The organism is Methylobacterium sp. Leaf112, from assembly GCF_001423295.1.
GTDB lineage: Bacteria > Pseudomonadota > Alphaproteobacteria > Rhizobiales > Beijerinckiaceae > Methylobacterium.
The window spans coordinates 109,243-219,465 of the sequence record NZ_LMNG01000029.1 but is presented as its reverse complement, the minus strand read 5'-3'; the positions used below and the strand labels follow the sequence as shown (position 1 = coordinate 219,465).

114 protein-coding genes (1 of these 114 only partly in view) are annotated in these 110,223 nt (G+C 71.1%); 61 read left to right on the top strand and 53 right to left on the bottom strand.

The genetic code is table 11. The features are described from left to right. Positions 1-870: a S1 family peptidase gene (locus ASF52_RS13510; protein WP_056172852.1), complete on the bottom strand. Its 870-nt coding sequence runs from the start codon at positions 868-870 to the stop codon at positions 1-3. A gap of 125 nt (positions 871-995) precedes the next feature. After that, complete coding sequence (locus ASF52_RS13505) at positions 996-1,742, bottom strand: S1 family peptidase (RefSeq protein ID WP_056172849.1); 747 nt, start codon at positions 1,740-1,742, stop codon at positions 996-998. A gap of 29 nt (positions 1,743-1,771) precedes the next feature. On the opposite strand from ASF52_RS13505, the gene ASF52_RS13500 reads away from it, so the two are divergent. The 10 genes from ASF52_RS13500 (at position 1,772) to ASF52_RS13460 (ending at position 6,890) form a co-directional block, all read left to right on the top strand. Further along, the gene (locus tag ASF52_RS13500; RefSeq protein ID WP_056172846.1) at positions 1,772-2,335 is read left to right on the top strand and encodes a head-tail connector protein; all 564 of its coding nucleotides are present in this window, start codon (positions 1,772-1,774) and stop codon (positions 2,333-2,335) included. 14 nt (positions 2,336-2,349) lie between these two features. Beyond that, positions 2,350-2,706, top strand: a complete 357-nt coding sequence (locus ASF52_RS13495; protein WP_056172844.1) for a phage head closure protein — start codon at positions 2,350-2,352, stop codon at positions 2,704-2,706. Further along, positions 2,703-3,140 (top strand): DUF3168 domain-containing protein, encoded by a 438-nt coding sequence (locus ASF52_RS13490; protein ID WP_056172843.1) that lies wholly within the window; start codon positions 2,703-2,705, stop codon positions 3,138-3,140. Before ASF52_RS13495 ends, ASF52_RS13490 begins: the two co-directional genes overlap by 4 nt. 28 nt (positions 3,141-3,168) lie before the next feature. Further along, positions 3,169-3,576, top strand: a complete 408-nt coding sequence (locus ASF52_RS13485) for a phage major tail protein, TP901-1 family (RefSeq protein WP_056172841.1) — start codon at positions 3,169-3,171, stop codon at positions 3,574-3,576. A gap of 40 nt (positions 3,577-3,616) precedes the next feature. After that, positions 3,617-3,943 carry a gene transfer agent family protein gene (locus ASF52_RS13480; RefSeq protein ID WP_056172840.1) on the top strand — a complete coding sequence of 109 codons (327 nt, stop codon included), beginning with the start codon at positions 3,617-3,619 and terminating at the stop codon, positions 3,941-3,943. Continuing rightward, the gene (locus ASF52_RS22095; RefSeq protein WP_082483831.1) at positions 3,940-4,182 is read left to right on the top strand and encodes a phage tail assembly chaperone; all 243 of its coding nucleotides are present in this window, start codon (positions 3,940-3,942) and stop codon (positions 4,180-4,182) included. Before ASF52_RS13480 ends, ASF52_RS22095 begins: the two co-directional genes overlap by 4 nt. Continuing rightward, positions 4,182-4,760 carry a phage tail tape measure protein gene (locus ASF52_RS13475; protein WP_056172838.1) on the top strand — a complete coding sequence of 193 codons (579 nt, stop codon included), beginning with the start codon at positions 4,182-4,184 and terminating at the stop codon, positions 4,758-4,760. The genes ASF52_RS22095 and ASF52_RS13475 overlap by 1 nt, the downstream gene beginning before the upstream one ends. A 128-nt stretch (positions 4,761-4,888) precedes the next feature. Further along, on the top strand, positions 4,889-5,524 hold the full coding sequence (locus ASF52_RS13470) for a DUF2460 domain-containing protein (protein WP_056172837.1): 636 nt from the start codon (positions 4,889-4,891) through the stop codon (positions 5,522-5,524). A gap of 8 nt (positions 5,525-5,532) precedes the next feature. Further along, positions 5,533-6,426: a DUF2163 domain-containing protein gene (locus tag ASF52_RS13465; protein ID WP_056172835.1), complete on the top strand. Its 894-nt coding sequence runs from the start codon at positions 5,533-5,535 to the stop codon at positions 6,424-6,426. Beyond that, positions 6,423-6,890, top strand: coding sequence for a DUF6950 family protein (locus ASF52_RS13460; RefSeq protein ID WP_056172833.1), 468 nt, complete (start codon positions 6,423-6,425; stop codon positions 6,888-6,890). The genes ASF52_RS13465 and ASF52_RS13460 overlap by 4 nt, the downstream gene beginning before the upstream one ends. Positions 6,891-6,918: 28 nt before the next feature. Here ASF52_RS13460 and ASF52_RS13455 read toward each other — a convergent pair whose 3' ends face one another. Then, positions 6,919-7,431 (bottom strand): MucR family transcriptional regulator, encoded by a 513-nt coding sequence (locus ASF52_RS13455; RefSeq protein ID WP_056172830.1) that lies wholly within the window; start codon positions 7,429-7,431, stop codon positions 6,919-6,921. A 750-nt stretch (positions 7,432-8,181) separates the two neighbouring features. Between ASF52_RS13455 and ASF52_RS13450 the strand changes: the two genes are divergently transcribed. The 3 genes from ASF52_RS13450 to ASF52_RS13440 are packed head-to-tail and all read left to right on the top strand — an operon-like array spanning position 8,182 to position 14,126. After that, complete coding sequence (locus ASF52_RS13450) at positions 8,182-8,628, top strand: DMT family transporter (protein WP_056172827.1); 447 nt, start codon at positions 8,182-8,184, stop codon at positions 8,626-8,628. A 33-nt stretch (positions 8,629-8,661) separates the two neighbouring features. After that, positions 8,662-12,528 (top strand): baseplate multidomain protein megatron, encoded by a 3,867-nt coding sequence (locus ASF52_RS13445; RefSeq protein WP_056172823.1) that lies wholly within the window; start codon positions 8,662-8,664, stop codon positions 12,526-12,528. Between the two features lie 35 nt (positions 12,529-12,563). Continuing rightward, positions 12,564-14,126, top strand: a complete 1,563-nt coding sequence (locus tag ASF52_RS13440) for a DUF2793 domain-containing protein (protein ID WP_056172820.1) — start codon at positions 12,564-12,566, stop codon at positions 14,124-14,126. A gap of 4 nt (positions 14,127-14,130) precedes the next feature. Here ASF52_RS13440 and ASF52_RS13435 read toward each other — a convergent pair whose 3' ends face one another. Then, positions 14,131-14,418 (bottom strand): hypothetical protein, encoded by a 288-nt coding sequence (locus ASF52_RS13435; RefSeq protein WP_056172817.1) that lies wholly within the window; start codon positions 14,416-14,418, stop codon positions 14,131-14,133. Between the two features lie 149 nt (positions 14,419-14,567). Here ASF52_RS13435 and ASF52_RS13430 point away from each other — a divergent pair, with 149 nt between their 5' ends. From ASF52_RS13430 to ASF52_RS13395, 8 genes are all read left to right on the top strand, one after another. Continuing rightward, positions 14,568-15,197 (top strand): lysozyme, encoded by a 630-nt coding sequence (locus ASF52_RS13430; protein ID WP_056172814.1) that lies wholly within the window; start codon positions 14,568-14,570, stop codon positions 15,195-15,197. A 37-nt stretch (positions 15,198-15,234) separates the two neighbouring features. Continuing rightward, a complete protein-coding gene (locus ASF52_RS13425; protein ID WP_056172811.1) occupies positions 15,235-15,771 on the top strand; it encodes a hypothetical protein in 537 nt (178 codons plus the stop codon). A gap of 45 nt (positions 15,772-15,816) precedes the next feature. Beyond that, on the top strand, positions 15,817-16,191 hold the full coding sequence (locus tag ASF52_RS13420) for a hypothetical protein (RefSeq protein ID WP_056172808.1): 375 nt from the start codon (positions 15,817-15,819) through the stop codon (positions 16,189-16,191). Positions 16,192-16,239: 48 nt separating this feature from the next. Further along, positions 16,240-16,443, top strand: coding sequence for a hypothetical protein (locus ASF52_RS13415; RefSeq protein ID WP_056172805.1), 204 nt, complete (start codon positions 16,240-16,242; stop codon positions 16,441-16,443). A gap of 117 nt (positions 16,444-16,560) precedes the next feature. Beyond that, positions 16,561-16,926 (top strand): PepSY domain-containing protein, encoded by a 366-nt coding sequence (locus ASF52_RS13410; RefSeq protein ID WP_056172803.1) that lies wholly within the window; start codon positions 16,561-16,563, stop codon positions 16,924-16,926. A 27-nt stretch (positions 16,927-16,953) separates the two neighbouring features. After that, a complete protein-coding gene (locus tag ASF52_RS13405; RefSeq protein WP_056172801.1) occupies positions 16,954-17,631 on the top strand; it encodes a response regulator transcription factor in 678 nt (225 codons plus the stop codon). 66 nt (positions 17,632-17,697) lie between these two features. Continuing rightward, positions 17,698-18,135: an antitoxin Xre/MbcA/ParS toxin-binding domain-containing protein gene (locus ASF52_RS13400; RefSeq protein ID WP_056172799.1), complete on the top strand. Its 438-nt coding sequence runs from the start codon at positions 17,698-17,700 to the stop codon at positions 18,133-18,135. After that, positions 18,132-18,638, top strand: coding sequence for an RES family NAD+ phosphorylase (locus ASF52_RS13395; RefSeq protein WP_056172796.1), 507 nt, complete (start codon positions 18,132-18,134; stop codon positions 18,636-18,638). The genes ASF52_RS13400 and ASF52_RS13395 overlap by 4 nt, the downstream gene beginning before the upstream one ends. Here ASF52_RS13395 and ASF52_RS22090 read toward each other — a convergent pair. Next, positions 18,575-18,916 (bottom strand): type II toxin-antitoxin system VapB family antitoxin, encoded by a 342-nt coding sequence (locus ASF52_RS22090; protein WP_082479097.1) that lies wholly within the window; start codon positions 18,914-18,916, stop codon positions 18,575-18,577. The genes ASF52_RS13395 and ASF52_RS22090 overlap by 64 nt on opposite strands. A gap of 123 nt (positions 18,917-19,039) precedes the next feature. Here ASF52_RS22090 and ASF52_RS13390 point away from each other — a divergent pair, with 123 nt between their 5' ends. From ASF52_RS13390 to ASF52_RS13360, 7 genes are all read left to right on the top strand, one after another. Beyond that, complete coding sequence (locus tag ASF52_RS13390) at positions 19,040-20,461, top strand: sensor histidine kinase (protein WP_056172794.1); 1,422 nt, start codon at positions 19,040-19,042, stop codon at positions 20,459-20,461. Between the two features lie 155 nt (positions 20,462-20,616). Continuing rightward, on the top strand, positions 20,617-22,188 hold the full coding sequence (gene ccmI / locus ASF52_RS13385; protein WP_056172792.1) for a c-type cytochrome biogenesis protein CcmI: 1,572 nt from the start codon (positions 20,617-20,619) through the stop codon (positions 22,186-22,188). A gap of 150 nt (positions 22,189-22,338) precedes the next feature. Continuing rightward, positions 22,339-22,863: a cytochrome c maturation protein CcmE gene (ccmE, locus tag ASF52_RS13380; protein WP_056172787.1), complete on the top strand. Its 525-nt coding sequence runs from the start codon at positions 22,339-22,341 to the stop codon at positions 22,861-22,863. Positions 22,864-22,894: 31 nt separating this feature from the next. Next, positions 22,895-24,901, top strand: a complete 2,007-nt coding sequence (locus ASF52_RS13375; RefSeq protein ID WP_056172784.1) for a heme lyase CcmF/NrfE family subunit — start codon at positions 22,895-22,897, stop codon at positions 24,899-24,901. Next, positions 24,898-25,362: a cytochrome c-type biogenesis protein gene (locus tag ASF52_RS13370; RefSeq protein ID WP_056172780.1), complete on the top strand. Its 465-nt coding sequence runs from the start codon at positions 24,898-24,900 to the stop codon at positions 25,360-25,362. Before ASF52_RS13375 ends, ASF52_RS13370 begins: the two co-directional genes overlap by 4 nt. 180 nt (positions 25,363-25,542) lie before the next feature. Next, positions 25,543-26,292, top strand: a complete 750-nt coding sequence (locus tag ASF52_RS13365) for a DUF1007 family protein (protein WP_056172777.1) — start codon at positions 25,543-25,545, stop codon at positions 26,290-26,292. Further along, positions 26,283-27,287 (top strand): nickel/cobalt transporter, encoded by a 1,005-nt coding sequence (locus tag ASF52_RS13360; RefSeq protein ID WP_056172774.1) that lies wholly within the window; start codon positions 26,283-26,285, stop codon positions 27,285-27,287. The genes ASF52_RS13365 and ASF52_RS13360 overlap by 10 nt, the downstream gene beginning before the upstream one ends. Positions 27,288-27,337: 50 nt before the next feature. On the opposite strand, the gene ASF52_RS13355 is transcribed toward ASF52_RS13360, so the two are convergent. Beyond that, positions 27,338-27,928: a histidine phosphatase family protein gene (locus ASF52_RS13355; RefSeq protein ID WP_056172768.1), complete on the bottom strand. Its 591-nt coding sequence runs from the start codon at positions 27,926-27,928 to the stop codon at positions 27,338-27,340. Between the two features lie 144 nt (positions 27,929-28,072). On the opposite strand from ASF52_RS13355, the gene ASF52_RS13350 reads away from it, so the two are divergent. Further along, positions 28,073-29,104 (top strand): tyrosine recombinase XerC, encoded by a 1,032-nt coding sequence (locus ASF52_RS13350; RefSeq protein ID WP_082515321.1) that lies wholly within the window; start codon positions 28,073-28,075, stop codon positions 29,102-29,104. 41 nt (positions 29,105-29,145) lie between these two features. Here the strand turns inward: ASF52_RS13350 and ASF52_RS13345 are convergent, their stop codons facing one another. The 10 genes from ASF52_RS13345 to ASF52_RS13300 all read right to left on the bottom strand — a co-directional run bounded on the left by ASF52_RS13345 (position 29,146) and on the right by ASF52_RS13300 (position 42,611). Further along, entirely contained in the window at positions 29,146-30,768 is a 1,623-nt protein-coding gene (locus tag ASF52_RS13345; RefSeq protein ID WP_156630138.1) for a tetratricopeptide repeat protein, read from the bottom strand. Positions 30,769-30,876: 108 nt separating this feature from the next. Then, the gene (locus tag ASF52_RS13340; protein WP_244473809.1) at positions 30,877-31,524 is read right to left on the bottom strand and encodes an HAD family hydrolase; all 648 of its coding nucleotides are present in this window, start codon (positions 31,522-31,524) and stop codon (positions 30,877-30,879) included. Positions 31,525-31,700: 176 nt separating this feature from the next. Beyond that, a complete protein-coding gene (gltX, locus tag ASF52_RS13335; RefSeq protein WP_056172763.1) occupies positions 31,701-33,062 on the bottom strand; it encodes a glutamate--tRNA ligase in 1,362 nt (453 codons plus the stop codon). 10 nt (positions 33,063-33,072) lie between these two features. Then, positions 33,073-34,356 carry a hybrid sensor histidine kinase/response regulator gene (locus tag ASF52_RS13330; RefSeq protein WP_082483830.1) on the bottom strand — a complete coding sequence of 428 codons (1,284 nt, stop codon included), beginning with the start codon at positions 34,354-34,356 and terminating at the stop codon, positions 33,073-33,075. Positions 34,357-34,421: 65 nt separating this feature from the next. Further along, entirely contained in the window at positions 34,422-35,594 is a 1,173-nt protein-coding gene (locus ASF52_RS13325) for an FIST N-terminal domain-containing protein (RefSeq protein WP_056172757.1), read from the bottom strand. Between the two features lie 94 nt (positions 35,595-35,688). Further along, positions 35,689-36,555, bottom strand: coding sequence for a hypothetical protein (locus tag ASF52_RS13320; RefSeq protein ID WP_056172754.1), 867 nt, complete (start codon positions 36,553-36,555; stop codon positions 35,689-35,691). Then, positions 36,552-38,636 (bottom strand): glycosyltransferase, encoded by a 2,085-nt coding sequence (locus ASF52_RS13315; protein WP_244473808.1) that lies wholly within the window; start codon positions 38,634-38,636, stop codon positions 36,552-36,554. The genes ASF52_RS13320 and ASF52_RS13315 overlap by 4 nt, the downstream gene beginning before the upstream one ends. After that, positions 38,633-40,498 carry a glycosyltransferase gene (locus ASF52_RS13310; protein ID WP_338011710.1) on the bottom strand — a complete coding sequence of 622 codons (1,866 nt, stop codon included), beginning with the start codon at positions 40,496-40,498 and terminating at the stop codon, positions 38,633-38,635. Before ASF52_RS13310 ends, ASF52_RS13315 begins: the two co-directional genes overlap by 4 nt. Then, positions 40,495-41,169: a hypothetical protein gene (locus ASF52_RS13305; protein ID WP_056172747.1), complete on the bottom strand. Its 675-nt coding sequence runs from the start codon at positions 41,167-41,169 to the stop codon at positions 40,495-40,497. Before ASF52_RS13305 ends, ASF52_RS13310 begins: the two co-directional genes overlap by 4 nt. 44 nt (positions 41,170-41,213) lie before the next feature. After that, complete coding sequence (locus ASF52_RS13300; protein ID WP_056172743.1) at positions 41,214-42,611, bottom strand: M20/M25/M40 family metallo-hydrolase; 1,398 nt, start codon at positions 42,609-42,611, stop codon at positions 41,214-41,216. 213 nt (positions 42,612-42,824) lie between these two features. On the opposite strand from ASF52_RS13300, the gene ASF52_RS13295 reads away from it, so the two are divergent. From ASF52_RS13295 to ASF52_RS13275, 5 genes are all read left to right on the top strand, one after another. Further along, a complete protein-coding gene (locus tag ASF52_RS13295; RefSeq protein WP_056172741.1) occupies positions 42,825-43,331 on the top strand; it encodes a (2Fe-2S)-binding protein in 507 nt (168 codons plus the stop codon). Then, positions 43,328-44,338: an FAD binding domain-containing protein gene (locus ASF52_RS13290; RefSeq protein ID WP_056172738.1), complete on the top strand. Its 1,011-nt coding sequence runs from the start codon at positions 43,328-43,330 to the stop codon at positions 44,336-44,338. Before ASF52_RS13295 ends, ASF52_RS13290 begins: the two co-directional genes overlap by 4 nt. A 14-nt stretch (positions 44,339-44,352) precedes the next feature. After that, a complete protein-coding gene (locus ASF52_RS13285) occupies positions 44,353-46,605 on the top strand; it encodes a xanthine dehydrogenase family protein molybdopterin-binding subunit (protein WP_056172735.1) in 2,253 nt (750 codons plus the stop codon). A 181-nt stretch (positions 46,606-46,786) separates the two neighbouring features. Next, positions 46,787-47,212 (top strand): CopG family transcriptional regulator, encoded by a 426-nt coding sequence (locus ASF52_RS13280; RefSeq protein WP_443136681.1) that lies wholly within the window; start codon positions 46,787-46,789, stop codon positions 47,210-47,212. Between the two features lie 97 nt (positions 47,213-47,309). Beyond that, positions 47,310-48,479, top strand: coding sequence for an extracellular catalytic domain type 1 short-chain-length polyhydroxyalkanoate depolymerase (locus ASF52_RS13275; RefSeq protein WP_056172730.1), 1,170 nt, complete (start codon positions 47,310-47,312; stop codon positions 48,477-48,479). Here ASF52_RS13275 and panC read toward each other — a convergent pair. The 3 genes from panC to ASF52_RS13260 form a co-directional block, all read right to left on the bottom strand. After that, on the bottom strand, positions 48,469-49,329 hold the full coding sequence (panC, locus tag ASF52_RS13270) for a pantoate--beta-alanine ligase (protein WP_056172727.1): 861 nt from the start codon (positions 49,327-49,329) through the stop codon (positions 48,469-48,471). The two genes, ASF52_RS13275 and panC, sit on opposite strands and share 11 nt — an antisense overlap. A 67-nt stretch (positions 49,330-49,396) precedes the next feature. Beyond that, a complete protein-coding gene (locus tag ASF52_RS13265) occupies positions 49,397-49,789 on the bottom strand; it encodes a hypothetical protein (RefSeq protein ID WP_056172724.1) in 393 nt (130 codons plus the stop codon). A gap of 65 nt (positions 49,790-49,854) precedes the next feature. Further along, positions 49,855-51,084: a hypothetical protein gene (locus ASF52_RS13260; RefSeq protein WP_244473807.1), complete on the bottom strand. Its 1,230-nt coding sequence runs from the start codon at positions 51,082-51,084 to the stop codon at positions 49,855-49,857. On the opposite strand from ASF52_RS13260, the gene ASF52_RS23725 reads away from it, so the two are divergent. Then, positions 51,032-51,304 carry a hypothetical protein gene (locus tag ASF52_RS23725; RefSeq protein WP_443136680.1) on the top strand — a complete coding sequence of 91 codons (273 nt, stop codon included), beginning with the start codon at positions 51,032-51,034 and terminating at the stop codon, positions 51,302-51,304. The genes ASF52_RS13260 and ASF52_RS23725 overlap by 53 nt on opposite strands. Here the strand turns inward: ASF52_RS23725 and ASF52_RS13255 are convergent. Genes ASF52_RS13255 through ASF52_RS13230 form a run of 6 tightly spaced genes read right to left on the bottom strand, consistent with a single transcriptional unit; the run spans position 51,237 to position 56,514 of the window. Beyond that, positions 51,237-52,133, bottom strand: a complete 897-nt coding sequence (locus ASF52_RS13255) for a tetratricopeptide repeat protein (protein ID WP_056172714.1) — start codon at positions 52,131-52,133, stop codon at positions 51,237-51,239. The genes ASF52_RS23725 and ASF52_RS13255 overlap by 68 nt on opposite strands. After that, positions 52,133-53,062 carry a vWA domain-containing protein gene (locus ASF52_RS13250; protein WP_056173013.1) on the bottom strand — a complete coding sequence of 310 codons (930 nt, stop codon included), beginning with the start codon at positions 53,060-53,062 and terminating at the stop codon, positions 52,133-52,135. Before ASF52_RS13250 ends, ASF52_RS13255 begins: the two co-directional genes overlap by 1 nt. Next, complete coding sequence (locus ASF52_RS13245; RefSeq protein ID WP_056172713.1) at positions 53,059-54,075, bottom strand: VWA domain-containing protein; 1,017 nt, start codon at positions 54,073-54,075, stop codon at positions 53,059-53,061. Before ASF52_RS13245 ends, ASF52_RS13250 begins: the two co-directional genes overlap by 4 nt. 1 nt (position 54,076) lies before the next feature. After that, entirely contained in the window at positions 54,077-54,553 is a 477-nt protein-coding gene (locus ASF52_RS13240; protein WP_056172710.1) for a DUF4381 family protein, read from the bottom strand. Between the two features lie 24 nt (positions 54,554-54,577). Then, positions 54,578-55,501 (bottom strand): DUF58 domain-containing protein, encoded by a 924-nt coding sequence (locus ASF52_RS13235; RefSeq protein WP_056172707.1) that lies wholly within the window; start codon positions 55,499-55,501, stop codon positions 54,578-54,580. A gap of 8 nt (positions 55,502-55,509) precedes the next feature. Further along, positions 55,510-56,514 carry an AAA family ATPase gene (locus ASF52_RS13230; protein WP_056172704.1) on the bottom strand — a complete coding sequence of 335 codons (1,005 nt, stop codon included), beginning with the start codon at positions 56,512-56,514 and terminating at the stop codon, positions 55,510-55,512. Between the two features lie 260 nt (positions 56,515-56,774). Here ASF52_RS13230 and ASF52_RS13225 point away from each other — a divergent pair, with 260 nt between their 5' ends. The 3 genes from ASF52_RS13225 to ASF52_RS13215 all read left to right on the top strand — a co-directional run bounded on the left by ASF52_RS13225 (position 56,775) and on the right by ASF52_RS13215 (position 59,261). After that, on the top strand, positions 56,775-57,674 hold the full coding sequence (locus ASF52_RS13225; RefSeq protein ID WP_056172702.1) for an alpha/beta fold hydrolase: 900 nt from the start codon (positions 56,775-56,777) through the stop codon (positions 57,672-57,674). 45 nt (positions 57,675-57,719) lie between these two features. Beyond that, positions 57,720-58,430 carry an MgtC/SapB family protein gene (locus tag ASF52_RS13220; protein WP_056172698.1) on the top strand — a complete coding sequence of 237 codons (711 nt, stop codon included), beginning with the start codon at positions 57,720-57,722 and terminating at the stop codon, positions 58,428-58,430. Between the two features lie 147 nt (positions 58,431-58,577). Then, a complete protein-coding gene (locus tag ASF52_RS13215) occupies positions 58,578-59,261 on the top strand; it encodes an SDR family oxidoreductase (RefSeq protein WP_056172694.1) in 684 nt (227 codons plus the stop codon). A gap of 60 nt (positions 59,262-59,321) precedes the next feature. Here ASF52_RS13215 and ASF52_RS13210 read toward each other — a convergent pair whose 3' ends face one another. Next, on the bottom strand, positions 59,322-59,651 hold the full coding sequence (locus tag ASF52_RS13210) for a hypothetical protein (RefSeq protein ID WP_244473084.1): 330 nt from the start codon (positions 59,649-59,651) through the stop codon (positions 59,322-59,324). Positions 59,652-59,878: 227 nt separating this feature from the next. Between ASF52_RS13210 and ASF52_RS13205 the strand changes: the two genes are divergently transcribed. Next, the gene (locus ASF52_RS13205) at positions 59,879-60,757 is read left to right on the top strand and encodes a C40 family peptidase (protein ID WP_056172690.1); all 879 of its coding nucleotides are present in this window, start codon (positions 59,879-59,881) and stop codon (positions 60,755-60,757) included. On the opposite strand, the gene ASF52_RS13200 is transcribed toward ASF52_RS13205, so the two are convergent. The 4 genes from ASF52_RS13200 to ASF52_RS13185 all read right to left on the bottom strand — a co-directional run bounded on the left by ASF52_RS13200 (position 60,735) and on the right by ASF52_RS13185 (position 63,599). Beyond that, a complete protein-coding gene (locus ASF52_RS13200) occupies positions 60,735-61,193 on the bottom strand; it encodes an arsenate-mycothiol transferase ArsC (RefSeq protein WP_056172687.1) in 459 nt (152 codons plus the stop codon). The two genes, ASF52_RS13205 and ASF52_RS13200, sit on opposite strands and share 23 nt — an antisense overlap. 141 nt (positions 61,194-61,334) lie before the next feature. Then, positions 61,335-61,832, bottom strand: a complete 498-nt coding sequence (locus tag ASF52_RS13195) for a UPF0262 family protein (protein ID WP_056173010.1) — start codon at positions 61,830-61,832, stop codon at positions 61,335-61,337. Between the two features lie 7 nt (positions 61,833-61,839). After that, a complete protein-coding gene (hisD, locus tag ASF52_RS13190) occupies positions 61,840-63,135 on the bottom strand; it encodes a histidinol dehydrogenase (RefSeq protein ID WP_056172684.1) in 1,296 nt (431 codons plus the stop codon). Then, positions 63,132-63,599, bottom strand: coding sequence for a DUF2948 family protein (locus ASF52_RS13185; RefSeq protein WP_056172680.1), 468 nt, complete (start codon positions 63,597-63,599; stop codon positions 63,132-63,134). The genes hisD and ASF52_RS13185 overlap by 4 nt, the downstream gene beginning before the upstream one ends. A 303-nt stretch (positions 63,600-63,902) precedes the next feature. Between ASF52_RS13185 and ASF52_RS13180 the strand changes: the two genes are divergently transcribed. Continuing rightward, the gene (locus ASF52_RS13180; protein ID WP_443136679.1) at positions 63,903-64,223 is read left to right on the top strand and encodes a hypothetical protein; all 321 of its coding nucleotides are present in this window, start codon (positions 63,903-63,905) and stop codon (positions 64,221-64,223) included. A gap of 38 nt (positions 64,224-64,261) precedes the next feature. Here ASF52_RS13180 and murA read toward each other — a convergent pair whose 3' ends face one another. Continuing rightward, entirely contained in the window at positions 64,262-65,551 is a 1,290-nt protein-coding gene (gene murA / locus ASF52_RS13175; protein WP_056172677.1) for a UDP-N-acetylglucosamine 1-carboxyvinyltransferase, read from the bottom strand. A gap of 137 nt (positions 65,552-65,688) precedes the next feature. Next, positions 65,689-65,919, bottom strand: coding sequence for a hypothetical protein (locus tag ASF52_RS13170; protein ID WP_056172673.1), 231 nt, complete (start codon positions 65,917-65,919; stop codon positions 65,689-65,691). A 424-nt stretch (positions 65,920-66,343) separates the two neighbouring features. Between ASF52_RS13170 and hemA the strand changes: the two genes are divergently transcribed. After that, a complete protein-coding gene (hemA, locus tag ASF52_RS13165; RefSeq protein WP_056172672.1) occupies positions 66,344-67,660 on the top strand; it encodes a 5-aminolevulinate synthase in 1,317 nt (438 codons plus the stop codon). Between the two features lie 3 nt (positions 67,661-67,663). On the opposite strand, the gene ASF52_RS13160 is transcribed toward hemA, so the two are convergent. Continuing rightward, positions 67,664-68,182 carry a TspO/MBR family protein gene (locus tag ASF52_RS13160; RefSeq protein WP_056172669.1) on the bottom strand — a complete coding sequence of 173 codons (519 nt, stop codon included), beginning with the start codon at positions 68,180-68,182 and terminating at the stop codon, positions 67,664-67,666. Positions 68,183-68,430: 248 nt separating this feature from the next. Between ASF52_RS13160 and ASF52_RS13155 the strand changes: the two genes are divergently transcribed. Further along, positions 68,431-69,609: a trans-sulfuration enzyme family protein gene (locus ASF52_RS13155; RefSeq protein WP_056172666.1), complete on the top strand. Its 1,179-nt coding sequence runs from the start codon at positions 68,431-68,433 to the stop codon at positions 69,607-69,609. A 75-nt stretch (positions 69,610-69,684) separates the two neighbouring features. Then, complete coding sequence (locus ASF52_RS13150; RefSeq protein ID WP_056172663.1) at positions 69,685-70,113, top strand: hypothetical protein; 429 nt, start codon at positions 69,685-69,687, stop codon at positions 70,111-70,113. A 7-nt stretch (positions 70,114-70,120) separates the two neighbouring features. On the opposite strand, the gene mdoH is transcribed toward ASF52_RS13150, so the two are convergent. Beyond that, on the bottom strand, positions 70,121-72,025 hold the full coding sequence (gene mdoH, locus ASF52_RS13145) for a glucans biosynthesis glucosyltransferase MdoH (protein ID WP_082515319.1): 1,905 nt from the start codon (positions 72,023-72,025) through the stop codon (positions 70,121-70,123). A gap of 194 nt (positions 72,026-72,219) precedes the next feature. On the opposite strand from mdoH, the gene ASF52_RS13140 reads away from it, so the two are divergent. Continuing rightward, entirely contained in the window at positions 72,220-73,728 is a 1,509-nt protein-coding gene (locus ASF52_RS13140; protein WP_443136678.1) for a glucan biosynthesis protein, read from the top strand. Between the two features lie 15 nt (positions 73,729-73,743). On the opposite strand, the gene ASF52_RS13135 is transcribed toward ASF52_RS13140, so the two are convergent. Beyond that, positions 73,744-74,856: a hypothetical protein gene (locus ASF52_RS13135; protein WP_056172660.1), complete on the bottom strand. Its 1,113-nt coding sequence runs from the start codon at positions 74,854-74,856 to the stop codon at positions 73,744-73,746. A 166-nt stretch (positions 74,857-75,022) separates the two neighbouring features. Between ASF52_RS13135 and ASF52_RS13130 the strand changes: the two genes are divergently transcribed. Continuing rightward, on the top strand, positions 75,023-77,344 hold the full coding sequence (locus ASF52_RS13130; RefSeq protein ID WP_056172657.1) for a Tex family protein: 2,322 nt from the start codon (positions 75,023-75,025) through the stop codon (positions 77,342-77,344). A 4-nt stretch (positions 77,345-77,348) separates the two neighbouring features. On the opposite strand, the gene ASF52_RS13125 is transcribed toward ASF52_RS13130, so the two are convergent. The 3 genes from ASF52_RS13125 to ASF52_RS13115 form a co-directional block, all read right to left on the bottom strand. Continuing rightward, the gene (locus tag ASF52_RS13125) at positions 77,349-77,855 is read right to left on the bottom strand and encodes a phosphate-starvation-inducible PsiE family protein (protein WP_056172654.1); all 507 of its coding nucleotides are present in this window, start codon (positions 77,853-77,855) and stop codon (positions 77,349-77,351) included. A 78-nt stretch (positions 77,856-77,933) separates the two neighbouring features. After that, positions 77,934-78,494: a DUF4337 domain-containing protein gene (locus ASF52_RS13120; protein WP_056172651.1), complete on the bottom strand. Its 561-nt coding sequence runs from the start codon at positions 78,492-78,494 to the stop codon at positions 77,934-77,936. A 127-nt stretch (positions 78,495-78,621) separates the two neighbouring features. Then, a complete protein-coding gene (locus ASF52_RS13115) occupies positions 78,622-79,509 on the bottom strand; it encodes a peptidylprolyl isomerase (RefSeq protein WP_056172648.1) in 888 nt (295 codons plus the stop codon). Between the two features lie 253 nt (positions 79,510-79,762). Here ASF52_RS13115 and ASF52_RS13110 point away from each other — a divergent pair, with 253 nt between their 5' ends. The 3 genes from ASF52_RS13110 (at position 79,763) to ASF52_RS13100 (ending at position 83,631) form a co-directional block, all read left to right on the top strand. Further along, positions 79,763-80,083, top strand: a complete 321-nt coding sequence (locus ASF52_RS13110) for a hypothetical protein (protein ID WP_056172645.1) — start codon at positions 79,763-79,765, stop codon at positions 80,081-80,083. Between the two features lie 247 nt (positions 80,084-80,330). Continuing rightward, entirely contained in the window at positions 80,331-83,219 is a 2,889-nt protein-coding gene (secA, locus tag ASF52_RS13105; protein WP_056172642.1) for a preprotein translocase subunit SecA, read from the top strand. Further along, positions 83,200-83,631, top strand: a complete 432-nt coding sequence (locus ASF52_RS13100) for a GNAT family N-acetyltransferase (protein WP_056172640.1) — start codon at positions 83,200-83,202, stop codon at positions 83,629-83,631. Before secA ends, ASF52_RS13100 begins: the two co-directional genes overlap by 20 nt. 91 nt (positions 83,632-83,722) lie before the next feature. Here the strand turns inward: ASF52_RS13100 and ASF52_RS13095 are convergent, their stop codons facing one another. After that, positions 83,723-85,669, bottom strand: coding sequence for a potassium transporter Kup (locus tag ASF52_RS13095; RefSeq protein WP_056172636.1), 1,947 nt, complete (start codon positions 85,667-85,669; stop codon positions 83,723-83,725). Between the two features lie 205 nt (positions 85,670-85,874). Continuing rightward, complete coding sequence (ispG, locus tag ASF52_RS13090; RefSeq protein ID WP_056172632.1) at positions 85,875-87,182, bottom strand: flavodoxin-dependent (E)-4-hydroxy-3-methylbut-2-enyl-diphosphate synthase; 1,308 nt, start codon at positions 87,180-87,182, stop codon at positions 85,875-85,877. Positions 87,183-87,543: 361 nt separating this feature from the next. Between ispG and ASF52_RS13085 the strand changes: the two genes are divergently transcribed. The 3 genes from ASF52_RS13085 to ASF52_RS13075 all read left to right on the top strand — a co-directional run bounded on the left by ASF52_RS13085 (position 87,544) and on the right by ASF52_RS13075 (position 90,376). After that, positions 87,544-88,656, top strand: coding sequence for a patatin-like phospholipase family protein (locus ASF52_RS13085; protein ID WP_082483802.1), 1,113 nt, complete (start codon positions 87,544-87,546; stop codon positions 88,654-88,656). A 75-nt stretch (positions 88,657-88,731) separates the two neighbouring features. Continuing rightward, complete coding sequence (locus ASF52_RS13080; RefSeq protein WP_056172628.1) at positions 88,732-89,349, top strand: sigma-70 family RNA polymerase sigma factor; 618 nt, start codon at positions 88,732-88,734, stop codon at positions 89,347-89,349. A 262-nt stretch (positions 89,350-89,611) separates the two neighbouring features. Then, positions 89,612-90,376: an anti-sigma factor family protein gene (locus ASF52_RS13075; protein WP_056172624.1), complete on the top strand. Its 765-nt coding sequence runs from the start codon at positions 89,612-89,614 to the stop codon at positions 90,374-90,376. Between the two features lie 141 nt (positions 90,377-90,517). Here the strand turns inward: ASF52_RS13075 and ASF52_RS23510 are convergent, their stop codons facing one another. Continuing rightward, complete coding sequence (locus ASF52_RS23510; protein WP_274533795.1) at positions 90,518-90,646, bottom strand: hypothetical protein; 129 nt, start codon at positions 90,644-90,646, stop codon at positions 90,518-90,520. Between the two features lie 333 nt (positions 90,647-90,979). Continuing rightward, the gene (locus tag ASF52_RS13070; protein ID WP_056172992.1) at positions 90,980-92,029 is read right to left on the bottom strand and encodes a bifunctional riboflavin kinase/FAD synthetase; all 1,050 of its coding nucleotides are present in this window, start codon (positions 92,027-92,029) and stop codon (positions 90,980-90,982) included. A 262-nt stretch (positions 92,030-92,291) separates the two neighbouring features. Here ASF52_RS13070 and ASF52_RS13065 point away from each other — a divergent pair, with 262 nt between their 5' ends. Beyond that, a complete protein-coding gene (locus ASF52_RS13065; protein ID WP_018046001.1) occupies positions 92,292-92,675 on the top strand; it encodes a response regulator in 384 nt (127 codons plus the stop codon). A 162-nt stretch (positions 92,676-92,837) separates the two neighbouring features. Continuing rightward, a complete protein-coding gene (locus ASF52_RS13060) occupies positions 92,838-93,371 on the top strand; it encodes a protein phosphatase CheZ (protein ID WP_056172621.1) in 534 nt (177 codons plus the stop codon). 104 nt (positions 93,372-93,475) lie between these two features. Here the strand turns inward: ASF52_RS13060 and ASF52_RS13055 are convergent, their stop codons facing one another. Then, positions 93,476-94,363, bottom strand: a complete 888-nt coding sequence (locus ASF52_RS13055; protein ID WP_056172618.1) for a TIGR01459 family HAD-type hydrolase — start codon at positions 94,361-94,363, stop codon at positions 93,476-93,478. Between the two features lie 76 nt (positions 94,364-94,439). Next, positions 94,440-95,879 carry an EAL domain-containing protein gene (locus ASF52_RS13050; protein ID WP_056172615.1) on the bottom strand — a complete coding sequence of 480 codons (1,440 nt, stop codon included), beginning with the start codon at positions 95,877-95,879 and terminating at the stop codon, positions 94,440-94,442. A gap of 379 nt (positions 95,880-96,258) precedes the next feature. On the opposite strand from ASF52_RS13050, the gene ASF52_RS13045 reads away from it, so the two are divergent. Together ASF52_RS13045 and ASF52_RS13040 are read left to right on the top strand one after the other, a co-directional pair. Continuing rightward, complete coding sequence (locus ASF52_RS13045; RefSeq protein WP_056172612.1) at positions 96,259-96,480, top strand: heavy-metal-associated domain-containing protein; 222 nt, start codon at positions 96,259-96,261, stop codon at positions 96,478-96,480. 237 nt (positions 96,481-96,717) lie between these two features. Further along, positions 96,718-98,391 (top strand): formate--tetrahydrofolate ligase, encoded by a 1,674-nt coding sequence (locus ASF52_RS13040; protein WP_056172609.1) that lies wholly within the window; start codon positions 96,718-96,720, stop codon positions 98,389-98,391. 58 nt (positions 98,392-98,449) lie between these two features. Here ASF52_RS13040 and ASF52_RS13035 read toward each other — a convergent pair whose 3' ends face one another. The 4 genes from ASF52_RS13035 to ASF52_RS13020 all read right to left on the bottom strand — a co-directional run bounded on the left by ASF52_RS13035 (position 98,450) and on the right by ASF52_RS13020 (position 102,279). Then, positions 98,450-98,866: a hypothetical protein gene (locus tag ASF52_RS13035; RefSeq protein WP_056172607.1), complete on the bottom strand. Its 417-nt coding sequence runs from the start codon at positions 98,864-98,866 to the stop codon at positions 98,450-98,452. A 153-nt stretch (positions 98,867-99,019) separates the two neighbouring features. Next, positions 99,020-99,715, bottom strand: coding sequence for a uracil-DNA glycosylase (locus ASF52_RS13030; protein WP_056172602.1), 696 nt, complete (start codon positions 99,713-99,715; stop codon positions 99,020-99,022). 13 nt (positions 99,716-99,728) lie between these two features. After that, a complete protein-coding gene (locus tag ASF52_RS13025; protein WP_056172599.1) occupies positions 99,729-101,252 on the bottom strand; it encodes a bifunctional metallophosphatase/5'-nucleotidase in 1,524 nt (507 codons plus the stop codon). Positions 101,253-101,325: 73 nt separating this feature from the next. Further along, a complete protein-coding gene (locus ASF52_RS13020; protein WP_056172597.1) occupies positions 101,326-102,279 on the bottom strand; it encodes a class I SAM-dependent methyltransferase in 954 nt (317 codons plus the stop codon). 102 nt (positions 102,280-102,381) lie between these two features. Here ASF52_RS13020 and hemH point away from each other — a divergent pair, with 102 nt between their 5' ends. The 3 genes from hemH (at position 102,382) to hisG (ending at position 105,689) form a co-directional block, all read left to right on the top strand. Then, on the top strand, positions 102,382-103,455 hold the full coding sequence (gene hemH, locus ASF52_RS13015; protein ID WP_056172594.1) for a ferrochelatase: 1,074 nt from the start codon (positions 102,382-102,384) through the stop codon (positions 103,453-103,455). A 76-nt stretch (positions 103,456-103,531) separates the two neighbouring features. Then, positions 103,532-104,704: an ATP phosphoribosyltransferase regulatory subunit gene (locus tag ASF52_RS13010; RefSeq protein WP_056172592.1), complete on the top strand. Its 1,173-nt coding sequence runs from the start codon at positions 103,532-103,534 to the stop codon at positions 104,702-104,704. Positions 104,705-104,714: 10 nt separating this feature from the next. Beyond that, positions 104,715-105,689: an ATP phosphoribosyltransferase gene (gene hisG / locus ASF52_RS13005; protein ID WP_056172589.1), complete on the top strand. Its 975-nt coding sequence runs from the start codon at positions 104,715-104,717 to the stop codon at positions 105,687-105,689. A gap of 7 nt (positions 105,690-105,696) precedes the next feature. On the opposite strand, the gene ASF52_RS13000 is transcribed toward hisG, so the two are convergent. From ASF52_RS13000 to ASF52_RS12980, 5 genes are read right to left on the bottom strand one after another with little or no spacing between them, the layout of a single operon-like run. Next, positions 105,697-106,047 (bottom strand): lysozyme inhibitor LprI family protein, encoded by a 351-nt coding sequence (locus tag ASF52_RS13000; RefSeq protein WP_056172585.1) that lies wholly within the window; start codon positions 106,045-106,047, stop codon positions 105,697-105,699. Between the two features lie 20 nt (positions 106,048-106,067). Then, complete coding sequence (locus ASF52_RS12995) at positions 106,068-106,367, bottom strand: addiction module antidote protein (protein WP_056172582.1); 300 nt, start codon at positions 106,365-106,367, stop codon at positions 106,068-106,070. A gap of 19 nt (positions 106,368-106,386) precedes the next feature. Then, complete coding sequence (locus tag ASF52_RS12990) at positions 106,387-106,680, bottom strand: type II toxin-antitoxin system RelE/ParE family toxin (protein WP_056172581.1); 294 nt, start codon at positions 106,678-106,680, stop codon at positions 106,387-106,389. A 59-nt stretch (positions 106,681-106,739) separates the two neighbouring features. Next, the gene (hemJ, locus tag ASF52_RS12985) at positions 106,740-107,189 is read right to left on the bottom strand and encodes a protoporphyrinogen oxidase HemJ (RefSeq protein WP_056172579.1); all 450 of its coding nucleotides are present in this window, start codon (positions 107,187-107,189) and stop codon (positions 106,740-106,742) included. Further along, positions 107,189-108,319 carry a uroporphyrinogen decarboxylase gene (locus tag ASF52_RS12980; protein WP_056172576.1) on the bottom strand — a complete coding sequence of 377 codons (1,131 nt, stop codon included), beginning with the start codon at positions 108,317-108,319 and terminating at the stop codon, positions 107,189-107,191. The genes hemJ and ASF52_RS12980 overlap by 1 nt, the downstream gene beginning before the upstream one ends. 518 nt (positions 108,320-108,837) lie before the next feature. Here ASF52_RS12980 and ASF52_RS12975 point away from each other — a divergent pair. The 3 genes from ASF52_RS12975 to ASF52_RS12965 form a co-directional block, all read left to right on the top strand. After that, positions 108,838-109,668 carry a pyruvate, water dikinase regulatory protein gene (locus ASF52_RS12975; protein ID WP_056172573.1) on the top strand — a complete coding sequence of 277 codons (831 nt, stop codon included), beginning with the start codon at positions 108,838-108,840 and terminating at the stop codon, positions 109,666-109,668. A 62-nt stretch (positions 109,669-109,730) separates the two neighbouring features. Next, positions 109,731-109,955: a hypothetical protein gene (locus tag ASF52_RS12970; RefSeq protein ID WP_056172569.1), complete on the top strand. Its 225-nt coding sequence runs from the start codon at positions 109,731-109,733 to the stop codon at positions 109,953-109,955. Between the two features lie 47 nt (positions 109,956-110,002). Next, positions 110,003-110,223, top strand: the 5' portion of a protein-coding gene (locus ASF52_RS12965) for a Maf family protein (protein WP_056172566.1). The gene runs 400 nt beyond the window's last position; the window shows 221 of its 621 coding nt (coding positions 1-221); the start codon lies at positions 110,003-110,005; its stop codon lies beyond the right edge, outside the window.

The following is a 110,223-nucleotide window of genomic DNA, read 5'->3' as shown; positions in this document are numbered from 1 at the left end:
TCAGCGCCGTCCCGGCCGCGCCATCCACTCGGCGCGGGCCGCGGCCTCGCCCGGTTGCATCCGGCTCATCTCGGCGGCGCGGGAGGAAATCCAGCCGGTGTGCTCGGCCGTGGGGGTGACGGCGGTGAAGCCGCCGCAGGCGGTGCGGGCGCGCTTGTCCTGGCGCATGGCGCCGCTCGACCAGCTCACCACGCCGACGATCTGATAGCCGCCGGGGCCGCCGCGCAGGATCGGGCCGCCGGAATCGCCGAGGCACGCGCCCGCCCCCGCCGTCTCGGCCATGCGGCGCCGGTCGGTCACCACGGTGACGCGGTTGGCGACCTGGAGCGGGCCGATGGAGACGAGCTGGGCCTGGCGCAGGGTGCGGGCGGTGTTGCGCCGGTTCTCCGCCACCACGCCGAAGCCCGCGATCTCGACGGCGTCGCCGGTGTTGATGCCGCCGCCGCGCGGATCGAGGGGCTGGAAGTCGCCGCCCAAGGGCTCGGCGAGCTTGATGAGAGCGAGATCGATGCCCGGCTGATCCTCCGGCGTGGTGCCGGGGACGAATTCGGGATGCATGGACGCCGCCGCCACGGCGATGCGGCGCGAGCGGAAGGCGCGGTCCACCGCCACAACGCTGTAGCTGGCCCGGTGCATCACGCAATGGGCCGCCGTGAGCACGAGGTCGCTGGCGATGAGCGTGCCCGAGCAGATCTCGCCCTGGCTGCTCTCGATGCGGACCACGGAGGCGCGCAGGCCGTTGGGATCCCGCGAGACCGCGCCGTTGATCACCGCGAAGGCGGGCGTGGGCAGGAGTGCGGGCGCGAGCGCGACCAGGGCCGCCACGGTGAATGTGCGAAGGACGGTGGCGCGAAACGCGGTCGGCAGCATCGTGTCTCTCCCGCGTCCCGGCCCCGAAGGGAGGCGTCCCGGACGGCCATGGTGGAAACCTATCTGAACGGAATCCCTCGGCCAAGCTCTGGTTCCGCCCGCGACGCCAATCGGCCGGGGCGGGCTCACGGGCGGTCCCAGCGGGCGGCGAGGCCCCAGCCGGCCAGGGTCGCGTCGATCCAGGCGCGCTGCGGCCCGAGCAGGACCCCTTGCGAAAGACCGCCGCAGGCCCCGCCGACCCAGGCCGCCACCGCGACGACGCCCATATCCGCCGCGACCGGCCCACCGGAATCGCCCTGGCAGGCGCCGGCGCCCTTCGCGCCGCGCAGCCAGACGAGGATGCGGCTCGGCCCGTAGGGTTCGACCACGGGCACGCCGGCCTGCCGGTAGGTGCCGGTGCTGCGCGGATCCCCCGGCCGCGCCACGCCGTAGCCGGAGACGGTGAGAGTCTCGCCGGCGCGCGGCATCGCCGCACTCAAGGTGGCGGGCACGAACGGCGCCGGCAGGGGCGCGGCGAGGCGCACGAGGGCGAGGTCGATGGAGCGGCGACGCCCCGCGATGGCGCCCGCATCGTAGCCCGGATGGACCGCCTGCGCGGCGGGCTCGGCCAGCACCGGCGCCCCGGCGGCGTCCTTGTAGTGCACCCGGTGGACGAGGCGCGGCGCGAGGCAATGCCCGGCCGTGAGCACGGCGCCCGGTGCCACCACCACGCCGGTGCACACGCCACCGTTCGAGGACAGCACCATGACGGCGTGAGAAGCCGCCTCCGGAGCCGGATCGCCGCCCACCACCGCGTGCGCCGGACCCATGATCGGGGCCGGAACCGCGACGCCCATCAGCAGGGCGAGACGCCCGAGACCAGTCCGAGCCATCGGCAACACCCCGCACCTTGGAGACGACGATGACCCCGATACGCGTCGCAGGCGCCACCGTCGAGCCGGTGAGCCTTGGCGAGATGCGCGCGCATCTGCGCCTCGATTCCGACGAGGGCGGGGCCGAGGACGCCCTCCTCGCCGCCCTCGTGGCCTCCGCCCGCGCCAGCGTGGAAGCCGCGACCCGGCGAATCCTGGCGCCCGGGCGCTACCGGATCATGCTCACGGCCTGGCCCGCCTCCGGGTTCGTGCCCCTGCCGCTCAGCCCCCTGGTGGCCGTGGAGCGGGCCGGCCTCGTCGATGCCGAGGGGACGGTCACCGACCTCGCCCCCGGCCTCGTGCGCCCCGGGCCGGACCCCGTGGAGGCGCCGGGCCTCGTGGTCTCGCCCGAGGCGCCGTCGCTCCACGCCCGCGCCGCCCTCGTCGAAGTCAGCGCCGGATACGGCGGCGACGGCCCCCCGGCGCCCCCGATGCTGCTGCAGGCGATCCGGCTCCTCGCCGCCCACGGCTTCGAGCATCGCGGCGACACGGGCGCGGGCCCGCCGCCATCCGTCGCCGCCCTCGTCGCCCCCCTGCGGCGCCTGTCCCTATGATCACGGAGCCGATCATGCCCGAGTCCACGCCGCGCGTGCCCATCGGCGCGCGCCGCCGCCGCTTCACCCTCGAACGGCCCGTGGAGGAGCCCGACGGGTTCGGCGGCGTGATCCGCCGCTACGTCCCCGGCCCCCTGGTCTGGGGTGCCCTCGAATCCCTGAGCGGGCCCGAGCGGGTCCGGGGCGGGCGGGCCGATACGGCGGAGACCCACCGGGTCCGCCTCGCCTACCGCGCCGACGTCACGCCCACGATGCGGCTGTCCACCGGGCCGCGCCGCTTCGCCATCCGGGCCGCGGGCGATCCCGACGGCCGACGGCGCGAACTCGTCTGTCGGGTCGAAGAACTCGTGGCCGGGGAGCGCGCGCCGTGACGGTTCGAGACCCGGTCTCCGCGAGCCCGCTGCTCGCCCTGCGCTGGGCGCTACGCGCCTATCTGGCCGTGGACGCCCCCCTCGCCCGGCTCATGGGCGGGTCCGTGCGCCTCCACGACGAGCCGCCGCGCGGCAGCGTGCCCGTCTACGGCGTGTTCGGCGACGCCGAGATCCGCGACGAATCCGTCGACGGCGCGACGCGCCACGCCCACGGCCTCGCCCTCGTCCTCTACGCCCGGCCGGGCTCGGCCCGCTCCGGCCTCGATGCCGCCGAGCGCATGGCCGACCTCCTCGCCGACGCCCCCCTGGCGCTGCACGGCCACCACCTCGTGACCCTGCGGGTCGTGCGGCTCGCCGCGACCCGCGACCCCGCCACCGGCGAGGCCCGCGCCACCCTCACCCTCCAGGCGGTCACCGAGCACCGCCCGGCCTGACCGCCTCCAATCCCACGGGAGAACCCGCATGAGCGCACAACGCGGCAAGGACCTACTCATCCGCGTGGCGAGCGGGGGCGGCTTCGTCGCCGTCGCCGGCCTGCGCGCCCGCCAGATTGCCTTCAACGCCGAGGCCGTGGACGTGACCCACGCCGAATCCGCCGGGCGCTGGCGCGAGCTGCTGTCCGGGGCAGGAATCCGCCGGGCCGCCATCGCGGGCGCCGGGGTGTTTCGCGACGAGGCCTCCGACGCCCGCCTGCGGCAGCTGTTCTTCGAGGGGACCATCGAGACGTTCCAGGTGGTGGTGCCGGCCTTCGGCACCCTGGAGGGCCCGTTCCAGATCACCAGCCTCGAATATCGCGGAGATCACGCCGGCGAGGTCACCTTCGACCTGGCCCTCGATTCCGCCGGCGCCCTCGCGTTCACGGCGGCCTAAGACCCATCAAGGTTTGAAAAAATAGGGAGGCCCGAAGATCATGGCGAACCGCAGGCGCGGCGAAATCCCCCTCGATCTCGGGGGGCAGCGCTACACCCTCTGCTTCACCCTCGGCGCCCTCGCCGAACTCGAATCGGCCCTGGGGGCCCGCGACCTCACGGGGCTGGCCGAGCGCTTCGCCGGGGGGCACCTCGCCACCCGGGACCTCATCGCCCTGCTCGGCAGCGCCCTGCGCGGGGGCGGCCACGCCCTCGACGACGCGGCCGTCGCCGCCCTGCCCCTGGCCGGCGGACTCGAACCGCTCACGGCGGCCCTCGGTGAAGCCCTCACCGCCGCCTTCGGCGAGGGCGCCTCGCCAAACCCCTGAGCCCCACGGGCGGGAGCGCGCCGGAGCCCGCCTCCGCCTTCCCGTGGGACGATGTCCTCGCGCTCGCCCTCGGGCGGCTCGGCTGGCGTCCGCGCGACCTCTGGGGCGCCACGCCGCGCGAACTCTTCGCCGCCGCCGGCCTGTCGGCCCGTGCGCCGGCAGCCGGCCGGGCCGATCTCGACCGGCTGCTCGCGGCCTATCCCGACGTCCCGTCATCCTGTGATCCTGGGAGCCCGTGATGCCAGAGAGCGAGACCGACCGCGCCCAGGCGGGCCGCGAAAAGCAGCTTCAGGTCCTCGACCGGCTGGCCAAAGGGTTCGGCCAGAGCCTGACCCAGGCCCTGGGCGGTCCCCTCGGCGCCGGGCGCCAGCTCGACAGCCTGCTCGGCGCCCTCACGACGAAGCTCTCGAGCCTCGCCCTCAAGGCCGCGCTGACCCCGGTCAAGGCCGGCATCACCGGCCTCGTCAAGGGCGCCCTCAACGCCAGCGTCGCCGGGGGCACCGAGGCCTTCGCCCGGGGTGGGGTGGTGGCGCAAGGGCGCGTGCGGCCGTTCGCGGCCGGCGGCATCGTCGCCGCGCCCACCTACTTTCCCATGCAGGGCGGCCTCGGCCTCATGGGCGAGGCCGGGCCCGAGGCGATCCTGCCCCTGAAGCGCGGCAGCGACGGCCGCCTTGGGGTCGCGGCCGGCGCGGAGGCCCGCGCCGCCGCCGTCACGGTGAACATCACCACCCCGGACATCGCGGGCTTTCGCCGCTCGGAGGCCCAGGTCGCCGCCGGCCTCGCCCGCGCCGTGGCCCGCGGCCGGCGGGGGTTGTGAGGCACGCGGTGATCGCGCGCCTCCCCGAGACGTCCGACTTGCCGACACGTCCGACTTGCCCAGACGTCCGACTTGCCCAGACGTCCGACTTGCCCAGACGTCCGACTTGCCGCATCCAGGAGCCGCCCATGGGCGCCGATTTCCACGAAGTCCGCTTTCCCCTCGATGTCGCCCTGCGGGGCAGCGGCGGGCCGGGGCGGATGACCGAGATCGTCACCCTCGCGTCGGGGCGCGAGCACCGCAACAGCCGCTGGGCGGATTCGCGCCGCCGCTACGATGCCGGCCTCGGCATCCGCACCCTCGACGCCCTCCACGCCGTGCTGGCGTTCTTCGAGGAGCGGCGCGGACGCCTCTACGGGTTCCGCTACCGAGACCGGGTCGATGCCCGCTCCGGCCCGCCCTCGCGCCCGGTCTCGGCCATGGACCAGCCCCTGGGCTCCGGCGACGGGGCGACCCGCACGTTCCAGCTCGCGAAGACCTACGGCAGCGGCCCCCTGCCCTACCGGCGGGTCATCACCAAGCCCGTGGCCGAGAGCGTGATCGTGGCGGTGGCGGGCCTCGCCCTGCCGCCCGCCGCCTTCACCTGCGACGGCACGACGGGCACGGTCACCCTCGCGGCGGCCCCGCCCCCCGGGGATCCGGTGACGGCCGGCTTCCTGTTCGACGTGCCGGTGCGCTTCGACACCGACGACCTCACCGTCGATCTCTCGGCCTTCACGGCCGGCGAGATCCCCAGGGTGCCGCTCATCGAGATCGTCCCGTAGGAGTTCCCATGCGCACCCTGCCCCCCGACCTCGCCGAACATCTCGCCGGCGGGGCCACCACCCTGTGCCATTGCTGGGCGCTCACCCGCCGCGACGGGGTGCGCTTCGGCTTCACCGACCACGACCGCGACCTCACCCTGGCGGGCATGCCCTACGCGGCCCGTTCCGGCCTGGAGGCGGCCGAGGCCAGCGCCGAACTCGGCTTCGCCGTCGGCGGCGGCGAGGTGGCGGGGGCGCTCACCGCCCTCGGGATCACCGATGCCGACATCGCCGGCGGGCTCTACGACGGGGCCGGCGTCGAGACCTGGCTGGTGGACTGGACCCACCCCGAGACGAGCCTGCTCCTCGATGTCGGGACCCTCGGCGAGGTACGCCGGGCGGGGGGCGCGTTCGTGGCCGAGCTGCGCGGCCTCATGGACCGCCTCGACGTACCCACCGGCCGGACCTTCCGCGCCACCTGTTCGGCCGAGTTGGGCGATGCCCGCTGCGGCCTCGACCGCGACCGGCCGGCGTTCCGCACCACCGGCCGGGTCATCGCCGTGCCCGAACCCGGCATCCTGCGGGTCGCCCTCGCGGCCCCGTTCGCGCCGGGCTGGTTCACGGGCGGGCGCCTCGTCTGGGCCGGCGGCGCCCAGGCCGGGCACGCGTCCGACCTCCGCACCCATGCGGGCGACGGCGCCGGGCATCGCCTCGCCCTGTGGCAGGCCCCGGCCCGCCCGGTGGACCCCGGCGACGCCTTCGCGGTCACGGCCGGCTGCGACAAGCGCTTTTCCACCTGCGGCGGCAAATTTTCTAACACCCTCAACTTCCAGGGATTTCCGCACATGCCCGGCAACGATTTCGTGGTGCGCCAGGCCCCCGGCTCCGGCCCCGGCCTCGACGGCGGCAGCCTGTTCCGATGAGCCCGCAGGACCGGATCGTGTCGGTTGCGCGCGCCTGGATCGGCACGCCCTACCGGCACCAGGCCTCGGTGCGGCACGTCGGCTGCGACTGCCTCGGCCTCGTGCGCGGCGTCTGGCGCGACTGCTTCGGCCCCGAGCCCGAGGCCGCCCCGCCCTATGCCGCCTCCTGGGCGGAATCGGCGCCCCCCGGCACCGACCCGCTGGCGGAGGCCGCATCCCGCCACCTCGTCCCGGTGCCGCCCGCCGAGGCGCGAGCCGGCGACGTCCTTCTATTCTCCTTCCGCGCCCACCTGCCGGCCCGCCACTGCGCCATCGTGACCGGGCAAGGCACGATGATCCACGCCCATGACGGCGCCGCCGTCACCGAGGTCGCCCTGACCCGCTGGTGGCGGCGGCATTGCACGCACGCGTTCCATTTTCCGGAGGGCGCGGCCCGAAGCCGCCAGGAGGGGGCGCCCGGCTGATGCCGCGGCGGCCCGCCCGGGGCTCACGTCACCGGGCGGATACCCGGGCGGCCGGCTCCGATCCGGTCTTGCGCCCGGCCGGTCTCGGGGCAGGGGTCCGCTCCTGCCTCGGCCGCGCATGCCTCTCCTTCGTGCCGAAGCCGTTGGCGATCGCCAGGGCGGAGCGGTTCGCCGCGTAGGACGGGGCGACCATCGGGTAATCCGGCGGCAGGCCGAAGCGCGCCCGGTAGGTGTCCGGGTCCAGCCCATGCTTGGTGAGGTGGCGCTTCAAGGTCTTGTAGGACTTGCCGTCGAGGAAGCTGATGAGGCCGCCGGGCAGGACAGACTTCCTGACCTGGGACGGCTTGAGCTTCTCGACCTTTTCCTCGCGCGCAGCCTCCGATGCGCCCTCCGCCGTCAGATTCGTCAGGGCACCGGACACGGCCCGGATCAGGATCGGCAGATCGGCCGCCGGAACGGAGTTGTTCGACAGATAAGCGCCGATGATCTTCCGGGTCAGATCCAGGCGATCGGCGGTTTCGGTTGAGCTGTGTTCAGTCATTTCGATGATCCAGACAACATGATCGATCAGGGACAGGCTTCGACTTGATCCGGCCAAGCCGTGCTCGGGCCACCCGATCCCCCCGACCCGATGTCTGCTCGAAGGGAGGCAAATCAGACGGCGAAGATTCTCTTCGACATTCGCTCGAAGAGATGTCGCGCCGTTTGTCGTGTCGGATCAGGTGATGTCTCGTTGTACGAAGCCGATATGCGTCTCAGATGAACCCGATTTCGATCACTGATCTCATCGCCAAGATCGAAAACCATTCCTCATTTCATACCCAGAACGACACGTTGCCGGCTGAAATGGAAAACAATCGATCCGTTCATCTGCCGTTATCCTAACACAAACTTCGCCGGACTTTTGCTCGAAGGCGCGGATTGTTTTGACTATCCGGACTTTCGAATGATCTCGAACCCCCGAACGATTGCGTACAGTACTATCCAGGGTGTCATTCCGGCGACAAGACGCCCTTTGACTGTGGCGCGGGGCGATCAACGACAGATTTCGCCAATCGACATCACCACGATTGATGATCGACCGAGTGATGGCGAGAGCGAGGCCGCCGCTTCGCAGCGTTTCCGACGAGGGGATCGGGCCCGGCAAGGGGGACGCCAGCGCCCCGGCGCATCCTGAGCCAAGGCATCCTGCGCCAAGGCGTTCGACAGCATGCCATTTGACGGCATGGCGCCGCGATGGTTGTCAAGGCGGGCCGCGCCGAGGGAGCCGGCGGGTCCCGCGAGGCATAGAATGGTCACCGCCCTGCTCGCCCCGATCCTCGCCGCCCTGGCGGGGGCGGGCCTCGTGATCCAGCAAGCCCTGAACGCGCAGCTGCGCGGGGGCCTGAACTCCGCCGCCTGGGCGGGCTTCATCAGCTACGCCGTCGGGCTCGCCTGCATGGGCGCGCTGGCCCTGGCGCTGCGCGATCCCCTGCCCGCCTGGGCCACGGCCTCGCGCGTGCCGTGGTGGGCCTGGAGCGGCGGGGCCTTCGGCGCGGTGTTCATCGGCCTCGGCATCGTCCTCGTGCCGGTGCTCGGGACCGGAACGTTCATGGCGCTCCTCGTCGCCGGGCAGATGCTCGCCTCCGTGGCCGTCGACCATTTCGGCTGGCTGGGCCTGGCCCAGCGCCCCATCGACGGCCCGCGCCTCGTCGGCGTCGCCCTGCTCATCGGCGGGGTGATCCTGATCCGGCGCTGAGGCGCCCGAACCCCGAACATCCCGGAGCCCGCCATGGCCACGCTGATCCTGCAAACCGCCGGAGCGGCGGCCGGAACGGCGCTGGGCGGTCCCATCGGGGGGATCGTCGGTTCGGCGCTGGGCGCGGCGGCGGGGTCGGGCCTCGACGGGGCGCTGTTCGGCGGTTCGGGGCCGCGGGTCGTCGAGGGGCCGCGCCTCACGGAGGTGGCGGGGCTGACCTCGACGGAGGGCGATCCGATCCCGAGGCTCTACGGCCGCGCCCGCCTCGGCGGCACCCTGATCTGGGCGACGCGCCCCCTGGAGGTCGCCAACACCCGCGTCGAGCGGGCGGGCGCGAGCGCCAAGGGCGGCGGCGGCGCCAGGACCGTGCGCACGGCCTACGCCTACTCCGTCGACCTCGCCATCGGCCTGTGCGAGGGCACCGTCGCCCAGGTGCGCCGAATCTGGGCCGACGGGCGCGAACTCGACCTAACCAGCCTGACGTACCGCCTCCACCGGGGCGAGGCCGACCAGGCGCCGGACCCGCTCATCGTCGCGAAGGAAGGCGCAGCCCCGGCCTATCGGGGGCTCGCCTACCTCGTGTTCGAGCACCTCGACCTCGCCGAATTCGGCAACCGGGTGCCGCAATTCGCCTTCGAGGTGGTGCGGCCCGTCGAGGGGCTCGCCGACCGGGTGCGGGCCGTGTGCCTGATTCCCGGCTCGACGGAGTTCGGCCTCGACCCCACCCCCGTCACCGAGGAGGCCGGCTACGGCACGAGCCGGCCCGCCAACCGCTTCCAGCTCCAGGGCGTCACCGACGTGGTCGCGTCCCTCGACGCCCTCCAAGCCCTGTGCCCGAACCTCGCCAAGGTGTCCGTGGTCGCGAGCTGGTTCGGCGACGACCTGCGGGCCGGGCATTGCACGGTGGCGCCGAAGGTCGACAATTCCACCAAGGCGACCACGGGCGACACCTGGCGCGTCGCCGGCCTGACCCGGGCGGGCGCCGGCCGCGTTTCGACGACGCCCGACGGCCACCCGGCCTATGGCGGCACCCCGTCCGATGCCGGCCTCGGCCGCCTCGTGGCGGACCTCCACGGGCGGGGTCTGGGCGTCGTGCTCTACCCGTTCCTGATGATGGACGTGGCGCAGGACAACACCCTGCCCGATCCGCGCGATCCGTCCGCGCCGGGTCAGCCGCCCTATCCCTGGCGCGGCCGCATCACCTGCGATCCCGCCCCCGGTCTCCCGGGCAGCCCGGACGGCACGGCGGCGGCGGCGGCCCAGGTCGCGGCGTTCTTCGCGCAGTACCGCAGCCTCGTCCTGCACTATGCGGATCTCGCCGCCGGCTGGGGGGTGCCGCTGTCCGGCTTCGTCGTCGGCAGCGAATGCGTCGGCCTGACCCGCGTGCGGGGCGCGAACGACACCTATCCGGCCGTGGCGGGCTTCCTCGCCCTGGCCCGCGCGGTGCGCGACCGCCTCGGGGCCGGCGTTCCCCTCGTCTACGCCGCCGACTGGACCGAGTACGGCGCCCATGTGCGCGACGGCGGCGACACCGTGCGTTTCCCCCTCGATGCCCTGTTCGCCGATCCGGCGATCCACGCGGTCGGAATCGATTACTATCCGCCCATCACCGACTGGCGCGACGGGCCGGACCACGCCGACCTCGCGGAGGCCGATTCGATCCACGACCGGGATTACCTCGCGGCGCGCCTCGGGGCGGGCGAGGCCTTCGACTGGTTCTATGCGGATGCGGACGCCCGCGCCGCCCAGATCCGCACGCCGATCACCGACGGCGCGCACGGCAAGCCGTGGGTGTTCCGCGCCAAGGACTTCGTCGGCTGGTGGTCGAACCCGCATTGGGAGCGCGACGGCGGCGTCGAGACCCGGACGACCGCCTGGGTGCCGGGGGCCAAGCCGATCTGGCTCACCGAGATCGGCGTGCCCGCCGTGGACAAGGGCACCAACGGCCCCAACGTGTTCCCCGACCCGAAATCCGCCGAGAACGCGTCGCCGCCCTTCTCCCACGGCACCCGGGACGACCTCATCCAGGCGCGCGGCCTCACCGCCATCCTGGACCGGTTCGACGCGGACGCATCCGGCTTCGACCCCGACCACAACCCGGTCTCGGCCGTCTATGGCGGCCCGATGGTGCCGCCGGATTCCGTCTTCGTCTGGTGCTGGGACGCACGGCCCTACCCGGCGTTCCCGGATTTCGACACCGTCTGGGCCGATGCCGGCAACTGGTCCGTGGGCCATTGGATCACCGGGCGCATCGAGGGCCTCGAACTCGACCGGCTGATCTCCGCGATACTCGACGATTGCGGCGTCGACGTGCCGGCCCGGATCGCGTGCGCGGCGCAGCTCGACGGCTACGTCGTCGACCGGCCGCTCTCGGCCCGCGCCGCCCTGGAGCCCCTGGCCCGGCTGTACGGCCTCGACGTGTCGGCCGTCGCCGGCGTTTTGCGCATCCGCGCCCCACGCCGCGAAGCCCCCCTGACGATGCCGGCCGGCGACCTCGTGGCCGCCTCGGACCAGGCGCCCCTTTCCCTGGTGCGGGCCGAGGAATCCGAGCTGCCCCGGTCCCTGGAGGTCACGGTGACCGATTCCGAGGGGGGCGCCTATCGCCGGATCACCGCCGCCGCCTCGCGCCCCACGGGTGCCCGGCGGCGCGAGGTCCGGTTCGAGGCCGCCGTGGTGACGCGCCGGGCCGAGGCCGAGGCCCTGGCGGAGGCCATGCTCGACGCCGACCTCGCCGCCCGCGACACCGCTGGGTTCACGGTGAGCCCGCGCCGGATCGATTGGGAACCCGGCGACCTCCTCGCCCTGCCCGGCGAGGCGGCGCCGCACCGCATCGTCCGCATCGCCGACGGCCCGGCCGGGCGCCGGATCGAGACCCGCGCCGTGCCCCGCCACGGACGGGCCGCGTGGGGTGGCAGGCGCCCGGAGGCGGCCCCGCGCCGGGCGCCGCCGGCGCTTGCCGGACCGCCCTTCGCGGCGATCCTCGACCTGCCCCTCGATGAGGGCACCCCGACGACGCTGCAGGTCCTCGCCGTGCGGGCCGAGCCGTGGCCCGGCGAGATCGCCGTGTGGCGGGCCGAGGCGGACGGGCCCCTGGCCCTGCACGGCCTCGTGGATTACCCGGCCTGCCTCGGCGAGACCCTGACGGCGCTGGCGCCCGGCCCGCTCTGGCGCTTCGACCGGGCGATCCGCCTCGACGTTCGCCTCGGGGCGGCGGGGGGCCTCGCCTCCGTCCCGGAGGCCGCCGTTCTGGCCGGGGCCAACCGGTTCGCCCTGGTCGGCCCGGACGGCGTCGTCGAGATCGTCGCGGCGGCGGGCGTGACCCTCACGGGGCCGGGCACCTACCGCCTCACCGGCCTCCTGCGGGGCCTGGGCGGCAGCGAGGCCGAAGCTGCCCGCACCCTCGCGCCCGGCAGTCTGCTCGTCCGACTCGACGAGGCCCTGGTACCCCTCGTCACCCGCCTCGACGCCGTCGGACGGCCGTTCCGCTACCGCATCGGCCCGGCCGTCCGGGACCCGGCCGACCCGCTCTTCGTCGCCCGCACCGCCACCGCCGGGCTCACCGCCCACCGGCCCCTCGCGCCCGTCCACCTGCGGGCGCGGCGCATCCCGGAGGGTCTTCACCTGACCTGGACCCGCCGGACCCGGCGCGACGGCGATGCCTGGGAGCCGGCCGACGTGCCGCCCGATCCCATGGTTCAGGGCTACCGGATCGATATTCACGCTGCCGACAAGACCGTCCTGCGCAGCCTCGCGGCCACGGACCCGTCGGTCCTCTACGCCGACGAGGCGGCCGATTTCGGCACGCCCCAGACGAGCCTCGACGTCGGCGTGGTTCCACTCGGCACCCTCACGGGGCCGGGGCCGGCCCTGCGCGCACGGGTGCCGATCCGCACGGCGTGACGCCCCTTACTCCGACACCCGACAGGAGGCCGCCCATGGCGCAGACCACCCCGCACCTCGCCCTGCCGCTGCTGGCGGCGGGACAGGCCGGCAAGCACGTCACCCACAACGAGGCGCTGCTCGCCCTTGATGCCCTCGTGCACCTCGCCTGCCGCGACAGGGATCTGTCGGCGCCACCCACCGACCCGGCGGAGGGCGACCGCTACCTCGTGACGGCGCCGCAACCGAGCGGGGCCTGGGCCGGCCTGTCCGGCCAGATCGCGGCGTTCGGAGACGGGGTCTGGACCGGCCTCGTCCCCCGCACCGGCTGGCTCGCCTACGTGGCCGACGAGGACGCGTTCTACCGCTTCGACGGGACGGGCTGGCGCCGCCTCCTCGACGGCCTGCGGGCTTTGAGCGGCCTCGCCGCCCTCGGCCTCGGCACGGAAGCGGACGCCGCGAACCCGTTCGCCGCCAAGCTGGATCGGGCCCTGTGGACCGCCCGCGATCCCGCCGAGGGCGGCAGCGGCAGCCTCGCGCTGGTGCTCAACAAGGCGACGGAGGCCAACGCCGTGGCCCTGCTGTTCCAGGCGGCCTATGCGGGCCGGGCCGAGTTCGGGTTGCTGGGCGAGGATGCGGTCAGCCTGAAGGTCTCGCCCGACGGGGCCGCGTGGCACGGGGCATGGCGGGCCGATCCGGCGACGGGCCATCTCGGCCTCGGGACCCTGGCCCTGCCGGGCGCCCCGGCGGCCCGCGCGCCCCTGCACGTGGCGCGGGAGGGAGCCGGTCCGGGCCTGTGCCTCGAAGCCTACGGCGCCGCCCCGGTGGCCCCCCTCATCGAGACCCGCACCGGCCGGGGCAGCCGGGAGGCCCCCCTGCCGGTCCGCGCGGGGGATTGCCTCCTCGGCCTCGCCGGCGGCGGCGTCTTCGCGGGCGGCGTCGCGGAGAACCGTCTCACGGTCCGGGGCGTCGCCGAGGAGGATTTCTCCGCCGGCGCCCAGGGAACCGGGATCGTGTTCGAGGCCACGGATCTCGGCGGCACCGTTCCGCGTGCCGTGGTGAAGGTGCGGGCGAACGGCGCCCTCGAACTCGTGGCCCGGGCGGGAATCCCCGGTGCCGGCACGGCACCGGGCCAGATCGTGTTCGACAGCACCCTCGGCGCCTTCCGGGGCTGCACCGGCGCCGCCTGGTCGCGGCTCACCGGCCTCGCCCGCTTCCGCGTCACGACGAGCTTCGACAACTACATCGGGGCCGGCGCCTGGACGCGCATCGGTTTCAACACCGGCGACCTCAACGATCAGGGGCTCTTCCAGGCCGCCACCGGCGCCTTCGTCGCGCCCGAGGCGGGCGTCTACGCCCTCTCGGCCGGTCTCGCATTCCGGCGCAACGGCACCAATGCACCCGCCTCCCTGCAGGGCCGCTTCCACCGAAACGGCACGGCCGTCGCCGGTACCCGCCGGGGCGCCGCTGCGCCCGTCGACGGCGTCTCGACGGTTGGCCTCGGCGTCACCCTGGCGCTCGCGGCCGGGGATACGATCACGGTCCACGCCCTGTTCACGGGCGCGGACGGCTACGTTGCCGCCTCCGACAGCGACTTCTCCGGTTTCGGCCTCGCGTGAGCGCTCAGTACGGGTACCCGTAATACGGCGCCGACCGCCGAAGTTCATCGCCGTAGACGGGGCGCCCGTAACCGCGCGGCGCCGCTGCGGCACCCGGTCCGTAATAGCGGGGCGGCCGGTAGTTGCCGTTGTTCACGCCGGCCGAACGGTCGTTGCCGCTCTCCGTGGCGAAGGGCGTCAGCCCGCTGCCGCTGCTGCTGTTCTGGGCCGAGGCCCCGCCCGCCCCCGCCAGGAGAAGACCGGCGGCGAGGCCGCCGGCGGCACAGCGGGCGACGATCCGTGCTCGTGTCATGATCGCATTCCTCGCATCCGGCCACCGCGCGGGCCTGTCCTCATCTCCCGAACGAACCGCCGGACGCGCGCTTCCGTTCCGCGCGTCCCGCTCCCTTCCTACCCCAGATCCCTTCCTAACCCAGATCCCTTCCGACGCAGGAGTGTTCCATGGATCTCAGCCCCATCGGCAAGGCCGTGCTCGTCGCCCGCGAGGGTCGGCGGCTGCATGCCTACCGCGATTCCGTCGGCATCTGGACCATCGGCATCGGCCACACCAGCGCGGCCGGTCCGCCCCTCGTCACCCCCGGCCTCGCGTTGACCCCGGCGGAATGCGACGCGGTGTTCGACCGCGACGTCGTCCGCTTCGTGGCGGCCGTGCGGGCGGCGGTGCCCGCCCCCCTGCCGCAGCACGCCTTCGACGCCCTCGTCTCCCTGTGCTTCAACATCGGCCCGGCGGCGCTCGGCCGCTCCACCCTGGTGCGGCGCCTGAACGCCGGCGACGCGGAGGGCGCGGCCCAGGCGATGATGCTGTGGGACCGGCCCGCCGCGCTCATCCCGCGCCGGGGCGCCGAGCAGGACCAGTTCCGCACACCCTACGCCGTCGCCCTGCCCCGCGCCCGGCGGAACGACGCGGCGCCCATCGCGGTGCCGGACGGGACCGCACCCGCCCGGCCGGTCGCGCGCCGCACGGTGCCGCGCAGTCCGGGCGCGCCGCCAGCCGTGCCCCTGCCGCCCGAAGCTGCGCCGACTTGGCTCGCCCGAATCCGCGCCGCCCTCGGCGGCCGGTCCGGCGCCTGACGCACGCACCCCTCACGCCCCCCCGGAGACCCGAGCCATGCTCCACCCGATCCCGCGGCCGTCCCGCGCCACCCTCGGTCTCGCCCTGATGCCGGCCCTGACCGTGATGCCGATTCTGCCCTGCGCCGCCGCCGGCCTCGACGCCGCGAGCGTGATCGCCCCCTGGGGCGACGCCGCCGCGGCGGTTGCCCAGGCGGTCACCGGCCTCCTGCTGCCCCTTGCGGTCACCGCCGCGACGGCCGCCCTGGCGCGCCTCGCCGGCCCCTTGCGCGCCCTCGTCACCGCCACCCTGGTGGAGCGCCTGGTCCGCAACGTCGGCGACTACGCCGTCAACGCCGTGGCGGGCGCCGTGCGGGGACGGACGCTGAGCGTGCCCCTCGGCTCGGCCGTCATCGCTCGGGCGGTGCAGCGCGGCCTCGATGAGGCGCCGGCCTGGCTCGTGCGCGCGGCCGGCGGGCGCGAGGGCTTGGCCGAGAAGGTGTTCCGCAGCCTGCCGCTCGCGGAGGACGCCACCATCGCCAACACCCTGCGGCCGGCCGTGGAGGCCGCGCGGACGGGACGCCCGGCGCCCTGACACAGCCGGGAAACGCGGGGGCAGGCTCCGCCGAGGAGATCCGCGATGGAGAAGATCGCCCTCGAGGCCGCCCGCCTGCTGTTCTCCCACGACGGCGCGGGGTGGATCGTCGCCGTGCTGCTGGGGCTGGCCTGCCTCCACCTCCACCGCGAGACCGTGCGCGCCCAGGAAGCCCGCATCGGCGACACGGGCGCCACCGCCACCGCCCTGGAGCGGGCCTCGCACACCAACGCGGCCGTGGCCGCCGCCCTGGAGAGCCGGACCCGGGTGCTCGAGGACCTCACGCGCCTGGTGAGCGAGATGGCCCGGGGCGCCGAGCGCGGCGAGGAGCGCGCCCGAGAAAAGCTCGACGACATCTCGCGCCGCCTCGACGAGGTCGTGCGCCGCCTCGGCGAGGGACGCCCGTCGCTCCGCCCCTGAACGCGCCCGTACGCCCGAACGCCCGTACGCCCGAACGAAGGTCAGCCCATGTCCCGCTTCCCCCTCACCGTCGATCCCGCCCGAAGCCGGGCGGCAGGGGCGCGCCTCGGCGCGGCCCGGCGCCGTTTCGATCTCTCCGCCATCGCCCTGCGCAAGGCCGCCCTCGATCACGTCGACGGCGAGATGCTCGTCAGCGTCGCCCTGCGGGCGAGCCTGGCGCGCCTCGCCACGCCGCCCGGCCCGGCATCCTGAGGCGTCGCCCCCCGCCGCCGGGGGCGTCGCCCCCGGCCGGGTGGAACCGAACCGCACCGGTTGCGCTTGCACCGGCATTCACGGCGCATTCAGTGCCCCCTCCCTATCCCGTGGTTCATGCGCATCTTTCTCGCCCTGCTGCTGATCGGCCTCGCCGTCGCGGGTTTCGCGACGGGCTCGATCGGCACGCAGGCCGAGGAGACCACGGGGGCCGCCATCGTGGCGCCGGTTCAGGTGACGCCGCGCCCCGACACCTGCCTCAACGCGGCCGACCTGCGCGAGGCCGTGGCCGACAAGCGCGTGATCGAGCCCGTGGCCGCCATCCGGGCCGCCCGCAAGGTGATCCCGCGGGCCGAGATCCAGCGCGCCCGCCTGTGCCGGCACGAGGAAACCCTGGTCTACCTGCTCACGGCCTTGCGCCGGGACGGGCAGTTCGTCCACGTCATGGTCGATGCCACCACGGGCGAGATCAGCGGCCCCTGAACCAGCGAATTAGAGGAGTGCGGGACCGTGCGTCTGCTCGTCGTCGAGGATGACCGGGACATCAACCGGCAGGTGGTCAACGCCCTGGAGGAGGCCGGCTACGTCGCCGACAAGGCGTTCGACGGCGAGGAGGGCGGCTACCTCGGCGAGAGCGAACCCTACGACGCCATCATCCTCGACATGGGCCTGCCCAAGGCCGACGGGGTCAGCGTTCTCCAGAAATGGCGGCGGGCCGGCATCAAGACGCCCGTCATCATCCTGACCGCCCGCGACCGCTGGTCGGACAAGGTCGACGGCTTCGACGCCGGCGCCGACGACTACGTGACGAAGCCGTTCCACATGGAGGAGCTGCTGGCCCGGGTGCGCGCCCTCCTCCGGCGCGCCGCCGGCCATGCCACGAGCCAGATCGCCTGCGGCCCCGTGGTCCTCGACACCCGCTCGGGGCGGGTGTTCGTCGACGGCAACCCCGTCAAGCTCACGAGCCACGAGTACCGGCTGCTGTCCTACCTCATGCACCACACCGGCCGGGTGGTCTCGCGCGCCGAACTCACCGAGCACCTCTACGACCAGGATTTCGACCGCGATTCCAACACCATCGAGGTGTTCGTCGGAAGGCTGAGGAAGAAGCTCGCCGTGGACCTGATCCAGACCGTGCGGGGCCTGGGGTATCTCGTGGACCCGACGCAGCCGCCGCCGCGGGTGTGAGAAGCGACGGCTTGCGCTCGGCTCATATGAGCCTCATATCTGTCTCAGATGAGACAGGAGCATAGCATGGCCAGTGGAGCAGCCGTCGCCGACGTTCTCGGCGTCGAACGACCGCGTTCCGGCGAGACCACGGAAGCGGCCGTCATCGCCCAGGTCGTCGCGGGCTTGCCGATTGCGTCGGTTGATCGATTGGCGGCCGCCGTCGCGCCCGACGACCGCGCCTTCGCATTCAACCTCGTCGCGCGCGCTACCCTCAACCGGCGCCGTGCCGAAACGAGAGGCAAGCTGACCGCCCAGGAAGGCGCGAAGGTGGTACGCCTCGCGAGAGTGTGGGCGATGGCGCGCGATGTCTGGAAGACGGACGCCGCCGCCCGCGACTTCCTGCACCGGGCTCATGCCCTTCTCGAGAACCGCCCGCCCCTCGATATTGTCCTCGAATCCGAGTTCGGTGGACCGCGGGTGGAGGCTGTTCTCGGCCAGCTCAAGTATGGCTCCGCGGCGTGAAAGGGCAGACCCTCGTCCAGGCGCGGAAAGCCTATCGGATCGGAGATCCCGATGGGGATTACAGGATCTTCGACGCGACGGGCTCGCGCCTCTTCCCGGGCCGCTGGAATACGCCCGCGAGCCCGATGATCTACGCGGCGGCCGATTACGCGACCTCCATGCTCGAAAAGCTCGTGCACGGCAGTGGCCAGCTCCCGCCGAACCAGCACTACGTCGAGATCCTGCTGTCGGCCGGCCTCTCGTACGAAATGCTGGCGCAACCTGCGGTGCCGGGTTGGGATCATCCGGATTGCATCGCGTCCAAGGCCTTCGGCGAGGCCTGGCACAGGTCACGCCGGTCGCTGCTGCTGTTCGTCCCGAGCGTGGTCGCACGGGTCAGCCACAACATTCTCATCAACCCGGAGCATCCTGATTTTTCCAAGATCACCGTGGGGGACCATCAACCGTGCTGGTGGGATAACCGTCTGTTTGCCGCGGCGTCCGCGTCCAGTCCGGTGCTGTAACCGCGACGGATCGTGTTTGCATCGTCCGGGAACACAGTGAGCCGTCCCCCACCGAGACCGTCGTAGAACGCCTTGTCGGCAACGAGACCCGTCGGAGGAGAGGCCGCGATCCCCTCCCGAATCGGCCGGATTCGCTCCCATAAGCTCTGCGTCTGGTCCGCGCGCCGCGATTCGTTGCCGACGGCGAGCTTGATCGCCTCATCGGAAGAAATGCCCCTGCGCGCCGCCAGGGTCTGGACGAGCCGCTCCGTCTCGGGATCTTGGATATCGAGGCTCATCGTCGAATCTCCGTTCGGATGATGTACAGACGGGACGCGTCACCTTTCAACCGTCGCGCGCGGCCCCGGACCACGACGACGAGACCCGCATGAGCCGCGCCGCCGCATGATCTCCTCCCCCGCATGAGCCCGTTTCCCGCCTGGCTTCCCCTGCGCCGGCGCTCCATCGCCGTGCGGCTCGCCACATCCGCCCTGCTGGCGAGTTCGGCGATCCTGCTCATCGCCGCCGGCATCCTCACGACCCTGTACCGCGAGAACACCGAACGGGCCTTCGACAGCCGGCTGCTGGTCTACGCCAACAACCTCGCCACGGATCTCGTCTCGCCCAACGATCCCGAGAGCCGCTCCTTCACCCTGAGCGATCCGCGCTTCGACCTGCCCCTGTCGGGCTGGTACTGGCAGATCGGGCGCCCCGATGCGAAGCCCCGGGACCTGCGCACCTCGCGCTCCCTCGTCGGCGTGCCGCTCAAGGCCGCCAGCTCGGCCGACACCACCGCCGGTGTCGGCCAAATCCGACAGGGCTACGGTCGGGCGCAGGACGAACGCCCCCTGCGGATCATCGAGCGCGACGTCGATCTCGGCGAGGAGGGCCGCTACACCGTGCGCGTCGCCGGCCCGGCCGACGAGATCGCCAACGATGTCGGGCGCTTCCGCTTCTCCCTGATGGTGACCTTCGGGCTGCTGGGCCTGTCCCTGGCCCTGACCACCCTGCTGCAGATCCGCTTCGGCCTCGCCCCGCTGGCCAAGCTCCGCAACGCGCTCGGCGCCATCCGCCGGGGCGAGTCCGACCGGATCACCGGCGAGTACCCGCGCGACATCGCGCCGCTCGCCGGCGAGGTGAACCTGCTCATCGAGACCAACCGCGAGATCCTGGAACGTGCCCGCACCCAGGTCGGCAACCTCGCCCACGCCCTGAAGACGCCGCTCTCGATCATCGTCAACGAGGTCGGCGCGGCCGACGCCCCCGGCGACCTCTCGGCCAAGATCCGCGAGCAGGCCGCCGTGATGCGCGATCAGGTGAACTACCACCTCGACCGGGCGCGGGCCGCGGCCCTCGCCGGCACCCTCGGCACCTCCACGGAGGTCGAGCCGGCGCTCGCCGGGCTGGTGCGCACCTTCGGCAAGATCTACCGCGACAAGGACATCGCCTACGCGGTCCACGTGCCGCCCGGCCTGCGCTTTCGCGGCGAGCGCCAGGATTTCGAGGAGATGATCGGCAACCTCGTCGACAACGCCTCGAAATGGGCCGCCGGCCGGGTCTCGATCCGGGCCGAAGCGGTGGCGCAGGACGATTATCCCCACCTGATGGTGTCCATCGAGGATGACGGGCCGGGCCTCGCCCCCGAGGACCGCGACGCCGTCCTCGGGCGCGGCCGGCGCCTCGACGAGACCAAGCCGGGCTCGGGCCTCGGGCTCTCCATCGTGGCCGATCTCGCCACCCTCTATCGCGGCCGGCTCCGCCTGGAGGCGGCGAGCCTCGGGGGCCTGCGCGCGGTGATCGAGGTGCCGGGCGACGCGCCGGCCGGGGCCGCGCCGCACGCCTGACGGGAATTCCTTGGGGTCACACGGTTTGCCGTCGTGCTCCATACGGTTAAGGTCGATCCAGCGCCGGCCTTCGCGTGACACCGTGTCGCCCGAAGCCTGCATCGTAGGGACCACAGCGTGGCCTTACATGCGGTCGCACAGTGTTTCGAGGCGTGATGACGGCACTCTGGTTCATTCTGGCGCTCATGACCGGCGCGGCGGTGCTCGCCCTGCTCTGGCCGATGTCGCGTCGGGCCAATCCGTCGACGGCCCCGGATGCCGGCGCCATGGCGATGGAGACGGGGTTCTACGAGGACCAGCTGCGCGAGATCGAGCGCGATCTGACGCGCGGCCTCATCGCCGGGCCCGAGGCCGAAGCGGCGCGCACGGAAGCCGGCCGCCGGCTCCTGCGGGCCAACCGCGTGGGCGTTCCCCTTGTCCCCGGCATCGCCGAGCCGGCCCTGCGCCAGCGCCGCGCCGCCTCTGCCTTCGCCCTGTCGACGATCCCGCTGGTCGCCCTCATCGCCTACGGACTCTACGGCTCGCCGCACATGCCGGCGCAGAGCGCGGCCGAGCGGCAGGCGGCGGAGAACGGCGGACAGGATCTCCTCAACGCCATCGGCCAGATCGAGGCGCGGCTCGCCAGCAATCCTACGGACGGGCGGGGCTGGGCCGTGCTCGCCCCCGTCTACATGCGGATGGGCCGGTTCGACGATGCGGCCCACGCCTACGAGGCCGCCGCCCGCACCCTCGGCGAGACCTCGCAGCGCCTGTCCGATTGGGGCGAGGCCCTGATCGCCGGCAACAACGGCGTGATCTCGCCCCAGGCCAAGACGATCTTCGAGCGCGCCGTCGCCCTCGACGGAACGGCGGCCAAGCCCCGGTTCTACCTCGCCCGCGCGGCCGAACTCGACGGCGATATCCCGTTGGCCATCAAGCGCCTGGAGGGCCTCGCCGAGAATGCGCCCGCGGACGCACCGTGGCTCCCCGTGGTGCGGGACAACCTCGCTCGGCTGAAGGGCGAAGCCTCCCCGACGGGCGGGGTCTCGCCGAAGGGTGATGCGCCGGTGGCCCGGCCCGGCGCCGGGGCCGCGCCCGATCCGGGCGCCGCCGCATCGCTCCAGGCGATGCCGCCGGAGGGCCGGAACGCCGCCATCCGCAGCATGGTCGCGGGCCTCGACCAGCGCCTCGCCGAGAAGGGCGGCACGGCGGACGAGTGGCTGCGCCTCGTGCGCTCCCTCGGCGTGCTCGGAGACCGCGACAAGGCCGGGGCCGCCCTCGCCCGGGCTCGGACGGCCCTGGCTTCCGACCCCGCGGCGCTCCGCGGCCTCGAGGCCCTGGCGGGTGAATTCGGGTTGACGCGCGACGGAGCGGGCCAGCCGGAGGCCGAAAGATCCGGCGCGGCCGGTGGTACCAGGGACGCCCCCAAGACCGACACCACGCAGGCCGATGCGGCCAGGGCCGGCACCGAGGCGGCGGTGGCCGCCGTGAAGGCGATGCCGGCGGCCGAGCGGGACGCGGCCATTCGCGGCATGGTCGCGGGCCTCGACCGGCGCCTGGCGGCCAAGGGCGGCACCATCGACGATTGGCTGCGCCTGGTGCGCTCCTATGCCGTCCTCGGCGAGCGAACCCAGGCGCGTCAGGCCCTCGACCGGGCCCGCATGGCCCTGAGCCCCGAGCCCCAGGCGAAGGAGCGCCTCGACGAGCTCTCCCACGAACTCGACCTCGCCGCGGCCGGACGCCCCTGACAATCGGTCCCGGCCACCGACCTTGACCCGGGCGCCGACGCGGCCGACACCGTCCTTTACGCCCATTCCAAACACGGGTTCCGGCCGCCGGGGGCGAAACGCCCGCTCCACCGGCGCCCGCGACACCACAACCGAGACGGGACGACCCGCGTGACCCGCAAGAGCCGCCGCCTCATCCTCATCAGTGCCTGCGGCGCCGTGCTGGCCCTGGCGGTCGGACTGATCCTGTCGGCCATGAGCGGCTCGATCGTGTTCTTCCGCTCGCCGACGGAGGTCGCGGCGCAGGGCGTCGCACCCGGCACCCGGTTCCGCCTCGGCGGCCTCGTCAAGGACGGCTCGCTCCAGCGCGGGCCGGACCAGACCGTGGAATTCGCCGTGACCGACACCAACGCCACCGTGCAGGTAGCGTATCGCGGCCTGCTGCCCGACCTGTTCCGCGAGGGCCAGGGCATCGTGGCGGAGGGCCGCCTCGAGCCCGGCGGCCTGTTTCGCGCCGACACGGTGCTGGCCAAGCACGACGAATCCTACATGCCCCGCGAGGTCGCCGACGCCCTGAAGGCGCAGGGGCGCTGGCAGGAGGGCAAGGGCATGGTCGAGAAGCCCGCCGGCACCGAGCCCGCCGACGCCAGCACGGCCATCACCGACAAGACACTCGGTCAGCGCAGCGAGCGATGATGCGCAAGCTCCCCCGGAAGGACGCCCCCACGTGCTGATCGAAGTCGGCCACTTCGCCCTCGCCCTGGCGCTCGCCCTCTCCCTCGTCCAGGCGGTGATGCCGGTCTGGGCCGCCCGCTCGGGCGACCAGGCCCTGCGCGCCGTGGCGACGCCTGCGGCGCTCGGCACCTTCGCCTGCGTGCTGTTCGCGTTCGGGGCTCTCACCTACGCCCACGCCACCTCGGACTTCTCGGTCCAGAACGTGGTCGAGAACTCGCACACGGCCAAACCCTTCCTCTACAAGCTGTCGGGCGTGTGGGGGAACCACGAGGGCTCGATGCTGCTCTGGATCCTCATCCTGGCCCTGTTCGGGGCCTTGGTTGCGATCGCGCGCGAATCGGTTCCGCCGACGCTCAGGGCCAACACCCTCGCGGTGCAGGGTCTGATCACCTTCGTGTTCGTGCTGTTCATCATCACGACCTCGAACCCGTTCGCCCGCGTCAGCCCGGCCCCGCCCGAGGGCAACGACCTCAACCCGCTGCTGCAGGATTTCGGCCTCGCGATCCACCCGCCGCTCCTCTACGTCGGCTATGTCGGGTTCTCGATCACCTTCGCGTTCGCCATCGCGGCCCTCATCGACGGGCGCATCGACGCCGTCTGGGCGCGGGCCGTGCGGCCGTGGACCCTCACCGCCTGGAGCTTCCTCACCCTCGGCATCGCCATGGGCTCGTACTGGGCCTATTACGAGCTCGGCTGGGGCGGCTGGTGGTTCTGGGATCCGGTGGAGAACGCCTCCCTGATGCCGTGGCTCGCCGGCACGGCGCTCCTGCATTCCACCGTGGTGATGGAGAAGCGCGACGCCCTCAAGGTCTGGACGGTGCTCCTCGCCATCCTCACCTTCTCCCTGTCGCTGCTCGGCACCTTCATCGTGCGGTCGGGCGTGCTGACCTCGGTGCATTCCTTCGCCACCGACCCAACACGCGGCATCTTCATCCTCGCCATCCTGATCCTGTTCATCGGCGGCTCGCTGACCCTGTTCGCGTGGCGGGCGCCGATGCTGCGCCAGGGCGGCCTGTTCGCGCCGATCTCCCGCGAGGGGGCGCTCGTCATGAACAACCTGTTCCTCGCCGCCGCCTGCGCCACGGTGTTCGTCGGGACCCTCTATCCGCTGCTGCTGGAGATGCTGACGGCGGAGAAGATCTCCGTCGGTCCACCCTTCTTCAACTACACCTTCATTCCGCTGGCGATCCCGCTCCTGCTCATCGTGCCCTTCGGCCAGACCCTGGCGTGGAAGCGCGGCGACGTGCATGCCGCGTCCCAGCGCCTGTTCGCGGCGCTGGCCGTCGCCCTCGTGGTGGGCCTGGCCGTGCTCGCCTACACCTGGGGCGGCCCGATGATGGCCCCCGTGGGGATCGGCCTCGGCGCATACCTCGTCATCGGCTCCGTGCTGGAGATCGTCTCCCGCGCCCGCGGCTACGGCGCGAGCCGCACCCGCAAGGCCTCCGTGGTCTGGCGCCGGGCCATCGGCCTGCCGCGCTCGGCCTGGGGCACTGCGCTCGCCCATGCGGGCGTCGGCGTGGTGGTGCTGGGCATCGCGGCGCAAGGGTGGGCGACGGAGGGGTTGAAGACCCTGAAGCCCGGCGAATCCCTTGCCTCGGGCCCCTACGTGGCGACCCTCGACCGGGTCGGCCCGCGCATGGGCGAGAACTACTCCGAGACCACGGCCTTCCTCACCATCCGCAGCACCGCCGGCGACATGATCGGCACCGTGGAGACGGGCAAGCGGTTCTACCCGAGCCGCAAGATGACGGTGACGGAATCCGGTCTCCTCACCCTCGGGGTCAGTCAGGTCTACGCCAGCCTCGGCGAGGTCCTGCCCGAAGGCGGCATCGGCCTGCGCCTCTACTACAAGCCCTTGGTGCTGCTGATCTGGCTCGGCGCCGTGGTGATGGCGCTCGGCGGCGCCGTGTCCCTCACCGACCGGCGCATGCGCGTCGGCGCCCCGGCCCGGGCCAAGACGAAGCCCGTGCACGCCGGCAGCATGGCGGCGGCGGAATGACCGCCGCCCCGCGCCTCGCCCTCGCGCTGCTCCTCGCCCTCGGCTCCGCGGGAGGCGCGCTCGCGGTGCAGCCCGACGAGGTTCTGAAGGATGCGGGCCTGGAAGCGCGGGCGCGGGACATCTCCGCGGGCCTGCGCTGCCTCGTTTGCCAGAACCAGTCCATCGACGATTCCGATGCGCCGCTGGCCCGCGACCTGCGCGTCATCGTGCGCGAGCGGCTCCAGGCGGGCGACACCGACCCCCAGGTCGAATCCTACGTGGTCGGGCGCTACGGCGAATACGTGCTCCTGCGCCCGGTCTTCGCCCTCCACACCCTGCTCCTGTGGCTGACGCCGCTCGCCGCCATCGGCCTCGGGATCTTCGGCCTGTGGCGCCTGTCGCGCCGCCGCACCGAGCCGACGCCGCAGGGCCTGAGCGCCGCCGAGGAAGCCGAGATCGCGGCCCTGACCCGCCGGGACTGACGGGCCGGGGGCGGAACGCGCGCCTCGGACGACGCACCCCGACGCCTCGCTTTCGCCCCACTGAAACGGGATGGATGAGGACGGCCCGGCGTCAGCGAAGGCCGATGTCCGGCGAAGGTTCGGACTCGGCGAAGGGCCGGGTTTACGCTTTCTTCACCACGACTCGCGAGCGTCTCCGCCATGCCGACCGCTTCGCTCACCCACGTTTCGCTCACCCACGTGCTGACCGGCTTCGCCGTCCTTGCCGCGAGCCTCGCGCTCGTCCCTCCGGCGGAAGCGCATCCGCACGTCTGGGTCTCGACGAAGGCCGAGATCACCTACGGCGAGGGGGGGCGCGTCACCGGAATCCGCAACGCCTGGACCTTCGACGCGTCCTATTCGGCCTTCGTGGTGCAGGGGCTCGACGCCAACGGCGACGGGGTGTTCTCGCCCGAGGAATTGTCGTCCCTGGCGCGCGAGAACACCGCGAATCTCGCCGAGTTCGGCTACTTCACCAAGCTCAAGGTCGCCGGCAAGGAACAGCTCTTTTCCGATCCCACCGAGCCGCGCATGGCGATGGAGGACGGCAAGCTCACCATGACGTTCCTCCTGCCCCTGAAGTCGCCCGTGGCGCCGGGGCGCGGGGTGACGGCGCTGGAGGTGTACGACCCGACCTACTTCGTCGCCTTCGGCCTGTCCGATGCGACCGACGCCGCCCGCCTGACCGGGGCGCCCACGGGCTGCGCCGCCACGGTGACGCGGCCGAAACCCGAAGCGGTCAAGGCGGCCGAGGGCAAAACGCCTGATGGCAAGACACCTGACGGCAGGACGCCTGACGGCAAGACGGCGGACGCCAAGCCCGGCCTGTCGGAAGCGTTCTTTGAGGCACTGACCGCCTCGGCGAATTACGGCAGCCAGTTCGCCAACCGGATCATCGTCGCGTGTCCGTAGGCGTTGCCGTCGCGGCACGGCCGCCGGGCCTCCTCGGTCGGCGCTTGATCCTTGCCGCCGGTGCGACGGCGCTCGCCGCCGGATTGCTCGCCGGCCTCATGCTCGTCATCGGGCCGGACGTGGCGGCGCCTCCGCCGCGCTCGCCCTTCGGCATCGGTTTTCGCGAGGCGGCGCCCTCGGCCACGGGCCTCGGCGGCTGGATCCTGGCCCTCCAGGCGAGCTTCTCCCGCAGCCTCCAGGGCGCGCTCCAGGCCATCAAGGCCGGCGGCGCCTGGGGGCCGATGCTGCTTCTCGGTTTCAGCTACGGCGTGTTCCATGCAGCCGGCCCCGGCCACGGCAAGGCGGTGATCGCCGGCTACATCGTCGCCGGGGAGCGCGCCCTGGCCCATGGTTTCGCCCTGAGCTTCGCCGCCGCCCTGCTGCAGGCCGTGGTGGCGGTCGCCATCGTGGGCATCGGCAGCCTGCTCCTCCACGCCACCGCCGCCGGCCTGACACGGGCCGGCACCGTCATCGAGACCGTGAGCTTCGCCCTGGTGGCGGCCCTCGGCCTCGCCGTCACTTGGCGCAAGGCCGGGCATCTGGCCGCCCTCGGGCGCGAGGGGGCCGGGTGCGGGCCGGATTGCGGGCACGTTCACCTCACGGACGGCAACGCGCTGGCCCGCCTCGGCACGTGGCGGGAGCGGGCCGGCGTGGTGCTCGCGGCGGGCTCCCGCCCCTGCGCCGGGGCGGTGCTCATCCTCGTCTTCTCGGCGTCCCAGAACATGCTCTGGGTCGGCATCGCCGCGACCTTCGCCATGGCGCTGGGCACGGCGCTCACCACGGGGGCGCTCGCGAGCCTTGCGGTCTTCGCCAAGGCGCTCGCCCTGCGCCTCGCCGGCGGGCGCGGCGAAGCCGGCACCCGGGCGGTCGCCGCCCTCGAACTCCTGGCGGCCGCCTTCGTGCTGGTGCTGGGCCTCGCCATGCTCACCGGCCTCGCCTTCGGCACCGGCGGCTGACTCAGGCCGGATCCGCTTACGTCTTTCAGGCTCGTGGATCCGGGCTCCGCTCAGGCCCGTCGGGTGATCCGGTCAACCCCAAGGTCGAGCTCCACGGTCTCGCAGTTGTCGAGCCACACGCCGGTCAGATGAAAGAAGAACGTGCCGTGTCCGACCACCGCAATGGCGCGCTCGGGCCGCGCCGCGAGCCAGTCGCGAAACGCCGCCACGCGACCGTCGAACAGGGTGCGGGGCTCGACATGGATGCCCTCGGCATCGGGCTCGCCCTCGGCGTGCCACCAGATCTCGGGCAGGTGATCGACGGCGACATCCGGGAACTCGGCCGCCAGCACGGAGGCGGCCCGGCCCATGTCGCAGCTGCTCTCCTGGCATTCCCGGTGCAGCACCTCCACGAGGATCTTCGGCTCGGCCGGATGGCCGGCGAAGATCCCCTTGGTGGTCTGAATCGCCCGGGTCAGGGGCGAGGTCACCACGAGGTCGAAGGCGATGTCGTGGAGACCGGTGCGCGCGGCCTCGACCTGAGCCAGCCCCCGCTCGGTCAGGCGGGCATCGATGTGGCCGGGGTCGCGCCCCGTGAGGCGATGGGCGGCGTTGAAGGTCGATTCGCCGTGTCGGATGCAGACGATGCGCGTCGGGGTCATAGAAATCCGGTCTGGATGGGCGGGGGTCCCGTCGAGATAGGCGGCGGCCCACGGGCTGGAAAGGGCGCTGGGGTCGCGCTTCGTCAACGGAGCCTCAACCAAGGGCGCGTTGAGTGGGCGGCCGAGCCCTCCAGGATCGCCCCCATGCTCCAGCCGACGCCGCCCCCGCCGGACACCCTGGCCGCCCTGGAGGCCTTGCGCGCGTCCGAGACCCTGGCCTTCCCGGGTGATGCGGCCCTCCGGACCGCGTTCGGCACCTGGCAGGACGAATTGCTGCGCGAGCGCCGGATGTCGGGCAACACCGCGGAGGCCTATGCCCGCGACCTGCGCCAGTTCCTCGCGCACCGGCAGGCCCGGCACGGCCGCCCCGACATTCCCGGCCTCATCGCCCTGAAGCCCCGCGACCTGCGCGGATTCCTGGCGGCGCGCCGCGCCGAGGGCATCGGCGGGCGCTCGCTCATGCGCCAGCTCGCGGGCCTGCGCTCCTTCGCCCGGCACCTCGCCCGCGAGGGCCACGGCACCGTGGCCGCACTCGGCGCCGTGCGCTCGCCCAAGGTCGAGCGCCGCCTGCCGCGGCCGATCCCGATCCCCGCCGCCAAGGCGATGACCGGCACGGCCCTGCGGGACGGCGAGGACCGTGAGCCCTGGGTGATCGCCCGCGACGCGGCGGTAATCGCGCTGCTCTACGGTTCGGGCCTGCGCATCTCGGAGGCGCTCGGCCTCACCGCCAAGGATGCGCCCCTGTCGGGGACGGATTCGATCACCGTCATCGGCAAGGGATCCAAGATGCGGATGGTGCCGGTGCTGCCCGCCGTGCAGCAGGCGGTGGCGGCTTATCTCGCTGCCTGTCCGTATGCCCTCGACCCGGAGGGACCGCTTTTCGTCGGCGCCAAGGGCGGCCCGCTCTCGCCCCGCATCATCCAATACGCCGTCGCGTCCATGCGCGGCGCGCTGGGCCTGCCGCCGAGCGCGACGCCGCACGCCCTGCGCCACTCCTTCGCCACCCACCTGCTCGGCCGCCAGGGCGAGTTGCGGGCGATCCAGGAGCTGCTCGGCCACGCCTCGCTGTCGACCACCCAGCTCTACACCAAGATCGACGCCGCCCGTCTGATGGACGCGTTCGACGCGGCCCATCCGCGGGCGGGAGCGATGCGGCGGGTGTCGGGGGCGGCATAGACCATCGGCCGAAGCCCGCCGGGCCGCCCGGTCGAGGCCCCCTACAATTCGGAGTCCGGCACATCGATGCCGGATAGCGTCCCGTCGGCCAGGCCGCGCGCCCGCGCGAAGCGCGGGTGGTAGCGCAAGTCCGGCTTGAGACCGAGCGCCCTGTCGAGATCGGCGCGGGCACGCGCGACGTCGCCTTTCTGGCCGTAGGCGATGCTGCGCTCGAACAGCGCTTCGGCCCAGTGCGGCCGCAGGGTCAGGGCGTCGTTGAAGTCGCCGATCGCCCGCACGGATTCGTTCCGGCGCCGCCACATCAGGGCCCGGTTGTACAGGGTGACGGCCCGCACGGTGGCATCCGTCGCCAACTGGAGCGCCCGTGCGAAATCCGCCTCGGCCCGAGCACCGTCGCGGAAGTGCTCGTAGAGCCCGGCGCGCACCTGATAGGCGAGCGCGATGCCCGGATCGAGCGCAAGCGCCCGGTTCACATCGGCCAGGGCGCCGCTCCAGTCCTTGAGGTCGCGCTTAGCGAGACTTCGATCGTAGAGGGCCAGGACGCCGTCCGGCTGGCGGCGCAGATACGCGTCGAAATCCGCGATCGCGGCGGCGGGCTCGCCCCTGCCCCGGTGCGCGATCCCGCGGTTGAGGTAGGCCGGGGCGTAGGTCGGATCGAGGCGCAGGGACGTGTCGAGATCGGCCAGCGCGCGATCCCGCTCCCCGCGGACCGCGTGACCGACGGCGCGGTTGAAGTACGCGAGGGCGTAGGACGGATCGATGGCGATCGCCGCGTCGCAGGCGGCGATGCCCCGGTCCGGCGCGCCGGTGTTGTTGAGGACGTTGGCGCGCCAGAGGAACGCCTCCTTGTTGCGCGGATCGAGGCGCAGGGCCGCGTCCACCGCCGCCAGAACGCCGGCAGCATCGTGCCGGTCGAACAGAAGTCCGGCCCGCAGGACATGGCTGTCGGCCCTGCGCGGATCGATCCGAAGGGCCTCGTCGATGTCGGCGAGGGCGGCCTCCTTCTCGCCCATCTGATTCAGAACGGCCGCCCGGATCGAGAGGATGGCGGGATTGGCCGGGACGAGGCCGATCGCCGTGTCGCAATCGCGTCGCGCCTGCGCGACCCGCCCCTGCCGGAACAGCACGAAGCAGCGGTTGCCCAGCGCATCGGCGTAGGACGGCATGAGCGTGAGGGCCGCGTTGCAATCCTCCAGGGCGCGATCGAGGTGCAGTCCATCCGCCTGGGCGCCGCACCGATTGCTGAGGAGAGCGGGCTGGTTCGGGGTCAGCCTGAGGGCTTCGGTGTAGTCGCGAATCGCCTCGTCCGTCCGCCCGAGGCGTCGCAGGGTGTGTGCGCGCCACCAGTAGAGATCCGAGGTCGAAGCCCCCTTGAGCGCCTCTCCCAGATCGGTCACCGCCTCGGCGAGTTGCCCGAGCTTGAGGAGGGCCATCGCGCGGCGGCGATGCAGGTCGGCCGTCTCGGCGTTCGCATCCGACGGCCTGTCGCGCAGCAGCAGCGAGCAGGCGGCGACCTGCGCGGCCCAGTCGCCGCGCCCACATCCGGCCGTCGCGATCTCGGCGGCCTGCGGCTCCGGGGCCGGGCCGCCGTCGAGCGCCCGGGCGGAGCCGCCCATCAGGGTCGCCGCGAGGATCGCGGCCATCCGCACCGGACCTGGGACCATCCTGAACCTCCCGCTCCGCACGCGGATCCTACGGGCCCGGACCCGAGGGGCCGAACCTCCGCACGCACAACGCGCAGACCCCGGCGAGTGTGCCGCCGCGCGGGAGGTTCACGGTCGGGGACGAGCATCCGGCGCCGGTTCGAACGACGGGCTCCGCACCACCGCCGTGGCGACGTCCAGCAAGGTCTCCCCGGTGATGTCCGGCGCCCGCAGGGCGGGCGAGTACGGACGGCCGCGCGCGACGTAGCCCGCCGTGAGGCCGGCGGCCATTGCGCCGTGGAGATCCCACGGATGGGTCGCGATGAGGGCCATGTCGCCCGGAGCGACCCCGGCCGCCCGTGCGGCGTGGAGGTAGACCTCGGCGCGTGGCTTTGCGAGCTTCACGTCCTCGACGGAAAGAACCCGCTCGACGAGATCCGCCAGGCCCGCCGCGGCGAGCAGGCCCTGCGTGGTGCCGGCCGCGCCATTGCTCAACGCGAAGATCCGAATGCCGGCTTCGGCGAGAACCCGGAATGCGGCCCCGGCGTCTTCGTGCGGGGGAAGGCTCTTCATCATGTCGAGGACGGCCTGCCTGCGCTCCGGGGCGGTCTCCAGGCCCTGCATGGCGATCAACTCGTCGAGGCACCCCGACAGCACGGACTGGAAGGGCGCGAAGGTGCCGGTCGCCGCCAACGCGAAGGTGTCCCGCAGTCCGGCGGGGTAGAGGAAGTCCAGGGCAAGGGGCGGCAGGCCCAACGCGACCAGCGCGGGCCGCATCGGCTCATGCTGAACACCGTGCCGATGATGTCGAAGGCGACGACCTTGGGGCGAGGGGGCATGACGGTTCCACCGGCGCGAGGCGCGTTGGGATCGAGGGCCGGGGTGATATCGCGGGCGTCGCACACGCCCACGGCAACGGGAGGGCCGCCCGGGATGCGCTTCCGTCCACGCGGTTAGAGGGTTCGCGCGCCCGCCAGCCGCTCCAGCACCCGCGCGCGGCCGATGAGGGGCAGGAGCCCCGCCAGGTCCGGGCCGTGCTCCAGGCCGGTCAGGGCGAGGCGTAAGGGCATGAACAGCGCCTTGCCCTTGGCGCCCGTGCGTGCCTTCACGGCGCCGGTCCAGGCCTTCCACGTCTCCCCGTCCCAGGGCTCGTCCGGCAGGACATCGACGGCCGTTGCGATGAAGGCCGGGTCGGCGATCACGGGCGTGACGGGTCCGGTCACGACACGCAACCAATCCCCAGCCTCGGCGACCTTGGCGAGGTTGGCCCGCACGCCGAGCCAGAACGGCTCCAGCACGTCTTCCGGCACGCCGAGGGCTAGGAGGCGGGCGCGGACCTCGCCCACCGGCATGGCGTGGATGAGCCGGGCGTTGAGGCCGTCGAGCTCGTGCGGATCGAACTTGGCGGGTGCCCGCGAGATGTGGGCGAGGTCGACGAGGCTCGCCAGCTCGTCCATCGACGCCACCGCCCGCACGGCCTCGGCCGAGCCGGTGAGGACGGCGAGCGACCGCACGGCCGCCGGCTCGTAGCCGGCCTCGCGCAACCCCCGCAGGGACAGGTGACCGAGGCGCTTCGACAGCCCCTCCCCGTCCGCCGTGGTCAGCAGATTGTGGTGGCCGAAGACCGGGACCGGATGCCCCAGGGCCTCGAAGAGCTGCACCTGAACGCCGGTGTTGGTGACGTGGTCCTCGCCCCGGATCACGTGGGTCACACCGAGGTCGGCGTCGTCCACCACGGAGGGCAGGGTGTAGAGGTAGGTGCCGTCGGCCCGGATCAGCACGGGATCGGACAGGGAGGCGCAATCGACATGGGCCTCGCCGCGCACGAGGTCGATCCAGCCCACCGTGCGGGGTTCGAGCTTGAACCGCCAATGCGGCGTGCGCCCCTCGGCCTCGAGGGCGGCGCGCTCGGCCTCCGTCAGGCCGAGCGCCGCCCGGTCGTAGATCGGCGGCTGGCCGCGCCCGAGCTGGCGCCGACGCCGGCGCTCCAGCTCGTCCTGGGTCTCGTAGCAGGGGTAGAGCCGCCCCGCGGCCTTGAGACGTTCGGCCGCCGCATCGTGGATCGCCGACCGGTCGGACTGGCGGGCGCGCAAGTCGGGCACGATGCCGAGCCAGGCGAGATCCGTCTCGACGGCCTCGGCGAATTCCTGCGTCGAGCGCTCCCGGTCGGTGTCGTCGAGGCGCAGGAGGAAGCGCCCGCCATGGGTCCGCGCGAACAGGGCGTTGAGCAGCGCCGGCCGGGCATTGCCGAGGTGCAGGTAGCCCGTGGGCGAAGGTGCGAAGCGGACGAGCGGTGGGGTGCGATCGGTGGTCATACGCGACCGTCTAGCAGGCGGTTGGAGGCGAGGAAAACGCCGCTTCCGCCAGCAGGGCGGTGAGAAGGGCGCGCAGCTGCGCCGGCCGGGTCGGCTTGTGGACGAGTTCGGCCCCCAGGGCCTCCACCTCGGCCGCGATGGCGGCGCCGTGGTCGGCGGTGGTGACGATGACGGGCGGGACGCGTCCGGCCGTGTCGCGAAAGTGCTCGGCGACGGCGAGGCCGCAGGCGCCGTTGTCGAGGTGATAGTCGAGGATGAGCAGGTCCGGCCGGAGGTCCGCCGCCGCGACCCCGGCGAGATCGCGGAAGACGAACACCTCGGCGTCCCAGTTGCGCAGGAGGCGGGCGAGGGCGTCGGCCGTGGCCGGATCGTTCTCCACGACGAGGATCCGGGCGCCGGTCAGACGCGTGGCCACGGGGCCGACGCGCGCCTCGGGGGCCGGCGCGGCGGCGCTCACGGGCACGGTCAGGCTGACGCGGGTGCCGTGGCCGGGGCGGGAGGCGAGGGCGAGGGGATGGCCGAGGGCCGCCGCCATGCGCTGCACGATGGAGAGCCCGAGACCGAGGCCGGGCTCGCAATCCCGTGTCTCGGCCTGTCCGCGATAGAATTCCTCGAACACCAGCGCGCGCTCGGCCGGAACGATCCCGCAGCCGGTGTCGATGACCTCGATCCGGCACACGGACCCGCGCGACCGCACGGCGAGGAGGACGCCGCCGGAGGTGGTGTAGCGCAGGGCGTTGGAGACAAGATTCCGGACGATGCGCCCGAGCATCACCGGGTCGCTGACCACCATGCGGTCCGCCCCGCGCACGTGCAGGCGCAGGCCCTTGCCCTCGGCGGTGTGCCGGAAGCTCGCCGCGATGCCGTCGAGGAGATCGGCGAGGCGCACGGGCCGGATCACGGGGTGCACCACCCCGGCATCGAGCTTCGAGATGTCCAGGAGGGTCTTGATCAGGTCCTCGATGGTCTGCAGCCCGCGCTCGATCTGGCCCGAGATCGCCCGGGCGTCCGGGCCGAGGGACATGTCGGCGAGGGCCGAGGCCGAGAGGCGGGCGGCGTTGAGGGGCTGGAGCAGGTCGTGGCTGGCGGCGGCGAGGAAGCGGGTCTTCGAGCGATTGGCCGTCTCGGCCTCCTCCTTCGCCGCGACCAGGGCCGTGTTGGACCGCTCCAGGCTGTGCATCAGCCCGGTCAGTTCCTCCGTCCGCGACCGGACCCGGCCCTCCAGCATGATCGCCGTCTGGAACAGCGAATAAGCGCTGCCCTGCTGGTCCATGCTGCGCTCGACATGGGCCATCAGCGCCGCGTTGATGCGCTCGAGCTTGGCGATGCGCTGCGCGCTCTCCGGATCCGGGGGACCGCTCACGGCAGCAGCCGCCGCCCGATGGCGATCCCCGTGAAGGTCTGGTTGAGGTGCATGGCCCGGTACTGCTCGCCGTAGGTCTCGAAGCCGACGACGTCGTAGCGCCGATAGAGGTCGCAGATGCCGTGGCGCCCTTGCGCGTGCTCGGCGTCGAGGCGGCGCAGGATGCAGTCGAACCCGATCACGAGGTCGATGCCGCCGAGTTGCGTCTCCAGGCGTTCGAGTTCGGCCCGGGTGGCGGCGACGATGTCGCGCGGCCGGGCGAGGGTGAGCACCACCCCCTCGTCGATGGCGCAGAAGAAGCTGAGCGACCCGTTCTCCGGATCGAGGCGCCGGATCGAGCGGCAGAAATACTCGCCGCCGATTCGAACGGCCAACGGATAGGCGGCAAAGCTCATCGGCGAGAGCCCTTCGGGGTCGAGCCCCACCGCCATGGCGTATTCCCGCGCCGCCGGCTCGGCGTTGAGCTCGTAGACGATGCGGCGCTCGTCGTCGGAGGCCGTCACCACGAACTTCGTCGTCGTCGGTTCGAAGTTGTCGCTCTTGAAGATCTGCGTCGGGTAATCGGTCTCCACGAGGAGCAGCACCGCCGCCCGCCGGTGGATCGCACCGCCGTGCAGGAGCGTCGCCTCCCGGAAATCGAGGCCGTCGCCGGCCGAGCCGCCGACCAGGGGAATGCCGTCGAGGGCCCAGGCGATGGCCGAGACCACGGTCTCCTCGGCATTGGCGAGCCCGTCGATGAGGGAGAGGGCGAAGCGCCCGCCCTGGGGCGGCTCGCCGGCCTCGCCGCCGAGGGTGCGCCGCAGGGCGCGGACGGCGGCGGCGGTGCGGGCGACGTCGAGGTGATCGATGGCGTCGAGCACCGCGGAGACGATGCGAAAGCCGGCCATGGGAAACGCGATGAGCACGAGGCCTCGGGCGAGGCCCCCGGCCGGGCTGATCCCGCCCGACATGGTGCAGCCGGCGACCGGCACACCGGGGAAGTGCTTCGTCAGAGCGTGATTGAGGGTCTCGACGCAGACATCGGACGAGAAGAACACCACGATCTGCGACAGCTCGGCGGGGCCGAGGGCGGCGGCGATCTCGGATACGGCGCGGCCCGCCTCGGACGCATCCGTCCAGGCCGTTCGAATCCCGCACAGATGCGTGCGCACCTGCGTGTCCTGGCTCACGCCTCGCTCCCGTGCCGTCGGGCGCGGGCTTGGCGCCCGTCAACCCATTGCGCCGACTGTGTCAGCGCGCCCGAACGCACGCAAGCGCGCCGCGTCAGCCGGCGGGCACGCCGACGGAGAGGCCGCCGCCCCGGCCGATGGCGCGGACGCGCGGCCGCTCGGGTACGAGGTCCCACAGCCGGGCCTCGGCGTAGCGCAGGCGCCGTTCCCCATCCGCGCCGGTCCCGTGGAAGCACTGCTCCAGGGCGAGGATCGCCGTCGGGCGCGGCGGGTGCGGTCGCGCGGTCGTGTCGATGTCGAGGGCGACGGCGTCCGCGATCCCCTGTGCGAAGCCCTCGACGGTCGCCACGAGGGCGGCCATCTCGGATTCGTCGAGGGTCAGGACGAGGCAGAGCCGGGGCGCGTCGTTGGGGCAGGCCTCGACGGGGATGTCGCGCCGGAAAGCGAGGGTAAAGCGCGGGGTCTCCGCACTGGGGTAATCCCACCGGTGAGCGGCCCGCACGCCGGCCAGCGCCACCCACTGGTCGGGCCCGGTGGAGGACGGCGCGGCGATGCGGCCTTCGGGGCGCCCGTCCTGACGGAAATGCAGGAGGGGGTTGATGCCCGCCCGCCCGACATCGGGATAGCGGGCGAGATACATCAGGGTGCTGAAGGCCGGGCTCGGATCGAGGCCGGCGGCGGCGCCCGTGCGCAGGTAATGCCGCACGGGGTCGAGGCGGGTCGGCCCACTCTGGCGGCGATAATACGCCGTGTCGAAATCCGCGTTCGGATCGTAGCCGAGGCCGGCGCCGCGCCGGACGTAGTGCCAATACGGGTCGATCCCGGAACGGGCCACGTCGGGGTAGCGCGTCCGGTAGAAAGCCTCGTCGAACAGGCGCGGCACACGGCCGATGATGAGCCGACGAACGAGTCCCGTGATGCGCGCGACGGCACGCTGGCGGGGGTTGGGTTTCGCGCTCATGCGAAGGTCGGTGCCTCGCAGAGACGGCGCAGGGTCTGCGCGTAGCGCGTGGGGTCGCAGTCGGCCCGGATCCGATCGAGACCGGCCCGCCGAACCTCGGTCCAGAGGGCGTCGTCCGTGTGGAGGCTCGCCAGGGCCTCGGCGAAGCCTGCCGGATCGCGCCAGTCGCGGGTCAGGGAGCCGGTGCCGTCCGGCCAGCCGATCTGCGCGGCGAGGATCGGCGTGACCACGCCGGGCAGGCCGTGCGCCACGGTCTCGTGGACCTTGTGCGGGATGCCGGCGGCAAAGCGCGTCGGGGCCAGCGACACGCGGGCGGCATCGAGGATCGGGCCGACCGCGTCGACGCGGCCGAGGATCCGCACCCCCTCGCCCGAAAGCCGTTCACGGATGGACGGCGCCACGGCGCCGACGAGGGTGACGTGCGCATCCGGCATACGCGCGCGAAGAAGGGGCCAGACGTCCGAAAAGAACCAATCGAGGGAATCGATGTTGGGCTCGCCCTCGCGGGCCAGCGACCCGAGGAACACGAAGCCGTCGCGCGCCGAGAAATCGGGCGGGTCGTCCCGGAAGGTCAGCGCATGGCCCAGCACCGTGGCGTTGGGAACGCCGCTCGCCCGCAGCACCCGCGCCTCGGCCTCCGAGACGCAGACCACGTGGTCGGCCACGGCGAAGTGGCGGATCTCGCGCGCGCAGGCCCGCGCCAGGGCGGGGCCGTGGGCGGGAGCGCCGGAGAGCGCCTCGGTGACGAAGCCGCGCAGGGCGAACACGGCCTCCGAATCGAACACGATTCGGGAGCGCCCGACATCCCGCGGGGTGAGCCCGAGATCGTGCAGCACGTGGCAAGTCCGGTCGATGTTCGGCGGGCGGCTGACCCAGAGCACGTCGTAGTATTCCGGCCGCTCCTGGACGAGGCGGCGCAGGCCGGCCTCGCCGCAGGGCTCGACGATCTCGATGCGGGTGGAGAGGTCGCGGGTGAGCCGGCCCGGTTCCTCGCGCTCGCCGTGGATGGAGCAGAACGTCACCGCGTAGCCGAGACCCGCCATGGCGTTGAGGATGTGGTTGGCACGCGGCAGGCCGGCACCGAGGTCGAGGTGCGGCGCCCGGTCCTCGACGTAGAGGACGCGCAGGGTCCAGGGGTCGTGGTCGCGGGCGGCGAAGCCGGTGCGCTGCGGTCCCTGCCCGAACAGCCACGCCGCATGGCGCTCGCGAAAGCGCGCGCGGTTGCGGTCGAGCAGGCGCTCGACGTCGTCGCGCCGGGCGCTTGTGACGTTCTCGACGTGGATCGCGATGGCACGGGGCTGATACACCACCCGGCGCCCGGCCTGGTGGCAGCGCACGCACAGATCCGTGTCCTCGAAATAGGCCGGCGCGAACCAATCGTCGAACCCGCCGAGCTGCCCGAACAGGGCGGCCTCGATCATCAGCACGGCGCCCGAAACGTAGCCGACTTCGCGGGCGAAGGAGGCCTCGGGCGCGAAGGCATCGGCGCCGCCCCGGCCGTATGGATGCGTGGTCTGGGCGTCGTCGCGAAAATTCGCTCCGGCTTCCTGGAGGACGCCGCCCGGGAACACGAGGCGGGCACCGGCGATGCCGACGGCGTCGAACTCCGTGAAGGTGTCGAGGAGGGCGCGGAGAGCCCCGGGCATCAGGTCGACATCGGGGTTGAGGAACAGGAGATACGGCCCGCGCGCCAGCGCCGCGCCCGCGTTGCAGGCGGGGCCGAAGCCGATATTCTCGTCGTTGAGCACAACCTCGGCGCCGTCGACCCGGGCGAACAGGGTGCGGGTCTCGGCATCGGAGGCGTTGTCGACGACGATGACCTCGAAGGGCACGCCAGCCAGGGCCTGCCCGGCGGCGAGGCGGTAGAGGGTCCAGGCCAGCATGTGGCGGGCGCCGCGCGCGACGATGACGATGGACACGCGCGGCGTCGCTTCCGATCGGAAGCCGATGCGGACATCGTTGAGGAACAGGGAATTCCAGATAAGGGCCGCCTCGGCGAGGGCGGCCTTGCGGCCGGTGGCGGCATCGACGGCTTCGAACAGCGGCGTCATGGGCGATGTGGTCGTGGGTGAAGTCGTCATGGGTGAAGTCCGGGGGACGAGCCGGCGGCGGCCAGCCGAACGCGGCCGACGAGGTCGTCGTGCAGGATCAGCAGAAGGCCTCCGTTCGTCGGCGCCTCTCCTCCGTCCAGGGTGAGGCTCGCCGGGACGGGCGCGAGATCCGTGCGCGTCGCGCTCAGGAACGGCAGCCCCTGGGCGAGCCCGAGGGGCGTGATGGCGCCCAGGGTCAGTTCCAGCGCCGCGTCGGGTTCGATCAGAAACGCCGCGCCCGGATGGCGGCCGACGACGAGGTGACTCGGCAGCGCCAGAGCTAGGACGAACCGTCGGGGTCCGGCGCCGACGAGGCGCGCCTCGGCCTCCCAATCGGGCTGCACCCCGGCGATCTCCACCGCTACGGCGGCGCGGAGGGCCGGCGGCAACCGGCGCCCCCGCACCCATTCGGGACCAAGGGCGACTTCGGCTCCGGCGAGGCCGCTCGCGATTCCCCTCGAGGGTCCCTGCTCCGCTTGCACGAACCAGCGCCGCCGCTCGGGCGAATAGGGGGCCGTGCCCGGCGGGGCCGCGCGTTCGGTGGCGATGAGAATGCCGTGTCGGGCATCGTCCGGCTCCGCCGTGCCGAGGCCGGCCACGCAGGTCAGGGCGCCACCGGGCAACGCCAGGGTGACCGGATCGTGTTCATCGATGGCTGCGGGAGGCACCGCATCGCCGCGTTCGGGGATCAGATCTCCGATGTGCGCCCGCAAGAGCGTCAGAAGCGCGTCCTCCGCCACCTGCGTGCCGGAATTATAGCTGGCAAATAAATTCGCGCAGGCCTCTGTCAGCGCCGCCAGCCCGCGGGCGTCTTCCACGAGGGTGAGCACCTGCGCCTTGACCTCGTCCACACCTGCGCAGCGATGGGCCGGAGCGATGGGCGAAAAACCCTCGAAACCGATGCTGGTGCCGATGACGGGGACGCCGAAAGAGAGGGCCTCGGCGACCTTCATCTTGAGACCGCTGCCCATGAGCATCGGTGCCACGACGAGATCGACGCCGTCGTAGAAGTCCTCGATCCGATCGACATAGCCGGCTAACTCGATGCCCGGTCGTGGCCTCGCCCCGAGGCCCGCGCAGATCTCGCCGGCGATGACGAGGATCGGCCGGCCCGGTCTACAATCCGCGCTCCAGGCTTCGGCGAAGCGCCCGATGGAGAAAAGGTTCGGATCGTTGCCGTGGCCGATGAAGCCGATCCGGGCGAGGCGCTCGGGGGCGCGGAACGGCCGGCGGGCCGGGAAATGCGGCGGCAGGAGGTGGATGTGCGCGCGCGTGATCGCCGCGAAATGCGCCGCCTCCTCCGCTTGAATCGCCAGCACCACGTCCGCCCGGTCGAGCCCGGCCGCTTCCCCGGCCACGTCGGTGTAGAAGAAATTCGGCTCGGCCCGAAACGGGCGGTACTGCGCCTGCCGGTCGGCGAAGCGATCGTGGGTGTCGATGAGGGTGAGTCGGCCGGGCGGCACCGCCGCGAGGCAGCGCGACAGGAACACGTAATTGACCAGGACGGCGCGGGTCTCGGGGTAGGCCGCACAGTACCAGGCGACGAAGTCCACGAGTTCGTCGGGGCACCAATCGTCGATATCGAAGTGCCGGGCGCGCGTCTTGAGGGGGATCGCGGCCTTCGGTTCGATCCAGAAGGTCCGCTGGAAATGCCGGGCCATGGCCGACGCATCGGTGGGCGGGTGCTGGCCGAAGCGGCGGTAGATCTGGTCTTCGTGGGCGAAGTAGGCGAGATCGACGGCGAACCCGCCCCGCGCCAGGGATTCGCAGGTGGTGACGAGGCGGCGCCGGTTGCCGGCGCTCGTCGGGAAGGCCGGCATCGGCGCGATCACGAGGACGGTCGGGCGGCTCACGGGCGCACCCGAACGGCGGTGATCCCGTCCGATCCGACGAGGAGGGCGGCGTCGGTGGTGCCCGTGGCGGGCTCGCCCCAGACGGGATCGAGGGTGAGGACCGCATGGGGCGCGGCACCGAAACGCAAGCGGGCCCGCGCCACCCGGGCGCAGCGCCACCGGGCACCGGAGCGCAGCATCAGGACGCTCGGGACACGGCTGCCCGTCAGGGTCGCCTCGCCCGAACCCGCTAGCGCGAGGTCGGGTGCGCCGGCCGAGGCCTCCCGACTTTCGGCGAGGGCCGACAGGGCGGGGCCGAGGAGCGCCAGCAACGGGGTGAGGGCGCCGTAGGTCGCGGGGGTCAGGGCGCCGAGCACGGCCGGGCACAGGGCCGCGCGCTCGGCCGGATCGAGTTCGGCCGCCGGACGCGGCGGCGGAACCGAGACGAGCAGATCGTGGAAATGCGTCGCGACGGTCAGGCTCCCACCCGGATCGTGGGCGGAGAGGACGAGGAGCGCCATCGGCTCCGTGCCGGGCCGGCCTAGGCCGCAGAACGCCCAGGTCAGGAGTTCGCCCGCGCCGAGGCCCAGGGGAATCGGCAGGGCGGTGGACAGGGGATAGCGGACGACGAAGACGCCTTCGCCCACCGCGAAGAGATGTCCGTCGACCCGCTGCGCGGATGGCTCCGTCATCGGGACGGGACGCGGATACGCAAGTCGCGTTTCTCCGACAGCCCTCAGGCCGCCCGCCCGGCGGCGCCGAAGGCCGCCAGGATGCGGGCCCAGGAGCGGGTGCCCTTGTGGAAGCTCTTCAGGTCGTACTTCTCGTTGGGTGAGTGGATGCGGTCGTCGTCGAGGCCGAAGCCGATCAGGAGCGTGTTGCGGTCCAGCAGCCGTTTGAAGTCGCCCACGATGGGAATCGAGCCGCCGGCCCCGATGGTCACGGCGGGCACGCCCCATTCCTCGGCCAGCGCCGCGCGGGCGAGGTCGAGTTCCGGCATGTCGTAGGGCAGGCTGATCGCGCGGCTGCCCTTGTAGCAGATCACCTCGACGGAGCAGTCGGCGGGGATTCTTTCACGCACGAAGGCCTCGAAGGTGCGGGCGAGCCGCTCGGGGTCCTGATCGTCCACGAGGCGGAACGAGACCTTGGCGCTGGCCTCGCCGGCGATCACCGTCTTGGTGCCCTCGCCCGTATAACCGCCGATGATGCCGTTGACGTCGCAGGCGGGCCGCGACTGGACGAGTTCGATGAGCATGCGCCCGTGCTCGCCGGCTGGCTCCGATAGGCCGATGGGGCCGAGGAACGTCTCCGCCGTGAAGTCGAGGCCGCGCCACTGGTCGAGGATGGCCTGCGGCGTCTCGCGCACGCCCTCGTAGAAGCCCGGTAGCGCCACCTTGCCGTCGGCGTCGTGCAGATCGGCGATGATCTTCGACAGGACGTGGATGGGGTTGCGCGCCGCGCCCCCGAAGAAGCCCGAATGCAGGTCGCGGTCGGCGCAACGCACCTTCACCTCGAAATACGCGAGGCCGCGCAGGGACGTGGTGATGGCCGGCGTGGTGGGGTTCCACATGCTGGTGTCGCACACGAGCACGATGTCGGCGTCGAGCTTGTCGCGGTTCGCCGCGACCCATTCGGGCAGGCCCTGCGAGCCGTTCTCCTCCGCGCCCTCGATCAGGATGGTGACGCCGCAGGGCAGCTCGCCCTCCATGGCCAGATGCGCCCGGCAGGCCTCGATGAAGGTCATGACCTGACCCTTGTCGTCGGAGGCGCCGCGCGCGACGATCTGCTGCTCGCCCTTGGCGTTCAGGGCCATGCGCGGCTCGAAGGGCGGCGTCTCCCACAGGGCCAGGGGGTCGACCGGCTGCACGTCGTAATGGCCGTAGAACAGCACGTGCGGTGTGCCGGGCTTCGGCGCATGGGCCAGCACCACCGGATGCAGCGAGGTCTCGTGGATGCCGGTCTCGAAGCCGAGCGCCGTCAGCGTGCCTTCCAGCCACTGCGCCGCCGCGCGGCAATGGGGTGCGTAGGCGGCATCGGTGGAGACGGACGGGATGCGCAGGAACGCGAACAGGCGCTCCAGGGCGTTGTCGAGATCGCGGTCGATGTCGTTGAGAACCGGAGCGAGCGCAGTCATCGGACGTCCTTCGTCGGGAATCGACACCGGGTTAGCCGAGGTGCCGTGAGGGCGCAAACCTTCCCGCCGGGCCCTGAAGGGAACAGGCGCAATCTGGAACGGTTATCGAGTGGACCGACCAGGGACGGTGATTTTCCCCCTGCCTGCCGTTTCGACCGAATTTCCGAAATCCGGCGGCCGTTGCGGTCGCTGCTTCTGTCACGGACACATGCCATGCTCATCGAAAGCGGCGCGCCCGGCGCGGCGAACACCATCGCCATCAGCCTGACGATCAACGGGCAGGCCCGCACCCTCGACGTCGCCCCGTGGACCACCCTCCTCGACCTGCTGCGCGAGGATCTTGACCTCACCGGCACGAAGAAGGGCTGCGATCACGGCCAGTGCGGCGCCTGTACGGTGCTGGTCGACGGGGTGCGGATCAATTCCTGTCTGGCCCTCGCCGTGATGAAGGACGGGGCCAGCATCACCACCGTCGAGGGCCTGGCCGAGGGCGCCGGTCTCCACCCGCTCCAGGCGGCCTTCGTCGAGCACGATGCGTTCCAGTGCGGTTACTGCACGCCCGGACAGCTCTGCTCGGCGGTGGGCATGATGACGGAGGGCCACGCGCATTCGCGCGAAGAGATCCGCGAGGCCATGAGCGGCAACATCTGTCGCTGCGGCGCCTACACCAACATCGTCGACGCCATCGAAGACGTGATGCAGGCGGGAGCCGCGAAATGAACCGCTTCGATTACGTCCGCCCCGAGACCGTCGCCGACGCCGTGAAGGCGGTGGCAGGGGGCAACGCGCGCTTCATCGCCGGCGGCACCAACCTCGTCGATCTGATGAAATACAACGTCGAGCAGCCGGGCCGCCTCGTCGACATCACCCGTCTGCCCCTCGACGCCATCGCGGCGCGCGACGGCGGCCTCAGCATCGGCGCCCTCGTGACCAATTCCACCGTCGCGTACGACGCGCAGGTGAAGGAGCGTTACCCGTTGCTCGCCAGCGCGATCCTGGCGGGGGCCTCGGGCCAGTTGCGCAACGCCGCCACGACGGGCGGCAACCTCAACCAGCGCACCCGCTGCTACTATTTCTACGACGAAGCGACACCCTGCAACAAACGCCTGCCCGGCTCCGGCTGCCCGGCCATCGGCGGCCTCAACCGCATCCACGCCATCTTCGGCACGAGCCCGAGCTGCATCGCCACCCATCCCTCCGACATGTGCGTGGGCCTGGCCGCCCTCGACGCGGTGGTGCGGGTCGCGGGGCCGGAGGGCGAGCGGACGATTCCGTTCGCCGAGTACCACCGCCTGCCGGAGGACAATCCGGAGCGCGACACCACGCTGAAGCCCGGCGAGATCGTGCTCTCCGTCGACCTTCCCGACGAGACCTTCGGCCCGCACCATACCTACCTCAAGCTGCGCGACCGCCTGTCCTATGCCTTCGCCCTCGTGTCGGTCGCCGCCGTGATGACCCTCGACGGCGATACGATCCGGTCCGCCCGGTTCGCCCTGGGCGGCGTCGCCCACAAGCCGTGGCGCGACAGGGAAGCCGAAGCCTTCCTCGCCGGAAAGCCGGCGACGCACGAGACCTTCGCGGCCGCCGCCAACATCGTGGTCGCCGCGGCCCAGCCCCAATCCGAGAACGCGTTCAAGGTCGAACTCACGCGACGCGCCCTCGTGCGCGGCCTGTCCCAGGCCGCCGCCGGCACGCCCCAGTCGCAGTCCGACAAGCGCATCGCCTGAAGGAACTCCGCTCCATGGCCAAGTCCATCAATTCCTCCGGCACGGACACCTACGTGGGCACGGCGCGCAGCCGCGTCGACGGTCCGGCCAAGGTCACCGGGCAGGCGAAGTACGCCGGTGAGTTTTCCGCGCCGGACCTCGCCCACGGCTATGTCGTGTCGAGCGGCATCGCCCGCGGCCGCATCACCGCCCTCGACACCGCCGCCGCCGAAGCCGTGCCGGGCGTGATCAAGGTCCTCACCCACGAGAACCGGCCCCGCACGGCGTGGCTCGACTACAATTACCAGGACATGGTGGCCCCGCCCGGCTCGCCGTTCCGGGCCCTCTACGACGACAAGATCCAGTACAGCGGTCAGCCCGTCGCCCTGGTCGTCGCCGAGGATTTCGACACGGCCCGCCACGCCGCGTCCCTCGTCAAGGTCGCCTACGAGGCCGAGGCCCCGACCACCGATCTCGAGGCCCAGCGCGAGCTCGCCTACGAGCCGCCGAAGAAGCGCTCGGGCATCAAGCCGCCGCCGGCCCCGTGGGGCGACGCCCCGGGCGCCTTCGACGCGGCGCCGATCAAGGTCTCGCAGGATTATCGCCTGGCCGTGGAGCATCACAACCCGATGGAGCCCCACGCCTCCACGGTGGTGTGGGAGGGCGACGGCAAGATCACCGTCTACGACAAGATCCAGGGCGTCGTGAACACCCACGGCTACATCGCCGCGGTGTTCGGTATGAAGAAGGAGGATGTGCGCGTCCTCAACCCGTATCTCGGCGGCGGCTTCGGCTCGGGCCTGCGCCCGCAATACCAGCTCTTCCTCGCCGTGCTGGCCGCCCGCGCCCTGGAACGCTCCGTGCGGGTGGTGCTGACCCGCGACCAGATGTTCACCTTCGGCTACCGCCCCGACGTGCTCCAGACCGTGTCGCTGGGCGCGGATGCCTCGGGCGGCCTTCGGTCGATCCGGCACGACGCCATCTCGGGCACCTCGAACTTCGAGGATTACCAGGAGGTCGTCGTCAACTGGTCGGGCGTGCTCTACGATTGCGACAACGTCGCCCTCTCCTACAAGCTCGCCCAGCTCGACACCTACACGCCGTCCGACATGCGCGCCCCCGGCGCCGTCACGGGCGTGATGGCGCTCGAAATCGCCATGGACGAACTCGCCTACGAGACGGGGCAGGACCCCATCGCCCTTCGCCTCAAGAACTACAGCGAGAGCGACCGGACGGAGGGCAAGCCGTTCAGCTCCAAATCCCTGCGGGCCTGCTTCGCGGAAGGCGCGGAGCGCTTCGGATGGTCGACCCGCAATCCGGAGCCGCGCTCCATGCGCGACGGGCGCGAACTCGTCGGCTGGGGCATGGCCACGGGCATTTGGGAATCGATGATGCAGCAGTCGAGCGCGAGCGCCACGCTGACCCGGGACGGCAAGCTCACGGTCGGCAATGCCACGGGCGACATCGGCACAGGCACATATACCATCCTGACCCAGATCGCCGCCGACACCCTCGGGCTGCGGATGGAGGACGTGACGACGAAGCTCGGCGACACCGACCTCGCCGAGGCGCCGCTCGCCGGCGGCTCGTGGACGGCGGCGTCCTCCGGCACGGCGGTGATGCGGGCCTGCCAGGATCTCGCCGGGCAACTCTTCGCCTTGGCGCGCGGGCTCGACGATTCCCCGCTCGCCAACGTCGATTTCGACCGCGCGGTGTTCAAGGATGGGCACATCGGGGTAGCGGGCGACGCGTCCCGCAGCATCGCCATCACCGATGTGCTGAGGGCCACCGGCACGGAAACCCTGGAGGCCACGGGCTCGGCCGGGCCGGATGCCGCGCACCAGAAGGCCTTCTCGCCCTACACCCACTCGGCGGTGTTCGTTGAAGTGAAGATCGACGAGGATCTCGGCGTGATCCGCGTCACCCGCGTGGTCTCCGCCATCGCGGCGGGCAAGATCCTCAACCTCAAGACCGCACGCAGCCAGATCCTCGGCGGCGTGGTCATGGGGATCGGCTCGGCCCTGGAAGAGGAATCGATGCTCGACCACACGCTGGGCCGGTTCATGAACCACAATCTCGGCGAGTATCACGTGCCCGTGAACGCCGACATCCAAGACATCGACGTGATCTTCGTCGACGAGGAGGACAAGGCCAATCCCATGGGCGTGAAGGGGCTCGGTGAGATCGGCATCGTGGGAACGGCGGCGGCGGTGGCCAACGCGGTGTTCCACGCCACGGGCAAGCGCATCCGAGAACTGCCGATCACCATCGACAAGCTCCTGGCCTGAGCCCCGGTCGCATCCGCGACAAATTTCCGATGTCGAACACACCGGTTTCCAAGTCGGTGGAAGGTAGAGATTTGCGTGGGACGCATGGCATCCAAACACGGAAGTGCAGCGCAATATTTCATATTGCGTCGCACCATTCATCCTCCATATACCAGCTGTGGAGATGGTAGCGGAGCGGGACGTGTCGGACATTCTGCAGAGGCCACGGCCCACAACGCGGGTCGGTGACAGCGAGAAGATCACGATCAACCTCGGCTACGTCGACCTCGGGCATATCGACCTTCTCGTTTCCGAAAGCCTTTATGCCAACCGCTCCGACTTCATCCACACGGCCGTCCGCAATCAGATCGTCCGCCACGCCGACGTGACGCGTCAATCCGTGGCCCGCAAACACGTGGAACTCGGTCTGCGCCACTACGGCCGCCTCGATCTCGAAGCCCATCGCGCTGCCGGCACCACCCTGGATATCCGTGTCCTGGGACTCGCCAGCATCGCCGCCGACGTCTCCCCCGAACTCGCGCGCGAGACCATCGCGTCCATCGAGGTCATGGGCAGCCTGCAGGCGAGTCCCGCCGTCAAGGCGGCGCTGGCCGACCGGTTGCGCTGACTACCCTCGCCTTATCGTCAAGCCCCGCCCTTCCAACCCCGCCCCGGACCGTTCGTGCGTCCCCTGGTGCCGCGCAGAACCTGAAAGCGAATCTCCGATGAGCGATCAACAGAACCGGATGCAGGACCGCTTGGCCGACATGATGGAGGCGACCCGGCTCACCGCCACGGGGCGCCTCGGCGACGCATCGGCTCTGATCCAGCGCAGCATGAACGAAGGTCTCGAGCCGCACGGCCACGTGTCCCAGCCAGCAGAAACCGCCGGTCTGACCGACCGCCTGCGCAAGGTGGTCGAGTCGGTGACGCAGGGTCTGGAGCGCAGCGTCGCGCCCGTCCTGGAAGGGCTCGGCGTATCGGGCCGCGTCGGGCGCAGACCGGACGAGGAGGCGATGCCCGCCACCCCGGAGCCCGCCACCACCGGCGAGAGCAGCTTCACCGACGGCAGCCATACGGGTCCGCACGGGACCCGCGAGTACAAGCTGTTCGTGCCCAAGGCCCATCCGGGCACCCGCCCCCTGGTGGTGATGCTTCACGGCTGCAGCCAGTCGCCGGCCGACTTCGCCGCCGGCACCGGGATGAACACCCTGGCTGAGACGCACGGATTCTACGTCCTCTATCCCGGCCAGACGAGCCGGGCCAACGGGCAGCGCTGCTGGAACTGGTTCCAACCGGGCGACCAGGACCGCGAGGCCGGCGAGACCGGCATCATCGCCGGCATGACCCGCGCGGTCGTCGCCGAGCATCGGATCAATCCCCGCCACGTCTTCATCGCCGGCCTCTCGGCGGGCGGGGCGGCGGCGGCCAACGTGGCCCACGCCTATCCCGAACTCTTCGCGGCGGTGGGCATCCATTCGGGGTTGGCGGCAGGGTGCGCCCGCGACGTCTCGGCGGCGTTGACCGTGATGCGCCTCGGGCCCGTGGCGGCGGCCGATTGCATCGCCCCCGTCACGCCCATGCCGACCATCGTGGTCCACGGCGAGAGTGACGGCACGGTCAATCCGCTCAACGGCGAGCAGGCGCTCACCCAGGCGGGCATCGCCGGTTTGACCCCCGAAGTCACCGAGGCCGTCAGCCCCGGCGGACTTCCCTACATCCGCACCCGCTACGCCGATGCGGCCGGGCACGTCTCCGTCGAGAGCTGGTTGGTCCGGGGACTCGGCCACGCCTGGTCGGGCGGCACTATGGCTGGAAGCTACACCGATCCGCGTGGGCCGGACGCGTCGCGCGCCATGCTGAACTTCTTCCTCGCCAACCCCCTCAAGTCCTGAGTGCGGCCACGTTGTCGATGAGGCGGGTGCGGCCGAGATAGGCCGCCGCCAGAACCCGTACGGGCCGGCTGGCCCGCGTCGCCGGCTCCAGGGTCTCGGCGTCGCGGACCTCCAAATACTGCACGGGCGAAAAACCCGCCGCCTCCAGTTCGGCCCGGCCCCCGGCCACCAGCGGCTCCGCCTCGGCTCCGGCGGCGAGGCCCGTGGCGATGGCCGACAGGACCGCATGCAGGCGCGGCGCGGCGCGGCGCTCCTCGGGGCTGAGGTAGCGGTTGCGCGAGGACAGGGCGAGGCCGTCCGCCTCGCGAAGGGTCGCCACGCCCTGGATCTCCACGGGCAGGTCGAGGTCGCGCACGGCGCGGCGGATCACCTGAAGCTGCTGATAATCCTTCTCGCCGAACAGAGCGATGTCGGGCTGCACCCGATTGAGGAGCTTCGTCACCACGGTGGCGACCCCGGAAAAATGCCCCGGGCGGAACTGGCCGCACAGGCCCTGCGTGAGGCTATCGACCTCGACGCGGGTGGAAAAGTCCGGCGGATACATGGCAGCGACATCGGGCAAGTAGGCGGCATCGGCCCCGGCCTCCGCCAGGAGGGCCAGATCGGCCTCCGTATCGCGCGGATACCGCGAAAAATCCTCGGTCGGGCCGAACTGCGTCGGGTTGACGAAGATGCTCGCCACCACGCGGCGTCCCAACTCACGCGCCCGCGCCACGAGGGCGAGGTGGCCCGCATGCAGGGCCCCCATGGTCGGCACCAGCACCACGGATTCGCCGGCCTTGCGCCACGCCGCGCCTTGCGCGCGCAACGGCGCCACGGCCTCGAAGCGAAGGAGGGATGAATCGGGCATTGCGGCTTCCGTCCGGGTCACGGGTCTGGCCGCAGACCTAAACGCCCGCCCGCATCCGCGCCAGTCGTTAGGGACAGTAGGGCAGCAGGGGGCGGCCGTAGGGATCGTCGACGCCCAGCGGCGGCGTGAAACCGTAATAGCTCGGTTTGCCGAGGCCATAGGCGGAACCGACATAGCTCGGGTCACCGGGCCGGTCGGTGGGCACGGGTGCGCGGCGCGGGATGCACCCGGCCACGCGACGGCGTGGGACGGGGGCCCGGCGCACCACCGAATCGTCGCCTTCGGCCCGGGGGAAATAACGCGGCAACGGCGCGACACCGTCGAGCGCTTCATACCCTTCGGTGGGGCGCCCGGCGTCGAGGAAGTCCGCCGCACGGGCCGGCCAGCCGACTAGAAGGCCGAGGGCGATCAGCCCCCCCGGGCGCCAAGACCGCCCCGTCGCCGTCACCCTGCGCCGCATCCACCCACTCCCCGCGCGTCAGGGTTGGCAGAGGGACGTAAACCGGTGGTTAACCATGCCGGCCCTCAGGCCCGCCCGTCGAGGTCGGCCAGACGTCCGCGATCGGTTCCGGTCGGAGCGGCGGCTCGGACCGGCCGGCCGAGGCGACGCGCGAGATCCGTCAGGTCGGGGGCGGTGACCGAACCGCGCCCGTAGAGGGTGCCGTCGAGGGCATCGAGGCCGGCGGCGATGGCGGGGTCCGCCCGCCAGGCCCGCGCGAGATCCGGCGCGCCCTGGAGGACGGGTGCGAGGCGGGCCCGGAAGGCGGTCGCGTCACCGGCGGCGGCGGCCAGGACGAGGGCCCGTCGGGTCGCGCGATCGAGGCGCTGGCGCGACCGCGTGGGCGCCCCGAACCCGACGAGCGCCAGACCGAGCCCGAACGCGGCCAGGGCCGCCCCGACCACGACGAGGGGCGAGGCCGGCGTGATCGGCTTGGCGTCCTCCTCCCGGTCGGGCAGGCCGCCGCCGATCTGCCGGGCCGGAATCTCGGCCTCCCGCAGGGTGCGGGACACGGTGTCGAACCACGGGATGATGATGGCGTCCAACGGGATCACCTCCGCGATGGCGGGGCGCACGTCCCACTGGTAGGTCGCCCGGGCGATGGGCCCGGTGGGGGTGATGATGGTCTCGCGGGTCACAGGTCCGGCGAAGGTGAGGATGCCGCGCGTGCGCATGACCGGCCGGGGCGGCAGGCCTTCGGCGACCATGCCCTGCGCCTCCAGGGTGACGATGCGCCGGGTGCTCTCGCCGATCTTCACCGTCTCCGGGTCCGGGCTCCACGAATCCGTGATGGTGACCTCGCGGGCCGGAAGCCACCATGGCTCCTTGGCGTCGGGCCCGCCGACGGGCTTCGTCCAGTTCGCGACGGAGAGCTGCACCGGGGGCGAGGGCACGTCGACCACTTTCCGGACGCCGCCGTCGTTGACCGTCAGCCGGTGGAGGAACGGCTCGATGGTGAAGTCGCCCGCATGGTGCGGGAAGATCGCCACCACCCGGTCGAACGCGATGGCGACCTGCCCGTCGGGCAGGCGCGTCTTCGACCATGTATCGCGGCCGAGTTGGGTCCAGCTGAAATTCGCCAGCGACGGCTGGATCACCTCCTCCAGCAGGATCGGCTGGCGATAGACCCCGCGGATGCGCAACAGCACCATCTCGCGGGAGAACGGATCGGCGTTGCCGTTGCGCTCCGGGGTCACCGTAAGGGTGAGGTCGCCGGGGTCGATCTCGGCGCGAGCGGGGGCGTTCGCGAAGAGCATGATCAAAATCAACATCGCAAGGGATGTGATGCCAATCCCCGCAGACGGCTGCCGATCGCAGCGCGGGTCCCCTCTCCTGGAAGGAGAGGGACAGGGTGTGGCTCCTCCGCCAGAACCGGTCAGGTTCAACGACCGAGGCCGACGGCCAAAGCTCACCATGGGTTGCTCCCCCCCGGCACGGCCGTGCCGGCCTCGACGCGCACGGCCTGCTCGGCCTTGAGGCGCAGCTTGAGATAGCGGCCGGGATCGTCCGGCAGGGTCTGGAGCCAGAGGCGGTCGGGCCGGATCTCGTGGGCTTCGAAGCTCTTCGTCACCCGGCGCGCTTCCCGCTCGGGCGCGGCGGCGACCATGGCCGAACCGGCACCCGTGCGCCCGCGCCCGGCGGCGTCGCTGGCCGAGCCCCGCGCCTCGCCCTTGCCGGAATCCACCGAGACCTGCTCGGCCTTGCCGCGCCGCGCCACCTTGCTGTTGCCCGGCGTCGAGGAGGTGGTGCCCCCTTCCTTGTTGCCGGCCAGGCCCTCGCCGCTGGAGGTCGCCTGGGTGTCGTCGTTGGGGTCCTGGTTCGAGGTCTTGTTGTAGCGCGCGCCCGTGGTCGCGGTCGCATTGGCGACCCCGCCGCCCTTGCCGGGATCGCCCGCCCCTTCGTCGACGAGGCGGGCGATGAGGGAGCGGTTGGCCTGGGCGTCCGCATCGCGCGGGTTGTAGGTGAGCGCCGCGTCGTAGGCGTCGAGTGCCCCCTGCAGATCGCCGGCCTTCGCCAGGGCGTTGCCGAGGTTGTAGGACCCGCGCCGCCCGGCCGCGCGGAACAGGGCCGCGGCTTCGTCGTAGCGCCCGGCTTGGTAGAGCGCCGGGCCGCGCCACGCCGGATCGTCGAGGATGGCGGCGGCGGCACCGGGCAGGCCGAGGCCCATGAGCGTGCGCCCGAGGCCCGTGCGCGGCTGCGACACCCCGGCGAGGCCGAGAATGCCCACTCCTGCGAGGCCGAGGCCGGCAAAGCGCGCCCAGGTGGTCCAGCGGCGCGGGCGGGGAAACGGAAACGCAAGTGGCATCAGGCGCTCCGGCGGAACAGGGCCAGCGCCGGCAGGAGCGCCAGCAGGATCAGCCAGCGGCCGAGATCGGCGAAGGCCAGGACGGTGTAGCCGCCGGCGGCGAGGTGCTGGGCCGTACTCGCCCCGACGGTATCGAGGACGGGCCCCGGTGCGTCGAGGTCGGCGAGGCGTCCGCCGCCCGCGGCGACGAGGCGCTCCAGCGCCGCGCGGTCCGGTTTCGGCGACCCGGCCGGCAGGCTCGGACCGGCGGGCACGAACACGCCGCTCAAGGCCCAGCCCTTGGCCCGGGTCGCCGCGGCCTCGCGGGCGGCGGCCTCGCCGATCCCGTCGCCATCCGTCACCAAAACCACGTCGCCCGCGATGACGCCGGCCTCCGAAAGAGTCCGGCGCGCCAGGGCGAGGCCGCGTTCGGGGTGGGTGCCCCGGTCGGGCACCGTGTCGCCGTCGAGCGCGAACAGGGTGGAGGCGAGGGCGTCGCGATCGGTGGTGGGCGGGATCGCCAGATAGGCGTCCCCGGCATAGACCACCACGGCGACGCTGCGGGTGCCGGCCGCCTGAGCGACGCCCTCGGCGATCTGGCGCACGTCCTTGAGGCGGCCTCCCTCGGCGACGGAGCGCGAGAGATCGACCACCACCACGGTGGCGTCGAGGTTGCGGAAGGTGGTGGCGTCGGGCCGTTCCACGGCGGGTCCCGTGAGGGCGAAGGCAATGAGACCGGCGGTCAGCGCCGCGGCGAGGTTCGCCTGCCGGCGCCCGCCGAGCACGGCGCCGCGCCGGGCGAGCAGCGCCATCAGGCCGGGATCGACGGCCTTGGCCCAGTCACCCAGCGGCGCCGAGCGCCAGGCCGCGCGAAGGGCCAGGATCGCCACCAGGGGGATCGCCACGAGCCACCAGGGCCGCAAGATCGCCAGGGCATCGAGGACACTCACGCGACCCGCCTCGCCGCCAGAAGGCCGGCTGCGCACAGGAACGCCACGGCGGCGGGCCAGGGCCACAGGTCCTTTCGCAGGGGCACGGGCGGCGCCTTGGCGCGTCCGCCCTCGATCTCGTCGATGGCGTCCGCCATGCCGACGAGGTCCTCGGTGGTCTTCACCCGGAACATCCGGCCGCCGGTGAGTTCGGCGATCTCCCGTAGGGTCTCGGTGTCGACCACGTCCTGCTCGCCGTCGGCGTTGGAGAGGTCGCGGGGGCCGAGCGCGATGGTGTGGACCCGGACTCCGAGTTCCTTGGCGAGGCCCGCGACGTCGCGCGGCGTGGTCTGGCCGGCATTGTTGGCCCCGTCCGTCATCAGGATCACCACCTTGGCGGTCACGGGCGGCCCGGCCTCGCCGGTCTCGGCCGAGGGTGGTGGAGTCAGGCGCTTCAGGGCGAGGCCGAGGCCGTCGCCGATGCCGGTGGAGCGGCCGACGAGGCCGATGGTCGCCTCGTCCAGTGCTCGGGCGACGGTGGCGGTGTCGAAGCTCGGGCTCGCGGCGACGTAGGATTCGTTGGCGAAGATCACGAGGCCGATGCGGTCGCCGGCCCGGCGGCGGATGAAGTCGGTGCCGACGCGCTTGACCGCCGCCAGCCGGTTCACGGTCTGGCCGTCGAGGGCGAAGTCGCGCCGCTCCATGCTGCCGGACAGGTCCATCACCAGCATGATCTCACGGCCCGAGGCCGGCAGCGCCGTGGCGGGCAGGACGAGGCGGGGACCCGCCAGCGCGGCGACGAGGGCCACCCACAGGGTCCAGACCAGCACGGCGCGGCCCCGCCCGCGCGCGGCGACGCTGTCGCCCCGGGCCGCCGCGGCGACGAGGGAGGCGGGCACGCGCAGGGCCCCGCTCGAGCCGACCCGCTCGGCCGGCATCAGGCGCGCCGCCAGCAGCGGCAGGGGCAGGAGCAGCAGGGCGTAGGGGCTCGCGAGGTCGAACGCCGAGGCTAGCGCGGTGAGCCAGTTCGGCATGTCAGGCCCCGATCCGCTGCATCAGCCGGACGAGCTCGGCGTCGATGGCGCCGGGCTCGGACGCCTCGCGGCGGTAAAGGCCGTCGGCGAAGGTCCGGCCGGCGCCCTTGGTGAAGAAGTCCGTGGCGAACAGGCCGTCGAGGGTGGCGGCCCAATCGCTCCCCTGCGTCGAGGCCGCGGCGTCGCCCCGCAGGGTGCGGGCGAGACGGCGCAGGAGTCGTGCCTGGGCGACCCGGCGCGGCCCCGGCGGCAGGGCGTTGGCGGCGGCGAGTTCGCGCGCGGCGGCCCGGCGCACGGTGTTGGCCTGCCGCGCCCTCAGGTACCGGACGAGGCCGACGAGGAGGGCCGCCGTGAAGCCCAGCGCGATGGCGAGCACCACCGGCCCCTGCGCCGCGCCGGCGGTCTCTGCGGGCAGGTGCAGCCCGCGCAGCTGGTCCAGGCTGGCGGGGATGTCGGCGGGGGCGTTTGCGGGATTCATGGGCACCGTCCGCCGGTGCGGGTTTCACAGCACCGCATCGAGCCGTTCCATGAGGGGAGCGTAGGCCTCCGGTCCGGCCTCGACATCGAGGCGCAGGCCCTCGATGCCGCGGCGGGCATACTCGACGAGGCGGGCATCGGCGTCGCCGGGCGGGCGGTCCGCCCGGTTCGCCTGCACCGTGCCGCGCCGGCCGTCTTGGGTGGCGAAGGGGTAGAAGCCCGGGGGGCGGGCCCGCTCGAAGGCGTCGCTGACCAGCACCAGACGGATCGACAGGCGCTCGGCCATCACCGTGAGGAGGTGCTCGAAATCCGCGCCCGGATTGTCGAGGGCGGTGCCGAGGACGAGGTGTCCACCGGAGGGCAGCAGGCTCTGGGCCAGGGTCAGGGCGCGCGACAGGGGCGGGTCCTGGGTCGCGGCGTCCGCCAGGGCCTGGGCATGGGCCATGGCCAGCGCTCCCGTGACGGCCGTCATGGCACGCTCGCCCCCGGCGGGGCGCACCACCACGGGTTCGCCCGCGCCCACCGCCACGAGGCCGACCCGGCCGCCATCGCCGGCCACCCGCCAGCCGAGGAGCACGAGGGCTTCGGCGGCGGCCACCGAGCGCAGGGCCCGGCGGGTGCCGAACAGCATCGAGGGGCGGACATCCACGAGGAGCACCACGGCGCGGTCGCGCTCGTCGTGGTGGGTGCGGACATGCAGGATGCCAGTGCGGGCGGTGGCGTTGCGGTCGATGTGGCGGCGGTCGTCGCCCTCGGACCACAGGCGCACGTCGTCGGGCTCGGAGCCGCGCCCGCGCCGCCGGGTGACGATGCCGCCGGGCAGGCCCGCCAGGGTGCGCGTCGCCGGCGAGGTGCCGCGCCGGGCGAGGTGGCGCAGCCCCATGAGGGCCTCGCCCGAGAGGTGGATGCCGGGCACCTGCGTCGTATCGGCGACGGACGGGGAGGCCATGGCGGGGCTCAGAGCGCCCGCACCCGCTGGACGAGGTCGCGGATGATGCCGCGCGCGGTCCTGCCCTCGGCCGCCGCCCGCCAAGTGAGGCCGATGCGGTGGGCCAGGGCGTCGGCGGCCAGATCCGCGATGTCCTCGGGGACGACGTGGTCGCGTCCACGCAGGTAGGCGCGCGCCTTGCCGGCGAGCATGAGGGCCAGGGTCCCGCGCGGCGAGGCCGGGTGCTCGATGGCGGCGCGCAGATCCGGCGCGGCCGAATCCGTGCGGGTGCCGGCCACCAGGCGCACGAGGTAGTCCTTCAGGGCGGGCGCGACGTAGACGGCCAGCGCCGCCTCCCGCGCGGCCCGGATCTCGGCAACCGAGAGTTTCACCGGCATCGCCTCGGCGTGGTGGTTCAGCTCGCCCTCGACGAGGTCGAGGATGCGGCGCTCGGCGGCCTCGTCGGGCATCTCCACCACCACGTGGAGGAGGAAGCGGTCGAGCTGGGCCTCCGGCAGGGGGAAGGTGCCGGCATGCTCGATGGGGTTCTGGGTCGCCACCACCATGAACGGGTCGGGCAGGCCGTGGGTGTGGCCCGAAACGGTGATCTGGCCCTCGGCCATGGCCTCCAGCAGGGCCGACTGGACCTTGGGCGGGGCGCGGTTCACCTCGTCGACGAGGACGAGGGAGTGGAACAGGGGGCCGGGCAGGAACTCGAAATCGCCGGCATCCTGACGCCACACGGTGGTGCCGGTGAGATCGGCCGGCATGAGGTCGGGCGTGCACTGGATCCGGGCGAAGCTGCCGTCGAGGCCGTCCGACAGGCGCTTGACCGCGCGGGTCTTGGCCAGGCCCGGCGCGCCCTCGATGAGGAGGTGTCCGCCGGTGAGCAGGCCGATGAGTAGGCGCTCCACCATGATGTCGGCGCCGATGAGCCCATGCAGCAGGCCGTCGCGCAGGGCGAGAACCCGCGCGTGCAGGGCTTGATCGAGGGGCGGCGCGGCCGGACGCTCGGCCAGCACGGCACCGCTCATGCGCACGACTCCGCGCGGGCGAAAACAGCCTTCGGGGCAAGGACGGTCAGCCGTACCATGCGCGTCTCCTCGACGATTTTTGGTGCGGGTTCTTAAGCGACCCACGTCGTCCGGGTGTGCCGGTGCGGGGCCCCAGCGTCAATCCCGCGGGCGCGGCCCGATGGCCGCACGGTCGATGTCGGGCAAATTGCCCGATGGCGCGTGGTCGGCCGCCGGGGGCGGCCCTATATCCGGCTCTCCATCGTCGGAGCCCGCGCCCCGTGACCACGGACCTCTTCCCCGGTTTCTCCGCCCCCTGGATCGACATCCCCGTCGGGCGCTTCTTTGCCCGGATCGGCGGGCCGGAGGACGCACCGCCCGTCCTGCTGCTGCACGGCTTTCCCCAGACCCATGCCTGCTGGCACCGGATCGCACCGGCGCTGGCCGAGACCCACCGGGTGATCTGCCTCGACCTGAAGGGGTACGGCTGGTCGGCCGCCCCCGAGGGCGATGCCCGGCATGAAACCTATGCCAAGCGTACCCTCGCCCGGGACGTCGTGGCCGTGATGGAGCATCTCGGGCACGTGCATTTCGCGCTCGTCGGTCACGATCGCGGCGCGCGCATCGGCTACCGTTTGGCCCTGGACGAGCCCGGCCGCGTCGCGCGCCTCGCACTGCTCGATATCCTGCCGACCCTGGTGCAGTGGGAGCGTATCGAAGCGTCGAGCGGGTCCGCGCATTGGAAGGATCTCGCCCGTCCGGCGCCCGAGCCGGAGAACGAGATCGGACGCGATCCCGACGGCTATTTCGAGGGCCTGCTGCGCGACTGGAGCAATGCCAAGTCGCTCGATGCCTTCGCGCCCGCCGCCCTCGCCCTCTACCGGCAGGGCTGGGCCGTGCCCGAGCGCATCCATGCGATGTGCGAGGATTACCGGGCCGGGGCGACCCGCGACCGCGAGGCGGATCTGGCCGATCTCGCCGCCCAGCGCACGATCCCCTGCCCGACCCTGATCCTGACCGGCGACGGATATCTCGACCGCAGCGCCGAGGCGCTCCTCACCGCCTGGCAGCGCACCTTCGCGCCCAACGCGACGGGCGTCGATCTCATATCGGGGCACTTCCTCGCGGAGGAGAACCCCGAGGGCACACGCGACGCACTGCGCGCCTTCCTGGCGGCATAGGCGGATCCGTCACGGTTCCGTCACGCGGGATCGCGATGACACGGCATGCTCCTGTCCTCGCCGCTCCCCGAATTCGTCAATTCCGCCGTCAGCCTCATTGTCGCCTTCGCACTCGGCACCCTCATCGGAGCCGAGCGGCAGTATCGGCAGCGCACGGCGGGCCTGCGCACCAACGTCCTCGTGGCCGTGGGGGCGGCCGCCTTCGTCGATCTCGGCATGCGCCTGGAGGGGGCGGCCGGCGGCACCCGCACGGTGGCCTACGTGATCTCCGGTGTCGGCTTCCTCGGCGCCGGCGTGATCATGAAGGAGGGCATGAACGTGCGTGGCCTCAACACGGCAGCGACCCTGTGGTGCTCGGCCGCCGTCGGCGCCTTCGCGGGCGCGGACTTCCCCCTGGAAGCCGCCTTCGTCACGGCGGCCGTGCTCGCCGGCAACACCTTGCTGCGCCCCCTGGTCAACGCGATCAACCGGGCGCCGATCGATGAGAGCCAGACGGAGGCGACCTACGAGGTCCAAGTGACCGTGCAGGCGGAGTCCGTCGGCCCCGCGCGAGACCTTCTCGTCGAACGCCTCGAGGCGGCGAACTACCCCGTCGGCGGGATTGAAGTGGTGGAGCGCGGCGAGGACACCGTCGAGGTGGTGGCGACCCTCGTCGCCACGGCGGTGGCGGCGGCCGAACTCGACGCCGTAACGACGGCCCTCGAACGCATGCCCCTCGTCACCCACGCCACATGGTCGGTACAGACCGCCGATTGATGGCCCAATCCCGCGTGCGCCCGCGCACCTCCAGGGCGTTCCGGCGCATTGCCGCGGGATGATCCGCGACCGACCTCAGACGCATCGGGTCCACGCGCGACCAGGCTCCGCCCTGGCCACGATCCCGGACCGTGAGGATCGAACACCATGGCAGACCAGAAGAACGCACTCATCGTCGGGGCCTCGCGCGGCCTCGGTCTCGGCCTCGTCGAGACGTTCCTGCAGCGCGGCTGGCGGGTCACCGCCACCCAGCGCTCGACTGCGCCGGGGCTCGCAGCCCTGTCGTCCGACGCATTGCGCATCGAGACCGCCGATATCGACGACGATGGCGCCGTCGCGTCCCTCCGCGAAACCCTGTCGGGCGAACGCTACGACCTGATCTTCGTGGTCGCCGGCGTCGCGACGCAGGCGCATGAACCGCTCCACGCCGTTCCGCGCGACGTGGCGGCCCAGGTCTACCTCACCAATGCGGTGAGCCCGATCCGCTTCGCCGAAGCCTTCCTCGACCGGCTCGCGCCGAAGGGCCTCGTCGCCTTCATGAGTTCGGTCCTCGGCAGCGTCGGCCTCAACGAATCGGGCGGCTCGGAGAGTTACCGGGCGAGCAAGGCGGCGCTGAACACGCTGGCCCGCAGCTTCGAGGTCCGCCACCGCGACGCCGGCTTCGGCGTGATGCTGATGCATCCGGGCTGGGTCCGCACCGAGATGGGCGGGGCGGACGCGGACATCGACGTCGCCACCAGCGTCACCGGCATGTCCGACGTCATCGAGGGCCGTCTCGGCCAGGCCGGCTGCGTCTACGTCGACTACACTGGCAAGACGCTCGACTGGTAGTCGAGACGCTCGACTGGTGGTCGAGGACCGATCGCCCCGGGCGACCGGGGCGGTCCGAACCTACCGGCTCAAGGGCGGACGCCCGCGCCGCTCGACGATGACGGGCGGACGGGTGCGGCGCTCGACGATCACCGTACGCGGCGCACGGTTCGGGCTGCCGGCCGTCAGGATGCGTTCGGGCATCCGTTCGGGCTTGGCCTTCGCGGCGGCCAGGACATGCGGGCGGATCTCGTCGGCAGGCAGGCCGATCAGGCCGGCGGCGATCTCGACCTGATGCTCGACCTCGTCGGCGAGATCCTGCGCGGCGGCCACCGCCTCCGGAATCGTCGGCGGCTCCCGGCGCACGCGGATCGGCGGCAGGTCCTTGAAGGATTTCGGGGTCTTCTTCACGGCAGGACTCGCGCTCGGCATTCCATCACCATACGCCGCGGACAGGCTATGTGCAGTGCACAAAATCGCGTTCGGCGGTTGCGTCGCGGACATCGCTGGGGAATTGAGTTCACGGAGCCGGGCGCTTCGGTTTCCACGCAAAGGATGCGCCGGTCGCAAACCGCCTTCCGAGACGTGTCGAAGTGCCGCACCGTTGCGGCCACCAACGGCGCGACGGATAAGTGGTCATGCTCGACGACCTTGCCGATCTCTCCGACCCGCGCCTCATCCCGGCCCGACCCGATCTGGCCGACATTCGCCTGCGCGGCCGGATCGCGGCGGCCCAATACGTCGTGGGCGAGGCCCGCCGGGTGGTGGTGCCGTCGGCCCCCCTGCGGCGTGCGCCCCGGTTCGATGCCGCCGTCGACACCGAGGCGGTGATGGGCGACGCGGTGACCCTCTACGAGGCCGAGGAAGGCTTCGCCTGGGTCCGACTCGGACACGACGGCTATGTCGGCTACCTGGCGGAGGCCGCCCTCGGGCCGGTCGATCCCGCGCCGACGCACCGGGTCACGGCCCTGCGGACCTTCCTGTATCCCGGCCCCGACCTGAAGCTCCCCGCCACCGGATACCTCACCCTCGGCGCCCGCCTGTCGGTGGTGGGCGAAGCGGGCGGGTATCTCCGCCTCGCCACGGGCGACCATGTCTTCGCCGGCCATTGCGCCGCCCTCGACCGGACGGACACGGATTTCGCCGCCACTGCCGAGCGCCTCGTCGGAACCCCCTACCTCTGGGGTGGCCGCACCAGCCTCGGCCTCGATTGCTCGGGCCTCGTCCAGCTCTGCCTCGACCTCGCCGGGATCGCGGCGCCCCGCGACGCCGACCAGCAGGAGGGCGGTCTCGGTGCAGCCCTCCCCCCCGGCCTCGACGGGCTCGCGCGCGGCGACCTCGTGTTCTGGCGCGGCCATGTCGGGCTGATGCTCGATGCCACCCGCCTCATCCACGCCAACGGCTTCCACATGGCGGTGGCGGTGGAGCCGCTGCGCGACGCCGTCGCCCGCATCCTGGAGAAGAGCTACGGACCCGTGACCTCGATCCGACGACTCATCCCTTCAGCCGCGACTTGATGCGGTAGATCAGGCCGTCGCGCACGTCGCGATAGCCGTCGAGGCGCTGGTCGCGGGAGCCTTCGTGAAAGTTCGTCGGGTCGGGCGTCGGCCAGTACTCCACCTCCACGGCGTTGGTGCGGGTGAGCTCCAGGGCGGCGTGGTGGGCCTCGGGCGCCAGGGTAACGATGAGGTCGAAGTTCAGCCCCTCCCACTCCTCGAGTTCGGCGAGCGTCCGCGGCTTGTGGCGCGTCGCATCGATGCCGATCTCGTCCAGCGCGGCCACCATGAACGGATCGGCGGGCTCGCCCGAGCGGACCCCGGCCGACTGCACGTAGATCGACTTGCCGAAGTAGTGGCGCGCGATGGCCTCCGCCGCCAGCGAGCGCACGGCGTTGAAGTTGCACATGAACAGGGCGGATTGGACACGCTTCTTCGGGCCGGCCTCGTCCGCCATCCGGTCACTGTCTCCGGGCGCTGGAGTCGACGGCTCCAGGTCTTAGTGAACGATATCTTGGTGGACGAGGTCTTGGTGGACGCACGAAGCCTTCGGGGTGCGGCTGCCGCGCGATGGACGTCACGTTCGGGAGAGCGCCGCTCAGGCCTTCCAATGCAAGGCAAAGACCAGGGTGAACAGGCGCCGCGCGGTCTGGTGGTCGAGGTCGACCTTGCCTTCAAGGCGCTGCTTCAACAGGTCCGAGGCTTCGTTGTGCAGGCCGCGCCGCCCCATGTCGATGGCCTCGATCTGGGTCGGCGAGGCCGTCTTGATGGCGTTGTAGTAGCTCTCGCAGATCATCTCGTAATCGCGGATCACCCGCCGGAACGGGGTCAGCGACAGGAGGTGCGTCATCACCGGATCGCCGGATTCGTGGCGGATCGCGAAGGCGAGCTTGCTCTCGACCAGCCCCAGGGTGAGGGCGAACGGCCCCTCGCGCCCCGGAATCGCGAAGCTGTTCTCTTCAAGGATGTCGAAGATCGCGATGGCGCGCTCGTGCTCCTGGTCGGGGTTGCCCCGGCCGATGGACTCCTCGTCGAGGGTCACCGCCACGAGGCGGTTGGGAGATTTCGGCTCCGTGGATTTGGCCGCGCCGGGCATCATCGCCTCACAGGTTCAGGCGGATGGCCACCGAGCGGGCGTGGCCTTCGAGACCCTCCGACCGTCCGAGGGCGATGGCCGAGGGTCCGAGCGCCCGCAGGCTCTCGGGGTCGCAGCGCAGGATCGTCGTGCGCTTCATGAAGTCGAGGACGCCGAGCCCGGACGAAAACCGCGCCGAGCGCGCCGTCGGCAGGACGTGATTGGGGCCGCCGACATAGTCGCCGATGGCCTCCGGCGTGTGCGAGCCGAGGAAGATCGCCCCGGCGTTGCGCACCTTCGCGGCCAAGGCCTCGGCATCGTCCGTCTCGATCTCGAGGTGCTCGGGCGCGAGGCGGTCGACCAGGGGCACCGCCTCGTCGAAGTTCCGCACCACGACGATGGCGCCGTAATCACGCCAGCTCGCCCGGGCGATCTTCTCACGCGGCAGGGTGACCAGGGCGCGCTCGACGGCCTGCTCGACGGCGTCGGCAAGCTCGGCCGAATCGGTGATGAGGATCGATTGGGCGGCCTCGTCGTGCTCGGCCTGAGCGAGAAGGTCGGCCGCGACCCAGTCCGGATTGGCGTGGGAATCGGCGAGGATCAGCACCTCGGACGGGCCGGCGATCATGTCGATGCCGACCTGCCCGAACACCCGGCGCTTGGCCGCCGCGACCCAGGCATTGCCCGGCCCGACGATCTTGGCCACGGGCGCGATGGTCTCGGTTCCGTAGGCCAGGGCCGCCACGGCCTGGGCACCGCCGACGCGGTAGACCTCGTGGACGCCGGCGAGATCGGCGGCGGCGAGCACGAGGGGGTTCATCGCCCCCTCCGGCATCGGCACCACCATGACGACGCGCGGCACCCCGGCGACGCGGGCCGGAATCGCGTTCATCAGCACCGAGGAGGGATAGCTCGCCGTCCCGCCGGGTACGTAGAGGCCGACGGATTCGAGGCCGGTCCAGCGCCAGCCGCTGGTGACCCCGAGGGCGTCCGTGCCCATGTGGTCGCCCGGCACCTGGCCTGCATGGAAGGCTTCGATGCGGGTGGCGGCGAAGCGCAGGGCTTCCAGGGCGTCGGCCGGACAGGCGGCGATGGCGGCCCGGATCTCATCGGCCGTCACCCGCAGGGTCGCGGTGGTGAACGCCTCGCCGACGCGGTCGAAGCGGCGGGTGTAGTCGACGAGGGCCGCGTCGCCGCCCGCGACCACGCCCGCGATGATGCCCCGAACGGTCTCGTCGACATCCTCCGAGATCTCGCGCTTCACCGTGAGCAGGCGGGCGAAGCTGTCCGCGAAATCGGCGGCGCCGGAATGGAGGCGGATCATGCGTTGCGTCCCTCGACGGCGGCGCGGGCGGCGGCGACGGCCTCGTGATCGGGTCGGCCATCGACCTCCCAGACGGGTCCGAGATCCTTCATGCGCACCTCGATGCATTCGAGGTCGAGCTGGATCGCGGCATTGCCGGCGAAGATCAGGGTGGCGGTGCCGGACGGAGCCTCGCCCGGCGTGAAGGTGACGGCCAGGAGTTCGAGGGGGGTGTCGGACGACGCGCCCGGTACGATGCCGCGGCTGCGCACGCCGAGCACCCGCTCGAAATGCACGCCCGTCAGGCGTCGACGCGGCGCCGTCCCCTCCTCCGTCGACCAGTCGAACCGCCGGGCCACCAGCACGAAACGATGGGTATCGGTGAGATAGGCCAAATCCTCGGCCCGCAGGATGGCGTCCTGCAGGTGAGCCGAGATCACCGCGAGGTCGTCGGCATCGAGGGCGGCGAGCTTCAGAAGCTCCATGGCGGGGTGTCGCGCTCTTCGGGTTGAACCGGGCCGATCCCGGAACATGGCAACTCTTGCGTCCCGTAGGTAGCGAGGCCGTCGGCCCACGGCAACCATGGGCGCGCGGGCGTTCGTACGACGGGGCGCGGGACGGCGTGGCGCGGGACGGCGTGGCGCGGGACGGCGTGGAACGAGAGGTCTCAGCCGTCGTTCATCCGCATCGGTCTAAGGCTCGTCCCCGAGACCCTCCAAGCTCGGCCCCCGCGACCCATCGGCGAACACGTCGGCTCGGGCGACGGGGATGACGGAAAGGACAGTTCGGTGAAGCGCATTCTCCTGGCGATCGCGACGGCCGCGACCCTCGGTACCGGCCTCGGCGCGTTCGAGGCCAAGGCTCAGTATTACGGCGGCTACGAGGACGACCGTCCCCGGCGTTTCGAGCGCCGCTACGACGAGGACCGCTACGAGCGCCGCCGTGACCGCTACGACGATCGCTTCGACGGACGTCCCCGCGGCGGACGCGGCGGCAGCATCTGCGTCACCGCGCGCGGCAATTGCGGCACGCGGCCCGCGCCCTACAACGCCCCCTGCGGCTGCGAGATTCCCGGCTTCGGTTTCAAGCGCGGCGCCGTCGGCGGCTGATCATTCCGCGCCGGCCCGTCGGGGCCGGCGCGCCTCACCTACGAGCGGACGCGGGTGATCTCGGCGCCGCAGCGCGCGAGCTTGGCCTCCAGGGCCTCGAAGCCGCGATCGAGATGGTAGACCCGGTTGATGCTGGTCTCACCCTCGGCCGCGAGCCCGGCGATGACCAGCGACACCGAGGCGCGCAGATCCGTCGCCATGACGGGCGCTCCCTTGAGACGCTCGACGCCCTCCACGATGGCGAGATCGCCTTCGAGGCGGATCCTGGCGCCGAGGCGTGCAAGCTCCTGCACGTGCATGAAGCGGTTCTCGAAGATGGTCTCGCGGATGTTGGACTGGCCCTTGGCCAGGGTCATCAGGGCCATGAACTGCGCCTGCAGGTCCGTGGGAAAGCCCGGGAACGGATCGGTGGTGACATCGACGGCCGCGATGCCGCCGCCGTTGCGGCGGATGCGGATGGTGTCGGTGCCTACCGTGATCTCGGCGCCCGTGGTCGACAGCACGTCGAGGGCCGAGTGCAGCAGGTCGGCCCGGGTGTTCTCCAGGGTGACGTCGCCGCCGGTCATCGCCACCGCCATGGCGTAGGTCCCGGTCTCGATCCGGTCGGGCAGCACGTCGTGGCGGGCGCCGTGCAGGCGCGAGACACCCTCGATGGTGATGCGCGGCGTACCGGCGCCCTCGATCCGGGCCCCCATCTTGGTGAGGCAAGCCGCGAGATCGACGACCTCGGGCTCGCGTGCGGCGTTCTCGATGAGGGTCGAGCCGTTGGCGAGCGCCGCCGCCATCAGCGCCACGTGGGTGCCGCCGACCGTGACCTTGGGGAAGTGGATCTCACCCCCGCGAAGACCGTTCTTGGCCTTCGCCACCACGTAGCCGCCGTCGACCTCGACGGTGGCGCCGAGGCGCTCGAGCGCCATCAGCAGCAGGTCGACGGGGCGCGTGCCGATGGCGCAGCCGCCCGGCATGGAGACGCGGGCCTCGCCGAAGCGCGCCAGCAGGGGCGCGATCACCCAGAAGCTCGCCCGCATGGTCGAGACAAGTTCGTAGGGCGCCGTGGTGTCGATGACGTTCGAGGCGGTGAGCCGGATGGTCTGGCCGGTCTCGGTGGTCTGGCCGGGACGCTTGCCCACCACCATGTGGTCGACGCCGTGGTTGCCGAGGATGCGCAGGAGCGCGTTGATGTCGGCGAGCCGCGGCACGTTGCCGAGCTCCAGGGTCTCGCCGGTCATCAGGCTGGCGATCATCAGGGGCAGCGCGGCGTTCTTGGCACCCGAGATCGGGATCACGCCGTTGAGCGGCCTGCCGCCGATGATGGTGATGCGGTCCATTGCTGTCCAACCTTACGCTCTGGTCCCGCCCCCGGGGGACGTTCGGACCGGTCTCGCGGAGAGCCCGCGGCCCGCCTTCCATGTCGTTCGAGCCGGCGTATACGCGAGTTTTGTCGGAAAAGGGATTGCGGCCCAGCTCAGGCCGGATCGCCCTCGGAGGGTTGCGGCGGATCGCCATCCGGCGGACTGGCGTCCGGCGAATTCGCATCGGACGGATCGGGAGGATCCGGGGGCGTGGGTCCGGTCCCGTCCCGAACCCTGCCGTCCGGCGCCTCGGAGCGACCGCGCACCTGCGCCTTGCGGCGTCGGAGATTCTCCCGCAGGGCCGCCTTGAGGCGCTCGGCCCGCCTGTCCGTCTGATCGGTCATGGTTCTCCAAGCGGCCTCGGGGTGGCACGCCAACGCTTCAATCCGCTCGCGGCTTCGATGGGAAGCCGATTTTTCGATCGTCGCATCGGCGTCCTGCCGCGAAACCCGGACGGAGCGGCTCCCACGCGACGCATCGCCACGACGACGGCGCCTATCAGGCAGCCTCACCTGGCGGCACCGTCAAGCTGCAGACCAGGGCTGCGGTTGTCGACTTGAACCAATTCCAAGTTCGCCTGTATCGTGCCGTCCGCGCTGGGAAAGCCAGCCACGACGCGGAGCGTTCGCTGTCTCCCGAACAGGCGGCGACGACACTTTGCTAAAACCAATCGCGAAGACCCCGTCTGGCAAGAGGGTCCGCGCGGAAACGACCCCGCCAGAGGCCGCGATCCCACCGCCGGCCAATCAGCCCAAGCGTGAAGGACGGATGCCCGTGAACCGGATGCCCGCGACGAGCGAGATCACCGAGAGCCGCAAGATCCAGAAGACCCGTCCGGGTCGGACCCAAGCCGATTACGACGCCTACTTCCGCACCGCCCTCGACCACCTCCACACCGAGCGCCGCTATCGCGTCTTCGCCGATATCGAGCGCATCGCCGGACGCTTCCCCACGGCGCATTGGCGCAAGCCCGACGGCGGCACCTCCGAGATCACCGTGTGGTGTTCGAACGACTACCTCGGCATGGGCCAGCACCCCGACGTGGTCGGCGCCATGACCCAGACGGCGGCGCGCTGTGGCGTGGGCGCCGGCGGCACCCGCAACATCGCCGGCAACAATTCCCCCCTGGTGGACCTCGAGCGCGAACTCGCCGACCTGCACGGCAAGGAGGCGGGCCTCGTCTTCACCTCGGGCTACGTCTCGAACCAGGCCGGCATCTCGACCATCGCCAAGCTGCTGCCGAACTGCCTGATCCTGTCGGATGCGTTCAACCACAATTCGATGATCGAGGGCGTGCGCCATTCGGGCTGCGAGAAGCGCATCTTCCGCCACAACGATCTCGCCCACCTCGAAGAGCTCCTCATCGCGGCGGGCGACCGCCCGAAGCTGATCGCCTTCGAGAGCGTCTATTCCATGGACGGCGACGTCTCCGACATCGGAGCCATCTGTGACCTCGCCGAGCGCTACGGCGCCATGACCTACCTCGACGAGGTGCACGCCGTCGGGCTCTACGGCCCGCGCGGCGGCGGCATCTCCGAGCGCGACGGGGTGATGCACCGCGTCGACGTCATCGAGGGGACCCTGGCCAAGGGCTATGGCTGCGTCGGCGGCTACATCACCGGGTCCACCGTCCTGTGCGACGCCGTGCGCAGCCATGCGCCGGGCTTCATCTTCACCACCGCCCTGCCGCCGGCCATCGCTGCCGCAGCTCGCGCCTCGGTCCGCTACCTCAAGCGCTCGAACGTCGAGCGCGAGGCGCACCAGCGCCAGGCCAACCGCACCAAGATCGCCCTCGAGGCCGCCGGCCTGCCGGTGCTGCACACGCAGACCCATATCGTGCCGGTGATGGTCGGCGATGCCGAGCTGTGCAAGGCGGCGGCCGACCATCTGCTGGAGCATCACGCCATCTACATCCAGCCGATCAACTACCCGACCGTGCCGCGCGGCACCGAGCGCCTGCGCATCACCCCCTCGCCGTTCCACGACGACGCCAGGATCGCCAAGCTGACGGCGGCGCTCATGGAGACATGGGACACCCTCGACCTGCCGCGCGCCGGCACCGTGTTCGTGGAAGCCGCCGAGTAGGGCTCAGTTCAGCCGCCAGAGCGCGAAGTTCAGAACCGTCGCGAAGCCGACCCAGGCCGCGTAGGGCACGAGCACTCCGGCGGCGGCACGGTCGAAGCGCCACGACAGGCGGATGGTCCAGAGGATCATCACGAACATCGCCCCCGAAACCACCACGCCCGTGCCGATGGCGTGAGCGGCGAAGAAGGTCGGGGTCCACGCGGTATTGAGCGCAAGCTGGACCGCGAAGGCGATCACCGCCAGCCGCCAGCCCTCCCGGGTCGGCCCCGTGCGCGGCTTGGCGCCCAGGAGCCGCCACGCCGAGAAGGCGATGAGTCCGTAGAGGATCGTCCACGCGACGGGGAACGCCCAGTTCGGCGGGTTGAAGGACGGTTTGGCGAGATTCGCGTACCAGCCCTCGATGTTGGAGCCCGTCGAGAGCGACCCGACCAAGCCCGTGAGGACCACGGGCAGGATCGCCGCCGCCAGACGGGGATAGCGGGGCAGGGCCGGCTGGCCGGGCACATGCAGGGTAGCGGTCATCCGTCTCGGGGTCCTGGTTTCAGTGTCTCTGGGCGACAAGTCTCGGAGCGGCCGACACGGCTACCGGGGGGCGACACGGTCTTCGGAGGCTGGCGTCGGAACGCTGTTCGAGGGGCCATGGTTTCATGAAGCCGGCCCCGGACTCGGACCATACGACAGGTCCGTGCCATGGGGCCGGTGCCGTCGCCAGGAACGCGTCCTGGAGACCTCCACCTTCCCCCAGACCCGCGAACGACAGGACCGGAGCCATGCCGGACGAAACCACGCCCCACCCCTTCCAGGCCCGCAGCCTCGCGGCCCAGGCCATGGGGCGAATCGAACCGGTGACCCGGGCCGTGGTGGCGCCGCTCCACGTCTCGACCACCTTCCTGCGCGATCCGGACAACGGCTATGCGTCGGGCTTCTCCTACGCGCGGCCCGACAACGCCACCGTGCGCGAGGCCGAGGCCGTCATCGCCATGCTGGAGGAGGCGCGAGCCGGGGCCATGCTGTTCGGCTCCGGCATGGCGGCGGCCACGGCCGTGTTCACCGCCCTGGAGCCCGGCGACCACGTCGTCGCCCCCCTGGTGATGTACTGGGCCCTCAAGCGCTGGCTGCGCGAGGAGATGCCGCGCCGGCACATCGCCATCGACTTCGTCCCCATGGACGATCTCGATGCCCTGCGGGCCGCCCTGCGGCCGGGCACGACGAAGCTCGTCTGGATCGAGACGCCGGGCAATCCGCTCTGGACGGTGACCGACATCGCCGCCGCCGCCCGCCTCGCCCATGCCGCGGGGGCACGGCTCGCCGTGGATTCCACCGCCGCCTCGCCGATCCACACGCGGCCCCTCACGCTCGGGGCCGACATAGTGATGCATTCGGCCACGAAGATCCTCAACGGGCATTCGGACGTGGTCGCGGGCGTGCTCGCCGGCGCCGAGGCGGACGCGTTCTGGTCGCGACTCGGGACGATCCGCGCCGGGGGCGGTGCCATCCTCGGACCGTTCGAGGCCTACCTGCTCATGCGGTCCCTACGCACCCTGCACCTCCGGGCCGCCGCCCAATCGGCCTCGGCCGCGGAACTCGCCCGCCGCCTCGAGAGCCATCCGGCGGTGAGCGCCGTGCTGTATCCGGGCCTGCCCGACGATCCCGGACATGCGGTCGCCGCGCGCCAGATGGACGGCGGCTTCGGCTTCATGCTGTCGATCCGGATCGCGGCCGGCGAACAGGCCGCCATCGCCGCCGCCGCCCGGGTCCGCCTGTGGAAGCGCGCGACCTCCCTCGGGGGCGTCGAGAGCCTCATCGAGCACCGGGCCTCCGTCGAGGGGCCGGGCTCGCCCTGCCCGCCCGATCTCCTGCGCCTATCCGTTGGTATCGAGGCCGTCGACGACCTTTTCGGGGATCTCGACGCGGCCCTGCGGGGGGACGACACCCCGGACAGGCAGTGATTTTCCTCGCGGACGCAGGGGGCCAATGCCGAAGCTTCGCGTTGTCGGCTGAGAGTTCCCCCGGAGAGACCCGCGATGACGAACGCCCGATCCCTGCTTGCCGGCCTCACTGCCGGCCTCGTGGCCCTGCTGCTCGCGGGGGCGCCCGTTTCGGCGGCGGACGGTCCGCCGAACCTCGACATCGAGAAGACCTGCCGCTCCGCCGCCTCGGCCAACGTCAACGACAACGCCAGCAAGGACGGTTGCCTGCGCTCGGAGCGTTCGGCCCGTGACGAGGTCAAGCGCCGCTGGGGCGAGTTCACGCCGGCGGCCAAGCGCCAGTGCGAGAAGCAGTTCGATGCCGGAGGGTTTCCGTCCTACGTGGAGATGGTCACCTGTCTCGAACTCGCCAGCGGAACGGGGCTGAAGTCCGACGGCAAGCAGGGCGGCGACAGCGTCACGAAGGAGCCGGCCCCGAGCCAGCGCACCGACCCCATTGAAGTCCTCGGCAAGCCGGCACGTTGACGCCCGCTCAGGACACCGGGGCTTCGCTGGCCCGGAGGTCCGCGACCTCGGCGAGGTTCGGCCGTTCCGCCCGGACCTCGGTGCCGCCGCGCGATTGGGCCAGGGCGGCGAGATCGGGCGCGCGCCGCGTGTCGTCGACGGTGAGGAATAGGTCCAGGTCCTGCGCCCGCCGGCCGAGATCGGCCCGGCTGGTCAGCACGCTCTGGGCCGGGCTCGACAGGAGGCCGAGGGCCACGGGCGCCATCCACAGGGCGAGCCACGGGTCGGCGGCATAGGCGAGCACGCCGGCGAGGAGGCCACCGGCCACCAGGGTGTCGACCTGCAGCCGGCAGGCCTCCGCCCACGGCACCCGGCGATCGTCACGGACCTGCACGTCCCAGCGCACCACGCGCCCGACGAAGGTGGTGGCGACGGCGCCCGCCGCGAACAGGGTCATCACCGGCCAGAGCAGCACCCAGATCACCTGTTCCAGCGCCGCGCTCTTCAGGAGCGACGCGGTGCCGCCGAAGGCCGCCCGGCGCTCCGCCGAGACGAGGACGTGGCCGAGGCTCAGGGCTTTCGGCAGGGCGAGAACGAGGACGACGAGGGCCGCGAGCCCATGGGCGGCCGCCCCCGTGCCGGTGAGACCGTAGCCGAGGAGACCGAGATCGCCGGTGGTCGCGGCCTGGACGGTGCCGAGCGCCAGGAACGCCACCCAGAGCGGGCAGGCCATGTAGGAGAGGATGCCGACGGCGAGGTGCCAGCGGCTGGCGGGGCGCAGGCCCGGCATGGGCACGACGCGCAGGTGCTGCATGTTGCCCTGGCACCAGCGGCGCTCGCGGCCGAGCAGATCGACGAGGTTCGTCGGCATCTCCTCCCAGGTGCCGCCCATCTCGGGCAGCAAGCGCACCTCCCAGCCGGCCCGACGCAGGAGCGCGCCCTCGACGATGTCGTGGCACAGGATCTCGCCGCCCAGCGGCGCCTTGCCGGGCAGGACGGGGAGTTCGGCGTTGTTGGCGAAGGCCTCGACCCTCAGAATCGCGTTGTGCCCCCAGTAGCTGCCATCGGGCCCCTGCCACGTTTCCAGGCAGCGGATCGACAGGGGCGCGTAGAGGCGCACGGCGAATTGCTGGACGCGGGCGAACAGGGTGTCGCGGCCGGTGGCGTAGCTCACGGTCTGGATCAGGCCGACGCGGGGGCTCTCCTCCATCAGACGGGCGAGGCGGCGCATGGCCGCGCCGGTCATCAGGCTGTCGGCGTCGAGCACGATCATGAAGTCGTACTCGGCCCCGTAGGTTCGGCAGAACTCGGCGATGTTGCCGGCTTTCCGCCCGGCATTGTCGTGGCGGCGGCGGTAGCGCAGATGCGGCAGGCCGGAACCGTTCTGGGCCGCCCAGGCGGTGATGCGGGAAAATTCGTGCTCCTCCACCGCCGCGATGGCGCCGTCGCGGGTGTCGGACAGGACGAACAGGTCGATGTCGGACCCGTCGCCGCCCTCGCGCTGGAGCGAGCGGGCCATGACCCGGAGGGCCGCGAACACCGCGACGGCGTCCTCCGCGTGGATGGCCACCACGGCGGCCGTCCGGCTCCGGCCCGAAGCGATCGCCGGCACGGTCAGGGAGCGGATCTCGAGGTCCGACTTCGCCCGGTCGCCGAGGGCGTCCGCGACGAGGCCGTAGACGTATTGCCAGGCCACGAACGACTGCCAGGCCATCACCAGGCAGAACAGGACGAGGACGGAGCCGGCGAGCCAGCCGGTGGGCGGGCCGTAGGCGATCCCCGCCAGGGTCGCGATGAGGGCGGCCGTCGCCAGGGTGGGCCCGGCCAGCATCAGCCGGCGTGCGAGGAGGGAGTGCTCCGAAGCCGGTCCGCCGGGGATTTCACCGCCTGGGATTTCGGCAACCTGAGCGTCGTGCGACAACCGCTGGGACATGGGGCGCGGGACTCTCGTACGAGGGGAGCCAAGCGATGCCCGATCACGGGGACAGGCACACGATGGGCGATGGCAACGGTGGGGACGGGAACGGGCCGACCGGCCCCGTCTCGCGGCGGCAAGCCCTGCAGACGCTCGGCGCGGCCACGGGCATGCTCCTGCCTAGTATCACCGATCTGAATGGTGCCCGAACGATGGCTGCTCCGCTTTCCGACCGGACCACGGCCATGACCTTCGCGGAGCTTTCCGAGCGGGCGATGGCGCTCGCCGCCAGCCCGTACCGGCCGCACGCCGACGACCTGCCACCCACCCTCAAGACCCTGACCTACGATGGCTACCGGGGGATCACGTTCCGCCCCGCGGCGAGCCCGCGCCTGGGCACCCACTTCTCGGCGCAGCTGTTCCACCGCGGCTTCCTGCAGGCCAAGCGCGTGGACCTCTACCTCCAGCCGGCGGAGGGGCCGCCGAAGCCCATCGCGTACGGCCCGGAGCTGTTCGACCTCGGCCCCGCGTTGCAGGGCCAGACCTTCCCGGCCGACCTCGGCTTCGCGGGTTTTCGCCTCCACTACGCCTTCGACGAGGCCCGACCGGCGATCCAGGAGGAATTCCTCGTCTTCCTCGGAGCTTCGTATTTCCGCCTGCGCGGCAAGGGCCAGGAATACGGCCTGTCGGCGCGGGGGGCGGCCATCCGCACGGGCGGCCCGGGCGCCGAGGAATTTCCGGACTTCACCGCGTTCTGGATCTGCGAACCGAAGGACGACGCCCGCACCCTCGAAGTACTGGCGCTCCTCGAATCCCCGAGCCTGACGGGCGCCTACCGCTTCGTCGTCGCACCGGGCGATCCCTCGACCCTGCGGGTCGAAGCCTCGCTCCACCCACGAAAGGCCATCGACCGCCTCGGGCTGGCGCCGCTCACCAGCATGTTCCTCCACGGGCAGAACGGGCCGGGTGCGCCGGGCGCCGAACCCTTCGACGATTTCCGCCCCCAGGTCCATGATTCCGACGGCCTCGCCGTCGTCACCCGGGGCGACCGGCTGTGGCGGCCCCTGGTGAACGGGCGGCGCGATCCGCAGGTCTCCGCCTTCGCCGTCGATCCCCTCGACGGGTTCGGTCTGCTTCAGCGCGAGCGGAATTTTGCCGCCTATCTCGACGTCCAGGCCCGTCACGAATACCGGCCGGGCCTGTGGGTGACCCCGGAGGCGGGGTTCGGCGCCGGTGCGGTGCAGCTCTTCGAGATTCCATCGCGCGAGGAGTACATGGACAACATCGTGGCGGCGTTCGTGCCGGCCGCCCCCGTCGCGGCGGGACGCTCCCTTGCCCTGCGCTACACCCTGGCGACGGTGGGCGCGGAGCCGGCGCGCGTCGTGCCGGGAACCCTCGCCCGCGTGGTGTCGACCCGCGTCGGCTCGGCCGAACGCCTGCGTCCGACCACGCCGCCGAGCCCGGGCCGGCGCCTCTACGTGGTAGATTTCGAAGGGCCGGGCCTGCCCCGCGATCCGGCGGCCGCCCTCGCCGCCGACGTCTCGGCCAGTGCCGGCACCCTGGTGGACCCGGTGGTCGAGTTCGTGCCCCAGACCGGGGGCTGGCGGCTCTATGTCGAGTGGCGCCCGCCCGCCAGCCGCCCGCCCGGCGACGTGGTGCTCCGCGCGCGCCTGCTCGTATCGGGCAGGGCCGTCACGGAAACCTGGGACGCGGCGGCCTGAACGCCCAGGTTCGAGTCACGGGGCCGGGGCGCGCTTGCGCAGGATCATGTCGCCCCGGAACACGAACTTCTGGGCGCGCTTGCCGGTGTCCACCTCCGTGGTGAACACGTTGCCCTTGGAATCGATGGCGAGGTTGTGGACCCAGTGGAAGTCGCCGGCCATGCGGCCGTTGCGGCCGAACGCGCCCACCACCGCGCCGGTGTCGCGTTTCAGGGTCCGGACCTCGTTGTTGGCTCCGTCGGCGTTGAGGAGGTAGGTCTGCTCGGCATCGGGCCACAGGGCGAGCTCCCAGACCGAGCCGTTGGCGCGGGTGTTCTTCTCGACGAAGAACTCCTTCACGAAGCGGCCGTCCTTGTGGAACACTTGGACCCGGTCGTTGGCGCGGTCGCAGATGTAGACGAGGCCGTCGCGGGCGATCTGGACGCAGTGGACGGGGTTGCGGAATTGCTGGGCCGGCGCGGCGGCCGGATCGTAGGGTGGCAGGGCCTCGTCGGTGGGCGGCTTGCCGTAGGCGCCCCACATCCGCTTGAACGCGCCGGTCTCGGCATCGAACACGATGACCCGGTGGTTGAAGTAGCCGTCGGCCACGTAGAGTTCGTTGGTCTCGGGGTCCACCTGCATGGCGGCCGGGCGGCCGAGCCGGGTGGTGTCGAGGCTGTTGGTCTGCGGACCCTGTTTGCCGATCTGCAGGACGAACTTGCCCTCCGGCGTGAACTTCAGGATCAGCCCATCCTGATCGCCGTTGCCCGCGAGCCACACGAAGCCCTTGTGGTCGATGTGGATGCCGTGCTCGTTCTGCGGCCAGTCGTAGCCCTGCCCCGGGCCGCCCCAGGACCGGATCAGTGTACCGGCCTGATCGAACACCAATACCGGCGGGGCCGGCACGCAGCACTTCGTGCGCGGCGGGTCGAGGCTCGCCGCCTTCTCGTCGTCCGTGAGGGAGCGGGGCCGCTGCACCACCCAGATCCGGTCCTCGGCATCCACGGCGACGCCGGAGGCTTGGCCCATGATCCAGTTGTTCGGCAGGGCCTTCGGCCAGGCCGGATCGACCTGGAAGGTCGGCGGCTCCGCCGACGCCGGTCCGAGGAGCATGAGCCACAGCACGGCCGGCCCAAATCCGAGCTTCATCACCACCTCCCCGAGACGTCTGTTCTTGGGCGCGAGACGTCTGTTGACGTCTGTTCTTGGACGAAAGTGTCTGCCCGGATCGCGGCGTTGTCCAGCGACGGCGAGGCCCGTTTGACCGTCCGGCGCGCGGACCTGTAGACACCCCGGCCCCACCGGGAGACGCTGCATGGCCGCCATCAACGCAATCCTCGCCGCCGAACTCGGCGTGGCCGAGTGGCAGGTGAAGGCCGCCGTCGATCTCCTCGACGGGGGCGCCACGGTCCCGTTCGTCGCGCGCTACCGCAAGGAAGTCACCGGCACCCTCGACGACACGCAGTTGCGCACCCTGGAGGAGCGCCTCGCCTACCTGCGCGACCTCGAAGCGCGGCGCGCGGCGGTGCTGGAGAGCATCGAGGCCCAGGGCAAGCTCGACGCCCCCTTACGCGCCCGCATCCTCGCCGCCGACACCAAGGCGCGGCTGGAGGACCTCTATCTGCCGTTCCGGGTGAAGCGCCGCACCAAGGCGCAGATCGCCCGCGAGGCCGGCCTCGGGCCCCTGGCCGATGCTCTTCTGGCCGGGCCCGACCAGGCACCGGAGGCGGCGGCCAAGGGCTATGTCGATGCGGGCAAGGGCGTCGCCGACACCGACGCCGCCCTGGAGGGCGCGCGGTCGATCCTCATGGAGCGCTTCAGCGAGGACGCGGAACTGGTGGGGTCCTTGCGGGAAACAGGCTGGCAGCGTGGCCGGATGGTCGCGACGGTGAAGAAGGGCAAGGCGGCGGCGGGCGAGAAGTTCGCCGACTATTTCGCGTTCTCCGAGCCCCTCACCCGCCTGCCCTCGCACCGCATCCTCGCGCTCTTCCGGGGCGAGAAGGAAGATGTGCTCGACCTCGACCTGACCGACGCCGTCGGCGACGAACCGGCCAAGGGACAGCCCTCCGCCCAGGAACTGCGCATCGCCAAGACGTTCGGCGTACGCGACGCCGGCCGACCGGGCGACGCGTTCCTCATGGACACCGTGCGCCGGACGTGGCGGACGAAGCTCAAGCCCAGCATCGACACGGACCTGCGCGCGCGCTTGTGGGCCGTGGCCGAGACCGGCGCCGTCGGTGTGTTCGCCGGAAACCTGCGGGACCTGCTGCTGGCGGCGCCCGCGGGCGCCCGCCCGACCCTCGGCCTCGATCCGGGCTTCCGCACCGGCGTGAAGGTCGCGGTGGTCGATGCCACCGGCAAGGTGGTGGCCATCGACACGATCTACCCGCATGAGCCGCGCCGCGACTGGAACGGCGCCCTCGTGACGCTCGCCAAGCTCTGCCGCGCGCACGGCGTCGAACTCGTCGCCATCGGCAACGGCACGGCGTCGCGCGAGACCGACAAGCTCGCGGCGGACCTCATCGCCAAGCAGCCCGAACTGAAACTCACCAAGGTGATGGTCTCGGAGGCCGGCGCCTCGGTCTACTCGGCCTCGGCCTATGCCAGCGCCGAGCTGCCCGACCTCGACGTCACGATCCGCGGCGCCGTCTCCATCGCCCGGCGCCTGCAGGACCCGCTCGCCGAACTCGTGAAGATCGAGCCGAAGGCCATCGGCGTCGGACAGTACCAGCACGATCTGGCGGAGGGGAAGCTGTCCCGCTCCCTCGATGCCGTGGTGGAGGATTGCGTGAACGGCGTGGGTGTGGACGTGAACACCGCTTCCGCGCCCCTGCTCGCCCGGGTGTCCGGTCTCACCGAGCGGGTCGCCTCCAACATCGTCGTCCACCGCGATGCCAACGGGCCGTTCCGCAGCCGCGCCAGCCTCAAGAAGGTCGCGGGCCTCGGGCCGAAGGCCTACGAACTCGCCGCCGGCTTCCTGCGCATCCGCGACGGCACCGATCCCCTCGACGCCTCGGGCGTCCACCCGGAGGCCTACCCGGTGGTGCGCCGGATTCTCGCCGCCGCCGGTCAGCCGATCCAGGCGGTCATCGGCAATGCGGGTACGCTTCGCGGGCTCGACCCGAAAAAGTTCACCGACGCGACCTTCGGCCTGCCCACGGTCACCGACATTCTCTCCGAGCTGGAAAAGCCCGGCCGCGATCCGCGCCCGGCCTTCAGGACAGCGACCTTCCAGGACGGTATCGAAAAGATCTCGGACCTCAAGCCCGGCATGCGCCTCGAAGGCGTGGTGACGAACGTTACCGCCTTCGGCGCGTTCGTGGATGTCGGCGTGCACCAGGACGGCCTGGTGCACATCTCGATGCTGGCCGACCGGTTCGTGAAGGACCCGCGCGACGTGGTCAAACCCGGCGACGTGGTGCAGGTGCGCGTCGTCGAGGTCGATCCGAACCGCAAGCGCATCGCCCTCTCCATGCGGTCGGACGATGCGGACACGTCCCGCCCCGGCCGGCGCGAGGAGCGCCCGGCCCCTGCACGGATGCAGGCGGCCCCGCCGCCGCCGAGGGCCGGGGCGGAGCCCGGCGGCGCCATGGCGGAAGCCCTGCGCCGGGCGGCCGAATCCAAGCAGCGGCGCTGAGCGCCTACTCCTGTCCCGCCACCTGCTGATCGTCGCGGGCACGGTGCAGGAGGAAGATCGACAGGACCATGACGAGGATGAGCCCGGCGAGCACGCCGAGCTCGATCATCGAGATGCGAAACAGCGCCTCGCGCTCCGGCGTGAGCGGGCCATGCGTGACCTCGGACGATTGCAGGGTGATCACCAAGACCCGCCGGATCGAGGCGATGAGGCCGACGATGAGGAACGGCTCGCAGGTGAGCTTGCCCGAGCGCATGGAGACCCGCACCGTGTGCAGGATCTCCACCAGCATCAGCAGGAACAGGAGCCGGTCGACGATCTCCAAGAGCTTGCCCGATCCGCCGAGTTCGCGGATCGCCCCCACGAGGAGGCCGGTGGCATCGACGAGCGCCAGGATCGCGGTGGCCGCCAGCAGCACCCCGAGCACGGCGTAGACCGCGTGCTCCGTGTGCATGAACAGAAAGCCTGAGGCCCGCGTGAGCCGGCTTTCCCCGTCCGCATCGTTCGCCATGGCGTATCCACCCCGGCGCCGGCTTCAATCACCGGTCGCAGGAAGAATTTGACAGGCAAACCGACCGCTTGTCGAGTATCAGTGGAAGAACGGCAGCACGTGGGGCGCGTAGAGACCGAAGCCGAGCATCGCCAATCCGGCGAGGCCGATGAGGGCGCCGCCGAAGACCAGGGCCGCGATGCCGGTGATCACCTCGGCCGACGCGAGCACGATGCCGATCTGGAAGGCGGCGGAGCCGAACTCGTAATGGTGATAGCGGTGGAGCGCCTTGTCGCGCACCTCCTGGGCGTGCCGGGCCTTCTCGCTGAGTTCCTTGCGGCCCTCGCCGGTGGCGGGCTCGCTGTCCCAGCGGGCCATGGTCTTGGCCCACTCGGCGCGCTTGGCCTTGATCGCCTCCGAATTCGCGGCGTCCGGCGGCAGCAGGGCCAGGGTCTCGTCGGCGGTCTTGAGGATGGTGCCCCGGATGGTGCGGGCCTGGAAGTAGGCCCATTGATTGGACGATTCGACGTTGGCGCTGAGCGCCTCCGTCTGCGCGCCCTTGGCCAGGGTCTCGGCCAGCGCAAGGAACAGCGCCAACACCGAGATCAGCAGCGCCACGCGCTTGTTGGAGCTTCCGCCGCCCCCGTGACCACCCGACATGCTGCCCCCTCGATTCGACGGGCGCAGTCACAGCCGATCCGGGAGCCAAGCGCAACCATAAACCGCGCAACCATCGATACGCGCGCCCCGCCGAATGCGGGGCACGCCGGTTTCCGGGTCACTGGACTCAGGGCTTCTTGGGCTCGCCCTTCCCCTCGGCTGGGGCGGCGCCCGTGCGCTCGACCTTCGCGGCCTCGCGCAACTTGAGGATGAGATCCTGCTGGGTCTTGCGGGTGATGTACTGCTCGACCTGCTCCTTCATCTCAGCGAAGGTCGGCACCGGCTTTACGCGCTTCTCCTCGACCTTGATGACGTGCCAGCCGAACTGGGTCTTGATCGGGTCCGAGACCTGCCCGGCGTTGAGCTTGAAGGCCGCCTCGGCGAAGGGCGCCACCATGCGCTCCTTCGTGAACCAGCCGAGATCGCCGCCCTCGGCCTTCGAGCCCGGGTCCTTCGAGGCCTCGGCCGCGACCTTCGCGAAGTCCTCGCCCCCCTTGATGCGCACGGCGATCTTCTTCGCGTCGTCCTCGTTGTCGACGAGGATGTGGCGCGCATGGACCTCCTCGTCCGGCTTCATCGCCTTCATGGTCTGCTCGTAGAGAGCCTTGGCCGCCTCCGGCGTCACCGCCTTCTTGGCCTCGCGCTCCAGGTACTCGTCGAGGAGGAGCTTATCGCGGAAATAGGCGAGCTTGCGCTGGAAGTCCGGGGACTCGGCCACCTTGGCCGCGTCGGCGGCCTGCGCGCCGACCTTCAGGTCGACCATGTAATCGACGAGCAGATTCTTCTTCTGCGCGTCGTCCACGCCCGGCAGGGACAGGGCCGGATCGTCCGACGCGATGGCCAGATCGCCCTGGGTGATCGGGGCGCCGTTCACCTTCGCCACAACCGTCTCGGGCGCCACGACGGGGGCCGCCGGCGCGGGGGCGGCGGGCTGCTGCGCCTGGGCGCCGGCCAGGGGCGTGGCCAGGAGCAGCGCGAGGGCGCTGGTGCGCAGGAGGGCGTGGGTGATGGGCATCGCGGCGTCCTTCGGGCAGGGCGCCTCGCTGCATCCCCGCCTCACCGTGCGGTCGGACTCGGTGCGAGGCGTGATCGGTGCGAGAGTTGGCGGCGGCCGGAAGGCCACCGGAATCACGCCCTCACAGGTGGCGTGCGCCGGCGTCGATGGCAAGCCGGGCGGGCCACGATCCATCGCATCCGCCGGGTTGCGGCGAGGCCGCCTTAACGGATCGGGGCGTAGGGTCCGTCCGACTTGTTCCGGGAGGTGTCGCGTGCGTGCAGATTCGGTCGCCCTCGCTGTGGTCCTGCTCGGCGCCGGTCTCATCGGCGGTGCCTCGGATGCCGAGGCGCGCGGGCGCCGCAGTCCGGGTGTGGCGTTCGTCCCCGCCGCCACGGGCAGTATCGGTTCAACTCCGGCCGGACCGGTGCGGCAGGAGCCCGCCGCGAGCCTGGCGATGCCGCGCCCGATCCCGTCCGTCGTCACCCCCCTCGTGACCGCCCCCGCTCCCGTCAGGGACGTCCGTACGACGCAGGTCTGGTGCGGTAGCGGACGCATCGTCGGCTCCGGGGCCGGGTTCTGCGAGATCAACTGATTCGTCCCTGCCGCCCGCTTTCTGGCAACCGGGCGTGAGAACCCCGGCCTGAGGCCGGGTTGACGACATCATGCGCTTAGGGCGGGCGCCCGGTATCGGAGCGAATGCGACGCCGTTCCGCCTTCGCGAACCTGAGGACATCGACGTTCGCGAGGGCGCGGCTCTTTCGGATGCGTCGGGCAATATTTACCTCTATAAGCCCGGCCAACATTCGCCTTCACGCTTTTCGATCGACCGTAGGTTCACGATGCTCGGTGCCCTCGCCAAGAAGATTTTCGGCTCGTCCAACGACCGGCGCGTGAAGGGCTACCGTCCCCGTGTGGCCGAGATCAACGCCCTGGAGCCGCAGCTGGCCAGCCTGTCCGACGCGGATCTGCGCGCGCGGACCGACATGCTCAAGGGCGAGCTCGCCGCCGGCAAGTCCCTCGACGATATCCTGATTCCCGCCTTCGCCACCGTGCGCGAAGCCGCCAAGCGCGCGCTCGGTCAGCGCCACTTTGACGTGCAACTCATCGGCGGCATGGTGCTGCACGAGAGCGGCATCGCCGAGATGCGCACGGGCGAGGGCAAGACCCTGGTGGCGACCCTGCCGGTCTACCTCAACGCCCTCTCGGGCCTCGGCGTCCACGTGGTGACCGTGAACGACTACCTCGCGTCGCGCGACGCCGAGTGGATGGGCCGCGTCTACCGCTTCCTCGGCCTCACCGTCGGCACCATCGTGCACGGGCTCGACGACGAGCAGCGCAAGGCGGCCTATGCCTGCGACATCACCTACGGCACCAACAACGAGTTCGGGTTCGACTACCTGCGCGACAACATGAAGTACGAGCTCTCCCAGCTCGCCCAGCGCGGCCACAATTTCGCGATCGTGGACGAGGTCGATTCGATCCTCATCGACGAGGCGCGTACCCCGCTCATCATCTCCGGGCCCGTGGACGACCGCTCGGAGCTCTACGTCTCCGTCGATGCGCTGATGCCCCATCTGGAGAAGGAGCATTACGACCTCGACGAAAAGCAGCGCACGGTCTCGCTCACCGAGAGCGGCAACGAGTTCATCGAGGACCTTTTACGCGGAGCGGATCTGCTGAAAGAGGGCGATCTCTACGACGCCCACAACGTCTCCCTCGTCCACCACGTGAACCAGGCGCTGCGCGCCCACACCCTGTTCACTCTGGACAAGGACTACATCGTCAAGAACGACGAGGTGGTGATCATCGACGAGTTCACCGGCCGCATGATGCAGGGCCGGCGCTACTCGGAAGGCCTGCACCAGGCCCTCGAGGCCAAGGAGCGGGTCACGATCCAGCCCGAGAACCAGACGCTCGCCTCGATCACCTTCCAGAACTACTTCCGTCTCTATTCCAACCTCGCCGGCATGACCGGCACGGCCTCGACGGAGGCCGACGAGTTCGCCGAGATCTACAAGCTCGAAGTCGTCGACATCCCGACCAACAAGGAGGTCGAGCGCGTCGACGAGGACGACGAGGTCTACCGGACCGTGGGCGAGAAGTACGACGGCATCATCGCCGAGATCGAGAAGGCGCATGCGCGCCACCAGCCGATCCTGGTCGGCACCGGCTCCATCGAGAAGTCGCAGCATCTGGCCGAGATGCTCACCAAGGCCGGCTTCACGCCGCTCGATTACTCGGACCTCAACGCCCTCACCGACGTCTACGCGGCCGCCCGGGAGGGCCGGGTGACGAAGCGCTTCGCCGTGCTCAACGCCCGCTTCCACGAGCAGGAGGCCTATATCGTGGCGGAGGCCGGCGTGCCCGGTGCCATCACCATCGCGACGAACATGGCCGGGCGCGGCACCGACATCAAACTCGGCGGCAACGTCGAGATGCGGGTCGAGAAGGAACTCGCGGGCATTCCCGAGGGTGCGGAGCGCGAGGCCAGGATCGCGGCGATCAAGGCCGAGATCGCGGAATACCGCGAGAAGGTGCTGGCGTCGGGCGAGCCGGCCGACCCGGAGGCCGGTCGCAAGAAGGCCCTGCCGGGCGGCCTCTACATCATCGGCACCGAGCGCCACGAATCGCGCCGCATCGACAACCAGCTGCGCGGCCGCTCCGGTCGTCAGGGCGATCCCGGCCGTTCGAAGTTCTACCTGTCGTTGCAGGACGATCTCATGCGGATCTTCGGGTCCGATCGCATGGACGGCATGCTGACGCGCCTCGGCCTGGAGCAGGGCGAGGCGATCATTCACCCATGGATCAACAAGGCCATCGAGAAGGCGCAGCAGAAGGTCGAGGCGCGCAACTTCGACATGCGCAAGAACGTGCTCAAGTACGACAACGTCATGAACGACCAGCGCAAGGTGGTGTTCGAGCAGCGTCGCGACTTCATGGGCCAGGAGAGCGTGCGCGACACCGTCGACGAGATGCGCCACGGCGTCGTCGACGACCTCGTCGCCGTCCACGTGCCCGAGAACGCCTACGCCGAGCAGTGGGATGTCGAGGGCCTGCGCGAGCGGGTCCAGACCGTTCTCAACCTCGACGTGCCGGTGGAGGATTGGGCCAAGGAAGAGGGCATCGCCGACGAGGAGATGCGCGACCGCCTGCGCCAGTCGGCCGACGACGCCTATGCGGCGCGCACGGAGAAGAACACGCCCGAGGTGATGACTTATGTCGAGAAGCAGGTGCTCCTGCAGACCCTCGACCATCTCTGGCGCGAGCACCTCGTCACCCTCGACCACCTGCGTCAGGTGGTGGGCTGGCGCGGCGTGGCCCAGCGCGATCCGCTGAACGAGTACAAGTCGGAGGCCTTCGACCTGTTCAACGGCCTCGTCGGCAGCTTGCGCGAGCAGGTCACCCAGCAGCTCGCTCGCATCGAGATCATGTACGAGGACCCGGCGTCCGAGGAGACGCCGTTCGCCTCCCCCGCCCTGCCCCAGATGTTCGCCCAGCACCTCGATCCCGTCACCGGCGAGAACGAGTTCGGCCGTTCAGGCACGGGAAGCGACGGCGGGGCCGGACCGGCCTACGGCTACGCCGCGCAGGCGATGCCCACGGACACGGCGGTGCTGGAGCGCGACCCCACGGACGCCACCACCTGGGGCCGGGTCGCGCGCAACGAGCCCTGCCCGTGTGGCTCGGGCAAGAAGTACAAGCACTGCCATGGCGCTTTCGCCGCCTGAGCCCCGGACGGTGGTCACCTACGGCATCGAGCCGGATCTCGACGTGGCGGAGTTCCGCCGCGTCCTCGTCGAATCGGGCCTGGCACCACGCCGGCCCGCCGACGATCCCGTACGGTTGGAGATGATGCTGGCGGCGGCCGACCTCGTCGTCACCGCCCGCCGCGACGGCGCCCTCGTGGGCGTGGCCCGCACCCTCACCGACTTTTCGTTCTGCGCCTACCTGTCGGATCTCGCCGTGTGCCGCTCGGCGCAGGGCCTTGGCATCGGCCAGGGCCTGATCGCCGCGACGCGCGAAGCGATCGGCCCGCAGGCCTCGCTCCTGCTCACGGCCGCCCCCGATGCGATCACCTTCTACGAACGCATCGCCATGCCGCGGGTGGCCGACGCGTTCCGGTACGACCGGGAGGCGTGAGGGGCGAACACAGCCCATAACCTCGCAAATCCGGAGTCAGATTCCGGGTTTGCGAGGTTGTTTGCTCAAGGAGAGGGGTGGGCGATGCCCCTCACACCGTCACCTGGGTCCCGACCTCGACCACCCGCCCCGTGGGGATCTGGAAGAAGTCCGTGGCGTCGTTGGCGTTCTTGGCCAGCGTGATGAAGATCCGGTCCTGCCACAGGGGCATGCCCGAATGGGCCGCCGGGCGGATGGAGCGCCGCGACAGGAAGAACGACGTCGCCATGATGTCGAACTTGAAGCCCTGCTTCTTCAGGAGGGTCAGGGTCCGGGGGATGTTGGGCGATTCCATGTAGCCGAACTTCATCACCACCTTGGAGAAGTGCGGGCCGATGGGCTCGATGCGGACGCGGTCGACGGCGCGGGCCCGGGGCGTGTCCACGGTCTCCACCGTGAGCACCACGTTCTTCTCGTGCAGCACCTTGTTGTGCTTGAGATTGTGCAGCAGGGCCGCCGGCGCGATGTAGGGATCGCTGGTGAGGAACACCGCCGTGCCGCGCACGTGGTGCGGCGGGCTCTTCTCCAGCATGCCGACGAGTTCGGTGAGCGGCACGTCGGTCTTGCGGGTCTTGTTGATGAGGATCGCGACGCCGCGCACCCAGGTCCACATCACGACGATGAGGGCGCCGGCGAACAGCAGGGGCACGTAGCCGCCCTCGAACACCTTGAGCATGTTCGACAGGAGAAACAGGAACTCCAAGGCGGCGAACGGCAGGATCGCAAGGCCCGCGGCCCAGGGGGACCACTTCCAGGTCTTCCACAGCACGAGGAAGGCGAGGCTCGCGGTGATGAGCATCGTGCCGGTCACCGCGATGCCGTAGGCCGAGGCGAGGGCGGCGGACGAGCGGAACAGGATCGCCAGGATGACGACGCCGACCATCAGGAGCGCGTTGATCTGCGGCAGGTAGATCTGCCCCGAATGCGATTCCGAGGTGTGGCGGATCTCGAGGCGCGGCAGCAGGCCGAGCTGGATCGCCTGGCGCGACAGGGAGAACGCGCCGGTGATCACCGCCTGGCTCGCCGTCACCGTGGCGGCGGTGGCGAGCAGCACCATGGGCAGCAGGCCCCATTCGGGCACGAGCTGGAAGAACGGGTCGCTCGTGTCGGGCTTCGCCAGCACCAGGGCGGCCTGGCCGAAATAGTTGAGCACGAGGCAGGGCGCCACAAGGTAGAGCCACGCGATCTGGATCGGCCGGCGGCCGAAATGCCCGAGATCGGCGAACAGGGCCTCGGCCCCCGTCACCGCGAGGAACACCGCGCCGAGCGCCACCAGGGCACCGGTGCCGTGGCCAAGCAGGTAATGCAGGGCGTAGTACGGGTTGATGGCCCAGAACACGTCCGGGGTGGCGTAGATGTGCGGCAGGGCGGCGAGCGCCATGGCGGCGAACCACACGGCCATGACCGGCCCGAAGAAGGTCGCCACTTTCCCCGTGCCCCGGTTCTGGATCAGGAACAGGGGTACGATGATCGCGATGGTGATGGGCAGGACGTAGGCCTCGAAGGCCGGGGTGACGAGTTTCAGCCCCTCCACCGCCGACAGCACCGAGATGGCGGGCGTGATGATGGCGTCGCCGTAGAACAGCGACGCCCCGAGCAGGCCGAACATGAACACGATGCGCGAGCCGCCGAGCGCCGAGCGGGCCAGCGCCATGAGCGAGAGGATGCCGCCCTCGCCGTTGTTGTCCATCCGCATGAGGATGACGACGTATTTGATGGTGACGATGAGGAGCAGCGCCCACAGGATGAGCGAGGCGACGCCCAGGACCTCCTCGCGCAGGAGGATGCCGTCGGCGCGGGCGGAGACCAGGGCCTCGCGGAAGGCGTAGAGCGGGCTCGTGCCGATATCGCCGTAGACGACGCCGACGGAGCCCAGCACCAGGGTCCACAGGCTGGCCGGTGCGTGGGCCCGGCCCGTCTCCGCGTCGATGGCCGCCGCGGACGAGTCCCCCCCCTCGGGGGTGGGACCGGGCGCGCTCGGAATGGCGGATTGCGTCATGCGGCTCGATCGCGACGTGTTGCGAGCCCGGGCTTTTCGCGACGCACCATCGGGAGTGCGCGAAGAACGCGGGGCCGGTCCCGACGAAGTCGGGCAGCGGGGATTAGGCTGCGGTCACGCTATCATGCGGCGCAGCACGCGAGAACGGCAACCCGCTCGGGATCACCGTTCGGCCAACAGGCATGGCGCGCGCCGCGAGCGGCGGCTACTCCGCGGCGCTGCGGGTGCCGGCGCCGAAGCGGCGCTCGATGTAGTCGGTCACCACGGTCTCGAAGTCCTTGGCGAGGGTCGGCCCGCGCAAGGTCATGGCCTTCTTGCCGTCGATGAACACCGGGGCGGTGGGGGTCTCGCCGGTACCCGGGAGCGAGATGCCGATATCGGCATGCTTCGATTCGCCGGGGCCGTTGACGATGCAGCCCATCACCGCGACGTTGAGACCCTCGACGCCGGGATACGCCTTCTTCCACGCGGGCATCGACGTGACGATCCAGTTCTGGATGTCGCGGGCGAGTTCCTGGAACGTGGTGGAGGTGGTGCGTCCGCAGCCGGGGCAGGCCGCCACCAGGGGGACGAAGGTCCGGAAGCCCATGGTCTGCAGCAATTCCTGCGCGGCCTTGACCTCGACGGTGCGGTCGCCGCCCGGCTCCGGGGTGAGGGAGTAGCGGATGGTGTCGCCGATGCCTTCCTGCAGCAGAACGCCGATGGCGGCGGAGGCGGCGACGAGGCCCTTCGAGCCCATGCCGGCCTCGGTGAGACCGAGATGGATCGCGAAGTCCGAGCGGCGCGCCACCTCACGGTAGACGGCGATGAGGTCCTGTACCGCCGAGACCTTGGCCGAGAGGATGATCCGGTCCTTCGGCAGGCCGAGTTCCACGGCGCGCTCGGCCGAGGACAGCGCCGAGCGCACCATGGCCTCGCGCATCACCGCGCGGGCGTCGATGGGCCGGGGCAGCCGGGCGTTCTCGTCCATGAGGTGCGTGAGAAGTGCCTCGTCGAGGGAGCCCCAGTTGGCGCCGATGCGTACGGTCTTGCCGTAGCGGATCGCCTGCTCGACGATGGTCGAGAACTGAGTGTCCTTCTTCTCCTTGAAGCCGACATTGCCGGGGTTGATCCGGTACTTCGCCAGGGCCTCGGCACAGGCCGGATGGTCGGCGAGGAGCTTGTGGCCGATGTAGTGGAAATCGCCGACCAGGGGCACGTGGATGCCGATGCGGTCGAGGCGCTCGCGGACCTTCGGGACGGCGGCGGCCGCCTCGTCGCGATCGACGGTGATGCGCACGAGCTCCGAGCCGGCCCGGGCCAGCTGGGCCACCTGCGCCACCGTGCCGTCGATATCGGCGGTGTCGGTGTTGGTCATCGACTGCACCACGATGGGGGCACCGCCGCCCACCATGACGGCTCCTTCCCCGGATCCGACCATGACGCCGACGGTGCGGTGACGGGGGCTGGGACCGGCGATCTCGGGGGCGTTGCCGCTGATCGGGTTGGCGGGGGTCGCGTCCATGGCTTCCATCGTTGATCCGTGCGCTCCGAGGAACCTCCGCCGGCCTTGCGGCTTTGGTCCGTCCGCGAGGGCGCCATTGAGCCCGGCTGGGCGATCCGGCCGGTGGCGTCCACCACGCCCTCTAGTCTACGCTCTCGACCGTTTAGCTGAGATGACGGTGGGCGGGCGTCAAGCCCGCACCGTCCCGATGGTCAGGGGCGCTGGTCTGGTGTCAGGCCATCCCATGTCCGATCCGGGGCGAGATGTCGAGTTCATCGCTGCGCCGGACAAATGGCTGCACTGCGCGCCGTGGGGGGAACCGGGGGCGTCCCGGCCCGATTGTTGCCCTGTCGCATCATATGTTGCGGTGCACCATCCATTGGGAGGCCCCATGCTCGACGCGAATCAGGACGTGCCCCTCGACTCACCCGCCGATATCGGCCCCGGTGGGTCCTGCCCCGAGCGGGCCACGGCGCCGACGCAGGTCCTGGCCGGTCCGCGTGCGGAGAAGACCGTCGCGTTGGCGCTCCAGGGCGGCGGGGCACATGGGGCTTTCACCTGGGGTGTGCTCGATGCGCTGATCGAGGACGGACGCCTCGGCTTCGAGGCGATCACCGGAGCGAGCGCCGGAGCCATGAACGCCGTGGTGATGGTCGACGGCTGGCTCGAGGGTGGTCCCGATGGGGCACGCACCGCCCTGGAGACGTTCTGGCGCGAAGTAAGCCTCGACAGCGATCTCTGGCCGGTCCAGCGCGGGGCCCTGAACGGCCTGTTCGCCTTGTGGAAGGACAACCCCGTCGTCGAGTTCTGGGGCCGCGTGATCAAGACGAGCCCCTACGCGTCGAATCCGCTCAACTACAATCCCCTCCGCAAGGCTTTGGCCAAGCAGGTGAACTTCGACCGTCTGCGCGAGGCCGAGACGGCGGCGGTGTTCGTGTCCGCCACCAATGTCTGGACCGGCAAGCTCGCTGTGTTCGAGCGCTCGGATCTCAAGGTCGATCACCTCATGGCCTCGGCCTGCCTGCCGACGGTGTTCCAGGCGGTGGAGATCGACGGCGTGCCCTACTGGGACGGAGGCTATCTCGGCAATCCACCGCTTTATCCCCTCTACCGGGGGGCGGAGACCCGCGACATCGTCCTGGTGCAGATCAACCCCGTGGAGCGGCGCGAGACCCCACGCACGCAGCAGGAGATCCAGGATCGCCTCAACGAGATCACCTTCAACGCCAATCTCATGCGGGAATTGCGCGCCATCGATTTCCTCGACGGCCTCATCGCCGAGGGCGTGCTCGGACAGGGCGGCTACAAGTCGCAATACGTCCACCGCATCGACGGCACCGGCGCCCTCGACGACTATCAGGCGTCCTCGCGCCTCGACGCGCGTCTACGGGTGTTCGAGCGCCTGCGCGACAAGGGCCGGGGTGCGGCCCAGGCGTGGCTCGCCGAGACCTACGATCAGGTCGGCCGGACCTGCAGCCTCAACCTGCAGGCCACCTACGCTTAGGCGCGTTTCGACGGAACGGAGCGATGCCCTGGGGGTCGGCGGGATTAATCCCGTCGGCCAACCGTTATACCTACTATGACGACCGAACCGATCCGGCCCGGCTCCGCCACATCCATCGTCGATCTCATGGTGCCCCTGCGGCGCTACGCGCGATCGTTGACCCGCGACAGTCTCCGGGCCGACGACCTCGTGCACGACGCCCTTGTGCGGGCCCTCGAATCGGGTCAGATCCACCGACCCAACACCAACCTGCGCACCTGGATGATGACGGTGCTGCACAACGTCTTCATCGATGAGCAGCGGCGCAAACGCGTGGAATCACGCCATGCCGAAGCCCTCGTGCAGATGAGCGAAGAGGTCGCCCAGCCCGCTCAGGAGGCTCAGGTGCGCCTCGCCCAGATCCGCCGCGCCTTCCTCACCCTTCCGGAAGAGCAGCGCGCCGCCCTGCACCTCGTCACCCTCGAAGGCATGGCCTACGCCGATGCCGCCGCAGTCCTCGGCATTCCCATCGGAACCCTGATGTCACGGCTCGGTCGCGGCCGCGCCGCCCTTCGGGCCTTCGAGGAAGGCGAGCGCGATCTCCCAGAACAGCGTAGCCCCCCACCGGAGCGGCCGCGCCTGCGCCTCGTGCCCCAGCAAGCTGGGCCGGGCGCGGGCGCAGGGCTCGGGGGACGAGCCGCCGGGAAGAGCTGACCGTTTCGCAAAGAAATACGATCGCCTATCATCGCCCGGCAACGGGCAGGATTCGATTGTCCGGCCCACACGAGCGGGTCCGCGGGACATCAGAAGGAACAGGGGCCGACGCACATCGCTCACGGGGTCGCATCGACCTCTGGACGAGGCGCCGGCCCGGACGATTGCCGAAGGCGTGGCCATCACGGCGACGAACCGACCGATCTGGCCGGACGACCATCGGCGCCGAGGCGCAGGCCAGAACCGAATGGAAGCGACAGCGATGGTCGACCCGATTACCGACACCGATCTCACCGCCTTCGTCGATGGACAGCTCGACGTGATGCGACGCCTCGACGTGGAAGCGCACCTTGCCCGCGCCCCCGAGATCGCCGCCCGAGTGATGGCCGAGATGCACGACCGCGACGCCCTGCGCGAGGCGTTCGCGCGGATGCCGGGTTCCGGTCCGGAGCGCAATCGCGCGGCGGCCCGGCGCCTCGACCGATCCCTCGCCTGGCGCCGCGCCGGCGACCGCCTGCGCCGGGCCGCGGTCATCGCCCTCCTCGTCGGTGCCGGATGGCTCGCCCATTCGGACAGCTTCCTCCTCGGGGTGCCGGACACCTTCGCCGCACCGGTGGACCCGACGCTGGTGTCCGATGCCCGCAACGCCCGTGAAGCGGCCCAGATCCGCGGACGGCTGGCGGCCCAGCGCACCACCACCTACGACCGCACCGGCATCGCCGGCGCCACGGGCATCGCCCTCCCCGACCTGCCGGGCGACTGGACCGTGCGCGACGTCCAGATCGTGCCGGCCCGCAACGGCACCGGCGTCGAGGTGGTGATCGATGCCGGGGCCCTTGGCGAACTCTCCCTGTTCGCGACCCATGTCGGCAAGGCTGGCCCGGGCGAGGGCGAAGTCGCGAGCCCCGGCAACGGCGAGACTGCCTACTGGGCCGTCGGACGCACGGCCTATGCCTTGAGCGGCAGCGACCAGGTCGGCCTCAAGGCCGCCGCACAGCGGCTGGCCGCGACACCGACGAAGCTGTAGGGCCGCCGACCTGCGATCCCGACCCGCCGAAGCGTCGGCGGGTTTCGGTGTGCCTCCCGGGATGCCTGGTCGAGGCCGGTTGGTGTCGTGAGCGTCGGGACGGCAGACGCCATGACGCAGCGGGCGCTTCGTGAACCGTCGTCAGGCGGTCGCGAGGCGCCGACGGCCGAAGGCGCGGGCGCTCAAGGCGCGGACACCTCGGAACGGCAGCAGCACCAGCCGCGCGACGGCGGCGAGGGCGAGGACGAGGACAACCGTCAAGACGACCATCAGAGTTTTGACCATCAGGCACCTGCTTCGTGATCGGCACGTCGCGGCTCCGGAGGGGAGCCCGACCGTCGGCCCTGAGACAACCCCCGAACTTCGGCGAAACTGAGAGCGTCCCTCCGAGGCGCGCGAGCAGCCACGGAAGCCGGGAGCGGATGCGCGTACATCCGGCGTCATCCGCCCCGGCATCGTGTCCATCCGGCTGCACGCCGAGGCCGCATCCGGGACACGCGAAGATTGCGCCGCGGATGGTTAACGATTTGCTTATCGCATCTGGCGCCGGTCCGATGCCGCCCGCGAGGGTACCCTCGGGTCGGTCGGGGCAAGAACAAAAGCCTACAGCATCGACGGCACGGTGTCGGCGGCCAGGATCGCGCGGGCCTGCGCGGCATCGATGTCCATCCGGGCGATCAGGCTCTCGGCCGAGTCGAAGCGTTCCTCGCCCCGGATATGGGCCACGAGTTCCACGGTGATCGACTGGCCGTAGAGGTCGCGCGCGACGTCGAACAGGTTGACCTCGAGGAGGGGCGCACCGTCGTCGAAGGTCGGCCGCCGGCCGTAGCTCGCCACCCCGTTCCACACGGTTCCATCCGGCAGGGCCACCCGCACGGCGTAGATCCCGTGGGCGAGGCCGCAATCGCGCAGCGCGACGTTGGCGGTCGGATAGCCCAGCGTGCGCCCGCGCTTGTCCCCGTGCTGCACCACCCCCGAAACGAACCAGCGATAGCCGAGCAAGGCGTTGGCACGGGCGACGTCGCCCTCGGCCAGGGCCGCGCGGATCGCGCTCGACGAGACCGGGTCCATTACGTTCTCCGGAGAAACGGGTGACGAGGAAACGAATGATTCGGGAGGCGGCAGGGAAACGGCCGAGATGACGCGGCAGCTCAAGCCCGCATCCGCGCACAGTTCGGCCAGGATGGCCGGGGTGCCCTCGCGTCCGCGGCCGAAATGGAAATCGTGTCCGACGACGACGCCCGAGAGACCGAGATCCCGCACGAGCAGACCCTCGACGAAGGCACGCGCGCCCATGCCCGCCAGGGCGGCATCGAACCGGCGCACGATGAGGCCGTCGAGGCCGAGCCGGGCGAGAACCCGCTCCTTGGCCGCCGCGTCGGACAGGCGGAACATTGGCAGATGCGGCGCGAAATACGCCCGCGGATGCGGCTCGAAGGTGAGCGCCACGGCCGGCCGGCCGGCCTCGCCGGCGGTCTCGCGCACGGCGGCCATCAGGGCGCGGTGGCCGAAATGGACGCCGTCGAAATTACCGATCGCCGCGATGGCCCCGGCGATGGCCGGCGGCACCGGCTCGTCCTCGCGGCAGACCGTGAAACGCCGGCCCGTCACAGGGACCGGGGCCGGCGGGGCTGTCCTGTCGCCGGGCGGCATCTTGTCCCAACATGGCTGTGGCAGGATGAGCGCGGCCTCGAAGGGTCGCGTTTCGCGGCGGAACCTGTCGAAATCCACCGGGAGGGTCAAGCGAGGCGTCTCGCCTCGCTCCGGGATGCCGACCCAGCACTGCAGTTAACCGCTTCGCAAGCCGATCGACCGTAGTTTCACGATCAAGGGCGCGGACACGGATTCGCCCCTGCCCATTCCCGAGCCGCCGCGGCGCACGCGGCGGCCTCGACCTGACGGAGCACACGCAACCATGGCCCTCGATCTCGGCATGCCGATCCTCGTCGTCGACGATTATCAGACGATGGTCCGTATCATCCGCAACCTTCTGAAGCAGCTCGGGTTCGAGGAGGTCGATGACGCCTCCGACGGTACCGCCGCCCTCGCTCGCCTGAAGAACCGCAAGTACGGCCTCGTGATCTCCGATTGGAACATGGAGCCGATGACGGGCTACGAGCTGCTGCGTCACGTGCGCGCCGACGAGGCCCTGCGCACCACGCCGTTCATCATGGTCACGGCCGAATCGAAGACCGAGAACGTCATCGCCGCCAAGAAGGCCGGCGTGAACAACTACATCGTCAAGCCGTTCAACGCCGCGACGTTGAAGAGCAAGATCGAGGCGGTCTGCGGCGCCTGACGCGGGCACCGATACGTCGGATCGGTCCACGCATCGGTTGAGTTGCATCGCGCCGGAGCGAACGGCTCTCGCTCCCCCGCAAGGGCCGGGCGTAGGTCGTCCGGCGGGCAAACGCACAAGTCTTTTCGACCCACCGGACGGCACAGGGAGAGGCGGGAGTCGATGGCACTCGCAAACAGGGCGCGCAAGGCGAACGCCGCGCCGGAAAAACCATCCCTGGTCCGGGAGCTCGTGGAGATCGCCGATTACATCGCGCATCTCCGCACCGAGATCGCCGCCCTGCGGGCCAACGAACTGACGCGCGACCGTCTGCCCATGGCGCACGAGGAGCTCGGCTGCGTCGTGGCCGCGACGGCGGGGGCGACGAACACGATCATGAACGCGGCCGAGGAAATCCTCGGCCTGCCGGACGACAGGAACTACCGTCCCGCCGTCGAGGCGCGGATGAACGACATCTTCGAGGCCTGCACCTTCCAGGACATCACCGGCCAGCGAATCACCAAGGTGGTCGACGCCCTGCGCCAGCTGGAGAGCCGCCTGTCGCGCTTCGCTGCCGCCGTGAAGGCCCGCGACGAGGGCGGAATCGACCCGGAAGAGGTCGAGCGCCGCGTCCGCAACGAGCTGCTGATTCTCAACGGGCCCCAGGTCAACGGACCGGCGACGGCCCAGGACGAGATCGACGCGATGTTCGCCTGATACTGTTTTCCGGATGATCCATTCGGGGACAGTCTCAGGCAGCCCGCGCGGCGCCCGAGCGAAGCCCAGATCCGCATCGCGAAGCGATCGACCGGTATGAGATCCTACCAGACGAGGCGTTCGATGATCGCGTCCGGCCGAACGGACTGACGTCCGAGCCAGGCTGCGACGTCGCCGAGGGCGGCCTCCTCCGTCGAGACCCCCAATTCCTCGGCATGGATGCCACGGGCGACGAGGAGATTCGGGATCCCGAACGCCGACGCTCCGGCGATGTCCGTGCGCAGGGCGTCGCCCACCGCGAGGACCCGCCCGGGCTCCGGGGCCGCGAGGCCGTCGAGGGCACCGGCCATCGCCAGGGCGGCCGCATAGACCGGCCGATACGGTTTTCCCGCATAGGCGACCCGACCGCCCAGCGCCGCGTAGGCTTCGGCGATGAGGCCGGCGCAGGGGATCAGAAGCCCGGCACGCTCGACCACAAGGTCCGGATTGGCGCAGATCATCGGCACGTCGCGCGCCCGCCATTCCTCCAGGGCCGGGCGATAATCGTCGGCCGTCTCCCGGGTGTCGTCGAACAACCCGGTGCAGACCACGCGTTCGGCCTCCTCCGCCGCGACGAGGCGGATATCGAGATCGGCGAAGATCGGCGCGTCGCGCTCGGGCCCGAGATGGTGGATCCGCGTGCCCGGCGTCTCGGCGAGCAGACTGCGTGTGAGATCGCCAGACGTCAGGATGGCGTCGTAGGCGGCGCGCGGCACGCCGTACCCGTCGAGGATCGTTCGGACACCCTCCCAGGGGCGCGGCGCGTTGGAGACCAGCACCACCCGGCGCGGTCGCGTGCCGCCCGGCAGGGCCCGGAAGCGGATCAGGGCCTCGCCCGCGCCGACATGCGCGCGCACGCCGTCATGCAGCACGCCCCAGACGTCGCACAGGATCACGTCGAACCGGTCGGCGATGGCGCTGAGCCCTGAGATCGTGGGCACGGATTCGGTCATTGGGGGCCTGCGTGACGTCGGGCATGGTGCGTCGCCCGGTTAGGCGCGGGCCCCCCTGAAAGCAACGCCCGGAACCCTATCCCGCGCGGCGCAGGAAATCCCGGAACGGGCGGCGCTGGGGCGGCGGCTCGGGTTCGTCGCCCGCCGACGGGACCGGCTCGGGCGGCGGCGGAACGGCCAGCACTTCGGCGCGCACGGCACGGGCGGGGGCGAACACCGTCCCCTGCGCCCGCGGAACGTTGAGGTCGATGAGATCCGGCACGTCGGTCTCGCGTTCGACGCGGTCGGCCACGAGCTGGATGCCCGCCCGGTCGAGCGCAGCGACGAGATCCTCCAGTGCGATATCGGGCAGGCCTTCGTGGATTCCGGGCCGCAGCAGCATGTCGGCGGGCACCTTCACCTGCCCGACGCCGCGGTCGGCCAGCGCCGAGGGATCGAGACGCAGGTCCACGGGACGGTCGAGGGTGAACCCGATGAGGCCGCGCAAATCCCCCAGGACCCCGGCCTGCTCGGCATCGAGGCTGCGCCAGCTCGACTGTGGCAGGGCAACCACGAGGCGGCCGGCGAGATCGGGCTCATCGGCCACGAGGCGGCCCAGGGAACGCAGGAAGCCCGGCTCGAACAGGGAGAGCGGCGACAGGCCGTAGGCGACGGCCGCCCGGCTGCCGCGTCCGGCCAGGTGCCGGGCCACGGTGGCCGTGCGCTGGAGCATGCGGCGGTCGAGGTCGGTGGTGCGGCCGTGACGCTCGAGGATGGACAGGAAGGCTTCGGGCGCCAGGAGGGTGCCGGACGGAAGCTCGCCCGCCCCGGCGACGCGCAGGCGCGCCACCGCCTCGTAGGAGACGACCTTGCGCTGCGGCAGGGAGACCACGGGCTGGAGATGGACTTCGAGACCGATCCCATCGAAGGCCGTCAGGATCGCGGTTTCGCGGCCGGCCTCCCGCGACGCGACCTCTCTCGCGGCCACATCGAGAGGTCGGGGAGTCCACGGCACGGCGGGAGCCGCCTGCCGGGGCGCCACCACGATCTCGGGTGCGACGGGCCGTGGCGCCGGTGTCGGGACCGGGGGCGCCGCCTTCAGGCCGGCGATCTCCCCGTCCTGGGTCGCCACCACGGCGGCGAGTTCACGCACGATGCCGCTGAGGAGGCCGATCTCGGCGGTGACCTCCTCGACGCCGGCGGCCAGGGCCGCCGTGTCGGCGCCGGCATTGGCCCCGGAAGCGGCCCCATCGGCGCGCACCTGCTGCTCTGCGATGAGTCGGGTGACGGATTCGAGGCGCACCAGGCGCTGGGACAGCACATCGAGCTCACTCGACAGCTTCTCGCAGCGGGCGGACAGGGCTCCGGCCCGGCGGTGGGCGAGGAGGGCCGCCGCACCACCGGCCGTGGCGAGGGCGAAGGCCCCGCCGAGGGGGGCATAGGCGGAGAGCGGGACCAGGGCGCCGAGTCCCAGGAAACCGAGACCCTTCAGACCAAGTGCCCACGGGCCGCCACGCCGGCCGACGATCCGGGCCATCGGTATGCTCTCACCTCGAACCCATGAAGGGCCGCACAACCGACGGTACGGATCGGTGGCAGCCAGACCGCCTTTGTCGCCGAGACGCCAGGCACTCACAAGATGCGTGCGCGACGGCCCACGCCGATTTTCGTCCGGTGTGACTTGGGTTTCCGGGTGATGGGGCGCGAGGGATCTGGAATGCCGGGGGACCCGGCGCTCGTCCTCGGCGCTTGCATCCCATCCGCACCGGTTCAACATGGCGGGTCGGGGCACCCGGGCGGCGTCGAGCCGGATTCGATCTCCGGCGCTGTGGTGAAGTTCCCGTTCCCGCATCCTTTCTCCCGGGTCCGGCGAACCTCTCCCGGTGCGAGACACAGGACGATAGGGTCGAGACGCCATGGATGCGATGCAGTCGGACCTGCTGATGCAGGTGGATGGAATGACCTGCAACGGCTGCGCGGAGGCGGTGCGCCGGGCGATCCTGCACCTCGATCCCGCCGCGCGGGTGGCGGTGGACCTCGATCATGGCCGGGTCGCCGTCACCACCCGCGAGCACAGCGGGACGGTGGCCGAGGTCCTGACCCAGGCCGGCTACACCGCGACGGCCATGACGGGCTGATCCGGGGGTGAGCCCATCGAAGGCGCACCGATTCCAGGAACCGGCCGATCTCAAACGAAATTTTGTTCGCGCGTTGAAAATTTCCCAAGCGCTTTTCCTTGCCCCTTCCATCAAACTGGTGTGATCGGACACAGTGCAGTTCCGCGCGGCCGATCCGCGTGCGCCACACGGCGCCGGCACCGCACACGCCAAACGCGCGCCCTTCGGCGCGAAGAAAAAAATCGGGAGAGACGAGGCATGCCGTCAGACATCGAGATCGCCCGCGCGGCGACCCTGAAGCCGATCACCGAGGTCGCTGCCCGGATCGGCATCCCGGACGAGGCGCTTCACAATTACGGCCGGCACATCGCCAAGATCGATCACGATTTCATCAAGGGTCTGGAAGACAAGCCCGAGGGCAAGCTTGTCCTCGTCACCGCCATCAGCCCGACCCCGGCAGGCGAGGGCAAGACCACCACCACGGTGGGTCTCGGCGACGCGCTCAACCGCATCGGCAAGAAGACCGTGATGTGCCTGCGTGAGCCGTCGCTCGGCCCCTGCTTCGGCATGAAGGGGGGTGCTGCCGGCGGCGGTAAGGCCCAGGTCGTGCCGATGGAGCAGATCAACCTGCACTTCACCGGCGACTTCCACGCCATCACGTCGGCGCACTCACTGGCCGCCGCCCTCATCGACAACCACGTCTACTGGGCCAACGAGCTCAACATAGACGTGCGCCGCATCCACTGGCGCCGCGTGGTCGACATGAACGACCGGGCCCTGCGGTCGATCACCCAGTCGCTGGGCGGCGTCGCCAACGGCTTCCCGCGCGAGGACGGCTTCGACATCACCGTGGCGTCCGAAGTCATGGCGGTGTTCTGTCTCGCGCGCGACCTCGACGATCTCGAGGCGCGCCTCGGCCGCATCGTCATCGCCGAGACCCGCGACCGCAAGCCGGTGACCCTCAAGGACGTCAAGGCCACGGGCGCCATGACGGTGCTGCTCAAGGACGCCCTGCAGCCCAACCTCGTGCAGACCCTGGAGGGCAACCCCGCCCTGATCCACGGCGGCCCCTTCGCCAACATCGCCCATGGCTGCAACTCGGTCATCGCGACCCGCGCCGGGCTCAAGCTCGGCGACTACGTGGTCACCGAAGCCGGCTTCGGCGCGGATCTCGGGGCGGAGAAGTTCATCGACATCAAGTGCCGGCAGGCGGGCTTGAAGCCGTCCGCGGTGGTGATCGTCGCCACCGTGCGCGCCCTCAAGATGCACGGCGGCGTCTCGAAGAAGGAGCTCGGCTCCGAGAACCTCGGCGCCCTGGAAAAGGGCTTCGCCAACCTCGCCCGCCATGTCGCCAACGTGCGCAGCTTCGGCCTGCCGGTGGTCATCGGCGTCAACCACTTCTACGCCGACACCGATGCCGAGCACGCCAAGCTGAAGGAGCTGTGCCGCGACCGGCTCCAGGTCGAGGCCATCACCTGCAAGCATTGGGCGGATGGCGGCGCCGGCGCCGAGGAACTGGCCCACGCCGTGGTGAAGCTGGCCGAGGGCGAGCAGAAACCCCTGACCTTCGCGTACGAGACCGAGACCAAGCTCACCGACAAGGTCCGCACCATCGCGACGAAGCTCTACGGGGCCGCCGACATCCAGGTCGAATCCAAGGCCGCCACCAAGCTCGCCCAGTTCGAGAAGGACGGCTACGGCAACCTGCCCGTCTGCATGGCGAAGACCCAGTACTCGTTCTCCACCGACCCGAACCTGATGGGTGCCCCCGAGGGCCACGTCATCGCCGTGCGCGACGTGCGCCTCTCGGCGGGAGCCGGCTTCGTCGTGGTCATCTGCGGAGAGATCATGACCATGCCGGGCCTGCCCAAGGTCCCGGCCTCGGAGGGCATCCACCTCGACGCCAACGGCCAGATCGAAGGCCTGTTCTAGCCTCGGACCGGACGGAGGCCCCTCGGGACCTCCGTCCGAACCCTACGGCATCCAAACCCTACTGCGCGGGCTTCGGCGCGGGCTCGGCCGGGGTGGCCTCGTTCGGGGCACCGGCCGGCATCGGCGGCAGCAGCACGTTCTTGGTGATGTTGCCCTCGGGGCCGTATTCGCCGGCCACCGCGAGGCACGCCGTCTCGCGGTTGAGCTGCATCTGGTTCGACATCATCGCGAAGATCGTCTGGACCCGGCCGCCGAACGGGCCGCGCGGGCCGACATCGGCGGCGCGCGTTCCCTGCTTCTCCAGGAGCCCCTCGAACTGTTCGGCACCGATGCGGTAGCCGCAGACATTGGCGGCGGCGAAGATGTAGGCGGCGAATTCCAGCGCCCGCGGCTGCGGGGCGTTGCGGATCTGGGCCTGCGCGACGGTCGGCAGGGCGAGCGCGAGACTCAGGGCGAGAAGGGGGCGTACGGGCATCGGGCGTTTCCTCGGGGTGCGGCGGCTTCTTAAATTCCGCTTATGCGCTCGACGGAAATAGACCGCCCGCCCCACTCCTCCAAGGGGGCGCGTCCAAGGAGCCGAGCCCAAGGAGCCACGGCCGAGGGGGTACGTCCGAGCGGCTGCGTCGCTTCAGTCCAAACGCCAATCGATGGGCGCGACGCCCTGCGCCGTCAGCCAGGCATTCGCCGCCGCGAAGGGCTGGGAGCCGGGGAAATCCCGCTGGCGGTTCAGGGGCGAGGGATGGCCGGATTCGATGACGCCGTGGCGCGCGGTGTCGATGAGGGCGGCCCGCGCCCGGGCCTGCGCCCCCCACAGCAGGAACACCGCCGGCTCCGCCCGCTTCGAGACGGCTTCCACCGCCTGATCGGTGAGCGACGCCCAGCCGTAGCGCAGGTGGGCACCGGACTTGCCCTGCTCCACCGTGAGAGCCGAGTTCAGGAGCAGCACACCGCGGCGCGCCCACGGCGTGAGGTCGCCGGTCGTCGGCTTGGCCGGCGGGTCGGGGATTTCGGCCAGGATCACCTTGAGGGAGGCCGGCAGGCGCCGCGGGCCGACATAGGAGAAGGCCAGCCCGTTGGCATCGCCCGGCGTCGGGTACGGGTCCTGGCCGAGGATCACTGCCTTCACCTCGGTCAGCGGCGTCAGCGCCAGGGCGTTGAAGATGTTCTCCGGCGCCGGCAGCACGGTGACGCCCTCGGCGATGCGCTCATCGACCCGCATCGCCACGGTGTCGGCCGCGCCGCCTTCGAAGAACGGCAGGTCGAGCCAGGGCGAGCCCGAACGGCGAAAGCGCGCGAGGGCATCGGCGACGGGGCCTGAACTCATCGGCAGGGGATCCTCAACGCGTCAGGATGCGCCCCTCGGACGGAACGGACAGGGGCGCGTTGGTCCGGATGTAGGCCATCACCGCATTGGCGACGAGGGTGCCGTCGGTGCCGCCGACGAGGGTGCGTCCCTTGGACAGGGCGCCGTAGCCGTTGCCGCCATCGTACAGGAAGTTGTTCGAGCCCACGGTGTAGGTCCTGTCGGGGTCGAGGGGCACGCCCCCATGGCTCAGGGCGACGATGCGGGCCCCGACCGGGGCCGTCGGATCGACGGTGACGACGAGGCCCGAGACCTGCGGGAAGCGCCCGGCGGGACGGCCGAATTCCGAGACGCCCGTCTCCAGGAGGCCGCGGATCTGCGCGCCGGTGAGCGCGACGAGAACCGTTGTGTTGCCGAAGGGCAGTTCCAGCAGGATGTCGCGGCGCGTCAGCACCCGGCCGGCCGGGTACAGGGTGTCGCCCCGGATGCCGCCGCCGTTGACGATGGCCAGATCGGCTCCCGTGCTCGCCCGCACGGCATCGGCGACGAGGTTGCCGAAGCTGGCCTCCCGCGCGCGCACGGCGGCGATGCGGCTGTCGAGGGGCAGGCGCGTCTCGCCGACCGCGACGTCGAGTTCGCGCGACAGGTCCCCTTCGAGTCGCCGCACCACCGCCAGGGTCTCGGGGTCGGGAACGACGCGTGCCGAATCGTGGACGCGAAAGCTCGGGCGCCAGGTCACCGTCCGGGCTTTCCCCGATCCCGTCACTTGGACGGTCACGTCGATGGCGGTGACGAAATGGGCGTCGAAGCTCGATTCGACCATGACGGTCTGGCCGTCGTACCGGAGTGCCAGATCGTGGTCGTGGCCCGACAGCAGGATGTCGACGAGGCGGCCTGCGACGATGGCCTCGTCCGTCGCCCGGCCCGTGTGACAGACCCCGACCACGAGGTCGGCGCCCTCGGCGCGGAGCGTTTGCGCCTCGCGCGCCAGGGTTTCGAGTTCGGGGGCGAAGCGCAGGTCGCCCGACTGCGACTTGTCCGGCGTGCTGGCCAGCGCGATGCCGACGATCCCGACCCGGATGCCGCCCAGCGTCACGAGGGTCCGGTCGCGCACCCCGCGCAAGGGGCGCCCGGCGCCATCGCGCAGATTGGCGGCGAACACCGGAAAGTTCGCCTCGCCCATGCGCCGGGCGAAGATCGCAGGCCCGAAATCGAACTCGTGATTGCCCGGCACGAACACGTCGGGCGGCGCGATGTTGAGGAGTTCGACGATGTGGGCGCCCTGGTCGAAGCCCGACATCAGGGACGGGGAGAGCGTGTCGCCCGCATGGGCGTAGAGGAGCGGCACGCCGCGCGCGCGCTCGGCCTTCACGATGGCGTTGAGCCGGGCGAAGCCCCCGCGACCCTCGGTTTCCGACATCCGGTAGAGGTCGTTGACGAGGAGCAGGGTGAAGGTCGGCTCGGGCGCGGTGGAGGCCGCCCGGGCATCGTGTATCCCGGCGGCGAGGCCTGCGCCGACCCCGAGGCCGAAGGTCTGGCGGCGGCTGGGGCGCGGCATGGGGTCGGTCTCGGTGGTGGCGTCGGGAGACTTTCCTTCTAGGACAGCTCCCGCGACGCGACGACGACGGTTCTCAGCGCGCCACGAAGGTGTCGCGCACGGCCTTGGCGTTCCGGCGCAGCATCGGCCAGATCCAGGCGCCGGAGGCGAGGTAGGCCCCCGCCGGCATCGGCTTCAGGTCGATGGCGAGGCGCTCGGCGAGGCCCGGCACGGCCAGGGCCCCCATGGGCGCGTCGGTCCGGGCGTAGACCACCGTGGTGTCCTCACGCCAATAGTCCGGATGCGGCACGAGGCCGGCTCGGCGCGCCGTGAGGTCGAAGGTCTCCCGCACGAAGCCGTGGACGTGGGCGAAGTGGAAGCGCTCGTGCGGCGGCTTGCCCGTCGCGGCCATGTTGGGCACCGCCGCGTAGAGCACCCCGTCGGGTTTCAGCCAGCGCGACAGGCGTGCCATCACGTCGGCGGGGTCGCGCAGGTGCTCCATGACGTGGTGGGTGGTGATCACGTCGAAATGCCCGGCCGGGAAGCGGGCGTCGTCGGCATCGTCCAGCACCTCGACGCCGTGCTGCGTGCGGGCATAGTTGGCGTAATCCCGCCCTGGCTCGACGCCCACGGCCTCGCAGCCCTTGGCCCGCACGGCCGCCAGGAACTCGCCCGAGCCCGAGCCGAAATCGAGGACGCGGGCGCCGGCTTTCAGCTTCGGCGCCAGGAGATTGGCGCGGAACGTCGCCTCGCGGGCCGAGCGGTTGAGGTGGTTGCGCGGGGGGCCGCCGGCGAAGGCGAGCTGATAATCGGCCCGGTAGGCCGTCGCGTAATAATCCGCCAGCTCCGCCGGGGTCGGCATCGGGTCCGTGCGGATGAGGCCGCATTGCTCGCAGGCGATGGAGCGCAGGGTCTTCAGGCGCCGGTCGGTCTCCGCCACCGTCACGCTGCGCGTCGAGCCGCAGAGATTGCAGGCGGTCGGGGCACCCGTATAGGGATAGCCGGTGAACGGCATGAAGTGGTTAAAGAAGTACCGGGGAGACGGCATGTCGCGCCCTAATCCATCGGGTGATGCTGGCAGGCCGCCTGCTCTAGATAGATATCCCCGTTTGCACAACTTTTCCGCCCCTGCGGCGATTCCGGAAACCCGATGACCGAACGCGTCGCCCCGACGTCCCTGCAGGACAGCATGCCGCTCCAGACCAGCACCGCACCGCTCCCCGCCGAGCATCCGCCCGTGCGCTGGGGCCGCATCGGCGTGCTCCTGACCAATCTCGGCACGCCCGAGGGCACGAGCTACTGGCCCATGCGCCGCTACCTCAAGGAGTTCCTGTCGGACCGCCGGGTGATCGAGGTGCCGCGCCTGATCTGGTGGCCGCTGCTCAACCTCATCATCCTGACGAAGCGCCCGGGGCCGAAGGGCCGCGACTACGCGAGCGTGTGGAACAACGAGCGCGACGAGGGACCGCTGAAGACCATCACCCGGGGCCAGGCCGAGGGTCTTCAGGCGGCCATGGGCGACCAAGTCGTGGTCGATTGGGCCATGCGTTACGGCAAGCCCGAGATGGACAAGCGCATCCAGGCGCTCCTCGACCAGGGCTGCGACCGCATCCTCCTCGTGCCGCTCTATCCGCAATACGCCGCCGCCACCTCGGCCACCGCCTGCGACCAGGCGTTCAAGGCCCTGATGAAGATGCGCTGGCAGCCGACCTTGAGGGTCTCGGCGCCCTATCACGACGATCCGGTCTACATCGACGCCATCGCCACCTCGATCCGCGAGGGGCTGGCCAAGCTCGACTTCGAGCCTGAGGTGATCCTGACCTCGTTCCATGGGGTGCCGAAGAGCTACCTCCTCAAGGGCGACCCCTACCATTGCCAGTGCGTGAAGACCGGCCGCCTCGTGCGGGAAGCCCTCGGCTTCTCGACGGACAAGATGCGCACCACCTTCCAGTCGCGCTTCGGCAACGAGGAATGGCTGCGCCCCTACACCGACGAGACCGTGCAGGAGCTGGCCAAAAGCGGCGTGAAGCGCATGGCCATCGTGGCACCGGGCTTCTCGGCCGATTGTCTCGAGACCCTGGAAGAGCTCGACGGCGAGAACCGGCACTATTTCGAGGACAATGGCGGCGAGCGCTTCGCCTACATCCCGTGCCTCAACGACGGCGCATTGGGCCTCAAGGTGATCGAGACCGTGGTCCGGCGCGAATTGCAGGGCTGGCTCTAGTCGCCACGGTCGATACGACGGTCGCCAAGCCGGATTCCGGTTGCTACGAGGGCGCGATGACGAGGCGGGCGGACCCATGATGAACCCGGAACCCGGCGGCGCGATCGCCGGCGGACGATCGCACGGCACGGCGCGCCTGCTCGCCCAGTTCGCGGATGCGGGCTACGGCGCCGTGACCCCGCCGGTGCTTCAGCCCGTGGAGCCGTTCCTCGAACTGTCGGGCGAGGACATTCGCCGCCGCATCTTCGTGACCCAGGATGCCGGCGGCGCCGAGTTGTGCCTGCGGCCGGAATTCACGATTCCGGTCTGTCGCCACCACCTCGCGCACGGCGCCGGGGGATCGGCCGATTACAGCTATTGCGGGCCGGTGTTCCGCCTCGGGCGCGAGGAGCCGGACGAGTTCCTCCAGGCGGGCATCGAATCCATCGGCCGCACCGACGTTCCGGCGGCGGATGCCGAGGTCCTCGGCCTCGCCCTGGAGGGCCTTTCCGCCCTGGGCCGCAGCGACGTCGCCGTGCGGCTGGGCGACATGGGTCTCCTCGACGCGCTCCTCGACGCGCTGGCCGTGCCCCCGGCCGCCAAGCGCCGGACCCTGCGGGCCATCGCGGCCGGCCGGTCGCTCGACGAGGTCACCAACGGCGTGCGCCAGGAGGATCCCCATGCGGGCCTCCTCGCGGCGATCCAGGGCCAGGACCCCAGGGGGGTGCGCGCCTTCGTGGAGGACGTGCTGTCCATCGCGGGCATCTCGCGGGTCGGCGGACGCAGCGCCGGCGAGATCGCCGAGCGCTTCCTGTCGAAGGCCGCCGCCCAGGCGAGCGGCGGCGCCGGCCTCAACCCGGAGAACCGCGCCCTCGTCGAGCGCTACCGCGCCATCGCGGGCGATCCCGACGCGGCGGCACTCGCCATGCGCGAGCTCATCCGCACGGCCGGCCTCGACCATCCGCCCCTCGAGGCGGCGCTCGGTCTGTTCGAGGAGCGCACGGGCTTCATGGCGGCGCGGGGACTGTCCGTCGAGCGCTTCGCCTTCTCGGGCGGGTTCGCGCGCAACCTCGACTACTACACCGGCTTCATCTTCGAGGTGACGGCGGCAGGCCCCTCCGGGCCGCCCCTCGTCGGCGGTGGCCGCTACGACGGCCTCCTGCAGCATCTCGGCAGTCCGATCCCGGTGCCGGCCGTCGGCTGCGCCGTCTGGCTCTCGCGGGTCGCCCCTTCCGACACCTCCCAAACATCCGACACTTCCCACCCGTGAGCCGGCGCCGATGACCGATCCCCTCGTCCTCGCCGTGCCCTCCAAGGGGCGCCTGCAGGAGAACGCCGCCGCCTTCTTCGCCCGCGCCGGACTGAAGCTCGCGCAGAACACCGGTGCTCGCGACTATCGCGGCAAGCTCGTCGGCGTGCCGGGCGTCGAGGTCCGCTACCTCTCGGCGTCCGAGATCGCGGCGCAACTGGCCTCGGGCGCGGCCCATCTCGGCATCACCGGCGAGGATCTCATCCGCGAATCCCTGCCCGAGGCGCGCGGCCAGGTCGAATTGCTGACCCCGCTGGGCTTCGGCCAAGCCACCGTCGTGGTCGCCGTGCCCCAGGCCTGGATCGACGTGCGGGCCATGAGCGACCTCGACGAGGTCGCGGCCGAGATGCGGGTGCGCCACGGCAAGCGCCTGCGCATCGCCACGAAATACGTGAACCTCACCCGGCGGTTCTTCGCCGAGCACGGGGTCGCGGATTACCGCATCGTCGAGAGTCTCGGCGCCACCGAGGGCGCGCCGGCGGCGGGCTCGGCCGAGATCATCGTCGACATCACCACCACGGGCGCGACGCTGGCCGCCAACGCCCTGAAGATCCTCGACGACGGGATCATCCTGCGCTCGGAGGCGAACCTCGTCGCCTCCCTCAACGCCGCCTGGGGCCCGAGCCCGCGCAACGCCCTGCGGGCCGTGCTCGGCCGCATCCAGGCCGAGGAGCGGGCCCGCACCACCCGCGAGGTCCGCGCCGCCATGCCGGACGACGGCGACATCGATCTCGCCGGCATCTCCGCCCTGCACGACGCCGAACTGCCCTACGGCGCCCCCGAGGGACGGGGCGAGATGGTGCTGCACTGCCCCGTCGACGCGGTGTTCGATCTGGCCGACGCCCTGGTGAAGGCCGGAGCCGGCTCGGTCAGCGTGCGCAAGATCGATTACGCCTTCACGCCGGACAACCCGCTGATGGACCGGCTTCTCGCCCGTTTGGGTTGAGGGCGCCTCAGAGCGGCCCCTGCTTGGCGAATTCCGAGAACACCGCCCGCAGGGTCTTCAGACGGGCGTCGTAGGCCTGCGTGAGACAGGCGACGTCCGCCTCGCAAGCGCGGCGCTCGGCGAGCCACGTTTCCTGGTCCTCGCGCAGCTTGGCATTGCCGCCCATGGGCAGCATGGCGCGCAGGATTTCGAAGCGGGTGGCCATCTCCACGTCGCGGTCGTTGAGGACGAGGGTGGCGCAGATGGCCTTCTCGTCGGCCGCCTCGGCCTTGTCGCACGGGAAGCTCGCGGCCTGCGCGGTCGTCGCGACGAGGGCCAGGGTCATCCCGGCGAGGGCAGCGGACAGGATCGGGGACATGGCGGTCCTTGAGGCGGGGGTCAGGTCGCTGCGGGGGTGATGGGTTTGACGCTCAGCTGCAGGCCAAGGGCCTTCAGGACGCCCATCAGGGTGGTGAGTTCAGGGTTTCCCTTGTCGGAGAGCGCCCGGTACAGGCTTTCGCGCGAACGCCCGGTCTCCCTGGCGATCTGAGCCATGCCCCGCGCGCGCGCGATATCTCCTAGGGTCGCCGCAAGCAGTGCGGGGTCGCCATCGTCGATGACAGCTTCGATGTAGAGTGCGATGCGTTCCGGAGTGTCGAGATACTCGGCCACGTCCCAGGGCTTCAGTTCGATGGTCATAGCTTTACCCTACCAACGATCATCGCAGTTCGCGCGCCAGCCGCTTCGCGGTCTCGATGTCCCGCGCTTGTGTTGATTTTTCGCCGCCGCAGAGAAGGATCGTGATGTCCGAACCGGTCCGCCGGAAATAGACTCGATAGCCCGGTCCGTAATCGATCCGCATTTCACTGACGCCCTCACCGACCGGTTTGACATCCCCCGGATTGTCCAGTTCGAGCCGCCTGATCCGAACGGCGATCCGGGTCAGCGCGCGATCGTCGCGAAGGGCATCGAACCATGCGACGAAATTCGGATGCCGGAGAATAGTCGCCACGATCTTTTGTAGCTTTTAAGCGACTCCCTTACAAGTAGACCAAGGGTAGGTCCGGCGGATCACCCCCACAGCCCCGGCTTCACCACCACCAGCACCACGATGGCGACCATCAGGAGGGTCGGTCCTTCGTTGAGCACCCGGTAGAACTTGTGGCCGCGCGTATTCCGGTCGGCGGCGAAATCCTTGACCATGCGGGCGAGCCAGCCGTGGATGCCGCTCATGGCGAGCACGAGGGCGACCTTCGCCTGGAGCCAGCCGGCGGCGTAGTAGCCGCTCTGCCAGACGAGGATCAGCCCGAAGATCCAGGTGGCGATCATGGCCGGCGTCATGATCGCCTTGAGGAGCCGCCGCTCCATCACCTTGAAGGTCTCGGACTGCGCCTGCGCGTGCGGTCCGGGCACCAGGGAGGCGTGGTAGACGAACAGGCGCGGCAGATAGAGCATCGCCGCCATCCACGAGATGACGGCGACGACGTGGAGCGCCTTGATCCAGAGGTAGAGGCCGTCCATCAGCCGCGAAGCCGCTTCAGCATCTGCTCGACATGGGCGATGGGCGTCTGCGGCGTGATGCCGTGGCCGAGGTTGAAGATGTGCGGCAGGCCATCCGTCGCCGCCAGCACGCCGTCCACGGCGGCGTCCAGGGCCGCTCCGCCCTCGATGAGGGTCTCGGGGTGGACATTGCCCTGGGTGACCGTGGTGGCCGGCACACGGCCCCTGAGCGCCGCCAGATCCACCGACCAGTCGACGCCCACGGCATCGGCCGCCGTCTCCGGCACCACACGGGCGTGGCCGTCGAGGCCCGAGCCCCGGGCGAACACGATGATCTTCGCGCCCGGCACCCGGGCGCGCACGCCGGCGATCATCCGGGCGATGGGCTGGAGCGACCAGCGGGTCAGGGCGTCGCGCGGGGTGCCCTCCGGCAGGGCGCTCTCGGCGACCTCGTTGACGGGCGCTTCCTCCGGTTCGGAGGCGCCGCGCACGTCGGGCAGCGACCCGGCATGGGATTCGAAGATCTGCACGGCGTCGGCCCCGGCCTCGAGCTGGCGCACGAGGTACTCGGTCTGCACGGTGACGAGACGGTCGATGAGCGCTTCGACGAGGGCCGTGTCGTGGCGGGCGAGCGCCCGCGACGGCGCAAGGTCGGGCGTGCCGCGTCCACCGATCATGTAGCTCGCCACCGTCCAGGGCGCGCCGCAGAAACCCAGCAGCGTGGTCTCATGGGGAAGCTCGGCACGGAGCCGCCGCACCGTCTCGAAGACGGGGGCCAGATGCGAAAAGATCGCCGGATCGTCGGCCTGGCGCAGGCGCTCGAACTCGGCCCGGCCGGCGAGTGGATCGAGGCGCGGCCCCTCGCCCTCGACGAAGCGCACGTCCTGGCCGAGGGCATCGGGGATCACGAGGATGTCGGAGAACAGGATCGACGCCTCGAAGCCGAAGCGCCGGATCGGCTGGAGGGTGACCTCGGTGGCGAAATCCGGGTTGTAGCAGAGGTCGAGGAACGAGCCGGCCTTCGCCCTGACCTCCCGGTACTCGGGAAGGTAGCGGCCGGCCTGACGCATCATCCAGGCGGGGGGGCGCTTCTGCGCCTCGCCCGAGAGCACCCGCAGGACCACGCGGTCCGCCCCATCACCCTGGCTCATCCGATCTCCGACACCCAAACCCCGTGACCGGTATGTAGCACCGATGGCCCGGCTGTCTCCCCCTCGAAAACCGTTCTGATCTCCGCTCGAGGAGGTCGCGACGGATCGATCCCCACACGGCCCTTCTAAAAGGAAAGAGAGATTCTAGGACTCTGTTTTTTCTTTTAGAGGGCTGGATGACGGGAGCGGAAAAGCGTCCACAGGCCGTCCCCGCCGCCACGGCGTTAAGAGGGCTTTAACGGATTGCGAGCAATGTCCCGGATAGACGATGCCGGACAGTGCCTTGTGAGGCGCTCCGCGCGGCTGGGCGCCGGTCGGTCCCTGATTCTCCCAAAACCGCGTCCGGTCGACGTGCGTCGGACGGTGTGTGGACGCGAGAGTCGACAACACGGGGTGGGTCCTGCCTGGACCACGGTGACGAGCCGGCTTATCCACATTCATCGACTCCCCCAAGGCGCAAGCGGTGGACAAGGCCGGCACGCTCCTTGTCTCCTGATTCCGAGGAGACAGAGTTCTCGATGAGCCGCAGCTACTTCCACCTCCACCTCGTGTCGGATTCCACCGGCGAGACCCTGATCAACGTGGGCCGCGCGGCGGCCGCGCAGTACGAGGGCGTCTCGGCCATCGAGCACGTCTACCCCCTGGTGCGCTCGGGTCCGCAGCTCGAACGGGTGATCTCCGAGATCGAGGCGGCGCCCGGCCTCGTGCTCTACACCCTGGTCGGCCACGACCTCACCGAGCGCCTGGAGGCGGCCTGCCGCGAGACCGGCTCGCCGTGCCTGTCCGTGCTCCAGCCCGTGCACGCCCTGCTGCAATCCTACCTCGGCGCGGATTCGACGGCCCGACCGGGCGCGCAGCACATGCTCAACGCCGAGTACTTCAAGCGCATCGACGCCATGAACTTCACCCTGGCGCACGACGACGGCAATCTGCCCCTCGATGTCGACGAGGCCGACGTGATCCTGGTGGGCGTCAGCCGCACCTCGAAGACGCCGACCGCCATCTACCTCGCCAACCGCGGCCTCAAGACCGCGAACTTTCCCCTGGTGCCCGGCATGCCGCTGCCGGCCTCCCTGGAGAACGCGCGAAAGCCGCTCCTCGTCGGGCTGCTGGCAAGCCCCGAGCGCATCGTGCAGATCCGCCAGAACCGGCTCCTCAGCCTCAAGGCCGACGATTCCTCCCTCTACGTCGACCGCTCGGCCGTGGCCGACGAGATCGCGGCGTGCCGGCGCCTGTGCACCAAGCACCGCTGGCCGACCATCGACGTGACGCGCCGCTCCATCGAGGAGACCGCCGCGGCGATCCTCGACCTGCACCGCGAGCACCGGCTGAAGTTCATCGCCACCTGAGGGCGCGAACCAACGGGAACCCACGCGGGTTGACCCTGCGATCCGTCACTTCAGGATGCCCGATGCCCAACCGTCTCGCCTGCGCCGCCCTCTTCGCTCTGATCGTCGGCACGTCCGTCTCCCCGGCGCAAGCCGGCCGGGCGCAGGATTACCAGTACCGCAACAAGAGCCACAAATATTCCTGCCGGCCGCCTCTCAAGTTCGCGGCGGGTGCCTGCGTCGCCAGATGCCCGGGCGGGTTCCAGGACAACGGCCGGTACTGCCGCTTCCGCAGCATGCGCCGCTGAAATCGAGCGCATCTTGTCGGGGCGCGGCGATCCGTGACACTGGAGCGATGGATTCCCCCTCCCCCCTATGGCGCGGCGCCGCGCCGCTCCTCCTCGCCTCCACCAGCCCGACCCGGCGCGCGCTCCTCGCTGGGGCTGGCCTCACCGTCGAAACCGAAAGCCCCGGTGTCGACGAGCGCGCCATCGAGGCCGCTTGTGCGGGGCTCGCTCCGTCCGACCTCGCCCTGCGTCTCGCCCTCGCCAAGGCCGAGGCGGTGGCCGCCCGTGC

Excerpts from the sequence above, each read along its gene's own strand:
- ASF52_RS13185 (WP_056172680.1), bottom strand. The coding sequence starts at position 63,599 with ATGGAGCTTCTGAAGCTCGCCGCCCTCGATGCCGACGACCTCGCGGTG.
- ASF52_RS13440 (WP_056172820.1), top strand. The coding sequence starts at position 12,564 with ATGGCGCAGACCACCCCGCACCTCGCCCTGCCGCTGCTGGCGGCGGGA.
- ASF52_RS13400 (WP_056172799.1), top strand. The coding sequence starts at position 17,698 with ATGGCCAGTGGAGCAGCCGTCGCCGACGTTCTCGGCGTCGAACGACCG.
- ASF52_RS13070 (WP_056172992.1), bottom strand. The coding sequence starts at position 92,029 with ATGCCGCCCGGCGACAGGACAGCCCCGCCGGCCCCGGTCCCTGTGACG.
- ASF52_RS13080 (WP_056172628.1), top strand. The coding sequence starts at position 88,732 with ATGACGACCGAACCGATCCGGCCCGGCTCCGCCACATCCATCGTCGAT.
- ASF52_RS13160 (WP_056172669.1), bottom strand. The coding sequence starts at position 68,182 with ATGACCGCTACCCTGCATGTGCCCGGCCAGCCGGCCCTGCCCCGCTAT.
- ASF52_RS13330 (WP_082483830.1), bottom strand. The coding sequence starts at position 34,356 with ATGGCCCATGTCGAGCGCAGCATGGACCAGCAGGGCAGCGCTTATTCG.
- ASF52_RS13095 (WP_056172636.1), bottom strand. The coding sequence starts at position 85,669 with ATGACGCAATCCGCCATTCCGAGCGCGCCCGGTCCCACCCCCGAGGGG.
- ASF52_RS13465 (WP_056172835.1), top strand. The coding sequence starts at position 5,533 with ATGCGCACCCTGCCCCCCGACCTCGCCGAACATCTCGCCGGCGGGGCC.
- ASF52_RS13220 (WP_056172698.1), top strand. The coding sequence starts at position 57,720 with ATGCTCCTGTCCTCGCCGCTCCCCGAATTCGTCAATTCCGCCGTCAGC.
- ASF52_RS13345 (WP_156630138.1), bottom strand. The coding sequence starts at position 30,768 with ATGGTCCCAGGTCCGGTGCGGATGGCCGCGATCCTCGCGGCGACCCTG.
- ASF52_RS13455 (WP_056172830.1), bottom strand. The coding sequence starts at position 7,431 with ATGACTGAACACAGCTCAACCGAAACCGCCGATCGCCTGGATCTGACC.
- gltX (WP_056172763.1), bottom strand. The coding sequence starts at position 33,062 with ATGACCACCGATCGCACCCCACCGCTCGTCCGCTTCGCACCTTCGCCC.
- ASF52_RS13010 (WP_056172592.1), top strand. The coding sequence starts at position 103,532 with ATGATGAACCCGGAACCCGGCGGCGCGATCGCCGGCGGACGATCGCAC.
- ASF52_RS13235 (WP_056172707.1), bottom strand. The coding sequence starts at position 55,501 with ATGGCCTCCCCGTCCGTCGCCGATACGACGCAGGTGCCCGGCATCCAC.
- ASF52_RS13215 (WP_056172694.1), top strand. The coding sequence starts at position 58,578 with ATGGCAGACCAGAAGAACGCACTCATCGTCGGGGCCTCGCGCGGCCTC.
- ASF52_RS13115 (WP_056172648.1), bottom strand. The coding sequence starts at position 79,509 with ATGCCCATCACCCACGCCCTCCTGCGCACCAGCGCCCTCGCGCTGCTC.
- ASF52_RS13450 (WP_056172827.1), top strand. The coding sequence starts at position 8,182 with ATGGTCACCGCCCTGCTCGCCCCGATCCTCGCCGCCCTGGCGGGGGCG.
- murA (WP_056172677.1), bottom strand. The coding sequence starts at position 65,551 with ATGGACCGCATCACCATCATCGGCGGCAGGCCGCTCAACGGCGTGATC.
- ASF52_RS13275 (WP_056172730.1), top strand. The coding sequence starts at position 47,310 with ATGAGCGATCAACAGAACCGGATGCAGGACCGCTTGGCCGACATGATG.
- ASF52_RS13475 (WP_056172838.1), top strand. The coding sequence starts at position 4,182 with ATGCCAGAGAGCGAGACCGACCGCGCCCAGGCGGGCCGCGAAAAGCAG.
- ASF52_RS13495 (WP_056172844.1), top strand. The coding sequence starts at position 2,350 with ATGCCCGAGTCCACGCCGCGCGTGCCCATCGGCGCGCGCCGCCGCCGC.
- ASF52_RS13195 (WP_056173010.1), bottom strand. The coding sequence starts at position 61,832 with ATGCCCGGCGCGGCCAAATCCACGGAGCCGAAATCTCCCAACCGCCTC.
- ASF52_RS13055 (WP_056172618.1), bottom strand. The coding sequence starts at position 94,363 with ATGACCGAATCCGTGCCCACGATCTCAGGGCTCAGCGCCATCGCCGAC.
- panC (WP_056172727.1), bottom strand. The coding sequence starts at position 49,329 with ATGCCCGATTCATCCCTCCTTCGCTTCGAGGCCGTGGCGCCGTTGCGC.
- hemJ (WP_056172579.1), bottom strand. The coding sequence starts at position 107,189 with ATGGACGGCCTCTACCTCTGGATCAAGGCGCTCCACGTCGTCGCCGTC.
- hemH (WP_056172594.1), top strand. The coding sequence starts at position 102,382 with ATGACCGAACGCGTCGCCCCGACGTCCCTGCAGGACAGCATGCCGCTC.
- ASF52_RS13245 (WP_056172713.1), bottom strand. The coding sequence starts at position 54,075 with ATGCCGAACTGGCTCACCGCGCTAGCCTCGGCGTTCGACCTCGCGAGC.
- ASF52_RS13290 (WP_056172738.1), top strand. The coding sequence starts at position 43,328 with ATGAACCGCTTCGATTACGTCCGCCCCGAGACCGTCGCCGACGCCGTG.
- ASF52_RS13120 (WP_056172651.1), bottom strand. The coding sequence starts at position 78,494 with ATGTCGGGTGGTCACGGGGGCGGCGGAAGCTCCAACAAGCGCGTGGCG.
- ASF52_RS13340 (WP_244473809.1), bottom strand. The coding sequence starts at position 31,524 with ATGCGGCCCGCGCTGGTCGCGTTGGGCCTGCCGCCCCTTGCCCTGGAC.
- secA (WP_056172642.1), top strand. The coding sequence starts at position 80,331 with ATGCTCGGTGCCCTCGCCAAGAAGATTTTCGGCTCGTCCAACGACCGG.
- ASF52_RS13085 (WP_082483802.1), top strand. The coding sequence starts at position 87,544 with ATGCTCGACGCGAATCAGGACGTGCCCCTCGACTCACCCGCCGATATC.
- ASF52_RS13285 (WP_056172735.1), top strand. The coding sequence starts at position 44,353 with ATGGCCAAGTCCATCAATTCCTCCGGCACGGACACCTACGTGGGCACG.
- ASF52_RS13265 (WP_056172724.1), bottom strand. The coding sequence starts at position 49,789 with ATGCGGCGCAGGGTGACGGCGACGGGGCGGTCTTGGCGCCCGGGGGGG.
- ASF52_RS13480 (WP_056172840.1), top strand. The coding sequence starts at position 3,617 with ATGGCGAACCGCAGGCGCGGCGAAATCCCCCTCGATCTCGGGGGGCAG.
- ASF52_RS13300 (WP_056172743.1), bottom strand. The coding sequence starts at position 42,611 with ATGACTGCGCTCGCTCCGGTTCTCAACGACATCGACCGCGATCTCGAC.
- ASF52_RS13295 (WP_056172741.1), top strand. The coding sequence starts at position 42,825 with ATGCTCATCGAAAGCGGCGCGCCCGGCGCGGCGAACACCATCGCCATC.
- ASF52_RS13040 (WP_056172609.1), top strand. The coding sequence starts at position 96,718 with ATGCCGTCAGACATCGAGATCGCCCGCGCGGCGACCCTGAAGCCGATC.
- ASF52_RS13500 (WP_056172846.1), top strand. The coding sequence starts at position 1,772 with ATGACCCCGATACGCGTCGCAGGCGCCACCGTCGAGCCGGTGAGCCTT.
- ASF52_RS13205 (WP_056172690.1), top strand. The coding sequence starts at position 59,879 with ATGCTCGACGACCTTGCCGATCTCTCCGACCCGCGCCTCATCCCGGCC.
- ASF52_RS23510 (WP_274533795.1), bottom strand. The coding sequence starts at position 90,646 with ATGGTCGTCTTGACGGTTGTCCTCGTCCTCGCCCTCGCCGCCGTCGCG.
- ASF52_RS13410 (WP_056172803.1), top strand. The coding sequence starts at position 16,561 with ATGCGCATCTTTCTCGCCCTGCTGCTGATCGGCCTCGCCGTCGCGGGT.
- ASF52_RS13320 (WP_056172754.1), bottom strand. The coding sequence starts at position 36,555 with ATGAGCGCGAAACCCAACCCCCGCCAGCGTGCCGTCGCGCGCATCACG.
- ASF52_RS13155 (WP_056172666.1), top strand. The coding sequence starts at position 68,431 with ATGCCGGACGAAACCACGCCCCACCCCTTCCAGGCCCGCAGCCTCGCG.
- ASF52_RS13415 (WP_056172805.1), top strand. The coding sequence starts at position 16,240 with ATGTCCCGCTTCCCCCTCACCGTCGATCCCGCCCGAAGCCGGGCGGCA.
- ASF52_RS13200 (WP_056172687.1), bottom strand. The coding sequence starts at position 61,193 with ATGGCGGACGAGGCCGGCCCGAAGAAGCGTGTCCAATCCGCCCTGTTC.
- ASF52_RS13140 (WP_443136678.1), top strand. The coding sequence starts at position 72,220 with ATGGCTGCTCCGCTTTCCGACCGGACCACGGCCATGACCTTCGCGGAG.
- ASF52_RS13060 (WP_056172621.1), top strand. The coding sequence starts at position 92,838 with ATGGCACTCGCAAACAGGGCGCGCAAGGCGAACGCCGCGCCGGAAAAA.
- ASF52_RS13510 (WP_056172852.1), bottom strand. The coding sequence starts at position 870 with ATGCTGCCGACCGCGTTTCGCGCCACCGTCCTTCGCACATTCACCGTG.
- ASF52_RS13365 (WP_056172777.1), top strand. The coding sequence starts at position 25,543 with ATGCCGACCGCTTCGCTCACCCACGTTTCGCTCACCCACGTGCTGACC.
- ASF52_RS13150 (WP_056172663.1), top strand. The coding sequence starts at position 69,685 with ATGACGAACGCCCGATCCCTGCTTGCCGGCCTCACTGCCGGCCTCGTG.
- ASF52_RS13135 (WP_056172660.1), bottom strand. The coding sequence starts at position 74,856 with ATGAAGCTCGGATTTGGGCCGGCCGTGCTGTGGCTCATGCTCCTCGGA.
- ASF52_RS13125 (WP_056172654.1), bottom strand. The coding sequence starts at position 77,855 with ATGGCGAACGATGCGGACGGGGAAAGCCGGCTCACGCGGGCCTCAGGC.
- mdoH (WP_082515319.1), bottom strand. The coding sequence starts at position 72,025 with ATGTCCCAGCGGTTGTCGCACGACGCTCAGGTTGCCGAAATCCCAGGC.
- ASF52_RS13000 (WP_056172585.1), bottom strand. The coding sequence starts at position 106,047 with ATGTCCCCGATCCTGTCCGCTGCCCTCGCCGGGATGACCCTGGCCCTC.
- ASF52_RS13485 (WP_056172841.1), top strand. The coding sequence starts at position 3,169 with ATGAGCGCACAACGCGGCAAGGACCTACTCATCCGCGTGGCGAGCGGG.
- ASF52_RS13470 (WP_056172837.1), top strand. The coding sequence starts at position 4,889 with ATGGGCGCCGATTTCCACGAAGTCCGCTTTCCCCTCGATGTCGCCCTG.
- ASF52_RS13130 (WP_056172657.1), top strand. The coding sequence starts at position 75,023 with ATGGCCGCCATCAACGCAATCCTCGCCGCCGAACTCGGCGTGGCCGAG.
- ASF52_RS13305 (WP_056172747.1), bottom strand. The coding sequence starts at position 41,169 with ATGACGGAGCCATCCGCGCAGCGGGTCGACGGACATCTCTTCGCGGTG.
- hisG (WP_056172589.1), top strand. The coding sequence starts at position 104,715 with ATGACCGATCCCCTCGTCCTCGCCGTGCCCTCCAAGGGGCGCCTGCAG.
- ASF52_RS12975 (WP_056172573.1), top strand. The coding sequence starts at position 108,838 with ATGAGCCGCAGCTACTTCCACCTCCACCTCGTGTCGGATTCCACCGGC.
- ASF52_RS13020 (WP_056172597.1), bottom strand. The coding sequence starts at position 102,279 with ATGCCGTCTCCCCGGTACTTCTTTAACCACTTCATGCCGTTCACCGGC.
- ASF52_RS13100 (WP_056172640.1), top strand. The coding sequence starts at position 83,200 with ATGGCGCTTTCGCCGCCTGAGCCCCGGACGGTGGTCACCTACGGCATC.
- ASF52_RS13425 (WP_056172811.1), top strand. The coding sequence starts at position 15,235 with ATGCTCCACCCGATCCCGCGGCCGTCCCGCGCCACCCTCGGTCTCGCC.
- ASF52_RS13505 (WP_056172849.1), bottom strand. The coding sequence starts at position 1,742 with ATGGCTCGGACTGGTCTCGGGCGTCTCGCCCTGCTGATGGGCGTCGCG.
- ccmI (WP_056172792.1), top strand. The coding sequence starts at position 20,617 with ATGACGGCACTCTGGTTCATTCTGGCGCTCATGACCGGCGCGGCGGTG.
- hemA (WP_056172672.1), top strand. The coding sequence starts at position 66,344 with ATGCCCGTGAACCGGATGCCCGCGACGAGCGAGATCACCGAGAGCCGC.
- ispG (WP_056172632.1), bottom strand. The coding sequence starts at position 87,182 with ATGGAAGCCATGGACGCGACCCCCGCCAACCCGATCAGCGGCAACGCC.
- ASF52_RS13035 (WP_056172607.1), bottom strand. The coding sequence starts at position 98,866 with ATGCCCGTACGCCCCCTTCTCGCCCTGAGTCTCGCGCTCGCCCTGCCG.
- ASF52_RS13025 (WP_056172599.1), bottom strand. The coding sequence starts at position 101,252 with ATGCCGCGCCCCAGCCGCCGCCAGACCTTCGGCCTCGGGGTCGGCGCA.
- ASF52_RS13030 (WP_056172602.1), bottom strand. The coding sequence starts at position 99,715 with ATGAGTTCAGGCCCCGTCGCCGATGCCCTCGCGCGCTTTCGCCGTTCG.
- ASF52_RS13430 (WP_056172814.1), top strand. The coding sequence starts at position 14,568 with ATGGATCTCAGCCCCATCGGCAAGGCCGTGCTCGTCGCCCGCGAGGGT.
- ASF52_RS13260 (WP_244473807.1), bottom strand. The coding sequence starts at position 51,084 with ATGCTCTTCGCGAACGCCCCCGCTCGCGCCGAGATCGACCCCGGCGAC.
- ASF52_RS13390 (WP_056172794.1), top strand. The coding sequence starts at position 19,040 with ATGAGCCCGTTTCCCGCCTGGCTTCCCCTGCGCCGGCGCTCCATCGCC.
- ASF52_RS13315 (WP_244473808.1), bottom strand. The coding sequence starts at position 38,636 with ATGACGACTTCACCCACGACCACATCGCCCATGACGCCGCTGTTCGAA.
- ASF52_RS13050 (WP_056172615.1), bottom strand. The coding sequence starts at position 95,879 with ATGGCCCGGATCGTCGGCCGGCGTGGCGGCCCGTGGGCACTTGGTCTG.
- ASF52_RS13350 (WP_082515321.1), top strand. The coding sequence starts at position 28,073 with ATGCTCCAGCCGACGCCGCCCCCGCCGGACACCCTGGCCGCCCTGGAG.
- ASF52_RS13065 (WP_018046001.1), top strand. The coding sequence starts at position 92,292 with ATGGCCCTCGATCTCGGCATGCCGATCCTCGTCGTCGACGATTATCAG.
- ASF52_RS13355 (WP_056172768.1), bottom strand. The coding sequence starts at position 27,928 with ATGACCCCGACGCGCATCGTCTGCATCCGACACGGCGAATCGACCTTC.
- ASF52_RS13435 (WP_056172817.1), bottom strand. The coding sequence starts at position 14,418 with ATGACACGAGCACGGATCGTCGCCCGCTGTGCCGCCGGCGGCCTCGCC.
- ASF52_RS13460 (WP_056172833.1), top strand. The coding sequence starts at position 6,423 with ATGAGCCCGCAGGACCGGATCGTGTCGGTTGCGCGCGCCTGGATCGGC.
- ASF52_RS13445 (WP_056172823.1), top strand. The coding sequence starts at position 8,662 with ATGGCCACGCTGATCCTGCAAACCGCCGGAGCGGCGGCCGGAACGGCG.
- ASF52_RS13230 (WP_056172704.1), bottom strand. The coding sequence starts at position 56,514 with ATGAGCGGTGCCGTGCTGGCCGAGCGTCCGGCCGCGCCGCCCCTCGAT.
- hisD (WP_056172684.1), bottom strand. The coding sequence starts at position 63,135 with ATGATCCGCCTCCATTCCGGCGCCGCCGATTTCGCGGACAGCTTCGCC.
- ASF52_RS13370 (WP_056172780.1), top strand. The coding sequence starts at position 24,898 with ATGACCGCCGCCCCGCGCCTCGCCCTCGCGCTGCTCCTCGCCCTCGGC.
- ASF52_RS13045 (WP_056172612.1), top strand. The coding sequence starts at position 96,259 with ATGGATGCGATGCAGTCGGACCTGCTGATGCAGGTGGATGGAATGACC.
- ASF52_RS13075 (WP_056172624.1), top strand. The coding sequence starts at position 89,612 with ATGGTCGACCCGATTACCGACACCGATCTCACCGCCTTCGTCGATGGA.
- ASF52_RS13240 (WP_056172710.1), bottom strand. The coding sequence starts at position 54,553 with ATGAATCCCGCAAACGCCCCCGCCGACATCCCCGCCAGCCTGGACCAG.
- ASF52_RS12970 (WP_056172569.1), top strand. The coding sequence starts at position 109,731 with ATGCCCAACCGTCTCGCCTGCGCCGCCCTCTTCGCTCTGATCGTCGGC.
- ASF52_RS13420 (WP_056172808.1), top strand. The coding sequence starts at position 15,817 with ATGGAGAAGATCGCCCTCGAGGCCGCCCGCCTGCTGTTCTCCCACGAC.
- ASF52_RS12995 (WP_056172582.1), bottom strand. The coding sequence starts at position 106,367 with ATGACCATCGAACTGAAGCCCTGGGACGTGGCCGAGTATCTCGACACT.
- ASF52_RS22090 (WP_082479097.1), bottom strand. The coding sequence starts at position 18,916 with ATGAGCCTCGATATCCAAGATCCCGAGACGGAGCGGCTCGTCCAGACC.
- ASF52_RS13255 (WP_056172714.1), bottom strand. The coding sequence starts at position 52,133 with ATGCCACTTGCGTTTCCGTTTCCCCGCCCGCGCCGCTGGACCACCTGG.
- ASF52_RS12980 (WP_056172576.1), bottom strand. The coding sequence starts at position 108,319 with ATGAGCCAGGGTGATGGGGCGGACCGCGTGGTCCTGCGGGTGCTCTCG.
- ASF52_RS13170 (WP_056172673.1), bottom strand. The coding sequence starts at position 65,919 with ATGACCGATCAGACGGACAGGCGGGCCGAGCGCCTCAAGGCGGCCCTG.